Below are 115343 nucleotides of genomic sequence, written 5' to 3'. Positions count from 1 at the left end.
GGACGTCGTCCTGGCCCTCGAAGGACTTGATCTGGAAGCGGCGGTACTCGCTCTTGCGGGCCAGGCCGTCCTCGAAGACGACCATCGAGGCGACCACGTCGTCACCCTGGAGGTGCGAGATGTCGAAGCACTCGATGCGCAGCGGGACCGAGTCCAGGTCCAGCGCCGTGGCGATCTCCTCCAGGGCGCGGGAGCGGGTGGTCAGGTCCGAGGCGCGCTTGGTCTTGTGCAGCGCGAGCGCCTGCTGCGCGTTGCGCTGCACGGTGGCCATCAGGTCCTTCTTGTCGCCGCGCTGCGGGACGCGCAGGCTGACCTGCGAGCCGCGCCGCGCGCTCAGCCACTGGGTGAGCGCCTCGGCGGTCTGCGGCATGGCCGGGACCAGGACCTCCTTGGGGACGCCCTCGCCCTTCTCCTCGCCGTACAGCTGCTGCAGGGCGTGCTCGACGAGCCCGGCGGTGTCGACCGCCTCGACCTTGTCGGTGACCCAGCCGCGCTGGCCCCGCACCCGGCCGGCGCGGACGTGGAAGATCTGGACGGCGGCCTCTAGCTCGTCCTCGGCGACCGCGATCAGGTCCGCGTCGGTGGCGTCGGTGAACACCACCGCGTTCTTCTCCAGGGCGCGCTTGAGCGCCTCGATGTCGTCCCGCAGCCTGGCGGCCTTCTCGTACTCCATCTCGGCGGCCGCCTCGCGCATCTGCTGCTCCAGGCGGCGCAGGTACGTGCCGGTGCGGCCGGCCATGAAGTCGCAGAACTCCTCCGCGAGTTCGCGGTGCTCCTCGGCGGTCACCCGGCCGACGCAGGGGGCGGCGCACTTGTCGATGTAGCCGAGCAGGCAGGGCCGGCCGATCTGCGCGGAGCGCTTGAACACCCCGGCGGAGCAGGTCCGTACGGGGAAGACCCGCAGCATCAGGTCCACGGTCTCGCGGATCGCCCAGGCGTGGGCGTACGGCCCGAAGTACCGCACGCCCTTCTTCTTGGGCCCGCGCATGACCTGCACGCGCGGGTACTCCTCGCCCATGGTCACGGCCAGCGAGGGGTAGCTCTTGTCGTCCCGGTACTTGACGTTGAAGCGGGGGTCGAACTCCTTGATCCAGGAGTACTCCAGTTGCAGCGCCTCGACCTCGGTGCTGACCACGGTCCACTCGACGGACGCGGCGGTGGTGACCATGGTGCGGGTGCGCTGGTGCAGGTTGGCGAGGTCCTGGAAGTACGAGGACAGCCGGGGGCGCAGGCTCTTCGCCTTGCCGACGTAGATCACCCGGCCGTGCTCGTCCCGGAACTTGTAGACCCCCGGCGAGTCGGGGATCTGACCCGGCTTCGGTCTGTAACTGGAGGGGTCTGCCATGCCACCACCCTACTGGCGGGCGGTGACATTCCCGGTCCCGGCACGGGTCACGCGCGGGGACCGGGAATGACGGTTCAGCTACGCCGCGCGGTGCGGCGGCGTACGCCGAAGGCGAGGGCGGTGATCAGCGCCAGACCGGCGCCGACCGCGCCGAGGGAGGCGCCCTTGTCGAGCGGCCCGCCCGGGGTGCGGGCGGCCGCGGGAGCGGCCTGCGGGGCTGCCTGCGGCGCCACCCGGGGAGCGGCCTGGGGAGCGGCCGCCGTGTCGTAGCCGCCGCCCAGTCCGGCCTTGTCGTACGCCGAGCCGGGCAGCTTGTCGCCGTACCGGCGGTGCACCGACTGCTGGTAGCCGGCCAGCGTGGTGCCGCCCGCGCCGACCGCCTTGACCGCGTCCGGGTCCAGCGGCAGGACCCGGCCGCCGCGCAGCACGTACCAGGCGTCGATCTGCGGCTCACGGAAGACCGTGGAACCGGCCTGGGTGCCGCCCTGGGCGACGTAGTCGGTCTCGTCGCTGCCGGTGGCGATGTTCACCACCTTCCACCGCTCCCCGCTGCGCACGGTCCACACGGAGGCGGTGTGGCCGTCCGCGGAGACCGCCTTGGTGGCGGCGAAGTCCGGGAGCGCGACGGCCGCGCCGCGCTCCCCGGCGACGAAGGCGGGGTTGAGGGTGTTGACAGTGACGGTCGCGCCTTCGAGCCGCGGTGCGGCGGCCTTCAGGGCGGTGCCGCCGTCACGGGCGAAGAAGCGGGCGAGCGTGTCGAGGGCGCCCGGCGCCGCGGCGGCCTCGCGGGCGGCGGCGGGAGCCGCGGAGCCGGCCGGCGTACCGTCGGCGCGGGCCGCGGAGGCCGCGCCCAGGGTGAGCGCGCCGGTGGCCAGGACGGCGGCGGCACCGGCCGCGATCGTGTGTGTCGTGCGCGTCTTCATCGGCGCCTCACGCTCCGATCCGGTAGAGCGAGTGGGTCCAGGAGAACGAGCTGTTGTTGACGTAGTAGGAGAAGTCCGCCCAGTTGTAGCGGTTGTTGGACGGCCACGGGTCGCCCCAGTAGACGAAGTTGGTGGCGGTGTCGTAGCCGTAGAGCACGTGCATGTGCCCGCCGCCCGAGCTCCAGCCGATGCGGGTCTCCACCGGCCGGTTGGCGCTGATCTCGGTCTGCACGGTGGTGTAGCGCAGGTAGCCGGTGACGTAGCTGCCGGGGTTGATGCCGGCCCAGTCCAGCGCGTTCTGCACGTTGTCGAGCGAGGCCTGCCAGTTGCCGCAGGTCGTGCCCTGCGTCCGGTTGAAGGCCGCGTTGCAGAACTGGTTCTGCGAGTAGGAGCGGCCGAACCAGGTGGCGATGGTGTTGCCGCTCGCGGCCCAGCACCAGTTGGTGTTCTGCTGCGCCTGCATGGTGATGTTCAGCTTCTTCGCGCCGGCCAGGGCGGTGGTCGCGCCCGGAGCGCCGGGGATCGCGACGGTGGAGGCGGTGGGGGACGCGGGGCCGGTCGCGGCACCGGCCGAGGGGGTGCCGGCGAGGCCGAGGCCGACCGTCGCCGCGAGTGCCAGAACGACCGCCGCGAGGCGCCCGCGCCCGCGGGACCGTGTGCGGAGGGGATGGAGCATGGCGTTCCTCCCTGTCGGGAAGTGGGGGGTGGAGGAGCGCGTCCGGACGCTGGCTCAGAGCATCGGGGTGTTGTCGGGAACCGGTCAACGGGCTTGAATGTGCGGGCGAGCCCGATGTGAACGCCCGCTGTACGGGTGTGAACACGCGGCGCGGATCAGCAGGTCAGCAGCGTGTCGTGAGGGGTTCTCGCCACTGAGTGGGTGAACGTTCACAGACCGCGCGGCCGGAGGAGCGCGATGTCCCAGAGAACCGCATTGTCCGACGCGCTGCGCACCGGACCCTTCCACCACGCGCTGCGCACGGCCGTCGCCGCCCGCGGGCTGGCCCTGGAACGCGTGCGGCACCGGCTCGCGCAGCGCGGGGTGCGCGTCTCCGTCGCCAGCCTCAGCTACTGGCAGAGCGGCATCCGCCGCCCGGAGCGGGCCGAATCGCTGCGCGCGGTCCGGGCGTTGGAGGACGTCCTGGAGCTGCCCGCGCACTCCCTGAGCCGGCTGCTCGTGCCCCGTACGGCCGTCGACCGGCCGCCGGCCCGCTCGTACCAGTACCTGATGGAGCCCGCGGCGGCCCTCGCGGGCCTGCTAGCGGAGCTGGACTCCCCGCCGGACGGCGGGCTGCACACCGTCGTGCACTACGAGCGGGTGCGGATCGGCCCGGCGCGCGAGCTGCTCGCCCACGACTCCCAGCATGTGGTCCGCGCACACCGCGACGGTGTGGACCGCTATGTGGCCATCCACCACGGCGACCCCGGCTGCGACGTCGAGCGGGTCCGGGTGCGGGCGGCGGACAACTGCCGGGTCGGACGGGTGCGGCGCGACCAGGGCTCCGGCGTGGTCGTCGCCGAGCTGCTCTTCGACGGCCGCCTCGGCGGCGGCGACACCGCCCTGCTCGGCTACGGCTTCGACGACGGCAGCGGCCCGCCGAGCGGCGAGTACGTCCGCGGCTTCCCCTTCGGGGGCGGCCAGTACGTCCTGCAGGCCGCCTTCGCCCCCACCGCCCTGCCGGTCCGCTGCCGGCGCTTCGAGCAGCCCACGCAGGGCGCCCCCCAGCAGGCGGTGGCCGAACTGGTGCTCAACGGCCGCGGCACCGCGCACTTCGTCGAGGAGGCGGTCCGTCCGGGCCTGCTGGGCATCGCCTGGGACTGGTCCTGACGGGCCGGGGTGCGGGCCCCCGGTCCGCGCGGGCCGGGTGGGGGCCGTCCGGTGCCGGACGGCCCACCGCCGGTCACCAGCCGCGCTCGCGCCACTCCGCGAGGTGCGGGCGCTCCGCGCCCAGCGAGGTGTCGCCGCCGTGGCCCGGGTAGACCCAGGTCTCGTCGGGGAGCGCGTCGAAGAGCTTGGCCGTCACGTCGCCCAGCAGCCGGCTGAAGGCCTCCGGGTCGTCGTGGGTGTTGCCGACGCCGCCGGGGAACAGGCAGTCGCCCGTCCACAGGTGCGGGTGGCCGTGCGGGTCGTCGTAGACGAGGGCGATGCTGCCCGGCGTGTGGCCGACCAGGTGGCGGGCGGTCAGCTCGATCCGCCCGAACCGGACGGTGTCGCCGTCCTCGACCAGGACGTCGGTGGGCACCGGGATGCCCTCCGCGTCGAAGCGCCCGGCGTAGGTGCGCGCGCCGGTGGCGGCCGTGACCTCGGCGAGGGCGCCCCAGTGGTCGGCGTGCTGGTGGGTGGTGACGACGGAGCCGATCCCGTCGTCCCCGATCAGGCCCAGCAGCGTCCGGGGCTCGGCCGCCGCGTCGATCAGCAGTTGTTCACCGGTGGCCCGGCAGCGCAGCAGGTACGCGTTGTTGTTCATCGGCCCGACCGCGACCTTGGTGACGATGAGGTCGGTGAGTTCGTGCACGTCCGGCGCGCCGCCGACCTTCACTTCTCCGTTATAGGACATGCCGCCAGGTTAGTGGCGTCAGATGAGCGGCGGGAGGACGGGCAGCGGCAGGTCGGGATCCGTGGTGAGCCCCTCCCCCTTCGCCCGGCCGCCGACCCAGGCCAGCAGGGCGTTGCCGGTGCCGCTCACGGTCAGTTCCGGCTCGGTGGCCGCGCCCAGGTCCCAGGTGGCCCCGCTGCCCGTGTCGCGCACCCGGACGGCGGCGACGCCCTCGTGGCCGGAGAGGCCGTCGAGCAGGGCGTCGAGCTGGCGCCCGGTGAACTCCGCCGGAAGATCGTCGAAGCCGTACCCGATGCCGAGGTCCACATGGTGGAAGTGGACCTCCACGAGGCGCCGCCACGGGACCTCGGCCGCGGCGATGACCTTGCCGGAGCGCATCCGCACCTGGGCGGCCCAGGCCTGCGGGGAGATCTCCGCGGCGGCCAGCGCGAAGCGCTCCGCGGAGCTCCGCAGATCGTCCACGTGCTCGGCGAGCGGGCGGCCGGCGCCGTCGTCGATCTCCTTGTCGCGGACCTCGCCGTCGGGGTACATCGGCGTCTCCTCGCCGGTCCGCGCCCAGGTGAGGAGGTTGCGGAGCGCGTCGGCGTTGCGGGCGAGGTGGGCCAGGACGTGGCCGCGGGTCCAGCCGGGCAGCAGCGAGGGCTCGGCGACCGCCGTGGCGGGGAGCGCCGCGACCGAATCGATCAGCCGTTCGGTGGCCGCGGACAGGGTGGCCGCATCGCGGGCGGGGTCGGGTCGTTGGACGGACACAGGGCCTCCTGATCGACAGCTGATCGGCAACGGCGATCGGCGGGTACACGACCGACGCTAGCGCGATCACTCGGTCGGGTGAACATGGCGGACGCGCTCCTTAAATCGAATGCGCGTGCTATAGGCTCGGTGAGTCACAACAGGAAGAAATGTTCACGGCATCCTGTTTACGCTGACTGGGGGTGCCGACTCAGTCCTTCTCTATGGATCCTATGAAAGGTGCGCACTGGCGTGGCCGATCGACTCACAGTCCGTGGCGCTCGCGAGCACAACCTCAAGAACGTCTCGCTCGACCTGCCCCGGGACGCGCTCATCGTGTTCACCGGGCTCTCCGGTTCGGGCAAGTCCTCCCTCGCGTTCGACACGATCTTCGCCGAGGGGCAGCGCCGGTACGTCGAGTCGCTCTCCTCCTACGCCCGGCAGTTCCTGGGCCAGATGGACAAGCCGGACGTCGACTTCATCGAGGGCCTCTCCCCGGCCGTCTCGATCGACCAGAAGTCCACGTCGCGCAACCCGCGCTCCACCGTGGGCACCATCACCGAGGTCTACGACTACCTCCGGCTGCTCTTCGCCCGGATCGGCAAGCCGCACTGCCCCGAGTGCCACCGCCCGATCGCGCGCCAGTCGCCGCAGGCCATCGTGGACCGGGTGCTGGAGCTGGAGGAGGGCAGCCGCTTCCAGGTGCTCTCCCCGCTGGTCCGGGAGCGCAAGGGCGAGTTCGTCGACCTCTTCGCCGACCTGCAGACCAAGGGGTACAGCCGGGCCCGGGTGGACGGTGTGACCATCCAGCTGACCGAGCCGCCGGTGCTCAAGAAGCAGGAGAAGCACACCATCGAGGTGGTCATCGACCGCCTGACCGTCAAGGAGAGCGCCAAGCGGCGGCTGACGGACTCCGTCGAGACCGCCCTCGGGCTGGCCGGCGGCATGGTGATCCTGGACTTCATCGACCTGCCCGAGGACGACCCGCAGCGCGAGCGGATGTTCTCCGAGCACCTGTACTGCCCGTACGACGACCTGTCCTTCGAGGAGCTGGAGCCGCGCTCCTTCTCCTTCAACTCGCCCTTCGGCGCCTGCCCGCAGTGCAGCGGCATCGGCACCCGCATGGAGGTCGACCCGGAGCTGATCGTTCCGGACGAGGAGAAGTCGCTGGAGGAGGGTGCGATCGCACCCTGGTCCGGCGGCATGTCCAAGGGGTACTTCCAGCGGCTCGTCGAGGCGCTCGGCGAGGAGCTCGGGTTCCGTACCGACATCCCCTGGGCCGGACTGCCGGTCCGCGCCAAGAAGGCGCTGCTGTACGGGCACAAGACGCAGATCAAGGTGGCGTACAAGAACCGGTACGGCCGCGAGCGCGCCTACACGACCAACTTCGAAGGCGCGATCCCCTTCGTCAAGCGGCGGCACCAGGAGTCCGAGACGGACTCCAGCCGCGAGCGCTTCGAGGGCTTCATGCGCGAGGTGCCGTGCCCGACCTGCGAGGGCACCCGGCTCAAGCCGATCGTGCTGGCGGTCACCGTCCAGGACAAGTCCATCGCGGACGTCGCGGCCATGTCGATCAGCGACTGTGCGGACTTCCTGTCCAGGATGAAGCTGGACGCCCGCGACAAGAAGATCGCCGAGCGGGTCCTGAAGGAGGTCAACGAGCGGCTGAAGTTCCTCGTCGACGTCGGCCTGGACTACCTCTCGCTCAACCGCGCCTCGGGCAGCCTGTCCGGCGGCGAGGCCCAGCGCATCCGCCTCGCCACCCAGATCGGCTCCGGCCTGGTCGGCGTCCTCTACGTGCTGGACGAGCCGTCGATCGGCCTGCACCAGCGGGACAACCACCGGCTCATCGAGACCCTGGTGCGGCTGCGGGACCTCGGCAACACGCTGATCGTCGTGGAGCACGACGAGGACACCATCAAGATCGCCGACTGGATCGTCGATATCGGCCCGGGCGCCGGTGAGCACGGCGGCAAGGTCGTGCACTCGGGCTCGCTCAAGGATTTGCTGACCAACGAGGAGTCGCTGACCGGGCAGTACCTGTCCGGCAAGCGCGCCATCCCGGTGCCGGACGTCCGCCGCCCGGTCGACCGCGACCGGCAGCTGACGGTGCACGGCGCCCGCGAGCACAACCTGCAGGACATCGACGTGTCCTTCCCGCTCGGCGTGCTCACCGCCATCACCGGCGTCTCGGGTTCCGGCAAGTCGACGCTGGTCAACGACATCCTCTACACCCACCTGGCCCGCGAGCTGAACGGGGCGCGCAGCGTCCCCGGCCGGCACACCCGGGTGGACGGCGACGACCTCGTGGACAAGGTCGTCCACGTGGACCAGTCGCCGATCGGCCGCACCCCGCGGTCCAACCCGGCCACGTACACCGGTGTCTTCGACCACGTCCGCCGGCTCTTCGCCGAGACGATGGAGGCGAAGGTGCGCGGCTACCTGCCGGGCCGCTTCTCCTTCAACGTCAAGGGCGGCCGCTGCGAGAACTGCTCGGGCGACGGCACGATCAAGATCGAGATGAACTTCCTGCCGGACGTCTACGTCCCGTGCGAGGTCTGCCACGGCGCCCGCTACAACCGCGAGACGCTGGAGGTGCACTTCAAGGGCAAGTCCATCTCCGAGGTGCTCGACATGCCGATCGAGGAGGCGCTGGACTTCTTCGAGGCCGTCCCGACGATCTCCCGCCACCTGCGCACCCTGAACGAGGTGGGGCTGGGCTACGTCCGGCTCGGGCAGTCGGCGCCGACCCTCTCCGGCGGCGAGGCGCAGCGCGTCAAGCTCGCCAGCGAGCTGCAGAAGCGCTCCACCGGCCGGACGGTCTACGTCCTGGACGAGCCGACGACCGGTCTGCACTTCGAGGACATCAGCAAGCTGATCAAGGTGCTGTCGGGCCTGGTCGACAAGGGCAACACGGTCATCGTCATCGAGCACAACCTCGACGTCATCAAGACCGCCGACTGGGTCATCGACATGGGCCCCGAGGGCGGCAACGGCGGCGGCCTGGTGGTGGCCGAGGGCACTCCCGAGGACATCGCGGGCACGACGGCCAGCCACACCGGCAAGTTCCTGCGGGACATCCTCGGCGACCGGGTGAGCGACGCTCCGGCACCCGCGAGGAAGAAGCCCGCCGCGAAGAAGCCCGCGGCCAAGAAGGCGGCCGCGAAGAAGACCGTGGCGAAGAAGGCCGTGGCGGTCGCGGCGGCGCCCGCCAAGAAGGCGGCGCCGCGCAAGAAGGCCGCCGGCAAGGCCTGACACCGGCAGGCACAGGATGGGGACGTAGGGTACTGGTCGCAAGATCAGTCCCCGCGTCCCCTTCCGCGTTCTGAGCCTGGAGCACCGCCATGACCGAACCGCACGCCTGCCGCCGTACCGTCCTGCGGGGCGCGGCTCTCGCCGGAGTCGCCGGCCTGGGCCTCACGGCCTGCGGCGGATCGGGTGGCGGCTCCGGTGACGAGAAGGCCGCCGGCCCCGTCACCCTGGGCCCGGCCACCGACGTCGCCGTCGGCGGCGCCAAGCTGTTCCGCGAGGACAAGGTCGTCGTCTCGCAGCCCACCGCGGGCGCCTACCAGGCGTTCAGCGCCGTGTGCACACACGCGGGCTGCGTGGTGGACAAGGTGGAGGACGGCGTCATCTCCTGCCCCTGCCACGGCAGCACCTTCGACGCGAGGACCGGCGCGGTCGTCCAGGGCCCGGCGACCGAGCCGCTGCCGGCGGTCGCGGTGCGCGTCGAGGGCGGCAACCTGGTCAAGGGCGCGAAGGCCTCCTAGCCATACCGGACGTGGACGGGGCCCGGCGCGTCGCGCGCCGGGCCCCGTCCCTCGTCCACCCGCCGCTACGCGTCGATGGTGTTCTTCTCCGCCGCCTCGGCCGCCGCGGCCTGCTTCTTGGAGGCAATCAGGCTCGTGACGGTGGTGACCGCGAGCACGGCCACGATGACGCCCAGCGAGACCGGGATGGAGATCTCCGGGACGTGCACACCGGACTCGTGCAGCGCGTGCAGGACCAGCTTCACGCCGATGAAGCCGAGGATGACCGACAGCCCGTAGGAGAGGTGGACCAGCTTCTTGAGCAGTCCGCCGATCAGGAAGTAGAGCTGCCGCAGACCCATCAGCGCGAAGGCGTTGGCGGTGAAGACGATGTACGGGTCCTGCGTGAGGCCGAAGATGGCCGGGATCGAGTCGAGCGCGAACAGCACGTCCGTGGTGCCGATCGCCAGCATGACGACGAGCATCGGCGTCATCAGGCGCTTGCCGTTCTCGACGATGAACAGCTTCGTGCCGTGGTACTTGTCGGTGGACGGGACCCGCTTCTCGACGAGCTTGAGGAGCTTGTTCTCCTCGAACTCCTCGTCCTCGGGGTCGGCCATCGCCTCCTTGACCAGCTTCCACGCGGTCCAGATCAGGAACGCGCCGAAGATGTAGAAGACCCAGGAGAAGTTGGCGATGATCGCGGCACCGCCCGCGATGAACACCGCGCGCAGCACCAGGGCGATGAGGACACCGACCAGCAGCACCCGCTGCTGGTACTGCGTCGGCACCGCGAACTTCGACATGATCAGGACGAAGACGAAGAGGTTGTCGACGCTCAGCGACTTCTCGGTGATGAACCCCGCGAAGAACTCGCCGGCGGGCTGACCGCCCGCGAACATCGCCAGGCCGAGCCCGAAGAGGGCGGCCAGGACGATCCAGACGACCGTCCAGATGCCCGCTTCCTTGATGGTGACGTCGTGCGGCTTGCGTCCGATGAGGAAGTCGACGGCGATCAGGGCACACAGACCGGCGATGGTCAGTGCCCACATGGTCAAGGAAACATCCACTGCGCCTCCGGTAGTTCACTACGAACAGTGAACGGTACCGGAATGCCCAAGAGATGGCAAAGGTACGGTCAAAATCGCAGGTCAGAGACGTTTACCAAGTCATCAGCGGCCATAGGCCTGCCGAGCGGCCGCGACCTGGCGGAGGACCTGGGGCACCACCTGACTACCCGGAGGTACCAGCAAAGGCTCGTACGTCCAGGCGTGGCCGACCCACGGGTCCGCGAGGTGGTCCTCCGGGGTCGGGGTGAGCCGCATCAGGGAGCGCCACAGCGGATCGAGGATCGGGCCGTACGCCCGCGCGTCGTCGCGGTCCGCCACCATCAGCAGGTGCACGCCGACGGAGGGCCCCTCGTCGGCGAGGTAGCGCAGCTGGTTGACGGTGCGGTCGTCGAAGCCGTACGGGAAGTCGTTGACGATCAGCAGCTGCTCGGCGGTGTCCAGGTCCACCGGCAGCGCGTCCGGGGCGCCGGCCCGGATCGCCATCTGCACCAGGTCCACCCGCTCGGTCATCTTCCCGATCAGCGCGGCCACCCCGGCCGTGCCCACGGCGGGCGGCACGCGCAGCGCGCCCGTGTCGGTCAGCGGGGCGAGCGCGGCGGAGCCGGTGCCCGCCGGGTCGATCACGTGCACCGAGAAGTCGCCCGCCGGGTAGGCGGCGAGCAGCCGGGCGGCGATGGTGACCGCGACGTTGAGCGCCAGGCGCCGGTCCTGCGCGCTGTCGATCCACAGGCCGCGCTCCAGCGGCAGCCTGACCAGCAGCGGGATCCTCAGCTCGGGGGTCTCCGGCAGGTGCAGGTTGCCGAGCCTGACGGCCATCGGCACCTCCATCGGCACCGTGTAGCCGTGCCAGACCGGGCTCTCCCAGCCGGCGTAGGGCGGCGGCAGCGCCGGCTCGACGACCTCGGACTCGGCGCGCAACTGCGCCAGGTCGCGGTCGAGCACGGCACGGGCCTGGTCCACGAGGTCGGCCTGCTTGGCGCGGGCCTGGTCGCGGGCGGCGTCCGCGGCCGGTCCCACGCGGGTGCGCGGGTCGGCCAGCATCCGGTCCAGCTCCTGGTCGAGCCGGGACTCGGCGAAATCGACGGCGCTGCGGTACGCGGCGGTGGAGCGGGCCAGGTCCTCGAACATGCCCCAGACCTGGTTGTAGAGCCGCTCCTCCATCGTCCAGCCGCTGGCGTCGCCGGCGACGGGCTGCGGTGCGCTCCGCGGGGGCGCGGCGTCGGCCGGGTGGCCGGCCGGTGCGTGCGCGGGCCGGGGCGGGGCCGGCGGGGCGGTGTGCCGCCGGGGGTGCTGGTAGCTGATCGGGCCGCCGGCGGGTGACCCGCCGGACGGTGCCGGGGAGCCTGCCGGCGGGGTCCGGGGCGGCGGCGGGGCGACCGAGCGGGCCAACCCCTTCGCCACCGCGTCCTGGATGCCCGCGGCGAGCCGGGCCGCCTCCGGGACACCGTGGTCGAGCAGCAGCGCGGACAGGCCGCCCGCGTACCCCTGGCCGACCGCGCGGACCTTCCACGCGCCCTGCCGGCGGTAGAGCTCGACGGCGACGACCGCCGTCTCCGGGCCGAGCCCGGTGATGGTGAACCCGGCGACCTCGGCACCGTCCAGCGTGGTGACCGCGACATGCGGAGCGGCCACCACGCCGAAGGAGGCCGGGACACCGGTCACCGTGGGAAGTGCGAGCAGCACGTGGACCCGGTGGACGTCCTCGGAGAGGACGCCCAGGTCCACCGCGAGCCGGTGGGAGGCGGCGGCCTGCTGGGACACCTCGAGGCCGGGGAGGTGCGGCGATCCGGGGTGGGCGATCCACTCCGTGCCGCTCACCCGCCCCTGCTCGTCACCCAGGGTGGCCACGGCCACCACCGGCGTGCCCGCCGACACCCGGATCTCCAGACGGCCGGCGCCCTCGGGCCCGGCCGGGAGCGGATGATTCTGTCCCCGGACCAGCTCGGCAGCCATGCCGCCACCCCCCATTGGTGTTGTACGCGCCGTGCTTGTGACGCGCTTGGTGCTCGTTGAGCGTGTGGTGCCTGTGGTGCTTGCTGTGCCTGTGGTGCTGGTGGTGCTGTTGCGCCGTCGGCGTCAGAGCGCCGGCAGGATCGACGGCATCAGGTCCTGGAACGTCCGGCCGGCGGCCGGCGTACCGATGGCGGTCATCGACCAGCCGTTGCCCGCGCGCTGCACCTTGGCCATGATCTGCGCGGTGTACTGCCCGCCGCCGGTCAGGGTGTAGCGGGCCAGCTCCTGGCCGTTGGTCTCGTCGACGAGGCGGCAGAACGCGTTCTGCACCTCGGCGAAGGTCTGCCCGGTGAACGAGTTCACCGTGAAGACGATCTGGTCGATGTGGACCGGCACCCGCTGCAGGTCCACCAGGATCGACTCGTCGTCGCCACCCTGGCCGGCGCCGCCGACCAGGTTGTCGCCGGTGTGCCGGACGGAACCGTCGTCGCTGACCAGGTGCCGGAAGAACACCACGTCCACCGGCTGCTTGTCGGCGAAGAGCACCGCCGACGCGTCGAGGTCGATCTCCCGGGTGCGGCTGCCGAACAGCCCTCGGCGGGGCGCGGCCTGCCAGCCGAGCCCCATCCGAACGGCCGTCAGCGTCCCCCCGTCGGACTTGGTAAGGCTGATCTGCTGGCCCTTGGTCATGTTGACCGTCACGCGCTGTCCCCTCTCACCCGTCACCGGACTGTGTGCGGTTGTCCCGCACCCTAACAAGACGCTGGGACAGCGCACCCCGGTTCGTCCCAGGGGCTAGGCGATACCGGCCTCGCGCATCTGCCGGAGCTCCTTCTTCAAGTCCCCCAGCTCGTCCCGGAGTCGGCCCGCGATCTCGAACTTCAGCTCGGCCGCGGCGGCGTGCATCTGGTCGGTGAGCTCGGCGATCAGCTCCACCAGCTCCTCCGCCGGCAGGCTCTTGGCCACCCGCTTGCCGGCCGCCTTGGACGACAGTCCCGGCACCGGGGCCTTGCCCCGCGAGCGCTGCCGGCCGGAGCCCAGCAGCTCCTCGGTGTCCGCGTCCTCGCGCGCGAAGGAGTCGAGGATGCCCGCGATCTTCTTGCGGAGCGGCTGCGGGTCGATGCCGTGCTCGGTGTTGTAGGCGACCTGCTTCTCGCGGCGCCGGTTGGTCTCGTCGATGGCCTGCGCCATCGCGGGGGTGATCGTGTCGGCGTACATGTGCACCTCGCCGGAGACGTTGCGCGCCGCGCGGCCGATGGTCTGGATCAGGGAGGTGCCCGAGCGCAGGAAGCCCTGCTTGTCCGCGTCCAGGATCGCCACCAGCGACACCTCGGGCAGGTCCAGGCCCTCACGGAGCAGGTTGATGCCGACCAGCACGTCGTACTCGCCGGCCCGCAGCTCGCTCAGCAGCTCCATGCGGCGCAGCGTGTCGATGTCGCTGTGCAGGTACCGCACCTGGATGCCGAGCTCCAGCATGTAGTCGGTGAGGTCCTCGGACATCTTCTTGGTCAGGGTGGTGACCAGCACCCGCTCGTCGCGCTCGGTGCGCAGCCGGATCTCGTGCACCAGGTCGTCGATCTGCCCCTCGGTGGGCTTGACGATCACCTGCGGGTCGACCAGCCCGGTCGGGCGGATGATCTGCTCGACCGCGCCGTCGCCGCGCGACAGCTCGTACTTGCCGGGGGTAGCCGACAGGTAGACGGTCTGGCCGATGCGCTCCTGGAACTCCTCCCACTTCAGCGGGCGGTTGTCCATCGCCGACGGCAGCCGGAAGCCGTGGTCGACCAGGGTCCGCTTGCGGGAGGCGTCGCCCTCGTACATGGCGCCGATCTGCGGCACGGTGACGTGCGACTCGTCGATGACCAGGAGGAAGTCCTCCGGGAAGTAGTCGATGAGCGTGTTCGGCGCGGTGCCGGCCTCACGGCCGTCCATGTGGCGCGAGTAGTTCTCGATGCCGGAGCAACTGCCGATCTGCCGCATCATCTCGATGTCGTACGTGGTCCGCATGCGCAGCCGCTGGGCCTCCAGCAGCTTGCCCTGCTTCTCCATGGTCGCGAGGGTGGTCTCCAGCTCCTTCTCGATGGACGCGACGGCGCGCTCCATGCGCTCCGGGCCGGCCACGTAGTGCGTCGCCGGGAAGATGTACATCTCCCGGTCGTCACTGATGACCTCGCCGGTGAGCGGGTGCAGGGTGGAGATCGCCTCGATCTCGTCGCCGAACATCTCGATGCGGACGGCGAGCTCCTCGTAGACCGGGAAGATCTCGATGGTGTCGCCCCGGACCCGGAAGGTGCCCCGCTGGAACGCCAGGTCGTTGCGGGTGTACTGGATGTCCACGAACTTGCGCAGCAGCTGGTCGCGCTCGATCGTGTCACCGACGCGCAGCCGCACCATGCGGTCGACGTACTCCTGCGGGGTGCCGAGGCCGTAGATGCAGGAGACCGACGCGACGACCACGACGTCCCGCCGGGTCAGCAGCGAGTTCGTGGTGGAGTGGCGCAGCCGCTCGACCTCCTCGTTGATCGAGGAGTCCTTCTCGATGTAGGTGTCCGTCTGGGGGACGTACGCCTCCGGCTGGTAGTAGTCGTAGTACGACACGAAGTACTCGACGGCGTTGTTCGGCAGCAGCTCGCGGAACTCGTTCGCCAGCTGCGCCGCGAGGGTCTTGTTGGGCGCCATGACGAGCGTCGGCCGCTGAAGCCGTTCGATCATCCACGCCGTGGTCGCCGACTTTCCGGTGCCGGTCGCGCCGAGCAGGACGACATCCTTCTCACCTGCGCGAATACGCCGCTCCAGCTCATTGATGGCGGCCGGCTGGTCACCATTGGGCTGGAAGGGGCTGACGACCTCGAAGGGCGCCACAGTACGTTCGATGTCTGATACGGGCCGCATGTACCCACCGTACGGCCCGGCACTGACAATCCGACGGGATCACCGTGGGCGACGGCCGTGGACGGGTGCGCGGACCGGCTCGCGGACCGGTTTCCCGGCCGGCTCGTGGCTCCGCTGCTGCCCGGCGCCGGGCGGGTCCAGCGCCACCACGACGCCGGCCAGGAACAGGAAGACCACCGGGCCGATCAGGACGGGCGCCAGGATCGCGGCGGGCGAGGCGCCGCCCAGGCCGCCGGCGGTCCCCGAGTCGTGCAGGTGCACCCGGAGCGCGGCCATGCCCGTGTAGTGCATGCCGGTGACCGCGACGCCCATGATCAGACTGGCGCCCAGGCTCGCCACGAACCCCTTCACGGAGACCGCCGCCCACAGCGCCGCGGTGGCCGCCGCCACCGCGATGCCGATCGACAGGTACACCGTCGAGGTGGTGTAGGCGAGGTCCGCGTCCAGCCTCATGCCGGCCATGCCGAGGTAGTGCATGGCCGCCACCCCGACGCCGGTGATCGCCCCGGCGGCGAGCAGGACCGGCAGGCCGCGGCCGAGGAAGCCGACCAGGAAGACGCCGACACCGACCACCGCGATGGCCACCGCGAGGCTCGCGAAGGTGATCGACTTGTCGTAGTTGATCTCCACCTCGTCGACGGTGAACCCCATCATGGCGATGAAGTGCATCGTCCAGATGCCCGAGCCGATCGAGACGGCGCCCAGGGCCAGCCAGCCGGCCCGGCGCGACCGCTCCATGACGATCGCCCGGACCGTGCAGCGCAGCCCGAGCGCGGCGCCGAGGCAGGCCATGACGTAGGCCGCCACGGGGGTGGCCCAGCCGTACGTGAATCCGTCGACCGTTCCGTACCTGCCGTCCACAGCGGGCCCCCTCCGGCGCGTCGAGTGGCACACGATAGGACGAACGGCAGAACATCTGACCGAGTTTCAGATTCCTTTTACCGACCCGTGATCCGGGTGCACGGTGACCCGGCCGAGGGGTCCGTGCGGCCCCGAGGACAGGGCCGCGCGCAGCGCCGCCACCACGTGTGCCGGCCGCGCCGTCAGCGCCTCCGGCGGCACCCGGACGACCCGCAGGCCGCAGGTGTGCAGCGGGCCGCCGGCGCCGCCCGGCGGTCCGAGCTCCAGGGCCACCCCCTCGCGCGCCCAGTAGGCGTCCGGCCGCGCCAGGAACACGCCGTCCAGCCGGAGTTCGGGCCGCCACAGCGGCGGCCGCGGCCCCGCCAGCGCGGCGAGCGAACGCACCAGGCCGCCGAGCGGGCGGCGGGCCCGGCCGGGGGCCGACAGCTCCCGCAGCGTCTCGTCGATCCCGGGCCTGCGGGCGGGCGAGACGGTGCGCAGCTCGCCCGCCAGCTCGGCCGGGTCGACCCCCCGGTCCCACACCAGCTCGCGCAGGACCGCCCGCACCCAGTCCGGGTCGCACGACGCCCGCACCCCGTCCCCCGCGGCGCGCACCAGGGGCGCGACCGGCAGTTCGTCCACCACTTCGCGCCCGGCCAGGGCGCGCGCGTGGTGGACCCGCACCCAGGTGTGCGTCCTGAGCACGCGGTCGGCCGGCACCAGGACGTCGACCACCCGCACCTCGGCGGGGGCCACCACCTCGCGCATCCCGTGTAACGCCAGTGCCGCGATGCCCGTCAGCTGGGCCTGGGCGGGCGGGTAGCCGGCGTAGGCCAGGGCGGCGCGGCAGCGCTGCCAGGCGGACAGCGCGCCGCGCCGCAGCACCACCACCCGCGGCAGCACCCGCTGCCAGGGGCCGCCCGGCCCGCAGCGCTTGCGCAGGGCCACCTCCGACACCCCGATGCCGGCCAGCTGGCCGACCGTGACCACCTGCCGCTGGTCGCGGGCGAGGATACGCAGGGCCTGGGTGAAGTCGTTTCGCGTCATGCCGGTCCTCCTCCCCCACCGGAACCGGCCGACCACCCTCTGTGACACAGCTGTCGAGGAGCGGCACCCGCCCGGGTGACCGGCGCCGGGACGGGCTGACGGAGTGCGCTGACGGGGCTGGTTGACGGGCCGCCGGACGGCTCGGCCGACGGGCCCCGGCGGACGGTTCCGGCCCGGGCCGCGCGCCTGGTCCGGCCCGGTCCGCGCCCCGTCCCTGACCCCGGTCCGGCTCGGATCAGCCCGGGTTCGGCGGACCGCCGTGCGCTGTCGGTGGCCCGGCATACCCTGGCGCCATGACGAACACCGAGGAGCACGACGTGGCGGACGGGCCCGCCACCGTGGTCTGGACGCGGATGGACACCCCGATCGGCCGGCTGCTGCTCGCGGCGACCGCCCAGGGGCTGGTCAGCGTCGTCTTCCGGGCCGACGACGAGGTGACGGAGGCGTTCCTGGAGCGGCTGGGGCGCCGGCTGGGGATGGTCCCGGTCGAGGATTCCGGGGAGTCCGGGCGGCTCGCGCCCGCCGTCGCCCAGCTACGGGCGTACTTCGCCGGGGAGCTGCGCGACTTCACCCTCGACCTGGACTGGTCGCTGACCGCCGGGTTCAACCGCCGCGTCCAGCGCGAGCTGGCCACCGGGGTGCCGTACGGCTCGGTCGTCGGCTACCAGGACCTCGCCGACCGTGTCGGGGAGCCCGGCGCCGCCCGCGCCGTCGGCACCGCCATGGGCGCCAACCCGCTGCCGATCGTCGTCCCGTGCCACCGCGTCGTGGAGAGCAACGGCGGCATAGGCGGCTTCGGCGGCGGGCTGGAGACGAAGCGCACGCTGCTGGCCCTGGAGGGGGTGCTCCCGGCGCCCCTGTTCTGACGCTGCTCCCACAGCGAGGGGGCGCCGGGTGCGGACCGTCAGGGGCAGCCGGGGTCGGCGGCGTCGACCGACAGCGCGGCGCCCTCCGGCACCAGGTACGTGACGTACAGGACGACCGGCACCGTGCCGAGGTTGCGCCCGTTGTGCACCTTGCGGGCGCCGTCCGGCTCGACGAACGACTGGCCGGCGCTGCTGCGCTCGACCGAGCAGTCCGCCAGCGTCCTGGTCAGCGTGCCGGCCTGGACCACGGCGATCAGCGGCCCCTGGTGGTAGTGCCAGCCGGTCTCACCGCCGGGCGCGATGGTGATCGTCCGCACGACGACGTCCGTCCGCCCCTTGGTCTTGATCTTCAGGCCCTCGGCGGTGGTGCCCTTGGCGAGGACCGTCGCCGTCACCCCGCTGCCCGGTGTCGCCAGGGCCGCCGAGGGCAGCAGCCCCAGCGCCGCCACGCATCCCGCCACCGCCGACGCCCTGCGGATCCGGCGCGACCGCTGCCTGCTGGTGTCCATGGACGGGTCCTTCCGCAACGGGTTCGGGGAGCGTGGGACGGTTCAGGAAGCGGGAAGAGCCGCTCGGGGAGCCGGGGTACGGCTCAGGGAGCGTCGAAGCGGGCCGCCTCGACGAAGTCGGGGCGCGGGTCGAGGGCAGCGGCCAGCCGGAAGTGCCGCATCGCCTCGCTCTTGCGGCCGGCGCGCTGCAGCGTCCGGGCGAGGGCGAAGTGCGCGAACGCGTTGTCGGGTTCGCGCTCCAGCACGATCTGGAACTCGAGCTCGGCCGGGCGCAGTTGGGCGGCGGCGAAGAAGGCCCGGGCCCGCAGCAGGCGCGCGGCGGTGTTCTCCGGGTGGGCGGCGATGACCGAGTCCAGCAGCTTCACCGCGCCGCGCGGGTCACGGGCTTCCAGCAACTGCTCCGCGGCCCGGAAATCGATGACGTGGGTCTCGGGGGTCTGCTCGGCCACGGCCGCCTCCCTTGTGTCGTTCGTGACGACTGATCGTCGGCACAGACATACCCAACGCTCTCCCCCGCAATCGCATTCCGGGCGGTCGGGCGGGGTCCCGCGCTACCCTCCGACGCGGTCGCGCAGCTGCTGCCAGACCCGCTTGACCTGCGGTTCGAGTGCTTCCAGCGGGCCGTCGTTGTCCAGCACGACGTCGGCGATCGCGAGCCGCTGTGCGCGGGTGGCCTGGGCCGCCATCCGGGACCGCGCCTCGCCCCCGTCCATGCCGCGCAGCCGCACCAGCCGGTCGAGCTGGGTCTCCGGGGACGCGTCCACCACCACGACCAGCTCGTAGAGCTCCGCCAGCCCGTTCTCGGTGAGCAGCGGCACGTCGTGCACCACGATGTCATCCGGGCCCGCGGCCGCCTCCAGCTCGGCGGACCTGCGGCCCACCAGCGGGTGCACGATCGCGTTCAGGGCCCGCAGCCTGGCCGGGTCGGAGAAGACGATCGAGCCCAGCTTGGGGCGGTCGAGCGCGCCGTCGGAGGTCAGCACCTCCGTGCCGAACTCGTCCACCACGGCGGCCAGTCCCGGCGAGCCGGGCTCCACGACCTCCCGGGCGATCTTGTCCGCGTCCACCACGACCGCCCCGTACGACGCGAGCAGCCGCGACACTTCGCTCTTGCCGGCGCCGATACCGCCGGTCAGGCCCACCTTCAGCATGGCGTCAGCCTAGGTCACATCCCCCCGCCCTCGTCCGGCCGATGTGAGGACGCTTACAGAGCCTGCCCCCGGACGCGGCAGCGGCCGGTCGGAAGCCGACCGGCCGCTGCGCGACACATCCCTGACGACGGGCGTCAGCTTCCGTCGTCCTCCCGGTCCGCGAGGAACCGTTCGAACTCGGCGCCGAGGTCGTCGGCCGACGGCAGGTCGACCGGCTCCGCGATGAGGCTCTCCCGCGTCACCGAGCCGGCGACCGCGTCGTACTGGCTCTCCAGCCCGCGGACGACCGAGACCAGCTCGCCGTCGCCCTCGGCGACCTGGCGGTCGATCTCGCCGCGCACGGTGTGCGCCTCGGCGCGCAGCGCGTGCGCCACCTCGGGCAGCACCAGGCCGGTGGCGGCGGTGATGGCCTCCAGGACGGCGAGCGCCGCGTCCGGGTACGGGGAGCGCGAGAGGTAGTGCGGCACGTGGGCGGCCACGCCCAGCACGTCACGGCCCGCCTCGGCGAGCCGCAGCTCGATGAGGGACTCGGCGCTGCCGGGCACCGTCGCCTCGTCGAACCAGCTGCGGTGGCCGGGCATCAGGTCCACCCGGTTGCCGTGCGGGGTCAGCCCGACGGGGCGGGTGTGCGGCACGCCCATCGGGATGCCGTGGAAATTGATGGCCAGGCGCACCCCGAGCCGCTCGACGATCTGCAGCACGGCCGCGGAGAAGCGCTCCCACTCGACATCCGGCTCGGAGCCGGTCAGCAGCAGGAAGGGCGTTTCCGTGGTGTCACGCACGAGGTAGAGGGCGATCTCCGGCGCCTCGTAACCGGACCAGTGGTCGCGCTCGAAGAGCATCAGCGGCCGGCGGGCCCGGTAGTCGACCAGCCGGTCGGCGTCGAACCTGGCCACCAGCTGGTTGTCGAGCCGGTCCAGCAGCTGCTCCGCGATCTGCTCGCCGGTGTCGCCCGCGTCGATGTACCCCTCCAGGTGGTACAGCAACACGGGGCCGGTCTCCCCGACCGCCTCGTCCACGGCCTCGGCGCCGCCCGGCACGTATTCGTACAGCCCCTGCGGATCCAGCACTGTGATCGTTCCTCCTCGTTCTTCCTCCTCGGAAACGTGCGAGGAGCTGGGAGCATTCCCGCGATCGGGCCCGCTTCACCCCCCGACAACGCGGAAGGCCCGCCCCCCTCGCGGGGAACGGGCCTTCCGTCCGTACGGCTACCTGCGGGTCAGAGCGTCAGCTCTGGCCGCCGGCCAGCTTCTCGCGGAGCGCGGCCAGGGCCTCGTCCGACGCCAGGGCGCCGGAGTTGTCGTCCGACTCCGAGGAGTAGGAGCCGCCGCCACCGAGACCGGCGGAGCTGACGGCACCGGCGGGAGCGGCCGCACCCTCGGCCTCCGCCTTCTCGTCGGCCTCGCGGGACTTGATGACCTGCGCCTGGTGCTGCTCGAAGCGGGTCTGGGCCGTGGCGTACTGGCCTTCCCACTCCTCGCGCTGCTTCTCGAAGCCCTCGAGCCAGTCGTTGGTCTCGGGGTCGAAGCCCTCGGGGTAGATGTAGTTGCCCGCGTCGTCGTACGAGGCAGCCATACCGTAGAGGGTCGGGTCGAACTCGACCGAGGCCGGGTCGGCACCGAACGACTCGTTGGCCTGCTTCAGCGAGAGGCTGATGCGGCGGCGCTCGAGGTCGATGTCGATGACCTTGACGAAGATCTCGTCGTTGACCTGGACGACCTGCTCCGGGATCTCCACGTGGCGCTCGGCCAGCTCGGAGATGTGGACCAGGCCCTCGATGCCCTCGTCGACGCGCACGAACGCACCGAACGGGACGAGCTTGGTGACCTTACCGGGAACGACCTGGCCGATCTGGTGCGTCCGGGCGAACTGCTGCCACGGGTCCTCCTGCGTCGCCTTCAGCGACAGGGAGACACGCTCGCGGTCCATGTCCACGTCGAGAACCTCGACGGTGACCTCCTGGCCGACCTCGACAACCTCGGAGGGGTGGTCGATGTGCTTCCAGGACAGCTCGGAGACGTGCACGAGACCGTCGACGCCGCCGAGGTCCACGAACGCACCGAAGTTGACGATCGAGGAGACGACGCCGGAGCGGACCTGGCCCTTCTGCAGGGTCGTGAGGAAGGTCTGGCGGACCTCGCTCTGGGTCTGCTCGAGCCAGGCACGGCGGGACAGGACCACGTTGTTGCGGTTCTTGTCCAGCTCGATGATCTTGGCCTCGAGCTCCTTGCCCACGTACGGCTGGAGGTCGCGGACGCGACGCATCTCGACGAGCGAGGCCGGCAGGAAGCCGCGGAGGCCGATGTCCAGGATGAGACCACCCTTGACGACCTCGATGACGGTACCGGTGACGATCCCGTCTTCTTCCTTGATCTTCTCGATGGTGCCCCAGGCACGCTCGTACTGAGCGCGCTTCTTCGAGAGGATCAGGCGGCCTTCCTTGTCCTCCTTCTGGAGAACAAGGGCTTCGATCTCGTCGCCGACCTTGACGACCTCATTGGGGTCGACGTCGTGCTTGATCGAAAGCTCGCGGGACGGGATGACGCCCTCGGTCTTGTAACCGATGTCGAGCAGGACCTCGTCCCGGTCGACCTTTACGATCACGCCTTCGACGATGTCGCCGTCGTTGAAGTACTTGATCGTCGCATCGATCGCTGCGAGGAAGTCTTCCTCGGAACCGATGTCGTTGACCGCCACCTGCGGGGTGGTGCGCGTTGCCTCGGTGCTGCTCGTCATATGGGGAAGGGCTCCGGTACGGACAGAAGTTGTAGGTACTGCTACGCCAGGACCCGTGATCGCACCGCCGAAGCCGGACAGCCGCAAGGCAGACCTTCCAAAACGATTCGGAGAGTCGCCTCGAGGACCGAGGGGAAACAACCAGTGCGAGCGCAACCTGCTACGTCTGAGGTGCGCAGGCCCGCAGCGCAACTTGTAGCATACGGGGGCAGCCGGACAGGGTCAATGCGCGAAGGGCCCACGTGGGGCAGAACAGCCCATAACCGGCCCAAGTCCCCCCGTCACAGGTCCAACCAGAGAGTACGACGACAACCGCGATGAGCCAAGGACCCGAACCAGAAGCCACCCGGCGTACCGCCGGCGTCACGGAAAGCAGCCGGGCGAACCGCGGCTGGTGGGACCGGAACGCCGACGAGTACCAGGTCGAGCACGGAGCCTTCCTCGGCGACGGGAACTTCGTCTGGGGCCCGGAGGGGCTGGACGAGGCGGACGCGGGGCTGCTCGGCCCGGCCGCGGGCCTCGCGGGCCTGGCGGTGCTGGAGATCGGCGCGGGCGCGGCGCAGTGCTCGCGCTGGCTGCGGGCGCGCGGCGCGCGCCCGGTCGCCCTCGACCTCTCCCACCGCCAGCTGCAGCACGCGCGGCGGATCGACGAGGAGTCGGCGGACGGCGGCTTCCCGCTCGTGCAGGCGGACGCCGGGACGCTGCCGTTCGCCGACGCCTCCTTCGACCTGGCGTGCTCGGCGTACGGCGCGCTCCCCTTCGTCGCCGACTCCGAGCGCGTGCAGCGCGAGGTGCACCGCGTGCTGCGGCCGGGCGGGCGCTGGGTCTTCTCCGTCACCCACCCGATCCGCTGGGCCTTCCCCGACGAGCCGGGCCGCGAGGGGCTCACCGCCGTCTCCTCCTACTTCGACCGCACCCCCTACGTCGAGCAGGACGAGCGCGGGCTGGCCGAGTACGTCGAGCACCACCGCACCCTCGGCGACCGGGTGCGGGAGATCGCCGCGGCCGGCTTCCGGCTGGTCGACCTCGTCGAGCCGCAGTGGCCGGAGTGGAACACCCAGGAGTGGGGCGGCTGGTCACCGCTGCGCGGGAGCGTGCTGCCGGGCACCGCGATCTTCGTCTGCGTGCGGGGCTGACCGCTGCGGGCGGGACCGGCCGGGGTCGGGACCGACCGCCCCGTCCGGGGCAGGGCCGCGGCGTCCGCGGCCCGACCGGCCGGGGCACACTGGGCGGGTGATCCGCACCGGCTCCCTCGACCTGCCCGTCCAGACCGTCGTGCCCGCGCTGCTGCGGGCGCTCGACGAGCGGGGCTGCGCCGTGCTCGCCGCGCCGCCAGGCACCGGCAAGACCACCCTGGTCCCGCTCGCGCTGGCCGGGCTCCTCCCCCAGTACGAGCAGGCCCCGCACCGGGTGCTGGTGGCCGAGCCGCGCCGGATGGCGGCGCGGGCCGCCGCCCGGCGGATGGCGTGGCTGCTCGGCGAGGACGTCGGCGGGCGGATCGGCTTCACCGTGCGCGGCGAGCGGAAGGTCTCGGCCGCGACGGTCGTCGAGGTGGTGACGACCGGGGTGCTGCTGCAGCGGCTGCAGCGCGACCCGGAACTGGCCGGTGTCACCACCGTCGTGCTCGACGAGTGCCACGAACGGCACCTGGACGCCGACACCTCGATGGCGTTCCTGCTGGACGTACGGGCCGCCCTCCGCCCGGAGCTGCGGGTCGTCGCGGCCTCCGCCACCTCCGACACCGACGCCTGGGCCGCGCTGGTCGGGGGCCCGGACGGCGCCGCCCCGGTGGTCGAGGCCGAGGGCGTGCTGCACCCGGTCGCGGTCCAGTGGGCGCCGCCGGGCCGCCCGGTGCGCCCGCCGCACGGCATGCGGGTCGACCCGGCGCTGCTGGAGCACGTGGCGGCGGTGGTGCGGCGGGCGCTGCGCGAGCGGGAGGGGGACGTGCTGTGCTTCCTGCCGGGCGTCGGGGAGATCGCGCGGGTCGCCGGGATGCTGAACGGCCTCGACGTGGAGGTGCTGCAGCTGCACGGCCGGGCGCCGGCCGCCGTGCAGGACGCGGCGCTCGCGCCGGGCACCCGCCGCCGGGTGCTGCTGGCCACGTCGGTGGCCGAGTCGAGCCTGACCGTCCCCGGGGTGCGGATCGTGGTGGACGGCGGACTGGCGCGCGAGCCGCGGGTGGACCACGCGCGCGGCCTGGGCGCGCTGACGACGGTGCGGGTCTCGCACGCGTCCGCCCGCCAGCGGGCCGGGCGGGCCGGGCGCGAGGGGCCGGGAACGGTGTACCGCTGCTGGTCGCAGGCGGACGACGCCGGGCATCCGCGCCGCCCCGCACCGGAGATCGCCGTCGCCGACCTCGCCGCCTTCGCACTGCAGGCGGCGTGCTGGGGCGACCCGGACGCGGCCGGCCTCGCGCTGCTCGACGCCCCGCCGGCGGGCGCGATGGGCGCGGCCCGCGAGGTGCTGCTCGCGGTCGGCGCGGTGTCGGCCGAGGGCCGCGCCACCGACCGGGGCAAGCGGCTCAGCCGGCTCGGCGTGCACCCGCGCCTGGCCCGCGCGCTGCTCGACGGGGCCCGCGCGGTCGGCGCGCGCCGCGCGGCCGAGGTCGTGGCGCTGCTCAGCGAGGAGCCGCCGCGCGACTACGGCGACGACCTGGCCGCCGCCTGGCGGCAGGCCCGGCGCGGCGGCGACGGCTACGCGGCGCGCTGGCGCGCGGAGGCGGGGCGGCTGGAGTCCTCGCTGCGCCAGGCCGGGGCGGGCGCCGGGGGCGGGGGCGACGGCGGCGCTGACGACGCGGCCGCCGGGCTGGTGGCCGCCCTCGCCTTCCCCGAGCGGGTGGCGCGGGCGCGCGGCGCCGGCACGTACCTGATGGCGTCGGGGACGGCGGCGGAGCTGGGGGCCGGCTCCCGGCTGGGGACGCCCGGCTGGCTGGCCGTCGCGGTCGCCGACCGGCCGGTGGCGGCGGTCTCGGCGCGGGTGCGGCTGGCCGCGGTGATCGACGAGGCGACCGCCCGCACCGCGGCGGCCCCGCTGCTGGCGGCGGGCGAGGAGGTGCGCTGGTCCGACGGCGACGTGGTGGCGCGCAGCGTGGAGCGGCTGGGCGCGGTGGAGCTGACGGCGCGCCCGCTGCGCTCGCCGGACCGGGCGCTGCTGCGCGCGGCCGTCGCCGAGGGGCTGCGGCGCGAGGGGACCGGGCTGCTGCGCTGGTCGCGGGACGCGCAGGACACCCGCCGCCGGCTGGCGTTCCTGCACCGGGAGTTGGGCGAGCCGTGGCCGGACGTGTCGGAGCAGGCGCTGCTGGACACCATGGACGAGTGGCTCGGCCCCGAGCTGGCGAAGGCCCGGCGCCGCGCGGACCTGGAGCGGGTCGACGCGGGCGGCCCGCTGGGCCGGCTGCTGCCGTGGGCGGGCGGCGCCGCCGCCCGGTTCGGCGAACTGGCCCCCGAGCGGATCGAGGTGCCCAGCGGTTCGCGGATCCGGGTGGACTACGAGGGCGACCAGCCGGTGCTGGCGGTCAAGCTGCAGGAGCTGTTCGGCTGGCAGCAGACACCGCGGATCGCGGGCGGGCGGGTCCCGCTCCTGGTCCACCTGCTGTCCCCGGCGGGCCGGCCCGCCGCCGTCACCGCCGACCTCGCCTCGTTCTGGCAGGGCGGCTACCGCTCGGTCCGTGCCGAGCTGCGCGGCCGCTACCCCAAGCACCCGTGGCCCGAGGACCCGGCGACCGCGGCGCCCACCCGCCGCACGAACCAGCGGCCCGCCGGGGGCCTCAGGCGATGACCGGCTGCGGGTCGGGGTCCACCTCGCGCAGCGGGTCGAGCGGCGCCGGGTCGGCCGGGCGGCGGCCGCGCGCCTCCAGGAGCAGGCTCAGCGCGAGCAGCGCGACGCCCAGGATCACAAAGCCCCAGGGCAGGTAGCTGGTCAGCAGCAGGATGAGCCGGCGCTGCGACTTCACCAGGTCGACGGTGGAGTCGATGTAGTCCTCGCGCATCTTCACCTCGCCGGCGAAGACGGTCACCGGCTTGGTGTCGGGGGCCTGCGGGAAGCGAAGCTCCTCGCGGTGCACCTCCTCGCCGTTGACGGGGGCGCCGGTGGTGGGGTCGATCCAGAACTTGCGCACGGTGGTGTACCAGCGCTCCACCGAGCCGCCGAGCGAGGCCTCGGTGACGCCGCCGGGCATCTTCTTCGGCAGCGGGACCTTCACCCAGGGGACGGTCTGCTCGAAGTAGTAGACGGTCAGGCCGCGGAACTGCTGCGTCGCCTTGTAGTGGATGGGCGCGGACGTCCGGGACTGCGCGTCGAAGTAGAAGTAGTCGCGCTTCTCGGTGAGGAACGGGAACTTGAACTCCACGCCCTCGCGGTGCACGGGGTCGCCGTCGACGCTCTCGCTCGCGGTGTGCACCGGGTCCTGGGTGTGGGCGTCGAAGACGTACCGCTCGGGGATCTCCGAGACCATCTTGCCGTCCGGTCCGGCCACGAAGGACAGCGCGTCCCAGACCACGACGTCGCGGCCGGTGTCGGCCTTGACCTTCTTGGACTCCGCGACGTTGCCCTTGAGCGTCTGGACGATGCTGAGCTTGGGGACGATCTGCGGCTTGAGCGAGAGGTAGTCGACGAGCAGGGTGGCGTTCTTCGCCTCCAGGACCACCGACTGGTACTCGTTGGCGGGCACCTTGGCCAGGCGCGGGAAGGCGTACCAGCGCAGCATGGGCGACAGGGTCGCGAAGAAGACGGCGAAGGCGAGCAGCACCAGGCTGGACTTGCGGCGCATCGGGACGCTTCCCCTCTCTGGGTGTCCTGGCCGGCTACGGCCGGCGCACGGGTCGGGTCGCGGGGCGGCGGGTCACGGGGCGGGTCACGGGTGGCTGGGAATCGTGGTCAGCAGCGGCTTCGGCGAGGTCTCGCCGGTGGGAGTTCCGAGCAGGGTCATCCCGAAGACGCACACGAGGGCAACGGCGAGTCCGATGGCTGCGGCGAGCAGGGCGCGCACGGCGGACCTCCTGGGTGGACGACGGCGTCGGCTGGGCCGGGGCACCGTAGCAATCGGGGGATCAGATGAGAACAGGTTCTACCGACCGAATGCGGCCACGGCGGGAACGGGTGCGGCCGGTTACGCGCGCGGGTGCGGCCGGTACGCGAACGAGCCCGGTCCCGCCGTGGAGGCGGGCCGGGCTCGGGTGTTCGGGGCGGGCGGGGCCGGGTCAGCCGGCCACGGGGGCCGGGCTCGTCGACGGGGCCGCGCTCGGGACGGCGGCCGCCGTGGACTCCGTCGCGGTCGGGGTGGGCGTCGGGGTGGGCGTGGGGCAGGTGCCGTCGGTCGGGGTGGGCGTCGGCGTCGGGGTGCCGGTCGGCGTGGGCGACGGCGAGGCGGACCCGCTCGGGGTGGGCGTCGGCGTCGGGCAGCCCGGCGTCGGGGTCGGCGTCGGCGTCGGGGTGCCGGTCGTCGGCGCGGGCGTCGGCGTGGTCGTCGGCTTCGGCGTGCCCGGCGTGGTGGTGGGTGTGCCGGGGCGGGTGGTCGGCGGGGCCGACGGGACCGTGGCGCTCGGCGACGGCGAGGCGCCGGGAGCCGCGGGCGACGGGCTGGTGCCCGGCTTCGGCCCGGTGGCGGCCGACGGCTGCGCCTTCGCTGTCCGCGGGCCCGCGCCCGGGGCGCGTCCGCTGTCCGGGACCGCGACGGCCCCCTGGTCCTTGAAGTGCTGGAACCAGGCCCGGACGGTGTGCAGGTACTCCTGCGAGTGGTTGTAGCCGAGGATCGCGCGGTCGACGTCCGCGGGGACCGACAGGTCGCGGTCGGCGGCGCACAGGTAGTGGCCGGCGGCGAGGGCCGCGTCGTAGATGTTGTTCGGGTTCTTCACGCCGTCCGCGTTGCCGTCCGCTCCCCAGTTGGCCCAAGTGGAGGGGATGAACTGCATCGGGCCGACCGCGCGGTCGTGGACGGTGTCCCCGTCGTAGGCGCCGCCGTCGGTGTCGGAGATGTTCGCGAAGCCGACACCGTTGAGGACCGGGCCCAGGATCGGCTGGTACGTGGTGCCCTGCGCGTCGACGGCGCCGCCGCCGGCCTGCCCGGACTCGACCTGCCCGATCGCGGCGAGCAGTTCCCAGGGCAGCCTGCACCCGGCGTCGGAGGCGGCGATGGACAACTGCGCCCGGCGGTAGGCGTCCAGCACCGTGCCGGGCAGGCCCGTGCCGCCGGTGTCGATGCCGGGGCCGGTGCCGCCGGTGGGTACGGGGGACGACGTGCCGCCCACGGCCAGACCGCTGGGGTCCTCGGGCGGCAGGGCGCTGTAGAACGGCGAACCGCCGTCGATCTGCGGGCCCGGAGGCGGGGTGACGGTGCTGCGCGCGGCCCGCTCGGCCTGGGCGAAGCCGGGTGCCTGCGAGGCGCTGAGCGCCGCGACCGCCAGGGCGGCGACCGCCGTGCCCGCCGCGCCCCGGCGGATCGCGCGTATCCGTCGTCCGTATCGCGCTGCCATGATCGCGGTCCCTCCCACGTGCGTGATGAGCGCGTTACCGCGCCGCAACCCCACGGACCCTACGGGAACTCTTCGCCCGCATCCACCGTGCCTCACTCCGCATACTGGATCGTCGGGATCCGGTCATGAGGGGGATTGATGCCGTTCACTCTGAGCCACGCGGCCGCGGTGCTGCCGGTGCTGCGCCGGAACGGGGCCGCCCGCGGGCCGCTGGTGGCGGCGGCGCTCGTCACGGGCTCCTTCGCCCCCGACATGCCGTACTTCGCCGCGTCGGTGGCGTCCGGGGTGTTCCGGTTCGGGCGGATCACGCACTCGGCGGCCGCCGTCCCGACCCTCGATCCGCTGATCGCCGTGGCGCTGTTGGGCGTCTGGCTCTTCCTGCGCGACCCGCTGCTGGCCCTGCTGCCCCGGCGGTGGCAGGCGCGCGCCGGCACGCTGTTCGGCGGGCAGCGCCGGGCGTGGTCGGCGCGGGCGGCGGGCTGGTGGTGGCTGTCGGCGACGATCGGCGCGGCCACCCACGTCGGGTGGGACGCCTTCACCCACCACGACCGGTGGGGGGTGCGGCAGCTGCCGGTGCTGGACACCGTGGTGCACGAGCAGCCGCTGTACCAGTGGCTGCAGTACGGCACGTCGGCGGCGGCGCTGCTGGTGCTGGCGGTGTTCCTCGCCGTGGCGCTGCGCGCCGCCCCCCAGGGGCCGCCGCCCGCGCGCCTGCCGCGGCTGACGACCGGCGGGCGCGCGGGCGCCGTCCTGCTGCTGGCCGCCTGCGCGGCGGCGGGCTCGACCGTGCGCCTCCTGCGGGAGTACGCCCACCGGTCGCCGGAGTCGCTGCCGGAGATGATCCCCACGGCGGCCTTCGGCGCGGGCGCGGGGCTGGCGGGCGGCGCGCTGCTGTACGCGGCCGCCGCCCGGCTGCTCCGGCGCGGGCAGCGCCGTCAGTGCGCGGCGGACTCCCAGTCCCTGCCGACGCCCACCGAGACGTCGAGCGGGGCGCGCAGCGGGTAGGCGCCGGCCATCTCGCGGCGCACCAGCTCCTCGACGCGCGTCCGTTCGCCCGGCGCGACCTCCACCACGATTTCGTCGTGCACCTGAAGGAGCATCCGCGAGGTCAGCTTCTCCGCGGTGAGCGCCTCGCCGACCCGGAGCATCGCGAGCTTGACGATGTCGGCGGCCGAGCCCTGGATCGGCGCGTTGAGCGCCATCCGCTCGGCCATCTCGCGGCGCTGGCGGTTGTCGCTGTTGAGGTCGGGCAGGTAGCGGCGGCGGCCGAGCAGCGTCTCGGTGTAGCCGGTGCCGCGGGCCTCCTCCACGACGCGCTGCAGATAGTCCCGCACCCCGCCGAACCGCTCGAAGTACGTCTCCATCAGCGCGCTCGCCTCACCGGGGCTGATGCTCAGCTGCTGCGAGAGGCCGAACGCGGACAGCCCGTAGGCCAGCCCGTACGACATGGCCTTGATCTTGCGGCGCATCTCGGCGTCCACCGCGTCCTTGGGGACGCTGAAGACGTGCGAGCCGACGGTGGTGTGCAGGTCCTCGCCGGTGGTGAACGCGTCGATCAGGCCCGCGTCCTCCGACAGGTGGGCCATCACCCGCAGTTCGATCTGGCTGTAGTCCGCCGTCAGCAGCGACTCGTACCCCGCGCCGACGACGAAGCCGCGCCGGATCTCGCGCCCCTCGTCGGTGCGGACCGGAACGTTCTGCAGGTTGGGGTCGGTGGACGACAGCCGGCCGGTGGCGGCCACGGTCTGGCTGAACGAGGTGTGGATCCGCCCGTCGGCCGAGATCGTCTTGATCAGGCCCTCGACCGTCACCCGCAGCTTGGCCTGCTCCCGGTGGCGCAGCATGATCACCGGCAGCTCGTGGTCGGTCTGCGCGGCCAGCCACGCCAGGGCGTCCGCGTCCGTGGTGAAGCCGGTCTTCGTCTTCTTCGTCTTCGGCAGGCCCAGCTCGCCGAAGAGCACCTCCTGCAGCTGCTTGGGCGAGCCGAGGTTGAACTCGTGGCCCACCGCGGCGTGCGCCTCGGCCACCGCGTGCTGCACGGCGTCGGCGAAGCGCTGCTCCAGCCGCTCCAGGTGGGCGCGGTCGGCCGCGATCCCGGACCGCTCCATCTGCGCCAGCAGCGCGGACGTCGGCAGCTCCACGTCGCGCAGCAGGCCCGTCGCCCCGTCCTGCTTCAGGCGGCCGATGAAGGCCGCGCCGAGGTCCAGGACCGTGCGCGCCTGCACCATCAGCGCGTCCAGGGCCGCGGAGTCCTCCTCCTCGTCCCCGAACGCCAGCTGGCCGCTGACCGCGCCGGGCGGGGCCAGCTCGCGGCCCAGGTACTCGACCGACAGCGCGTCCAGCGCGAACGAGCGGCGGCCGGGCTTGATCAGGTAGGCGGCGAGCGCGGTGTCCATGCTGACGCCGGCCACCGTCCAGCCGTGCTCGCCGAAGACCCGCATCACGTTCTTGGCGTTGTGCAGCACCTTGGGGCGGGCGGGGTCCGCGATCCAGGCCGCGAAAGCCCGCTCGTCCGCCTCGTCCAGCCGCGCCGGGTCGAACCACAGCGCGGGGCCCTCGGCCCCGGCCAGCGCGACCTGGGTGACGGTGCCGCTGCCCAGCGCCCACGTGTCGACGGTGGCCATGCCGAGCGGCTCGCCGCCGTGCCCCTCCAGCCACGCCTCCAGGCCGCCGTCGACGAGCTGCGCGCCCTCCACGGCGACGCCCTCGGCGACCTCGGCCTCCTCCTCCTTGGCGCCCGGGTCCGCCGCGAACAGCCGGTCGCGGAAGTTCTGGTTCCGGAACTCCAGGGTCTCCAGCACGATGTTCAGCGCGTCCCGGTCGTACGCCACGCGCTCCAGCTCCGCCGGGCCGCACGGCAGCTCGACGTCGCGCACCATCTCCGTCAGCCGGCGGTTGAGCTTGACCGCGTCCAGGTGCGCGCGCAGGTTCTCCCCCGCCTTGCCCTTGACCTCGTCCGCCCGCTCCATCAGCTCCGCGAACGACCCGAACTGGGTGATCCACTTGGTGGCGGTCTTCTCGCCCACACCGGGGATGCCGGGCAGATTGTCCGACGGGTCGCCGCGCAGCGCCGCGAAGTCCGGGTACTGCGACGGCGACAGGCCGTACTTCTCCTCGACCTTCTCCGGGGTGAAGCGGGTCAGCTCCGAGACGCCCTTGGTCGGGTACAGCACCGTCGTGTGCTCGCTGACGAGCTGGAACGCGTCCCGGTCGCCGGTCACGATGAGGACGTCGAACCCGGCGGCCTCCGCCTGGGTGGCCAGCGTGGCGATGATGTCGTCCGCCTCGTACTTCTCCACCGCGAAGCGCCGCACGCCCATCGCGTCCAGCAGCTCGCCGATCAGCTCGACCTGGCTGCGGAACTCGTCCGGGGTCTTGGAGCGGGTCGCCTTGTACTCGGGGAACTCGTCGAACCGCCACGTCTTGCGCGAGACGTCGAAGGCGACGCCCAGATGCGTCGGCTTCTCGTCACGCAGCGTGTTCGCCAGCATCGACGTGAAGCCGTACACGGCGTTCGTCGGCTGGCCGGTGGCGGTGTTGAAGTTCTCCACCGGCAGGGCGTAGAACGCCCGGTACGCCAGGGAGTGCCCGTCGAGCAGGAGCAGCCGCGGCCGTCCTCCCGCCGCGGGTGCCGTGCCGGTCGCTTCGCTCGTCTTCGATGCCTTTGCTGCCACGTCCTCGATACTCCCACGCCCCACTGACAACCCCGGCCAACGTCCGGCACCGGACCGGCCACGCGCCGGGGCGGGTGCCGCCGCCGCGTGGCAGGATCGGACACATGGCAGCGAAACCCCCCGCGGACGACCCCGTTCAGGACGCACCCGACGTCGCAGCGCCGCAGCACTCCGCCGCGGGGCTGCCCGCGGTCGGGCACACGGTGCGGATGGCCCAGAAGCAGATGGGGGTGCGCCGCACCGCGCTCACCCTGCTCAAGGTCAACCAGAAGGACGGCTTCGACTGCCCCGGCTGCGCCTGGCCCGAGCCCGAGCACCGCCACAAGGCGGAGTTCTGCGAGAACGGCGCCAAGGCGGTCGCCGAGGAGGCGACGCTGCGCCGGGTGACGGCCGACTTCTTCGCCGGGCACCCGGTCTCCGACCTGGCGCGGCGCAGCGGCTACTGGCTGGGCCAGCAGGGCCGCCTGACCCAGCCCATGTACCTGGCGGAGGGCGCCGACCACTACGTGCCGGTGCCCTGGGAGCGCGCCTTCGACATCGTCGCCCAGGAGCTGCACGCGCTCACGTCGCCCGACGAGGCGGTGTTCTACACCTCCGGGCGCACCAGCAACGAGGCCGCCTTCCTGTTCCAGCTCTTCGCCCGCCGGCTGGGCACCAACAACCTGCCGGACTGCTCCAACATGTGCCACGAGTCCTCGGGCTCCGCGCTCACCGAGACCATCGGCGTCGGCAAGGGCAGCGTGCTGCTGGAGGACCTGTACCGTGCCGACCTGATCATCGTCGCCGGGCAGAACCCGGGCACCAACCACCCCCGGATGCTCGCCGCCCTGGAGAAGGCCAAGCAGCGCGGCGCGCGGATCGTGACCGTCAACCCGCTGCCCGAGGCGGGCATGGAGCGCTTCAAGAACCCGCAGAACGCCCGCGGCCTGGCCGGCAACGGCACCGCGCTGACCGACCTGTTCCTGCAGATCCGGCTCGGCGGGGACCAGGCGCTCTTCCGCGCCCTGAACCACCTGATCGTCGAGGCCGGCGCCGTCGACCGGCCCTTCATCGACGAGCACACCCACGGCTACGAGGACTTCGCCGCCGCCGTGCGCACCACCGACTGGGACGAGGTGCGGCGCGCCACCGGCCTCGACCGCGCGGAGATCGACCGGCTGCTGGCGATGGTCCTGGACGCGAAGAGCGTCGTCGTGTGCTGGGCGATGGGCCTGACCCAGCACAAGCACGCCGTCCCCACCATCAAGGAGGTCGTCAACTTCCTGCTGCTGCGCGGCAACATCGGCCGCCCCGGCGCCGGGGTGTGCCCGGTGCGCGGCCACAGCAACGTGCAGGGCGACCGCACCATGGGCATCTTCGAACGCCCCGCCCCCGCGTTCCTGGACGCGCTGGAGAAGGAGTTCGGCTTCGCCCCGCCGCGCGAGCACGGCCTGGACGTCGTGCGCGCCATCCGCGCGCTGCGCGACGGCACCGCGAAGGTCTTCTTCGCCATGGGCGGCAACTTCGTGTCCGCCTCCCCCGACACCGCCGTCACCGAGGCCGCGATGCGCAACGCGGCCCTGACCGTGCACGTGTCGACCAAGCTCAACCGCTCGCACGTGATCACCGGGTCGCGCGCCCTGATCCTGCCCACCCTGGGACGCACCGAGCAGGACACCCAGGCGGCCGGCGAGCAGTTCGTCACCGTCGAGGACTCCATGGGCATGGTGCACGCCTCCCGCGGCTCCCTGCGGCCCGCCTCCCCGCACCTGCTGTCCGAGACCGCGATCGTCTGCCGGCTCGCCCGCGCCACCTTCGGCGAGGACACCGCCGTCCCGTGGGCCGACCTCGAAGCCGACTACGACCTGGTGCGCGAGCGGATCTCCCGCGTCGTGCCGGGCTTCGACGACTTCAACACCAAGGTCCGCCACCCCGGCGGCTTCACCCTGCCGCACGCCCCCCGCGACACCCGCACCTTCCCCACCGCGACCGGCAGGGCCAACTTCACCACGTCACCGGTCGAGTACCCGGCCGTCCCCGAGGGCCGGCTGCTGCTGCAGACGCTGCGCTCGCACGACCAGTACAACACCACCATCTACGGGCTCGACGACCGCTACCGGGGCATCAAGGGCGGCCGCCGCGTCGTCATGGTCAACCCCGCCGACGCGGACGCCCTCGGCCTGCCCGACGGCTGCCACGCCGACCTCGTCGGCGAGTGGACCGACGGCACGGAACGCCGCGCCGACGGCTTCCGCGTCGTGCACTACCCCACCCCGCGCGGCTGCGCCGCCGCCTACTACCCGGAGACCAACGTCCTGGTGCCGCTCGACCACACCGCGGACACCAGCAACACCCCGGCGTCGAAATCGGTGGTCGTCCGCCTGGAGCGGACCGACCCGGTGCACGGATCGTGACTACCGTCAGGTAGAAAGCTGACCAGTACACCGATTGACCGACCCCACCGAACGAAGACGATCGGAGCCGGCCGCATGGGCGAGCAGACGAGCACGCAGTTCCCGCAGGAGATCCTGGCGCAGTGGTCCGGCCTCGGCCTCGACCTGCCCGCCCTCTTCTCGGCCGGCCACCTCGGCGACCGCATGAGCATCCAGATCACCGAGGCCTCCCCCGACCGCGTCGTCGGCACGATGCCCGTCGAGGGCAACACTCAGCCCTACGGCCTGCTGCACGGCGGCGCCTCCGCCGTCCTCGCCGAGACGCTCGGCTCGGTCGGCGCGATGCTGCACGGCGGCCCCGGCAAGCTCGCCGTCGGCGTGGACCTCAACGCCACCCACCACCGCGGCATCCGCTCCGGCAGCGTCACCGGCGTCGCCACCCCCGTCCACCGCGGCCGCTCCTCGGCCACCTACGAGATCGTCATCACCGACGAGAACGACAAGCGGGTCTGTACCGCCCGCCTCACCTGCATGCTGCGTCCCGCCGGCCCCGGCACCACCACGGTCTGAGCCGCCCGCCGGGCCCGCACCGTTGTCGCGCGGGCCCGGAGGCCCTAGCGTTTTCCGCAGGGGGGCGGCCATGGCGGCAGCAGGGATCCGGCACGCGCGGCGCCGTCGCGCGCCCGTCCGCGCCCCGGGGCCGCCCGAGCGCGCCGGAACCGGCGCCCGGTGAGCGGCATCGGCCCGGTGGAGGGCCCCGGCGGCAGAACACCCAGCGTCAACACCCCGCTCCTGCCCGGCCGTTGGTCGCACCGCTGGGAGGTGCGCCGGGCCGCGCTGTCCGCCCGCGGGCGGTGGGCGGTCAAGGTCGCCACCGCGGCCCTGGCGGCCGTCGCCGTCGTCGGCCTCGGCCACGCGCTGCGCACCCCCGAGCCGGTGCCGGACCCGGGCCCGTGGCCTGCGCAGGTCACCTACATCGCCTACGAGTCGGGCCGCCCGCAGCCCCAGCCCGCGGCCGGTTCCGGGGTGTTCGGATTCGTGGTGAGCGTGCGGGACGGAAGTCCCGTGACGATTCTCGGCGTTACTCCCTCATTCGAGGGACTGGGTGCCGAAATCGGCCCCTCGACGCCCTTGACGGTCAAGCAGGGAACAACCCGGCACATCACGATAAAGATGATCGTTCACAAATGTTCCGGACTGCCGCTCGACGTGGATCTGCCCGTTCTGGACGTAACGCTGCGTAACACGCGCGCAATACAGAATCAGAGCTTCATCTTCGGCGGCGGATACCCCCGCGACCTCTCCGCTTTCCTGCACCGAATCTGCCGCCCGACGTCCACCAGCAGCCCTTCCGCGCCATAGCGGAAGTGCGGGTTCTCGATATCCGAACATCGACGTAATTCATGCGGACAGGGTGACAAACCCACCCGAACCCCCCACGAAAGCTCAACAGAACCTCAAGAGTTTCCATCCGGCATAACAAGACAGTCACACTCTTCCCGCACCGCTGCCCGAGTTCCCCGCACAGGCCTAGAGTCACGGCCAGTCACCGCGCCACCGGATTCGCCAGTCCGGCTTCCAGCGCACGACTCGGCCTCTCACCAGAGCTGGCCGCGCCAGGGGAAAGGACTGATCGTGCGACACCGTTCCTTGCTGCTACTGACCTCCGTGCTCACCACTGGGGCCCTCACACTTACCGCCTGCGGGTCCCGCGGCGACGACGGCAAGAAGGACGACGGCGCGACCACCACCGTCGTCATCGGAGTCGACGCCCCGCTCACCGGCGCGAACTCGGCGACCGGCCTCGGCATCCAGTACGGCGTGCAGATCGCGGTCGACGACGCGAACGCCAAGAAGCTGGTTCCCGGCGTGACCTTCAAGGTCAAGGCCCTCGACGACAAGGCCCTGCCGGCCTCCGGCCAGCAGAACGCCACCGCGCTCGTCGCCGACAAGAGCGTCATCGGCGTGGTCGGCCCCCTGAACTCCGGCGTCGCCCAGTCGATGCAGCAGGTGTTCAACGCGGCGAAGATGGTCGAGATCTCGCCCTCCAACACCAACCCCACCCTGACCCAGGGCAAGGAATGGGCGACCGGCACCAAGACCCGCCCGTTCAAGACGTACTTCCGTACCGCCACCACGGACGCCCTGCAGGGCGGCTTCGCCGCCGACTACGCCCGCAACACGCTCAAGAAGCAGAAGGCGTTCATCGTCGACGACAAGCAGACCTACGGTGCCGGCCTCGCCGGCATCTTCAAGGGCAAGTTCGTCGCCCTGGGCGGCAAGTCCGCGGGCGAGGACCACGTCAACACCGGCGACACCGACTTCTCCACCCTGGTCACCAAGATCAGGAACTCCGGCGCCGACATGGTCTACTACGGCGGCCAGTACGACGAGTCCGAGCTGGTCACCAAGCAGCTCAAGGCCGCCGGCGTGAACATCCCCCTGATGGGCGGTGACGGAATGTTCTCCGACACCTACATCAAGACCGCCGGCACCGCCGCCGAGGGCGACCTGTCCACCTCCGTCGGTGTCCCGGTCACCACCCTCCAGGGCGCCAAGGACTTCATCGCCACCTACAAGTCCAAGGGCTACCCGGGCGACTACGGCACCTACGGCGGCTACTCCTACGACGCCGCGACCGCCATCATCAAGGCCGTCAAGTCCGTCATGGACGGCAACGACGGCAAGCTGCCCGCCATGGACGACGCCCGCAGCAAGGTCGTCGACGCCGTGCAGAAGACCGACTTCGAGGGCATCGCGGGACACGTCTCCTTCGACGAGTTCGGCGACACCACCAACAAGCAGCTCACCGTGTACCAGGTCAAGAGCGGCAAGTGGGAAGCCGTGAAGAGCGGCACCTACACCGGCTGACTGCCAACACGCACCACCCGGGCCGCGCGGCTGGTCACCACCGACCGCGCGGCCCGCGCATACCCGCACACACCCCTTCCCCATCCCCCTGCTCCCCTCAGCGACATGGAGGCCATGCGGTGAACACCCTGCCGCAACAGCTGGCCAACGGGCTGTTCCTCGGCTCGATGTACGGGCTCATCGCCATCGGCTACACGATGGTGTACGGCATCGTCCAGCTCATCAACTTCGCCCACGGCGAGATCTTCATGACCGGCGGGTTCGGCGCCCTCACGGTCTACACGAGTCTCCCGGCCGGCACGTCCATCTGGGTCGCGCTGCCGCTGATGCTGATCGGCGGCTCCATCGTCGCCGTCCTCATCGCCATCGGCGCGGAACGGTTCGCCTACCGACCGCTGCGGGGAGCCCCCCGGCTCGCCCCACTGATCACCGCCATCGGGCTCTCCCTCGCCCTCCAGCAGGCGGTCTTCAACTGGTACCCCAAGGCCGACAACCCCCGCACCTTCCCCCAACTGCCCGGCGGCCCGTTCCACGTCGGCTCCATCAGCATCCAGAGCGGTGACATCTTCCTCGTCATCGTCGCCGTGATCTGCATGGCCGGCCTCGCCGCCTTCGTCCGCACCAGCCGCACCGGCCGCGCCATGCAGGCCACCGCGCAGGACCCGGACACCGCGCAGCTCATGGGCATCGACACCAACCGCATCATCGTCATAGCCTTCGCGATCGGCGGCCTCTTCGCCGCCATCGCCGCCGTCGCCTCCGGCCTCAAGTACGGCCAGGTCAAGTACGACATGGGCTTCCAGGCCGGCCTCAAGGCGTTCACCGCCGCCGTCCTCGGCGGCATCGGCAACATCTACGGCGCCATGCTCGGCGGCCTCGTCCTCGGCATCGCCGAATCCTGCGCCTCCGCGTACATCTCCAACATCCCCGGAATGGAACAGCTCGGCGGCGGCAGCTGGGCCAACGTCTGGGCCTTCGTCCTCCTCATCGTCGTGCTGCTCGTCCGTCCCCAGGGCCTGCTCGGCGAACGCGTCGCGGACAGGGCGTGATCACATGACCGACATCTCGCTGGCCACCGCGGACTCCGCCGTGCCGGAGCCCGCGCACCGCACCGCGCCGCTGATCCCGCTGCCCCTGAAGGCCGCCCGGGCCACCACCCTCGCCGGCGCCGCCATCAGCATCGTCTCCACCTTCCTGTCCTGGACCTACACCACCGCGTTCCCCGGCGACCTCACCGTCACCGGCTACCCCGGCGGCCTGCAGGTCCTCACCCTCGCCGGCGCCCTGCTCACCACGCTCTTCGCGCTCTCCGCGTTCGGCGTCAAGGGCCTCGGCAAGCTCAACCCCACCGGCTCGCAGAACTCCGTCCTGCTGCTGGCGCTCGCGACCTTCGGCACCACCTGGTACACCGTCATCGCCATCGCCTACGAGCTCGGCGGCCTCGCCAACCTCGACCCCGGCGGCGTCATCGCCGCCGTCGGCACCCTCGTGCTCGTCATCGGCGCCCTCGGGCTGCCCCTCGACCGGCGCCCCGCGCTCCCCGCCGACGGCGAGTTCTACGAACTCGGCCGTTTCGCAGAGAACCGGACCGTCCGCCGCGGCTACCGCGCCCTGCGCGACCTGCGCCTGGCCCACGGCGAACGCCACGTCAACGACCCCCGCAGCATGCCCGGCTGGGTCCAGCGGCTCATCATCACCCTCGTCGCGGCCGTCGGCCTCTACCTGCTCTCCTTCGCCATCGGCACCGAGTACTCCGAGATCTTCATCGGGCTGCTCATCCTCACCGCCTTCGGCGTCTGGGGCCTCGGCGCCTCCGGCCTCCTGCGCCAGTTCTCCCAGCTCACCGCCGAACACCGCGGCTTCACCTCCGCGATGGGCTTCCTCGCCGCCCTGGCCTACCCCTTCGTCCAGGACAACGAGCACTACGCCAACGTCGGCGTCAACATCCTCATCTTCGGCACCGTCGCCCTCGGCCTCAACATCGTCGTCGGCCTCACCGGCCTGCTCGACCTCGGCTACGTCGCCTTCCTCGGCGTCGGCGCCTACGCCGCCGCCCTCGTCTCCGGCTCCGAGTTCTCCATCTGGTCCGGCGTCCAGTTCCCCTTCTGGGCCGCCGCCCTCACCGGCATGGCCGCCTCACTGGTCTTCGGCGTCCTCATCGGCGCACCCACCCTGCGGCTGCGCGGCGACTACCTCGCCATCGTCACCCTCGGCTTCGGTGAGATCTTCCGCCTCGCCGTCAACAGCCTCGACGGCGTCTCCGGACCGAAGATCACCAACGGCCCCAACGGCATCTCCCAGATCCCCGACCTGGAGATCCTCGGCTACAACCTCGGCGACCCGCACATCATCGGCGGCTTCACCCTCGGCCGGTACGCCAACTACTACCTGCTGATGCTGCTGATCACCGTCATCGTGGTCATCGTCTTCACCCGCTCCGCCAACTCCCGCATCGGCCGCGCCTGGGTCGCCATCCGCGAGGACGAGACCGCCGCCACCGCCATGGGCATCAACGGCTTCCGCGTCAAACTCATCGCCTTCGCACTCGGCGCCGCCCTCGCCGGACTCGCTGGAACCGTCAGCGCACACGTCACCTACAACGTCGTGCCCGGCCCCTACCAGTTCGCCGGCGCCGCACCGCCCAACAGCGCCTTCCTGCTCGCCGCCGTCGTCCTCGGCGGCATGGGCACCGTCAGCGGCCCCATGCTCGGCGCCGCCATGCTCTACCTCATCCCCGAAAAGCTCGGCTTCCTGGAGAAGTACCAGCTCTTCGCGTTCGGCATCGCGCTCATCCTCCTCATGCGGTTCCGCCCCGAAGGCCTCGTCCCCAACCGGCGCCGCCAGCTCGAATTCCACGCGGACGACACCCTGGTCCTCCCCGGCAAGGCAGGGGCGTGAAAGACACCATGACCACGACCACCACCGCGCCCGCCGCCACCCCCCTGCTGGAAGCCAGCGGCGTCATCATGCGCTTCGGCGGCCTCACCGCCGTCCGCGACGTCGACCTCACCGTCAACACCGGCGAGATCGTCGGCCTCATCGGCCCCAACGGCGCCGGCAAGACCACCTTCTTCAACTGCCTCACCGGGCTCTACGTGCCCACCGAAGGCACCGTGAAGTACCAGGGCAACGTCCTCCCGCCCAAACCGCACCTCGTCACCAAGGCCGGCATCGCCCGCACCTTCCAGAACATCCGGCTCTTCGCCAACATGACCGTCCTGGAGAACGTCCTCGTCGGCCGCCACACCCGCACCAAGGAAGGGCTCCTCTCCGCCCTCATCCGCGGACCCGGCTACCACCGCGCCGAAGCGGCCTCCCGCGCCCGCGCCATGGAACTCCTCGAGTTCACCGGCCTCGCCGACAAGGCCGAACACCTCGCGCGCAACCTGCCCTACGGCGAACAGCGCAAGCTCGAGATCGCCCGCGCACTCGCCAGCGAACCCGGCCTGCTGCTCCTCGACGAACCCACCGCCGGCATGAACCCCCAGGAGACCCGGGCCACCGAGGAACTCGTCTTCGCCGTCCGGGACCAGGGCATCTCCGTACTCGTCATCGAGCACGACATGCGCTTCATCTTCAACCTCTGCGACCGCGTCTCCGTCCTCGTCCAGGGCGAGAAGCTCGTCGAAGGCACCAGCGAGGTCGTCCAGCGCGACGACCGCGTCATCGCCGCCTACCTCGGCGAACCCTTCGAAGGCGCACCCGAGGACGAAGCCGGCGCCGAGATCGAAGCCGCGGAAGCACGCAGCACCACCACGACGGAGGACGACCAATGACCGCACTTCTCGAAGTCGAGGACCTGCGCGTCTCCTACGGCAAGATCGAGGCCGTCAAGGGCATCTCGTTCAGCGTCGAGGCAGGCCAGATCGTCACCCTGATCGGTACCAACGGCGCGGGCAAGACCACCACGCTGCGGACCCTGTCCGGACTGATCAAGCCCGCCGCCGGCCGCATCACCTTCGACGGCCAACCGCTCGCCCGGGTACCCGCGCACAAGATCGTCTCCCTCGGACTCGCCCACTCCCCCGAAGGCCGACACATCTTCCCGCGCCTGACCATCGAGCAGAACCTCCAGCTCGGCGCGTTCCTCCGCAAGGACTCCGCCGGCATCACCAAGGACATCCAGCGCGCCTACGAGCTCTTCCCCATCCTCGGGGAACGGCACAAGCAGGCCGCCGGCACCCTGTCCGGCGGCGAGCAGCAGATGCTCGCCATGGGCCGCGCGCTGATGTGCCAGCCCAAACTGCTCATGCTCGACGAGCCCTCCATGGGCCTGTCCCCGATCATGATGCAGAAGATCATGCACACCATCGTGGAACTCAAGGCCCAGGGCACCACGATCCTGCTCGTCGAGCAGAACGCGCAGGCCGCGCTCTCCCTCGCCGACCAGGGCCACGTCATGGAGATCGGCAAGATCGTCCTGTCCGGCACCGGGTCCAACCTCCTGCACGACGAATCCGTGCGGAAGGCGTACCTCGGCGAGGACTGACGGCCTCGCGCCGCGCAACGCCGAAGGGCCCGCACCGTGAGAACGGTGCGGGCCCTCCGACGATCCGGACGACTACTTCTCCGGAACCTCGTCGATCACGGCCTGCGCCACCTGCTGCATCGACATCCGCCGGTCCATCGACGTCTTCTGGATCCAGCGGAACGCCGCCGGCTCCGACAGCCCGTACTTCGTCTGCAGCACGCTCTTCGCCCGGTCCACCAGCTTCCGGGTCTCCAGCCGCAACGACAGGTCCGCGACCTCGAGCTCCAGCGCCCGCAGCTCCTGGAACCGGCTGACGGCCATCTCTATGGCCGGCACCAGATCGCTCTTGCTGAACGGCTTCACGAGATACGCCATCGCCCCGGCATCGCGCGCCCGCTCGACCAGCTCCCGCTGCGAGAACGCGGTCAGCATCAGAACGGGGGCGATCTTCGCCTTCGCGATCTGCTCGGCGGCGGAGATCCCGTCCAGGACCGGCATCTTCACATCGAGGATCACCAGATCGGGCCGGTGCTCCTCCGCCAGCTTGACGGCGGTCTCGCCGTCACCGCAGTCACCGACGACGGAGTAGCCCTCCTCCTCCAGCATCTCCTTGAGATCGAGCCGGATCAGCGCCTCGTCCTCGGCGATGACGACACGGGTCGTCATCGGCGGTACGTGCGACTGCTCGTCTATGGGCTCGGCGGCGCTCAACGGGACTCCTCGATCACGGCGGGGGCATGCACCCACGAGCCTACCTAGCTCCGGTATCTTTGAGGCACGGAGGGTTTCCGCTATCCTCTGTTTCGAAGGGGCCCCGGTAGCCCAATTGGCATGAGGCAATGGATTCAAAACCCATACAGTGTCGGTTCGAGTCCGACCCGGGGCACTCCACCTTGGATTCCAAGGTTTGCATACCGTTGGCGATCTTCACTTAGCTGAGTGAACAGGGCTTCGAATCGCCGACGTTTCGCGCCGTTCGGACCAGCATCGGGTGTATGTACGATCTGGAAATCCGGCGCCGCGCGCTCAGCCTCGTGTCGACCGGTCACAGCCTGAACAGTGTCAGCAAGATCACAGGCGTCTCCCGGTCCACCCTGCGCGACTGGCGGAGCGGCGTCGAGCCGGTCGGACCCCGCGCGTGCGCTCGTTGCGAGTCCCCGGCGCGCACCCCTCGGCCGGCCACCGCCTACGCCTACGCCTACCTACTGGGTCTGTATCTCGGCGACGGTTGCCTCAGCGCTCAGCCGCGCGGCGTCTACGCCCTCCGCATCGCCTGCGCCGACGCCTGGCCCGGCCTCATCGAGTCGTGCGAAGCGGCGATCCGCGCGATCCATCCGGACAACGCCGTCTGCCGCGTGCGCAGGGGCGGCTGCACCATGGTGACCTCCACCAGCAAGCACTGGCCCTGCCTCTTCCCGCAGCACGCCGCAGGCAAGAAGCACGAGCGGCGCATCGCGCTCGAACCGTGGCAGCGGGAGATCGTCGACGCGCACCCGTGGGAGTTCATCCGCGGGCTCATCCACTCCGACGGGTGCCGGATCACCAACTGGACCGAGAAGGTCATCGGCGGCGAGCTCAAGCGCTACGAGTACCCGCGGTTCTTCTTCACCAACAAGTCCGTGGACATCCTCAAGCTCTTCGGCGACGCGCTCGACTCGGTCGGCGTCGAATGGAAGCTCGCCCGCCGCAGCAACGGCGCCTACAACGTCTCGGTCGCGCGCCGCGCCTCCGTCGCGCTCATGGACCTGCATGTGGGGCCCAAGTACTGAGCCCCACGGAGTGGTGCCTGCTACTTCGGGGAGTCGTCCTCGCCGATGTGGTGGACGCGGACCAGGTTCGTGGTGCCGGAGACGCCCGGCGGGGAGCCGGCCGTGATGACGACGATGTCGCCCTTCTGGCACTTGCCGACGCGCAGCAGCTGTTCGTCGACCTGGTCGACCATCTCGTCGGTGGTCTGGACCATGGGGCCGAGGAGGGTTTCGACGCCCCAGGTGAGGTTGAGCTGGGAGCGGGTGGCGGGTTCCGGGGTGAAGGCGAGGAGGGGGATCGGGGAGCGGTAGCGGCTGAGGCGGCGGACGGTGTCGCCCGATTGGGTGAAGGCGACGAGGTACTTCGCGCCGAGGAAGTCGCCCATTTCGGCGGCGGCGCGGGCGACGGCGCCGCCCTGGGTGCGGGGTTTGTTGCGTTCGGTGAGCGGGGGGAGGCCGGAGGAGAGGATCTCCTCCTCGGAGGCGCAGATGATGCGGCCCATGACCTTGACGGTCTCGATGGGGTGTTTGCCGACGCTGGTCTCGCCGGAGAGCATGACGGCGTCGGTGCCGTCCATGATGGCGTTGGCGACGTCGGAGGCCTCGGCGCGGGTGGGGCGGGATGCGTCGATCATGGAGTCGAGCATCTGGGTGGCGACGATGACGGGCTTGGCGTTGCGCTTGGCGAGTTTGATGGCGCGTTTCTGGACCATGGGGACGGCTTCGAGGGGCATTTCGACGCCGAGGTCGCCGCGGGCGACCATGAGGCCGTCGAAGGCGTCGACGATCTCTTCGAGGTTGTCGACGGCCTGCGGCTTCTCGATCTTGGCGATGACGGGGACGCGGCGTCCTTCTTCCTTCATGACGCGGTGGACGTCGATGACGTCCTGGGCGCTGCGGACGAAGGAGAGGGCGATGATGTCGGCGCCGGTGCGCAGGGCCCAGCGGAGGTCCTGGATGTCCTTTTCGGACAGGGCGGGGACGGAGACGGCGACGCCGGGGAGGTTGAGTCCCTTGTTGTCGCTGACCATGCCGCCTTCGATGACGATGGTGTGGACGCGGGAGCCCTGTACTTCGGTGACTTCGAGGGTGACGCGGCCGTCGTCGACGAGGATGCGTTCGCCTTTGCTGACGTCGGCGGCGAGGCCTTTGTAGGTGGTGCCGCAGGTCTGGCGGTCGCCTTCGACGTCTTCGACGGTGATGGTGAATTCGTCGCCGCGTTCAAGGAGTACGGGGCCTTCGGTGAATCGGCCGAGGCGGATCTTCGGACCTTGGAGGTCGGCGAGGATGCCGATGCTGCGTCCGGTCTCTTCGGAGGCTTTGCGTACGTGGTGGTAGCGGCTTTCGTGCTCCGCGTAGGAGCCGTGGCTGAGGTTGAGGCGGGCGACGTCCATTCCGGCTTCCACGAGGGCTTTGATCTGCTCGTAGGTGTCGGTGGCGGGGCCCAGGGTGCAGACAATTTTTGCTCGGCGCATGTTTCGAGCCTATGACTTACTGACGGGTAGGCAGATGGGCGGAGGCGACTGTCCAACGTCGGCTGTATTAACGGTTGTTGACAAGTGTCGAACGTGCATGGCATTGCTCATGTGAGCAGTCATGGAGGCAGTGTCGCGGGGTCAGGCGAGGACGGGTGGAGTCATGGTGAAGTGTGCGGTGACTTGCGCGTGGACGTTCTGGCGTTCGGGTTCGAGGTCGAGGGCGGGCGGGGCGGCGGCGTCCGCCATGCCGCCGGCAGCGCGGGCGCTCATCGCGAAGGCCTGCTGGGGGTAGGGCGTCGCCTGGTGGACGCCCTCGTCGGCGAGTTCGATGAGGGCGGTGAGGGTGGCGCCGAGGGCTTCGGCGTATTCGCGGCCGCGCTGGACGGCGTCGCGGACGGCCTGCTGGCGGGCGTCGCGGTAGACGGGTGACTGGGGGCGCAGGGACCACCAGGGGCCGTCGACGGTGGTGAGGTCGAGGTCGGCGAGGCGGGTGGTGAGTTCGCCGAGTGCGGTGAAGTCGGTGAGGGTCGCGCCGATGCGGACGACGCCGTGGTAGGCGCGGATCTTCTCGCCGCGGTCGCGGCCCTTGTCGCGGAGTTCGGGGGTGATGGCGACGGCGCCGGTTTCGAGTTTCTCGACGGCGTCGCCGTAGCTCTTGATCAGGTCGAGGGCCTGGGTGTTGCGGCGGGTGAGGTCGTCGAGGGTGTGGCGGCGGTCGGTGCCGCGGGAGCGGACGGTGACGGCGATGCGGGCGAGTTCGGGGTCGGTCTCGATGGTGGCTTCGCCGCGGACGCCGACGCGGGGGGCGGCGAGGGGGCTGGGGGTCCTGTCCGTTTCTGGGGTCATGTGCCCCACTGTCGCAGGCGGCCGATTTCCCGGCGGGTCATCCGATGGAAACGCGCGGGGGGTGTTGCGGGGTGGGGTTCCTGGGCCAGAATCTACGCGCGTTACATCACCAGACCGACCGGGAGCAGACATGCCGCTCAACCGAAGGACCTTCCTCAACCGTTCCGCCGCCACGGGAGCCGGGGTGGTGCTCGCGGGCGCCGCGGGAACCGTTGCGGGCGCCGCGCCGGCGCAGGCGCACGGCGCGGGGCACGGGCACGGCCCGCGGACGTACTCGCTGCGCGTGCTGGGCACGACGGATCTGCACGGGCATGTCTTCAACTGGGACTACTTCACGGACAAGGAGTACGACGACGCGACCCACAACGACGTGGGCCTGGCGAAGATCTCCACGCTGGTGGAGCAGGCGCGGGCCGAGAAGGGCTGCGAGCGCACCCTGCTGATCGACGCGGGCGACACCATCCAGGGCACGCAGCTGTCGTACTACTACGCGCGGGTGGAGCCGATCACGGGCACCGCGGGCAAGCGCGGGAAGCCGCCGGTGCACCCGATGGCGCTGGCGATGAACCACATGCGCTACGACGCGATGGCTTTGGGCAACCACGAGTTCAACTACGGCATCCCGGTGCTGCGGAAGTTCGAGGAGCAGTGCGACTTCCCGCTGCTGGCGGCGAACGCGGTGGATGCGAAGACGCTGAAGCCGGCGTTTGCGCCGTACACGATCAAGCGGATCAAGGTGCACGGCGGGCCGGACATCACGGTGGGGATCCTGGGGCTGACGAATCCGGGGATCGCGATCTGGGACAAGGCGAACGTGCAGGGGAAGCTGGCGTTCCCGGGTCTGGTGGAGCAGGCGAGGATCTACGTGCCGAAGCTGCGGGCGCTGGGCTGCGACGTGGTGATCTGTGCTGATCACTCGGGGGTCGACGGCGCCACGTCGTACGGGGACGCGCTGCCGTATCCGGAGAACGCGTCGGCGCTGGTGGCGGAGCAGGTGCCGGGGATCGACGCGATCCTGGTGGGTCACGCCCACAAGGAGATCGCGTCGCGGACGGTGGTCAACACCGCGTCGGGCAAGGACGTGGTGCTGTCGGAGCCGCTGATGTGGGGGATGCGGCTGAGCGTCTTCGACATCGCGCTGGAGTTCCGCCAAGGCCGCTGGTCGGTGACGAAGGTGGTGGCGGAGGTCCGCAACGCGAACACGGCGGCGGAGGACCCGCACGTGGTGAAGCTGGTGAAGGCGGAGCACGACAAGGTCGTGGCGTACGTGAACCAGGTGGTGGGCACGTGTGCGGTGGCCATGTCGGCGACGGAGGCCCCGTACAAGGACACCCCGATCATCGACTTCATCAACGCGGTGCAGACGCAGACGGTGAAGGCGGCGCTGGCGGGCACGGAGTACGCGGCGCTGCCGGTGCTGTCGCAGGCGGCGTGCTTCTCGCGGTCGGCGGCGATCCCGGCGGGCCAGGTGTCGCTGCGGGACGTGGCGGGGCTGTACGTGTTCGAGAACACGCTGGACGCGCGGGTGCTCACGGGTGCGCAGATCAAGGACTATCTGGAGTTCTCGGCGAAGTACTTCGTGCAGACGGCGCCGGGTGCGGTGGTGGACGTGTCGAAGCTGACGAACGCGGCCGGCACGCCGGACTACAACTACGACGTGGTGGGCGGGGTGTCGTACGAGATCGACATCGCGAAGCCGGTGGGTTCGCGGATCGTGAACCTGACGTTCCAGGGTGCGCCGCTGGATCCGGCGGCGCGGTTCGTGCTGGCGGTGAACAACTACCGGGCCAATGGGGGCGGCAACTTCCCGCACGTGGCGGCGACGGCGTCGGTGTGGGCGAACTCGGACGAGATCCGGAACACGATCATCGCGTGGGTGAAGGCGAACGGTTCGATCGATCCGTCCGCCTTCGGTGCCGACAGCTGGAAGCTCACGCGCGACGGAGTGCCGCTGTTCTAGTGGGCACGTTGGACGCCGCGGTTCCGTCGAGGCCGTAGGTGGTGAACGCGGTCCTGGCCGGCAGGGGGTAGGGCTCCCTGCCGGTCAGTGCGTTGAGGATGACGGCGGAGCGCCAGGCGGCGAGGCCGAGGTCGGGGGCGCCGACGCCGTGGGTGTGGCGGTTGGCGTTCTGGACGTGGACGGCGCCGCTGATGGAGGGGTCGAGGGCGAGGCGGTGGTCGGCGTCGATGCGGGGCCGGCCGGCGGCGTCGCGGCGCAGGTAGGGGTGGAGCGGGGCGAGGAGTTGCTCGATGGGGCGTTCGCGGTAGCCGGTGGCGAGGACGACGGCGCTGGTGTGGAGGCGGCTGCGGGTGCCCTGCTGCTCGTGTTCGAGGTGGAGTTCGATGCCGGTGGTGCCGAGGCGGCCGGCGGTGCGGACGGCGACGCCGGGGGTGAGGGTGGCGTCGGGCCAGCCGCCGTCGAGGGTGCGGCGGTAGAGCTCGTCGTGGATGGCGTTGATGGTGTCGTGGTCGATGCCCTTGTGGAGCTGCCACTGCTGGGGGACGAGCTGGTCGCGGACGGGTTCGGCGAGGCCGTGGAAGTAGCGGGTGTAGTCGGGGGTGAACTGTTCGAGGCCGAGCTTGCTGTACTCCATGGGGGCGAAGGCGGGGGTGCGGGCGATCCAGGTGAGGCGTTCGCGGCCGACGGGGCGGGCGCGGAGCAGGTCGAGGAAGACCTCGGCGCCGGACTGTCCTGATCCGACGACGGTGATGTGGTCGGCGGCCAGCAGCCGGGTGCGCTGGTCGGTGTAGTCGGCGGAGTGGATGACGGGGACGGTGGGGGCCTCGGCGAGGGGGCGCAGGGGTTCGGGGACGTAGGGGCTGGTGCCGATGCCGATGACGAGGTTGCGGGCGTGGGTGCGGCCGAGGGCTTCGGCTTCGCCGTTGCGGTCGAGGTGGGTGTGGTCGACCTCGAACAGGGCGCGGCCGGGGTTCCAGCGGACGGTGTCGACCTGCTGGCCGAAGTGGGTGGTGGGCAGGGTGTCGGCGACCCAGCGGCAGTAGGCGTCGTATTCGGCGCGGTGGATGTGGAAGCGCTCGGCGAAGTAGAAGGGGAAGAGCCGTTCGCGGGTCTTGAGGTAGGCGAGGAACGACCAGGGGCTGGTGGGGTCGGCGAGGGTGACGAGGTCGGCGAGGAACGGGACCTGGAGGGTGGCGCCGTCGATGAGCAGGCCGGGGTGCCACTGGAAGGTGGGCCGCTGGTCGTAGAAGGCGGTGGTGAGGTCGGGGATGCCGTCGGCGAGGGCGGCGAGGGAGAGGTTGAAGGGGCCGATGCCGATGCCGAGGAGGTCGAGGGGTTCGTCGAGGGGGGCGGGTTCGCCGGAGGGGGCGGGGGGTGCGGTCGTCATCGGGCCGTGCCTTCCGTGGTGAGGTGCAGGAGCGCTGTGAGGTCGGCGGGCCGGGTGTGCGGGTTGAGCAGCGTCGCTTTGAGCCAGAGGCGCCCATCGGCGTGGGCGCGGCCGAGGACGGCGTGGCCGTCGTGCAGCAGGCGGCGGCGCAGGGCGGCGACGTGGGCGTCGTCGGCGTGGGTGGGCCGGAACAGGACGGTGCTGATCTCGGGGCGGCCGCGCAGGGTGAGGGCGGGGTGGGCGTCGATGAGGTCGGCGAGGTGCTGCGCCTGGTCGCAGACGGCGTCGATGAGGGCGCCGAGTCCTTCGCGGCCCAGGGCGCGCAGGGTGACGGCGATCTTGAACACGTCGGGGCGGCGGCTGGTGCGCGGGGAGCGGCCGAGGAGGTCGGGCAGGCCGGCCGCGGTGTCGTCGTCGGCGTTGAGGTAGTCGGCGTGGTGGCCCAGGGGGCGCAGCGCGGTGGTGTCGCGTACGGCGAGCAGGCCGGCGGCGACGGGTTGCCAGCCGAGTTTGTGCAGGTCCAGGGTGACGGAGTCGGCGAACGGCAGGCCGTGCAGGCGGTGGGCCTCGCGGTCGCTGAAGAGCAGGGGGCCGCCGTAGGCGGCGTCGATGTGGAGTTCGGCGCCGTGGGCGGCGGCGGTGTGGGCGATCTCGGGGAGCGGGTCGATGGCGCCGGTGTCGGTGCTGCCGGCGGTCGCGACGACGAGGACGGGGCCGGTGTCGCGCCGTTCGCCGAGGTCGGCGAGGGCGGTGTGCAGGGCTGCGGGGTCGAGGGTGCCGGCGGGGGTGGGCAGGACGTGGGCGGGGGGCAGGCCCAGCAGCCAGCCGGCGCGTCCGATGCTGTGGTGGGCGTTGGCGCCGCAGACCACCCGCAGGGCGGGGGCGCCGGGGTGGCGTTCGCGGGCGAGGAGCAGGGCGAGGTGGTTGGACTCGGTGCCGCCGGTGGTGACGAGCGCGTCGGGGGCCTGGAGGCCGGGGTAGACGAGGGCGGCGAGCGCGGCGGTGGTCTCGGCTTCGAGGGCGCTCGCGGCGGGGGCCTGGTCCCAGGAGTCGAGGGACGGGTTGAGGGCGGTGGCGGCGAGGTCGGCGGCGACGGCGAGGGCCAGCGGCGGGCAGTGCAGGTGGGCGACGCAGCGGGGGTGCGCGGGGTCGGCCGATCCGGCGGCGAGGGCGTGCACGAGGGTGCGCAGCGCGTGGTCCGCGCCGGTTCCGGTGTGCGGGATGACGGGGGTGCAGGCGTCGCGCACGTGGTGGGCGACGGCGTCGGGGCCGCCGGACGGCAGCGGTCCGCCGCGGGCGGTGGCGCCGGCGGTGAGGGCGTCGAGGACGGTGTCGAGCAGGGGGCGCAGGTGGGCGGGTCCTGTGATCCCTCCGGCGAGCTGGGGTGGCATGAGGTGGCCCCTTCGCGGTCGCTGCCTGTCGGGCGGGCGGGTCCGCCCGGTGTGCTCAACGAGAGCCACCGGTCAGGGGTATCGCGGGGGTGGTGCGGAGGATCGTTTTCCGGCCGCGCGGAGGCGGCCGGCTGTGGGGGTCGGGGGCGGGGCCGGGGTCGGGAGAGGGGGGTGAGGCCGGGGTGCCCGCGGGGTCGCGGGTGCCCCGGCCCGTCGCCGCTACGGGTAGGTGGCGCGGATCTTCAGGGCGCGCTGCAGGTCGTGGAGCTGGTCGGCGAGCTGGCGGCGCAGCGCCGGGATCGGGTTCGCGTCGCGCAGGCACTCGCCGCCCAGGCGCAGGGTGTCGGTGTCGGTGGCGGTGGTGGGGAAGGCGTGCCGCCCGGCGCTGGTGGCGAGAGCCGCTCCGCGGCGGGCGGCGACGGCGGTCGCGGCGGGGAAGTAGTACGGCACGTAGCCGTGCAGCAGCTCGTGCTGCTCGGGCTGCCAGAAGCCCTGGGCGGTGGCGGTGAACAGGTAGGCCGACAGGGAGTCGTCCGCGAACATCGCGGTCCAGGCGGCGTGTTTGGCCTGCGGGTCGGGCAGGGCGGCGCGGCAGCGGGCGGCGCCCTCCTCGCCGGAGGCGCTGGGGTCGCGGGTGAGTTCCGCGGCGATGTCGGCGGGGCCGGCGGCGCCCAGGACGGACAGGCGCAGCAGCAGCCGCCAGCGCAGTTCGGGGTCGAGGGCGGGGCCGTCGGGGATGCGGCCCGCGGTGAGCCAGTCGCGCAGCGCGGTGGTGCCGGCCTCGGTGACGGCGCTGTCGACGAGGGTGCGGGCGGCGCTCAGGTGCAGGTCGGCGGAGCCGCCCCGCAGCAGGGTGCGGCAGACCCCGGCGAGCAGGGTGAGGTCGGCGGTGCGGCGGGCGGGGTCGCGGTAGCGGTCGATGAGCTGCTCGCGGGTGAAGGTCAGGACGCCCTGCACGATGGCGGGATCCGTTTCGGCGGAAAGGTGCCGCAGGACCAGGTCGAGGTAGTCGCCGGGCGGCAGTTCGCCGTCGCGCACCAGGTCGCGGGCGGCGTTCCAGACCACGGCCCGGGAGAGGGGGTCGGGCAGGCCGCTGAGGCACTCGGTGACGGTGGTCCACGACTGGTCGTCGAAGCGGATCTTGGTGTAGCTGAGGTCGCCGTCGTTGAGCAGGACCAGGTCGGGGCGGACGGGCCGGCCCTCGGGCAGCAGCGGCACGCGGGGGGCGGCGAGGTCCGCGGCGAGGCGTTCGCGCAGCACGAGCCGGCAGGGGTCGGTCACGGCGCGGTCGTACAGGCCGACGTTGATGCGGTGCGGGCGGCTGCCGGTGCGGGCGATGAACGGGGCCGCGGGGGTGTCGTAGCGCGGCTGGGGGGCGTCGAAGTGCGGCTGCAGGGTGTCGACGCCGGTGGTGCGCAGCCACTGCGCGGCCCATTTGCGCACGTCGCGGTCGGTGGCGGCGCCGAGGGAGTCGATGAAGTCGTCGAGGGTGGCGTTGCCGAAGCGGTGGCGGGCGATGTGGGCGTTGACGCCCGCGAGGAAGTCCTTGGTGCCGAGCCAGGCGACGAGCTGGCGCAGCGCGGAGGCGCCCTTCGCGTAGGAGATGCCGTCGAAGTTGAGCATCGCGGAGGCGGCGTCGGGGACCGCTTCGGGGGCGACGGGGTGGGTGGAGGGGCGCTGGTCGGCGTCGTAGCCGTAGACCTTGCGGTTGATCGCGAAGTCGGTCCAGGTGCTGGTGAAGCCGGTGGCCTCGGCGAGGACCTGGTAGCCGAGGTACTCGGCGAAGGACTCGTTGAGCCAGATGTCGTCCCACCAGGTCAGGGTGACGAGGTTGCCGAACCACATGTGGGCCATCTCGTGGGCGACGACGACGGCCCGCTGCTGGCGTTCGGGGAAGGTGACGGCGGAGCGGTAGACGTACTCGTCGCGGAAGGTGACCAGCCCGGGGCTCTCCATCGCGCCCCAGTTGAACTCCGGCACGAACGCCTGGTCGTAGGAGTCGAACGGGTAGGGCTCGTCGAATATCTCGTGGTACCGGTCGAAGCAGCGGCGGGTGGTGTCGAGGAGTTCGGCCGCGTTGCCGTCCAGGTGCGCCGCCACGCTCCGGCGGGAGTGCAGGCCGAAGGGCAGCCCGGCGTGTTCGGTGCGGATGCTGTACCAGGGTCCCGCGGCGAGGCCGAGCAGGTAGCTGCTGATGGGCGGCGTCGCGGCGAGCTGCCACTGCCCCTCGCCGGTGCGCCGCGCCGTGCCGTTGCCCAGGACCGTCCAGGCGGGCGGGGCGGTGACGGTGACGTCGAAGACCGCCTTGAGGTCGGGCTGGTCGAACGTCGGGGTGAGCGCGGGGCAGATGTCGGGGCCGAGCTGGGTGTAGGTGTAGACCTCGCCGTCGACGGGGTCGGTGAAGCGGTGCATGCCCTCGCCGGTGCGGGAGTAGAGCATCTCCACGTCGATCCGCAGTTCGTTCTCGGTGCTCAGCCCGGGGAGCGGGAGCCGCCCGTCGTCGAGGGTGCCGGGGTCGAGCGGGCGGCCGTTGAGCTCGGCGCTGTGCAGGACGGCCGGCCGGAGCTCGATGAAGGTGGCGGCGCCCGGCTCGCGGGCGGTGAAGCGGATCACCGAGGTGGAGCGGAAGGTCGTGTCCCCGCGGGTGAGGTCGAAGTGGATCGCGTAGCGGTCGACGTCGATCAGGCGGGCGCGGGTCTCGGCCTCGGCGCGAGTCAGGGCTGGCATGCGGGACATGCTGCCGTACGACGCGGCCGGGGTCACGGTCCGGGGTGTCCCCCGTCACCTTCCGGGGTGTGTCCTGTCACCTTCCGGGGTGCTTCCGGCCGCGGTGCGGGGCGGCCGGGAGGGTCACGGTCCGGGGTGGTCGGCGGGCTGGCGGGTGATGCGGCGGGGGTCCAGGTGGTCGGTGGACCAGCCGCCGGGGACGGTGCGGTACTGCTGCTCGCGGAAGCGCACGGGGGCGGCGCCGACCCGGCGGGTGAAGAGCCGGCTGAAGTAGGCGGGGTCCTCGTAGCCGACGCGGCGGGCGACGGCGGCGACCGGCAGGTCGGTGGCGGCCAGCAGCTCCTTGGCGCGGCCGAGCCGGATGCCCAGCAGGTAGTCCTTGGGGCTGCAGTCGGCGCTGCGGCGGACCGCGGCGCGCAGCTCGGCCAGCGTCATGCCGTGCCGGGTGGCGTGCTCGGCGATGGTCAGCGGCAGGAACGCGTCGCGGGCCAGCGCGTCGAGCACCCGGTCGCCGTCGCCGGTGGTGTCGGCGCGGGCGCGGCGCAGGGCGACGAGGAGCTCGTGGACGGCGGCGGAGCTCTCGACCTCCAGCAGCGGGTTCCCCGGGCGGGCGGCCCGGGCGATGCGGGCGATGACGGCGCGCGGTCCCGTGGTGTCGCTGAGCGGGACGATCGGCCGGTCGGGCTCGATGTAGCCGAGTTCGGTGTAGGTGGCGGCGGCCGGTCCGGTGAAGTCGACGAAGCTCTCGTCCCAGCCGCTGCCGGGGTGCGGCGCGTAGTGGTGCTCCGCGTCGGGGGTGAGCCAGAGCAGGGTGGGCGCGGTGATCTCCACGGCGTCGCCGCCGCGGTGCCGGAACCAGCCGGTGCCGGCGCTGATGACGACGGCGACGTGGTGGTCGATGGTGCGCGGCCCGACCGTGGGCAGCGCCCCGTGCTGCATGCCGACGCCGAGGCACACCAGGCCGAGCCGGTGGTGGACCGAGTTCGGGGTGAAGTAGCGCATCCATGTGTGGAACATCGAGGACTGATCTTTGCTCATGGAGCGCGGTGGTGGCCAGGGGGCCGGGGCCACGCCCCCGGCCCCCTGGCGGTTTGCGGTGTTATGCAGGGCCGAGGTCCGTGACGGTGAAGGCGTCGAGGGTGAACTCGGCGGTGCCGCTGTCCCCGGTCTTGCGCAGTCCCACCCAGGCGTCGCCGCCGGTGGGGGCGGTGAACTCGTAGCTGTGGGTGGCGGGCCCGCCGGTCGCGGGCAGCACCGTCCGGGACAGCTCGGTGGTCTCCGGGCGGTCGGTGGCGGTGATCCAGGCGTACTGGCCGGCCTCCTCGTTCTCGTAGCGGAACGTGACGCGGTAGCGGCGGCCGGACGTCAGCCGGGCGGTGTGCGGGACGGTGCGGTAGACCAGCCCGTCGTTCTCGCCGCGCGACTTGAGGGACTGGGTGCCGTCGATGACGTCGTCGATCGCCTTGCCGTTCCAGCCGGCCTGGGTGAAGGCCGCGTGCCGCTGCGCGATGTGGGTGCGCGGGTCGGTGACGTCGCCGGCGTCGCCCTTGACGAAGGCGCCCCAGCCCTGCGGGACGTTCTCGAAGTCCTCGTGGACGAGGGCGCCGGGGGCGCGGGTGGGGGTGGCGGCGACGACGCGGACGTTGTCGAAGGTGACGCGGGCCGCTCCTGCGTCGGCGCGCAGCGTGAGGGTGACGGGTCCGCCGCCCTCGGGGACGGTGAACCAGGTGACCATGCGCTGCATCCGCGATCCGTGCTTGCGGTCGGCGGCCACGTAGTTGCCCGCGGTGGAGGTGTCGGTCCAGTTGGCGGCGGTGACGCCGTCGGCGGTGCGGACCTCCAGGGCGGCCCGGCGCCGCTCCCCCGCGGTGGCGCCGACCTCGACCTGCACGGAGGCGGCGTAGCTGCCGGGCCGCAGCCGCGCCAGGCGCTGGCCGACGGCGGCGGCGCCGCCGGCGGTGACGACCAGTTCGTAGTCGCCGAGCGGGTTGCGGACGACGCTCGCCGGGCCGGTGACGTGCCAGTCGTCGAGCCGCCCGGAGTGGAAGCCGGGGTCGTGGATCGCGGTGCCCTCGCCCCAGCCGGGGGCGGCCTGGCGCGGCGCCCGGTCGCGGTGGACGACGTAGGGCTGTTCGGCGTCGGCGGTCAGGGTGACGGCGCCGTCCCGGACGGGCAGGTCGCGTTCGAAGCGGCGGCCCTGGTCGGTGAGGCGGTACAGGCTCACGGTGCGGGCCTTGGCCCAGCCCGCGGGCAGCCGCCAGGTGCCGGTGCCGCCCGCCGGGTTGTAGTGGTAGAGCTTCGGCGGGTTCTTCGCCTGCCGCGGCTCCCAGGGCAGCAGGTAGGCGCCGCCGCGGTAGACGGTGCGGCCGTCGGTGGTGATGGTGCGGGTGCCGTCGGCGTCGGAGACGGTGGTGGCGGTGGGCCCCATGAAGGTGATCTCGTGGTCGGTCCAGGTGCGGATCGGGTACGCCTGCAGGTACTTGGCGGGCAGGTTCTCCGTCCAGATGGTGCGGTAGAAGGCGTTCCAGTCGGTCTTGCCGACCCAGCCCTCGAACGTGCCGAGCTTCGCGGTGCCCAGCAGCGGCCACTTGTCGGCGAAGACGTCTTTCTGGTGGTGCCGGACCATGCGGATGAGCTGGGAGTTGACGCCGCGCGAGGTGTCGCCGCCGTAGTCGGTCTCGTTCGCCCAGTGCGACCACAGCGAGGAGCGCTCCAGCCCGTGGCCCCACTCGCTGGTGACGGTCCAGCCCTGGGCGCGCAGGTGGCGCTGGAGCCGGTCGGAGGTCCACCCCGACTCGCGGAACACGTCGAGGTAGATGGTGTTGAGCGCCGGGTGGGTCTCGTCGCGCAGCTGCTGGAAGCGGCCGGCGATGTCGCCGCTGAGCAGGTCGCGGCGGGCGTCGATGCGGTACGACTGGTCGAGCCAGTCCCACTGCTGGTCGGCCTTGTTGACGAGCTTCTCGGAGAAGGCGTGGGCGACCGGGTAGGACTCGGTGGCGTTGACGTGGACGGCGAAGTCGCTGTTCCAGCGGGCGCCGCGGGCGACGAGGGTGTTGAGGTCGCCGAGGCCGCCCGCCCGCTGGTTGTAGTTGCCGCCGTAGTCGGGGTGGGCGGAGTCGTGGCCCTCGGACTGGTACCCCTTGAGGAGCGTGAACTGCCGCAGCCCGTCGGTGGCCAGCGAGATCCGCTTGACGTTGTCGAGGGTGGCCAGGAACGGGTTGGTGGCCTGGCTGGCGAAGTTGAACGGGATGTGCGGGACGACCCGCAGGTGCTGGGTGTCGGCGCCGAGCGGGGTGACGGCGATGTCCCGCAGCGCGATCGCCGCGTCCTGCCAGTCGGTCCTCCCGTCGCCGTTGCGGTCGCGGGTGACGATGACCGTGGCGTACGGCAGCGGCTCGGTGTCGCCGGTGGCGGCGCCGGCGGCCCGGTGGGTCCACTGGCCGGGGGCGAGACCGGCCTCGGTCCAGCCGTCGCCGGCCAGCGTCTGCCGCCAGAAGCGGCCGTTCTCCCACGTGGTGCCCTGGGCACCGGCGGGCTTGTCGTAGACGGTGTTGCTCTCGATCGCGGCGGCGAGCGCGTCGGTGGCGACGACGGCGTAGGCGCAGCCGGTGGGCGCGGCCTCGGCGGGCGTGGCGGGGCCGACGCGGATGAGGGTGTCGCCGCTGGCGGCCTTGTCGAGCTGCAGCCGCGCGGCGAGCAGGGCGGCTCCCGGCTGGTCGCTGCGCACGCTCAGCAGCCGCAGCCCGGGGATCTGCAGGGTGCCCACCCGCAGGCTGTCGGTGTCGGCGATGGTGGTGACGCGGAACTCCGTGGTCCAGCCGTCGACGGTGATCTGCGCCTCGATGCGGGTGCCGCCGTCGAAGGCGAGGGTGTACGTGATCCGGTCGGCGCGCACGGCGCTGGTGACGTGCGGGGTGCGGGCGGTGCCGTCGATGAGGAGGGTGCTCGCGGGGGCGGGCGCGCCGTGCAGGACGGCGCCGGTGCCGCGGTCGGTGTAGGAGGCGACGCCGGGGAAGGCGGTGTGGACGCGGACGTCCAGGTGTGCGGAGCGGATCACCGCCAGGCCCGCGGCGGCTGGCGCGGCGGCGGCCCCCGGGGCGGGGACGAGTGCCGCGGCCAGGCCCGCCGCGGCGGTGGAGAGCACCACCGAGCGGCGGCTGGGTCCGGCCTCTCCGCGGCGGCCGGTCTCCCTGCCGGGGCCGGTTTCCATGCTGGTGTCGGGGGCGGACATCGCACTCCTCACTACGGCGTCGCCACGGCCGGGCGGCACGGGGGTGGCCGCCGCCGCTGGCCGTGGGCCGCACGGCCGGCGACTGCCGGCTGTACAGCTGCTTCACGGTCGATCGCCCCTCACCTTGCGCTGCCGGGACCCGGCGCGCCCATGGACAAAGGTGCGCCGGTGTTGGACTCCCGCACCGGGCGCAGTCCGGCGCCGCCCGCGGGCCCGCCCGGCGATCTCCCCGTCCCTCCAATGGAGGCACCACCAGTGGTTTCCGCGTCCCTCCCGGTGCGGACGCGTAATCTCGAATCGCCACCGGTCCGCAGGTGGCCGGCGGGGGGAGATGGTTGTGGCCGAGATCGAGCACGGGTTCCCGCACCTCGCCACCGTCCAGCGGTCGCTCACCGCGCTGTACCGGCGGCTGTCGGCCGACACGGTCGGGCAGTACGCGGCGAGCGTGCACCCGGAGTCGGTGCGGTTCTCCCCGGACGAGGACCCGTACCTGGGGGCGCAGCGCGTGGCGCGGGTGATGCTGCAGCACTTCCGGCTGCCGGACGCCCGGATGGTGGTGGGGTTCCGCGACATGGTGCACGCGGGCAGTGTCGAACTGGCGGCGGGGCCGGAGTACTTCGTGGAGCTGCACTCGCGCTTCAAGACCGACCGCCGTGACGTGGGCGCGGCGCTGGCGCACGAGGTCATGCACGTCTACCTGCACCGGCTGGGCCTGGAGCTGCCCGGCACCCGGGACAACGAGATCCTCACCGACACCGCGACCGCGTTCCTGGGGGCGGGCTGGCTGCTGCTGGACTCCTACCGGGAGGAGCCGGCGATCCGGGACGACCGGCTGATGATGTCGGCGTACAAGCTGGGGTATCTGACGCCGGAGGAGTACGGGTACGTGCTCGCGAAGCGGGCGCTGGTCTTCGGCGACGACATCGAGCCGTGGTTCAGCAGCCCGCTGGCGCGCGACGCGTACCGGGCCGGGCTGGTCCTCGCCGAGCAGGAGCGGCGGCAGCCGCCGCTGCTCGCGGCCGGCTGGGGGGCCCGCCGCCGCTACGCCAAGGACCGGCGGGCGGGCACCGCGGTGGCCGCGGACCCGCTGGGCGGGTACTCCTTCGAGGCGGCGAGCCCGCCGCGGGTCTCGTTCCCGTGCCCGACCTGCCACCAGCGCATGCGGGTGCCGGTGCGCGGGCGCGTCACGGTGCGCTGCGCGCTGTGCCGGACGGTGCTGGAGTGCGACACCTGACCGGCTGAGCGGGGCGCGGGGCGCGCGGAAAGGGCGACGCGGCGCCTGCCCCCGTGGTCGGGGTGGGCAGGCGCCGCGTCATGTTCGGCACTTCGTTGTGCCGGACAGCTCGGGTGGTGCGTCAGACGGTGACCGGGCGGTCCGTGGGGCGGACCGGGGCCGGCAGGGTGCTGTCGCCGGTCAGGAAGCGGTCGACCGCGCTGGCGGCGGACCGGCCCTCGGCGATGGCCCAGACGATGAGCGACTGGCCGCGGCCCGCGTCACCGGCGACGAAGACGCCGTTGACGTTGGTGGCGTAGTCCTGGTCGCGGGCGATGTTGCCGCGCGCGTCCAGTTCCAGGCCGAGCTGCTCGATCAGGCCGTTCTTCTGGTCGGTGCCGGTGAAGCCCATGGCGAGGGTGACGAGCTGGGCCGGGATGGAGCGCTCGGTGCCGGCCTGCGGCACGAACTTCCCGTCCTCGAAGACCACCTCGACCAGGTGCAGCGACTGGACGTTGCCGTCCTCGTCGCCCTCGAACTTCGCGGTGTTGACGGCGTAGACCCGCTCGCCGCCCTCCTCGTGCGCCGAGGTGACCTTGTACGTCATCGGCATCGTCGGCCACGGCTGGTGCTCGGGGCGGTCCTCGGACGGCCGCGGCATGATCTCCAGCTGGGTGACCGACAGCGCGCCCTGGCGGTGGGCGGTGCCGACGCAGTCCGCGCCGGTGTCGCCGCCGCCGATGACGACCACGTGCTTGCCCTCCGCGGTGATCGGGGGTGCGACGAAGTCGCCCTCCTGCACCTTGTTGGCGAGCGGCAGGTACTCCATCGCCTGGTGGATGCCGTTCAGCTCGCGGCCGGGCACCGGCAGGTCGCGGGCCTGGGTGGCGCCGGCGGCGATGACGACCGCGTCGTAGCGCTTCTTGAGCTTGTCGCCGAGCAGGTCGGTGCCGATCTGGACACCGGTGCGGAACTTGGTGCCCTCGGCGCGCATCTGCTCGATGCGGCGGTTGATGTGCCGCTTCTCCATCTTGAACTCGGGGATGCCGTAGCGCAGCAGGCCGCCGATGCGGTCGGCGCGCTCGTACACCGCGACCGTGTGGCCGGCCCGGGTCAGCTGCTGGGCGGCGGCGAGTCCCGCCGGGCCCGAGCCGATGACGGCGACGGTCTTGCCCGACAGCCGCTCCGGCGGCTGCGGGGTGACGTCACCGCTGTCCCACGCCTTGTCGATGATGGTGACTTCGACGTTCTTGATGGTGACGGCGTCCTGGTTGATGCCCAGCACGCAGGCGGACTCGCAGGGCGCGGGGCACAGCCGCCCGGTGAACTCCGGGAAGTTGTTGGTCGCGTGCAGCCGCTCGCTGGCCGCGGTCCAGTCCTCGCGGTAGGCGTAGTCGTTCCACTCGGGGATGAGGTTTCCGAGCGGACAGCCGTTGTGGCAGAACGGGATCCCGCAGTCCATGCACCGGCCGGCCTGCTTGCTGATGATCGGCAGCAGCCCGCCCGGGATGTAGACCTCGTTCCAGTCCTGCTTGCGCTCCTCGACGGGACGCCGGTCGCACAGCTGGCGGGGCGTGGTGAGGAAGCCCTTGGGGTCAGCCATTAGCCGCCTCCATCATCTTCGCGGTGGTCTCGGACTCGGAGAGTCCGGCCTGCTCGGCGGCGTTCTTGGCGGCGAGCACTGCCTTGTAGTCCCTCGGCATGACCTTGCCGAAGCGGGTGAGGGTGGTTCCCCAGTCGCCGAGCAGCTTCTCGGCGACGGTGGAGCCGGTCTCCTCCTGGTGGCGGCGCACGACGTCGTGCAGCCACGTGATGTCCTCGGCGTCGAGCGCCTCGACGTTGACCATCCCGGTGTTGACGTTGTCCGGGTCGAGGTCCAGGACGTAGGCGATGCCCCCGGACATGCCGGCCGCGAAGTTGCGGCCGGTCTCGCCCAGGACGACGGCCCGGCCGCCGGTCATGTACTCGCAGCCGTGGTCGCCCACGCCCTCCGAGACGACGGTGGCGCCGGAGTTGCGGACGCAGAAGCGTTCGCCGGTGCGGCCGCGCAGGAACAGCTCGCCGCCGGTCGCACCGTACGCGATGGTGTTGCCCGCGATGGTGGAGAACTCGGCGAGGTGGTCGGCGCCGCGGTCCGGGCGGACGATGACCCGGCCGCCGGACAGGCCCTTGCCGACGTAGTCGTTGGCGTCGCCCTCCAGGCGGAGCGTGATGCCCCGGGGCAGGAAGGCGCCGAACGACTGGCCGGCGGAGCCGGTCAGGGTGATGTCGATGGTGTCCTCGGGCAGGCCCGCGCCGCCGTACTTCTTCGTCACCTCGTGGCCGAGCATGGTGCCGACCGTCCGGTTGACGTTGCGGATCGGGAGCTGCACGCGGACCGGGGCGCCGGTGGCCAGCGCCTCCTCGGCGAGCTGGATCAGCGTGTTGTCGAGCGCCTTCTCCAGGCCGTGGTCCTGCACCGTGGTCTGGTGCAGCACCGCGCCCTCGGGCAGCTCGGGCACGTACAGCAGCGGGGCCAGGTCCAGGCCCTGCGCCTTCCAGTGGTCGACGGCACGCCCGGCGTCGATGAGCTCGGCGTGGCCGACGGCCTCCTCGATGGAGCGGAAGCCCAGCTCGGCGAGGATCTCGCGGACCTCTTCGGCGATGAACTCGAAGAAGTTGACGATGTACTCGGCCTTGCCGCTGAAGCGCTCGCGCAGCACCGGGTTCTGGGTGGCGACGCCGACCGGGCAGGTGTCCAGGTGGCAGACGCGCATCATGATGCAGCCCGACACGACCAGCGGGGCGGTCGCGAAGCCGAACTCCTCGGCGCCCAGCAGGGCGGCGATGACGACGTCGCGGCCGGTCTTGAGCTGGCCGTCGGTCTGCACGACGATGCGGTCGCGCAGGCCGTTGAGCAGCAGCGTCTGCTGGGTCTCGGCGAGGCCGAGCTCCCAGGGGCCGCCCGCGTGCTTGAGCGAGGTGAGCGGCGAGGCGCCCGTTCCGCCGTCGTGGCCGGAGATCAGGACGACGTCCGCGTGCGCCTTGGAGACGCCCGCGGCGACGGTGCCGACGCCGACCTCGGAGACCAGCTTTACGTGGATGCGCGCCCTGGGGTTGGCGTTCTTCAGGTCGTGGATGAGCTGGGCGAGGTCCTCGATCGAGTAGATGTCGTGGTGCGGCGGCGGCGAGATCAGGCCGACGCCGGGCGTCGAGTGCCGGGTCTTGGCGACCCACGGGTAGACCTTGTGGCCGGGCAGCTGGCCGCCCTCGCCGGGCTTGGCGCCCTGCGCCATCTTGATCTGGATGTCGTCGGAGTTGACCAGGTACTCGCTGGTCACCCCGAAGCGGCCGGAGGCGACCTGCTTGATGGAGCTGCGCCGCGCCGGGTCGTAGAGCCGCTCGGGGTCCTCGCCGCCCTCACCGGTGTTGGACTTGCCGCCCAGCTGGTTCATGGCGATGGCGAGCGTCTCGTGCGCCTCCATGGAGATGGAGCCGTACGACATGGCGCCGGTGGAGAAGCGCTTGACGATCGCGGAGACCGGCTCGACCTCGTCGATGGGGATCGGGGTGCGGCCGTCCTTGAAGGAGAACAGCCCGCGCAGCGTCATCAGGCGCTCGGACTGCTGGTCGACGCGGCTGGTGTACTGCTTGAAGATGTCGTACCGGCGGGTGCGCGTGGAGTGCTGCAGCCGGAAGACGGTGTCCGGGTCGAACAGGTGCGGCTCGCCCTCGCGGCGCCACTGGTACTCGCCGCCGATGTCGAGGCGGCGGTGCGCGGCGGCGATGCCGGAGACCGGGTACGCCTTGGCGTGCCGGGCGGCGACCTCCTGGGCGACGACGTCGAGGCCGGAGCCGCCGAGCTTGGTGTCGGTGCCGTGGAAGTAGGTGTCCACGAACTCGGTGTCCAGGCCGATGGCCTCGAAGACCTGCGCGCCGCGGTAGGAGGCGACGGTGGAGATGCCCATCTTGGACATGACCTTCAGGACGCCCTTGCCGAGCGCCTTGATGAGGTTGCGGATCGCGTCCTCGGCCTCGATGCCCTGCAGGAACGTGTCCGCGCGGGCCAGGTCCTCGACGGACTCCATGGCCAGGTACGGGTTGACGGCCGCGGCGCCGTAGCCGATGAGCAGCGCCACGTGGTGCACCTCGCGCACGTCGCCGGCCTCGACGATCAGGCCGACCTGGGTGCGCTGCTTGGTGCGGATCAGGTGGTGGTGCACGGCCGAGGTGAGCAGCAGCGACGGGATCGGCGCGTGCTCGGCGTCGGAGTGCCGGTCGGACAGCACGATCAGGCGTGCGCCGTCCTCCATCGCGGTGTCGACCTCGGCGCAGATCTCGGTGAGGCGCGCGGCGAGGGAGTCACCGCCGCCCGCGACCCGGTACAGGCCGGAGAGCGTGGCGGAGCCGAGGCCGGGCAGGTCCCCGTCGGCGTTGATGTGGATGAGCTTGGCCAGCTCGTCGTTGTCTATCACCGGGAAGGGCAGCACGACGTTGCGACAGGAGGCCGGGGACGGCTCCAGCAGGTTGCCGCCGGGGCCGACCGTGGAGATCAGCGAGGTGACGAGCTCCTCGCGGATGGCGTCCAGCGGCGGGTTGGTGACCTGCGCGAAGAGCTGGGTGAAGTAGTCGAAGAGCAGCCGGGGGCGGTCGGACAGCGCCGCGATCGGCGAGTCGGTGCCCATGGAGCCGAGCGGCTCGCCGCCGGTCTTGGCCATCGGGGCGAGGATGACGCGCAGCTCTTCCTCGGTGTAGCCGAAGGTCTGCTGGCGGCGGGTGACCGAGGCGTGGGTGTGCACGATGTGCTCACGCTCGGGCAGGTCCTCCAGGGCGATCAGCCCGGCGTCGAGCCACTCCGCGTACGGGTGCTCGGCGGCCAGCGCCGTCTTGATCTCGTCGTCCTCGATGATGCGGTGCTCGGCGGTGTCGACGAGGAACATCTTGCCGGGCTGCAGCCGTCCCTTGCGGACGATCCTGCCGGGCTCGATGTCCAGGACGCCGGACTCCGAGGCGAGCACGACGAGGCCGTCGTCGGTCACCCAGTAGCGGCCGGGGCGCAGGCCGTTGCGGTCCAGGACCGCGCCGACCTGGGTGCCGTCGGTGAAGGTGACGCAGGCCGGGCCGTCCCAGGGCTCCATGATCGTGGAGTGGTACTGGTAGAAGGCGCGGCGGGCCGGCTCCATCGAGGCGTGGTTCTCCCACGCCTCGGGGATCATCATCAGCACGCTGTGCGGCAGCGAGCGGCCGCCGAGGTGGAGCAGTTCCAGCACCTCGTCGAAGGACGCGGTGTCGGAGGCGCCGGGGGTGCAGACCGGGAAGACCCGCTCCAGGCTGCCGCCGAACAGGTCGCTGTCGAGCTGCGACTCGCGGGCCCGCATCCAGTTCCGGTTGCCCTTGACGGTGTTGATCTCACCGTTGTGCGCCACGAAGCGGTACGGGTGGGCCAGCGGCCAGCTCGGGAAGGTGTTGGTGGAGAAGCGGGAGTGCACCAGCGCGATCGCGGTGGCGGTCCGCCGGTCCGACAGGTCCGGGAAGAACGGCTCCAGCTGCCCGGTGGTGAGCATGCCCTTGTAGATGATGGTGCGTGCGGACAGCGACGGGAAGTAGACGTCGGCCTCGCGCTCGGCGCGCTTGCGCAGCACGAAGGCGGGCCGGTCGAGGTCCAGGCCGGAGCGGTTGCCGGTGCCGTCCGCCACGAAGAGCTGGGCGAAGTGCGGCATCGTCGAGCGGGCCGTGGCGCCCAGCAGCTGCGGGGCGACCGGGACCTCGCGCCAGCCGAGGACGGTGAGGCCCTCCTCGGCGGCGATCCGCCCGATCGCGTCGACGGCCTTGGTGCGGTCCTCGGTGTCGACGGGCAGGAAGCCGATGCCCACGGCGTAGTGGCCGGCCCCGGGGAGGGAGAACCCGGCGGCTTCGCGCAGGAAGGCGTCCGGGACCTGGAGGAGGATGCCGGCGCCGTCACCCGAGTCGGGTTCGGAGCCGGTGGCACCGCGGTGCTCCAGGTTGCGCAGAACGGTCAGTGCCTGCTCGACCAGCGCGTGGCTGGCCTCGCCCGTCAGGGTGGCCACGAAGCCGACGCCACAGGCGTCGTGCTCGTTGCGGGGGTCGTACAGTCCCTGCGGGGCGGGTCGCCCGTCCATGAACGCGGAACGCATCGGCTCTCCCGTCGTCGTCATTATTGGCATATATGCAGTGCCTGTCATAGGCATGCGCAATAGGGACGACGTTGGCCCTCTGCGATTTCGTGCAGGTTACATGATGACCGAGTGTTCGAGAAGCGGATACTCAGTTCCATCATGTGGACAAGGTGCAGGGTATGCGGGCAGTACGCCGCACCTGCGGACCGTGTCGTTACAGAGTTGCCCGGAACGGATCCCGTCCGGCGCCACCGCATGATGCCCGTTGGCGCGGCCCCTGAAACGAGGGGGAAACAACGAAAGGCTTGTGGCCTCGGTCACCCGGCTCAGCCGACGGCGGTACCGATGAATGAACCCAGTACGAAGGTAACCCCGGCAGCCGTTCCACCCAACAGGAGCTGCCGGATCCCGCTGAACCACCAGGAGCGGGCCGTCACCCGGGCCACCGCCGCGCCGCAGCCGAACAGGCCGATCAGCGCCAGCACCAGCGCGGGCCACAGCGCGGTGGCGCCCAGCAGGTACGGGAGCACCGGCAGCAGCGCGCCGAGCGCGAAGGAGACGAACGAGGAGCCGGCCGCCACCAGCGGGGAGGGCAGGTCGCCCGGGTCGATGCCCAGCTCCTCGCGGGCGTGTATCTCCAGCGCCTGCTCGGGGTCGGCCGACATCTGCCGCGCGACCTCCATCGCCAGCTCCGGCTCCACCCCGCGCGAGACGTAGAGCGCCGCCAGCTCGCGCAGCTCGTCCTTGGGGTGCCGGCGCAGCTCCAGCCGTTCGATGTCCAGCTCCGCCTCGACCAGCTCGCGCTGCGAGGCCACCGAGGTGTACTCCCCCGCCGCCATCGAGAAGGCGCCGGCCGCCAGCCCCGCGAGCCCGGTGACCACGATCACCCTCGTGGCGACGTCGCCGCCGGCGACCCCGGTCATCAGCGCGAGGTTCGACACCAGCCCGTCCATCGCCCCGAAGACCGCGGGCCGCAGCCAGCCGCCGCTGACGTCGCGGTGCGTGTGGTGCGCGACGTGGTACGGCATGGTCTCGTCGGTCTCGACGGCCGTCGACATGATGAAGCTGCTCCCTCCGGCCGGGGCGCTCGCCCCGGATCCCTCCCTGTGAACACCTCGAAGGTACGCGCGAATTCCATCGCGTTCCAGCTAGGAAAGGCTGCCCTACCTGCGAAAACACCGCGGCCGCCGGAATCGGGAGAGCCGGCGGCCGCGGGAGGTTCTGCGGGGTTCAGGAGGATTTGGACGCCTCTGCGCCGTCACTCTCCGCATCGGAGGGGCTCTTCGCCCCGGCCTTGGTGCTGCCGGACGCGGCGACGGGCTCGTCGCCCCCGTCCGCGGGGTCCGCGGGGTCCTTGTCCAGGCTCACCCCGTCGCCGGCGGCGGCCGGCTCCACGTTCGTCTCGACGCCCGGGTGCCGGCGCGCCGACACCACCATGCCGACCACCGCGCCGATGAAGACGATCACCGCGGTCCAGCAGTTCAGCCGCAGGCCCAGGACGTGGTGGGCGTCGTCGACGCGCATGTACTCGATCCAGAAGCGGCCCACGCAGTAGGACGCGACGTACAGCGCGAAGGCGCGGCCGTGCCCGAGGCCGAACCGGCGGTCCGCCCAGATCACCAGCAGCGCGACACCGACGCACCACAGCGACTCGTACAGGAACGTCGGGTGGTAGGTGCCCGCCGGGTGCTGGTCGGTGGCGCTGATCTTCAGCGCCCACGGCAGGTCGGTGGCGCGCCCGTAGAGCTCCTGGTTGAACCAGTTGCCCCAGCGGCCGCAGGCCTGCGCGAGCGCGATGCCCGGCGCCAGGGCGTCCGCCCAGGCCGGCAGCGGGATGCCCCGGCGGCGGCAGCCGATCCAGGCACCGACCGCGCCGAGCGCGATCGCACCCCAGATGCCGAGGCCGCCCTCCCAGATCTTGAACGCGTTGACCCAGTTCTTACCGTCGGCGAAGTACAGCTCGTAGTCGGTGATGACGTGGTAGAGCCGGCCGCCGACGAGTCCGAAGGGCACCGCCCACACGGCGATGTCCGCGACGGTCCCCTTCTGGCCGCCGCGGGCCACCCACCGCTTGTTTCCGAGCCAGACGGCTACGAAGACGCCGATGATGATGCAGAACGCGTAGCCGCGGAGCGGGATGGGTCCGAGGTACACCACACCGCTGGACGGACTGGGAATGAAAGCGAGGTTCTCCATAGCAGGGCCGACGCTACCGTGCCGGGCGGGCGCTGTGGCACCCGGCCCGGCTACGGACGCGTAACGGCCCTGCGGTCAGGACGCGCTCGGCGCGGCTCTCAGGAGGCGGGGGCCGGGGTGACCGTGCCGGCCTTCTTGCCCTCGTTGGCCGCGGCGACCTGCTGCTTGAGCTTGTCGGGGGTCAGCGGGTCGCTCTGGTTGCCGTAGACGTTCTTGCCGTTGAGCAGGACGGTCGGCGTGGAGCTGAACCCGGAGCCGCTGAAGGCGGCGGCCGACTTCTTGATCCAGCTGTCGTACGTGCCGTTGTTCACGCACGCGGTGAAGGTGTCGGTCTTCAGCCCCGGCACCTTGCCCGCGAGCTCCAGCAGGTACGCCTTGTCGCCGAACTTGTCCTCCCGCTCGTCCGGCTGGTTCTCGTACAGCACGTCGTGGAACGCCCGGAACTTCCCGGCGTCCTGCGCGCAGACGGCGGCGTTGCCCGCGTTGAGCGAACCGGTCCCGCCCATGTTGCCGTCGATGATCGTCACGAGGTGGTACTCGGTCTTCAGCGCGCCGCTGTCCTCCAGGGAGTGCACGGTGTCGCGGAAGGTCTTCTCGAACATGCCGCAGCCGGGGCAGCGGAAGTCCTCGTAGACGGTCAGCGTGGACGGCGCGTCGGTCGCGCCGGTCGGGATGACGAGGTTGTCCTTGCCGGTCGCGCCCTTGGGGGACGCCAGCGGCTTGGACGGTTCGCTCTTGTGGTTGGCCACCACCCCCGCGATCGCGCCGGCGATCGCCAGCACCACGACGACGGCTCCGCCGACGATCCACGTCCTCCTGCGTTTGTCGCGCGCCTTGTCCTTCTCGCGCTGCTCATACATCGCCTCACGGGCGGTGCGCTTACCCTCACGGTTCTTCTGGCTCACACCCCTGGACAACGAACGGGGCGCGGGGACGGGCGCTGCGGTCCGCGGGATTCGCCCGAACGAGCGAGCCGTGGCCCGGGGTTCACGCCCCGGGCCGGGCGGGCTCGGCGGCCCGCCCGGCCCGGGAGCGAACGGCTACGCGCGCTTGCGGACGCCCGCCGCGAGGTCGGCGGCGAGCTCGCGGACCCCGGCCAGGCCCGTCGCGAGGTCCGGTGCGTCCAGCAGCCGCTTGACGAACGCGGAGCCGACGATGACGCCGTCCGCGAAGGCGGCGACCTCGGCTGCCTGCTCGGGGTTGGAGACGCCCAGGCCGACGCAGACCGGCAGCTCGGTGGTGGCGCGGGTGCGCCGTACGAGGTCGGCCGCCTGCGCGCCGACGCTCACCCGGGTGCCCGTGACGCCCATCAGCGACGCCGCGTAGACGAAGCCGCTGCCCACCGCGGTGATCTTGGCGAGCCGTTCGTCGCGGCTGCTCGGCGCGACCACGAAGACGGTGGCCAGGCCGTGCAGCTCCGCGGCCTTGCGCCACACCTCGGACTCCTCGACCGGCAGGTCGGGCAGGATGCAGCCGGCGCCGCCCGCCTCGGCGAGGTCGGCGGCGAACCGCTCCACGCCGTACCGGTCGATCGGGTTCCAGTACGTCATGACCAGCACCGGCGCCCCGGTGGCGGCGTGCGCCTCGTGGACGGTGCGCAGCACGTCCTTGATCCGGACGCCGCCGCGCAGCGCGATGTCGTCGGCGGTCTGGATGACCGGGCCGTCGAGGACCGGGTCGCTGTGCGGCAGGCCCACCTCGACGACGTCGCAGCCGCCTTCGAGCATCGCCTTGACGGCTTCGATGCCGCCGTCGACCGAGGGGAACCCGGCCGGCAGGTAGCCGACGAGCGCGGCCCGGTTCTCGGCCTTCGCCGCGGCCAGGACGCCGTTCAACAGCTCGATGTTGCCGCTCACTTGGCTTCCCCCTGCTCGTTCCCGTTCTCGTACAGACCGAAGTAGCGGGCCGCGGTGTCCATGTCCTTGTCGCCGCGTCCGGAGAGGTTCACCAGGAGCAGGGCGTCCGGGCCCAGCTCGCGGCCGATCTCCAGCGCCCCGGCGAGCGCGTGCGCGCTCTCGATCGCGGGGATGATGCCCTCGGTCCGCGACAGGAGGCGCAGCGCCTGCATCGCGTGGTCGTCGGTGACCGCGCGGTACTCGGCGCGGCCACTGTCCTTGAGGTAGGAGTGCTCCGGGCCGACGCCCGGGTAGTCCAGGCCCGCCGAGATCGAGTACGGCTCGGTGATCTGGCCCTCGTCGTTCTGCAGGACGTAGGAGCGGGAGCCGTGCAGGATGCCGGGCTCGCCCTGGCTGAGGGTGGCGGCGTGCTCGCCGGTCTCCACCCCGTGCCCCGCGGGTTCGCAGCCGACGAGGCGCACGTCCGCGTCGCCGAGGAACGCGTGGAAGAGCCCGATCGCGTTCGAGCCGCCGCCGACGCAGGCGACGGCCGCGTCCGGGAGCCGCCCGGTGCGCTCCAGGAGCTGCCGGCGGGCCTCGACGCCGATGACCCGGTGGAAGTCGCGGACCAGCGCGGGGAAGGGGTGCGGCCCCGCGACCGTGCCGAAGAGGTAGTGCGTGCGGTCGACGTTGGCGACCCAGTCGCGGAACGCCTCGTTGATGGCGTCCTTGAGGGTGCGGCTGCCGGACGTCACGGAGACGACCTCGGCGCCGAGCATCCGCATGCGCGCGACGTTCAGCGCCTGGCGCTGGGTGTCGACCTCGCCCATGTAGATGGTGCACTCCAGGCCGAAGAGCGCGCACGCGGTGGCGGTGGCGACGCCGTGCTGGCCGGCTCCGGTCTCGGCGATGACGCGGGTCTTGCCCATCCGCTTGGTGAGCAGCGCCTGGCCCAGCACATTGTTGATCTTGTGCGAGCCGGTGTGGTTGAGGTCCTCGCGCTTGAGGAAGATCCGGGCGCCGCCCGCGTGCTCGGCGAACCGGGCGACCTCGGTGAGCGCGCTCGGCCGGCCGGTGTAGTTGACCATCAGGTCGTTCAGCTCGGCGGCGAAGGCCGGATCGGCCTTCGCCTTCTCGTACTCGACGGCGACCTCGTCGACGGCGGCGACCAGCGCCTCCGGGATGAACTTGCCGCCGAACGCGCCGAAGTAGCCTTCGGCGGTCGGGATCCGACCCTCGGGGTCGGGAATGAAGAATTCCGACATGGCAGACACAGGAGTCCCCTGACAGTGAAATGCGGTGGCTGATGGAAGTGTCGCGGCTCAGCCGCGTCGCCATCGCATTCCGTTGACCTGTCCGGGCTCGCCGCCGATCACGTAGCGCACCCGACGGCCCAGTACGCGACGCGCGGGCGCCCGGCAGCCGCGGGGGCGGCAGCCGGGGGCGAGGCGCGTCGCGATGGACATCGGGTCAGTTCCGTCCGAACCGCAGGGCGGGGTGGGCGCCGGCGGCCACGAGGTCGGCGACGGCCGCCCGCGGGTCCTTGCCGGTCACCAGGGACTCGCCGACCAGCACGGCGTCGGCGCCGTCGTTGGCGTAGGCGATCAGGTCGTGCGGCCCGCGGACGCCGGACTCGGCGATCTTCACGATCTCGTCCGGGATCTCGGGGGCGATCCGCGCGAAGTTGCCGCGGTCGACCTCGAGCGTCTTGAGGTTGCGGGCGTTGACGCCGATGATCCGGGCGCCGGCGTCGACCGCGCGGGCGGCCTCCTCCTCGTCGTGCACCTCGACGATCGGGGTGAGCCCGATCGAGGTGGCCCGCTCGATGAGGGAGACCAGCGCGTCCTGCTCCAGGGCGGCGACGATCAGCAGGGCGAGGTCGGCGCCGTAGGCGCGCGCCTCCCACAGCTGGTACGCGGTGACGATGAAGTCCTTGCGGAGCACCGGGATGTCGACCTTGGCGCGGACCGCCTCGAGGTCGGCGAGCGAGCCGCCGAACTTGCGCTGCTCGGTGAGGACGCTGATGACCGCCGCGCCGCCCGCCTCGTAGTCGGCGGCGAGGCCCGCCGGGTCGGCGATGGCGGCCAGCGCGCCCTTGGAGGGGCTGGACCGCTTGACCTCGCAGATGACCTTGACGCTGTCACCGCGCAGGGCGGCGACCCCGTCCATCGCTTCGCGTGCCTTGCCGGCCAGCTCCTTGAGCTCGTCGATGGAGACCTGGGCCTGCCGGTCGGCGAGGTCGGCGCGGACTCCGTCGATGATCTCGTCGAGCACACTCACGCGAGCGGTCCCCTTCCGGGCTGGGTGGTGGAGCAGGTCCGTACACCGAAACGATCAAGCCAGTGGATGCTCGCCGCGGCTCACTGATGGTATCCGGCCGGGGGCGGAGGGCGCGCATCCGGTCGATCGTGGTCCCACTACCTGGACAAATGCCGTCACCGAAGGTAGCGGCCGCCCGCCGTGACACGGCTTTCGCGGCTTTCGCGGGCCGGTGGGCAGCGAACGGCGGGATCCGGCCACCTCCGGGCGTGTCGCGGTGCTCCGGCCGGGGGCGGGCAGGCCGTCACGGGGCGAGCACGGACCCGAACGGCAGGTTCCGGACGACGCTGAAGAGCAGCACCAGCGCGCCGATCGCCCACCAGTACGCGGGGCGCAGCCGGATCTCGAACGCGCGGCCGCGCAGCGTCCGCGACAGCCAGACCGCCCAGAAGACGGCGAAGAGCACGTAGCAGGCCACCGCCAGCGCGTTCAGGCCGAGGGCCGCGCCGAGGTCGCCGTGCGCGAAGGCGTGGGCGCTGCGCAGGCCGCCGCAGCCGGGGCAGAAGATCCCGGTGTACCGCAGCAGCGGGCAGACCGGGTAGTGGCCGGGGGTGTTCGGGTCGACCGCTCCGACGTACGCGAACGCGGCGACGACTCCCGCCAGCACCCCGAGCGGCACGGCGGCCCGCCGCAGCCGCCCGGCGGGCGGCGCGGGCTCGGGGGCGCGAGCCGGGGTGGGGGCGGACCAGCGGTGCGGCGAGGCGGTGGCGGGGGTGCCGGCGGCGGTCGGCGGCGGCCCGGCGGTCAGCTTGTCGGTCACGAGCCCGATTGTGCCCCGGGACGCACGAGGGCGCAGCCCCGGAGCCGCCGGGGCCGCGCCTGTGTCGTGCCGGTGTCGCGTCGGCGTCGTGCCGTTGCGCGCCGTCGCCGGGTGCGCCGCGGCCGGGGCCGTTCGCCGTGGCCGTCGTGCCGGGGCCGGACGTCAGCCGTGGGCGGGCTTGCGGGGCTGGCCCAGGCCCATCATCCGCATCACGAGGCCGACGACGCCGCCGAGCGCGACCACGACCAGGCCGGCCCAGAAGCCGAGCGGCTCAGCCATCACCATGAAGGCACCCGAGACGCAGAATCCGATGAACGCGATTATGACGCCGGTCCAGGCGGCAGGGGTGTGGCCGTGGTTGGTGCCCGCCATGAGTGCTCCCAATATGTTCTCGGTCGGGGAAGTTGTCCACGACCATTCTTGCGCGTGTCCGGGACCCCTCGTGCACGGGGGGTACGACCCGTCCTGCCCCCGCGCACCGGAGTGTGAGCCACGGCTCAGCTCCCGGTCGGGTCCTCGCCGCGGTCGAGGGCCTTCCACAGCTCCTCGGGGCGTTCGGGGTCCGGGGCGGTGCGCTGGGCCCTGCGGGACGGGCGGGCGGCGGCCCCGTCCCGGTCGTAGCGGTTGGACATCCCCGGCCAGTGGCGGCCGCACAGCACGGCGAGCGCCCCGGCCGCGAGCAGCAGCGCTCCCCCGGCGGCGGCGGCCCACGGCCATGTGGTGGAAGTCTCACCGACGACGGTCGTGCTCGTGAGCGTCGTGGCGGCCTTGGCGGCCGCGCCCAGCGCGGCGCCGGGGCCCTCGGTGAGGGAGGTGGTGACGATGCCGGCGCCGCACAGCACGAGCAGCCCCGACAGGACGGAGCGGGCGGCGCCGCGGACGGCGAACACCGCGACGAGGGCGGCGAGGCCGACCAGCGCGAGCGCGCCGGGCACACCGGTGACCTCCCGGCCGGAGACGGCGAGCGCCACCGAGCCCTCGGCGTACTTCGCGGTCCCGTGCGCCCAGGTCTTGCCCGCCGCGAGCAGCGTCAGGGCGGCGCCCGCCGCGCCGAGCAGCAGCGCGAGGGCCAGGCTGCGGCGGCCAGCGGTGCGGGCGCGCGGCGGCGGCCCCGCCACCACGTGGGCGGCGGTGGGATCCGGGGAGGTCGGGGCGGTCACGGCGGCATCCGGGGCGGTCGCGGTGGGGCTCGCGGCGGGGGCGGATGCGTCGGCGGGGCGGGGCGGGGGCACGGCAGTCACACGGACCACTATCGCGCGTCGTCCCGTGAGCGGCACAGCCGGGGGACCGATCGCGGACAGACCACCACGAGTCGATTTCATGCGCCGACCGGCTCATGAGTGAGCAACTTTTCGCCCATGCGATCACTGCCGAAAGCAAAGCGGAGGTAGAGACTCCGTCTGCCGTCTTGTTGACGTGCGCCCGTCACCATACGTTCGCGCCGATCCCCCGAACGAGCACCCTCGTCCCGGCGGATCGACTCCCCCCGCACAGCCCCCGGTTCACCGCCACAGGAGGCAGTACGTTGCGCACAACCCTCTCTCCCGCGTCGCTTCGGCGCGCCGGACTCTCCCTCACCGCCGTCGCGGGACTGGCCCTGACGGGCTTCGCCATCGCCCCCTCCGCCGACGCGCAGCCGGTCGCGCGGACCACCGCCGCCGCACCGGCCGCCGCCCCGGCCGCCGACCAGCCCGTCCGTACCGCACGGGCCTGCGCGCTGCCCAAGGCCGGCGAGATGGCCTGCAAGGCGCTGCGCGTCACCAGCGGCACCGTGCACACCACCAACGTCCGAGGCACGACGATCACACCGAACGCGGCCGCCGCCACCCCCACAGGTTACGGCCCGAGCGATCTCCAGAAGGCGTACGGACTGACCTCCGCGGCGGCGTCGAACGGCGCCGGGCGGACGATCGCGATCGTCGACGCCTACGACGACCCCAACGCCGAGTCGGACCTCGGCGTCTACCGCGCGCACTACGGCCTGCCGGCCTGCACCACGGCCAACGGCTGCTTCAAGAAGGTCAGCCAGACCGGCAGCACCACCGCGCTGCCGGCCTCGGACGCCGGCTGGTCGGAGGAGATATCGCTCGACCTCGACATGGCGAGCGCGATCTGCCCCAACTGCAAGATCCTGCTCGTCGAGGCCAAGACCCCGTCCATGGCGAACCTCGGCACCGCGGTGAACCGCGCCGTCACCCTCGGCGCGAAGTACGTCTCCAACAGCTACGGCGGCGGGGAGTCCTCCTCCGACGCCTCCTACGACAGCAGCTACTTCAACCACCCGGGCGTGGCGATCACGGTCAGCGCCGGTGACTCCGCCTACGGCGCCGAGTACCCCGCCGCCTCCAAGTACGTGACGTCGGTCGGCGGCACCGCGCTGAAGACCGCGTCCAACACCCGCGGCTGGACCGAGACCGTCTGGTCCACGAACAGCACCGAGGGCACCGGCTCCGGCTGCTCCGCCTACGACGCCAAGCAGTCCTGGCAGAAGGACACCGGCTGCGCCAAGCGGACCATCTCCGACGTCTCGGCGGTCGCCGACCCGGCCACCGGCGTCGCGATCTACGACTCCTTCGGGATCACCGCCGGCTACTACACCTTCGGCGGCACCAGCGCCTCGGCGCCGATCATCGCGGGCGTGTACGCCATCGCCGGCACCCCGTCGTCCGGTTCGTACCCGACCTCGTTCCCGTACGCCCACACCACGGCGCTCAACGACGTGGTCAGCGGCTCCAACGGCAGCTGCTCGGGCTCGTACCTGTGCACCGCCAAGACCGGCTACGACGGCCCGACGGGTCTCGGCACCCCGAACGGCACCTCGGCCTTCACCGGCTGACGGCTCCGTGAAGCGGGGCGGGGCGGCCCGACCGGGCCGCCCCGCCCTTCGCGTTCCCGCACTCAGCCGCCGGTACCGCCGTGCAGCCGGCTCGCGGTCGCCACCGCGCGCAGTACCGCCGCCGCCTTGTTGCGGCACTCGGTGTCCTCGGCGACCGGGTCCGAGTCGGCGACGACGCCGGCGCCCGCCTGGACGTAGGCCGTGCCGTCGCGCAGCAGCGCGGTGCGGATGGCGATCGCGGTGTCGGAGTCGCCGGCGAAGTCCAGATAGCCGACGCAGCCGCCGTACAGGCCGCGGCGGACCGGCTCCAGCTCGTCGATGATCTGCATGGCGCGCGGCTTGGGCGCGCCCGAGAGCGTGCCCGCCGGGAAGCAGGCCGTCAGCACGTCGAAGGCGGTGCGGCCCTCGGCCACCCGGCCGGTGACGGTCGAGACGATGTGCATGACGTGGCTGTAGCGCTCGACGGACATGAAGTCCACCACCTCGACGCTGCCCGGCTCGCACACGCGCCCCAGGTCGTTGCGGCCGAGGTCGACCAGCATCAGGTGCTCGGCGCGCTCCTTGGGGTCGGCCATCAGCTCCTCCCCCAGCGCCGCGTCCTCCTGCGGGGTGGCGCCGCGCGGCCGGGTGCCGGCGATCGGGTGCACCAGCGCCCGGCCGTCCTCGACCTTGACCAGCGCCTCGGGGCTGGAGCCCACGACGTCGAAGCCGTCGAAGCGGAACAGGTACATGTACGGGCTCGGGTTGGTCGCCCGCAGCACCCGGTAGACGTCCAGCGCGCTCGCCGGGCAGGGGGTCTCGAACCGCTGCGAGGGCACCACCTGGAACGCCTCGCCGGCCCGGATCCGCTCCTTGATGTCCTCGACGGCCGCCTGGTAGGCCGCCGAGCCCCAGCGCCCGGTGAACTCCGGCAGCCGCGAGGCGGGCAGCTCGACGGCGGCCGACGCGCTGGGCCGGGCCAGGTCGGCCGCCATCGCGTCCAGCCGGGCGACGGCGTCGGCGTACGCCTCGTCGATGCCGGTGTCCAGGTCGTTGTGGTTGATCGCGTTCGCGATCAGCAGCACGCTGCCGTCCCAGTGGTCGAGCACCGCCAGGTCCGAGGTGAGCAGCATCGTCAGCTCGGGCAGCCGCAGTTCGTCCTCGCCGTGCTCGCCGATCTTCTCCAGGCGGCGCACCACGTCGTAGCCGAGGTACCCGACCATCCCGCCGGTGAACGGCGGCAGCGCGCCGCCCGCGTGCAGGTCGCGCGGGGTGTGCAGGGCCTCGACGGTGGCCCGCAGCGCCTCCAGCGGGTCGCCGCCGGTCGGCACGCCCACCGGCGGGGTGCCCTGCCAGTGCGCCTGGCCGTCGCGCTCGGTCAGCGTCGCGGCGCTGCGCACCCCGACGAAGGAGTACCGGGACCAGGAGCGGCCGTTCTCCGCCGACTCCAGCAGGAACGTCCCCGGCCGCTCGCCCGCGAGTTTGCGGTACAGGCCGACCGGGGTGTCGCCGTCCGCGAGCAGCCTCCGGCTGACGGGGATCACCCGGCGGTCACCCGCCAGTTTGCGGAACGTCTCGAGGTCGGGCGCGACAGTAGCGGTGGTCATAGCGGCAGCGTAATGGGCGGGCGGGGGACGCCCGCCCAGCCCTGCCGCCCAACCCCGCTGCCCGGCCCGGCGGCGCGGGCCGCCGCTCGGGTCGCGACCCGGACCGCGGCTCAGCCCGGCGGTTCGGCCCGGACCCAGGCGGGATCGACGTCGGCGAGGACGACCGCGCGCAGCTCCTCGGGCACGTCGCCGAGGGCCACGACCTGCATCGGGTCGGCGAGGGCGATCTCGGCGGCGGCGGCCGTGACCGCGTCCGCGGCGGCCTCGTCCGCGCCCGGGGTGCCGTCGACCTCGTAGACCGCCAGGATCTTCTCCCGGGCGTCCGCCACGCGGTAGCGCGTGAGGAAGAGCCGGCGCACCGCGGGCAGGGCCGCGAGCCGCGGCAGCACGGCGGCCAGCAGCCGGGGCTGCGCGTCGGCGCTCGCCTTGACCTTGATGAACGCGCCCGCCGGGAACGGCCGGCCGGCCGCGATCACGACGTCCCGCTCGTCGGCGGCCACGTGGATCGGCGAGGCGGCCCGCGGGTTGACGATCAGCCCCGCCGCGGGCGGCAGTTGGGCCAGCAGCTCGGGCACGGTGATCTGGAAGAGGCGGTAGCCGTCGGGCAGGTCGCGCCGGATCTCGTCGGGGTCGGTGTACGCCACCGCGCACAGCGTCCCGGAGACGTCCGTGTAGAGCGGTTCGGGGCCGCGGTCACCGGTGCGCACGCCGATCAGCACGATGCTGTCGGCCAGCCGGTAGAGCAGCGGGGAGACCTCGATCGGCCCGCCGTTCGGGTCGGGTTGTTCGCTCACAGCTCGATCTCCGCGTTGACGGCGGGCAGGTCCGCGGGCAGCGGCGCCTCGATGCCCAGCAGGTTCAGCTGGTCGCCCAGGCACATGCGCACGCCGCCGGAGCCGTCCGAGCGCCGCGCGTAGGTGCCGAGCCGGATGGTGCCGGGGAAGGCGAACGCCTGCCGGAGCCGCTCCACGTGGAAGGGCTCCGCAAGAACGAGCAGCCAGTCCCCGAAGTGCGGGTCGGCGATGTGCCAGTCCTTCGCGATCCGGTTCCCCCAGGACAGCTCCGCCGCCACCACGGGATCGAGGTGCGCGTGCGGGTTCTCCCGCGTGCCGGAGGCCGCGATCCGCACCCGGCCGCCGTCCGGTGCTCCGGCGCTCATCGGCCGGGCGCCGTGAGCTGGGAGCCGTACACCGAGCCGCGGGTGATCCCGCCGACGACGGTGACCCCGCCCGCGGCGGTGGCGGCGGTCTGGTTGTTGGTCAGGATCGGGGAGCCGGAGGGCAGGTCGAAGTTGCGCAGCGGGATGTTCTGGCCGGGGCCGACGGTGGCGATGCCGTTCGGCGCGACCGGCAGGACGTTGCCGCTGTGGTCGATGACCGAGATGGCGCCGGAGTCGATGTGCGTCATCACGTCGGGGATGAAGTACTGCGGCAGGCCGCCCCCGCCGAACTGCGGGTTGGCGTTCGCGTGGGCGCCGGCCGCCGGCACGTCGGAGTTGAAGTGCAGGGTGACGCCCTCGGTCCGGTACTCGTGGTGGATGTACGCGTTGAGGTCCGACGGCCCCACCTGGACCCCCTTGCTGATCTCGGCGGAGTCGTTGCCCAGCGCCGCCATCGTCCCCTCCGGCATCGCGAAGCCGGTGATGCGCGGGTGCAGCGCCTCGGCGTTGGTGCCAGCCGCGATGACGGTGTCGTGCCACACGTCGATGCCCGGGTAGCCGCCCGAGCCCTGCCAGGCGCGCGCCCCCTGCGACGGCAGTTCCGACGCGGCCTGGGTGCCGCCGCGCCAGCCCTGCAGGCCCTCGGAGAGGCTGGAGCGGAACGAGCCGAAGAAGCCCGCGCCGTCGCCGAAGCCGGCGCCGAAGCCGGTCAGCGCGCCCGAGGCGCCGTACCGCAGCTCGGTGGCCATCGACGTCAGCTTGCCCAGCGCGGTGAACGGCAGGGCGCGCAGCAGGCCCGGGATGGCCGAGCGGACCTTCCACAGGGCCATCGCGCCGGTGCCGATGCCCTTGACCGCACCCCAGCCGGCGCCCAGCAGGTGGCTGCCCACGCCGACCAGCCCCTCGGCGGCGAAGGCGCCCTTGAGCGCGCCCAGCGAGGTCAGGCCCTTCGTCATGGGGATGCAGCTCAGCGCGGCCAGGGCCACGTCCCACAGGGTCGCTTTCCCCTGGGTGTACTTGGCGATGGTGTCCGCGAGCACCAGCAGCGCCGCCGCGAAGACGATCCAGGCGATCGGGCCGCCGATGATCAGCGCGATGATCCCGCCGACCGCGACGACGATCTTCGCGACGACGATGAGGCCGTTCCACGCCTTGGCGGCGAGGTCCCCGAGCTTGTGCCAGAACGAGTCCGGCGGGATGCCCGCGTCGGCGGCCTCGTGCAGCTTCCTGCTCGCGGTGTCGGCGGCGCCGGAGCGCAGCTCCGCCGCCTGCCCGGCGAGCCGCTTGGCGGCGTCGAGCTGCGCCTGCGGACCGCTGAGCTGCGACTGCAGGGAGGTGACCTGGCCCTGGGCGGCGGTGTGCTTGCGGGCCTGCTCCTTGACCTGGTCGGGGTCGGGCGGCGGGGCCGCCTTGTCCAGGGTGGTGAGCGAGCCGTTGGCGGTGACGAGCTGCGCGTGCAGGCTCTTCACCTGGTCGTAGACCTGCCGGCCCTGGGCCAGCGCCCGGTCCGCCTGGCTCTGCGCCGAGTCCAGCGACGTCGCGTACCCGTCCAGCGCGTCGGCGGCCAGGTGGTGGGAGTGCGCGACCTTGTCGAGCTGCCCGGGGAACTTGCCGATCGCCTCCTTGAAGACGTCGCCGGCGGCGCCGACCCAGGTCATCGTCGCGTGGTCGCCGGCCAGCGCCCGGACGTTGCGGGACGCGGCCTCCGCGTCGTCGGCGATCCGGCGCGTGCCGGTGGCGAGTTGGCGGATCCGGAAGACGTCCCCCGGGGTGGGGTCCTCGTGCAGGTCCAGGACGTGCCAGTCGGTGGGGCGGCTCACTTCGCGCCCTCCACCAGGTCGGTGGCGCGGAACAGGCGGAACGTCGAGGTGACGGCGTCGAAGACGTCGAGCAGCGCGGGCGCCACCTCCACGGCGGGGCTGCTGCACGAGACGACGGCGACGCGGTTGACGTCCCGCAGCGGGACGAAGGTCTGCATCGACACGACGCGCAGCGGACGGCCCGACTCGTCCTCGATGTCCTCGATCCCCTGGCTGCGGGCGGCGGGCCCGGCCTCCGGCAGGTCGACGGTGGACAGCTCGGTCCAGGGGTCGCCCTCGGCCTTCGCCGTCCGCGCCGTGAGCGGTGCGAGCAGCGGCGACAGCCGGTCCTCGGCGTCGCTGCTCGCGTCGACGGGTCCGGCGACGAAGGAGACGGTGACGCAGGCGGGCAGCAGCCCGTCCGCGACCGTCTCCGCCATGACCGCGCAGTAGACGGCGCCGGCGTTCCAGGCGGCGGCCGCCTGGTTGCGCAGCAGCCGGACGATGTCGGAGCGGCGCTCGCGCAGCTCGGGCAGGTCGGTGAGGCGGCTGTTGACGAGGTCGGCCGCGGAGGCGGCGCGGGTCGCGGGGCGGACGTCGACCTCGAACCAGCTGCCGGGCACCCGCAGGGTGTAGCCGACGCCGGTGTCGAGCCGGGGGCCGCTCACCGCTCCGCCTTCGTGCCGTCGCGCAGCTGCTTCGCGAGGTCCTCGTCGACCTTGGCGTAGGCCTTCACGGCCTCGGTGACCATGGAGGACAGGACGCCGGCCGTGTTCTCCACGTGGCCGCGGCCGTCGCGCCAGCGCTTCTCGAAGTGGTGCATCGCGTCGCGGACCCGGCCGTCGCCGTAGTCGGAGTCGAAGGAGTCGATCACCGAGTGGCTGGTTTCGAGCCCCCGCTTGATCCGGTCGAGCTGCCCGGTGAACGCGTCCAGCGCCCCCAGGTCGTATCCCAGGTCCGTCATCGAGCCCTCCCGTCGGTCCGCGGACCGACAGCTTGCCACAGTGGCCGGAAGTGTCCGCTCCGGTCGGCGGGACGCGATCGGGGACGCGGCCGGGGACGGGGACGGGTCAGGGGCCCAGCGGCAGCGGGTCGGCGTCGAAACAGGTGCGGTCGCCGGTGTGGCAGGCGGCACCGGTCTGGTCGACCTTGACGAGCAGGGTGTCGCCGTCGCAGTCCAGGGCGACGGACTTGACGTGCTGGACGTGCCCCGAGGTGTCGCCCTTGACCCAGTACTCGCCGCGGCTGCGGCTCCAGTACGTGCACCGGCCGGTGGTCAGGGTGCGGTGCAGCGCCTCGTCGTCCATCCAGCCGAGCATCAGCACCTCGCCGGTGTCGTACTGCTGGGCGATGGCGGGCACCAGGCCGTCGGCGGTGCGCTTGAGGCGGGCGGCCACGGCCGGGTCGAGCGCGGAGGCGGGCGGCGTAGCGGAGGTGTCGGGCATGCCTCTATTGTGCAGCCGCCACTTATCACGTTTCGCGCATTCCAAAAGGGGTGTTCGGTGCGAAACACGGCACTTCCCCCGACCTTGATTCCCTAGTCGCTCGCCGTTGTCACCCGTATGGGGCATCCTGCGTGCATGGGTTTTCCTCCGCCTCCGCCGAACGGTCAGCCGCCACCAGGGCAAGGTGGCGGCTTCGGTCCGCCGCAGAACTTTGGTCCGCCGACACCACCTCCTCCGCCGGGTGACGGCGGCTACGGCTATCCGCAAGGCGGCCAGGGCGGTTACGGGTATCCGCAGGGCGGCCAGGGCCAGGGCGGCTACGGCCCGCCCGGGCCCCCCGGACCGCCGGCTCCTCCCGGTGGCGGCTACGGCTACCCGCAGGGCGGCGGCTATCCGCCGCCTCCCGGCGGCGGCAACAACAACGGCCGGAACGTGGCGATCGCGATCGGCGCGGTCGTCGTGGTCGGAGCGATCATCGGTGGCATCGTCCTGGCCACCGGCGGTGACGGCGACAAGAAGCCGGACGTGCTCGCGAGCACCAGCTCGTCCTCGTCCAGCTCCGCGTTCCCGACGCCCACGGTGACGCTGCCGACCGACCTGCCGACGCTCGACATCCCCACCGACCTGCCGACCACGGGCCTGCCCACCACCAGCGCCCCGACGTCGGACCTGGTGCCGTACGTCGTGCTGAGCCCCGGCAAGTGCTTCGACCACCCGGGCCTGGACAGCAGCGTGTCCGTCGTCACGACCCGCTCGTGCAGCTCGCCGCACGACGGCGAGGTCGTCGCGAACGAGACCCTGACCGGCACCTTCACCACCGAGTCCGAGCTCCAGACCAAGGTGCTCAAGCTCTGCGAGCCGGACGCCAAGAAGCGTCTCGCCCGCATCCCGGCCGACGGGAAGACGTACTACTACTACGCGCTCTACCCGTCGCTCATGACGTACCAGATCCAGAAGAAGGACACGATCTCCTGCTCGCTGACCCTGAGCAACAAGGTCGACGGGAAGAAGCTCCAGAAGGCCCTGCCGTAGCCGTGCGGCGAGGGGTGGACCTAACCTGGCGTCATGTCGACTCATGCGCAGCGTGAACGTCTGCTCCTCGCCGATCTGCTCGAGAACGCCGGGGCGGGTGCCCCGACCCTCTGCGAGGGCTGGACCGCCCGGGACCTGGCCGCACACGTCGTCGTCCGCGAACGCCGCAGCGACGCGGCGGCAGGGATCGTGATCCCGCAGCTCGCGGCCCGAATGGAGCGCGTACGGCGGGAGTTCGCGGGCAAGCCCTTCGAAGAGCTGGTGCAGCTGATCCGCACGGGGCCACCGCGGATGTCGCCCTTCGCCCTCAAGCAGATCGACGAGGCGGCCAACACCGTCGAGTTCTTCGTCCACGCCGAGGACGTCCGCCGCGCCCAGCCGGACTGGACCCCGCGCGAGCTGGACGGCGTCTTCTCCGACACCCTGTGGAAGCGCCTGGAGCGCATGGCCCGGGTGGCGGGCCGCAAGTCCCCCGTCGGCCTGGTCCTGCGCCGCCCCGACGGCCAGACCGCCGTCGCCCACAAGGGCACGCCGGTCGTGACGGTCACCGGCGAGCCGGGCGAACTGACCCTCTTCGCCTTCGGCCGCCAGGACGCGGCCCGCGTCGAGACCGAGGGCGACAAGACCGCGGTGGCGAAGCTCTACGAGGCCGACCTCGGCCTGTAGCCCCGGTCCCGCCGCGTCCCGTCAGCGGTCGCGGGTGGCCTCCAGGAGGATGCGGCGGAGTTCGCGGGCGGCGCGGGGTGGGGAGACGTCGCCGCGGTGGGCGACGGAGATGGTGCGGTGCAGGCCCGGGGGGGCGAACGGGGTGACGCGCAGGCCCGAGCGCTCCGCGACCATGCTGGGGACCACCGCGCGGCCCAGGCCCGCGCGGACGAAGCCGAGGACCGCGTCCATCTCGCCGCCCTCGACGGAGAAGGCCGGCTCGAAGCCGGCCGCCCGGCAGGCCGCGAGGGTGTGCTCCCGCAGGTCGTAGCCGCGGCGGAACATCACCAGCGGGAGGCCGCGCAGGTCCTCGATGCGCAGGCCGCCGCGGTGCTCCGGGGCGGGCTCGGACGGTGCCGAGACCACCACCAGCTCCTCGCGCAGCAGCTCCTCGGTGGCCAGGGCGGGGGCCTGGACGGGCAGCGGGGTGATGATCAGCGCGAGGTCGAGCTCGCCCGCGGCCAGCACCCGCACGAGGTCCTGCGAGCCGTCCTCGTGCACCACCAGGTCGACCCCGGGGTAGCGCCGGTGGAAGTCCTTGAGGACGTCGGGCACCAGGCTGGCGCACAGGCTCGGCGGCGCCCCCAGCCGTACCCGGCCGCGCCGGAGCTGCACCACCTCCTGGACCTCGCGGCGCGCGGTCTCGGCGTCGGCCAGGATGCGGCGGGCCAGCGGCAGCAGGGCCTCCCCCGCGTCGGTGAGGGTGATGTGGCCCCGGGCGCGGTGGAACAGCTCGGCGCCCAGCTCCCGCTCCAGCGCCCGGATCTGCTGCGACAGCGACGGCTGGGCCACGTGGACGCTCTCGGCGGCGCGGGTGAAGTGCCGCAGGTCCGCGACGGCGGCGAAGTACTGGAGCTGGTTCAGCTGCATGGGTCCAGCGTAGGCCGCTGCATAGTCATTGACTATGGAAAGCAGCCGGATCATGTCTTGGACGAATGTCGATGACCGGATCTACCGTCCTTCCCATGGCTCTGGCGACACGTACCGAACGGCGACCGTCCCCCGCGGCGGCCCTGTGGCGCTCCACCGTCGGCAAGAAGGCGGTCATGGCGGTCACCGGGGTGGCGATGCTGCTGTACCTGGTCGCGCACATGCTCGGCAATCTGAAGATCTTCTTCGGTTCCGCGGACTTCAACGGCTACGCGGGCTGGCTGCGCACCATCGGCGAGCCGGTGCTGCACCACGGCTGGTTCCTGTGGCTGGTGCGGGCCGGGCTGCTGGCGGCCGTCGTGCTGCACGGCGTCGCCGCGTACCAGCTCAGCCGGCTGGACCGGGCCGCGAGGCCCGCGAAGTACGTCCACCGGCGGCAGCGCGCGAGCTACGCCACCCGCACCATGCGCTGGGGCGGGGTGATCCTCGCGCTCTTCATCGTCTGGCACATCCTGGACCTGACGACGCTGACGGTGAATCCGCGCGGCCAGGCGCACCACCCCTACGAGAACATCGTCGCGGACTTCCGCAACTGGTACGCCGACGTGTTCTACATCGTGGCGATGCTCGCGCTGGGCCTGCACATCCGGCACGGCTTCTGGAGCGCCGCGCAGACCCTCGGCGCCGCCGACGCCCGGCGCACCCGGGCGCTCAAAGCCGTGGCCAACGTCCTGGCGCTCGTCCTGACCTGCGGATTCATCGCCGTACCCATTGCCGTCATGACTGGAGTCGTGAGCTGACATGACCGACTACCCGCAGTGGACCACCGGCGCACCCGTCGCCGACACCCGGGCCCCCGACGGCCCGATCGAGGAGCGCTGGGACCGCCGCCGCTTCGAGGCGAAGCTGGTCAACCCGGCCAACCGCCGCCGCCACACCGTCATCGTGGTCGGCACCGGGCTGGCCGGCGGCGCGGCCGGCGCCACGCTGGCCGAACAGGGCTACCACGTCGTGCAGTTCTGCTACCAGGACTCGCCCCGCAGGGCGCACTCCATCGCCGCGCAGGGCGGCATCAACGCGGCCAAGAACTACCGCAACGACGGCGACTCGGTGCGGCGGCTGTTCTACGACACCGTCAAGGGCGGCGACTTCCGCGCCCGCGAGTCCAACGTGCACCGCCTCGCCCAGGTGTCGGTGGAGATCATCGACCAGTGCGTCGCGCAGGGCGTGCCGTTCGCCCGCGAGTACGGCGGCCTGCTCGACACCCGCTCGTTCGGCGGCGTCCAGGTCTCGCGCACCTTCTACGCCCGCGGCCAGACCGGCCAGCAGCTGCTGCTCGGCGCGTACCAGGCGCTCAGCCGGCAGATCGCGGCCGGCAGCGTCGAGATGCACGCGCGGACCGAGATGCTCGACCTGATCGTGGTCGACGGCCGGGCGCGCGGCATCGTCGCCCGCGACCTGGTCACCGGGCGGATCGACACCTACTTCGCGGACGCGGTCGTGCTCGCCTCCGGCGGCTACGGCAACGTCTTCCACCTGTCGACCAACGCCAAGAACTCCAACGCCACCGCCATCTGGCGGGCCCACCGGCGCGGCGCGTACTTCGCCAACCCGTGCTTCACCCAGATCCACCCCACCTGCATCCCGCGCTCCGGCGACCACCAGTCGAAGCTGACGCTGATGAGCGAGTCGCTGCGCAACGACGGCCGGATCTGGGTCCCGAAGGTGCGCGGCGACGAGCGCCCGCCGAACACGATCCCCGAGGACGAGCGGGACTACTACCTGGAGCGGATCTACCCGGCGTTCGGCAACCTGGTGCCCCGCGACATCGCCTCGCGCGCCGCCAAGAACGTCTGCGACGAGGGGCGCGGCGTCGGCCCCGGCGGCCAGGGCGTCTACCTGGACTTCGCCGACGCCATCGGCAGGCTGGGCCGCGGGGCCGTCGAGGAGAGGTACGGCAACCTCTTCGAGATGTACGAGCGGATCACCGCCGAGGACCCGTACACCGTCCCCATGCGGATCTACCCCGCGATCCACTACACGATGGGCGGCCTGTGGGTCGACTACGACCTGCAGACCACCGTGCCCGGCCTCTTCGCCATCGGCGAGGCCAACTTCTCCGACCACGGCGCCAACCGGCTCGGCGCCAGCGCCCTCATGCAGGGCCTGGCCGACGGCTACTTCGTCCTGCCGGCCACCCTCAACGACTACCTGGCGCGGCAGCCGCACGACACCGTGGACCCGGAGCACCCGGCGGTCGCCGAGGCCGTCGCCGACACCGAGGACCGGCTCAACCTGCTGCTCGCCGTGGACGGCGACCGCACCCCCGAGTCCTTCCACCGCGAACTGGGCGAACTGCTCTGGGACGAGTGCGGCATGGCGCGCACCGAGGCCGGGCTGCGCAAGGCGCTGGACCGCATCCCGCAGCTGCGCGACGAGTTCTGGCGCCGGGTGAAGGTCCCCGGCTCCGGCGCCGACCTCAACCAGTGCCTGGAGCAGGCCAACCGCATCGCCGACCACCTGGAGCTCGCCGAGCTGATGTGCCTGGACGCCCTGCACCGTGCCGAGTCGTGCGGCGGGCACTTCCGCGAGGAGAGCCAGACCCCGGACGGCGAGGCCGCCCGCGACGACGAGAACTTCGCGTACGCCGCGGCCTGGGAGTTCACCGGGGTCGGCCGCGCCCCCGTCCTGCACCGCGAAGAGCTCGTCTTCGACCACGTCCACCCCACCCAGCGGAGCTACGCGTGAACCTGACCCTGCGCATCTGGCGGCAGTCCGGCCCCGACGAGCCGGGCCGGATGACCGCCTACGACGTCACCGGCATCTCCGCCGACATGTCGTTCCTGGAGATGCTGGACCACCTGAACGAGGAGCTGATCCTCGCCGGCGACGAGCCCGTCGCGTTCGACCACGACTGCCGCGAGGGCATCTGCGGCGCCTGCGGCATGGTCATCAACGGCCGGGCGCACGGGCCCGAGCGGACCACCACCTGCCAGCTGCACATGCGGCACTTCGCCGACGGCGACACCGTCGACGTCGAGCCGTGGCGGGCCGCCGCCTTCCCGGTCGTCAAGGACCTCGTCGTCGACCGGTCCGCCTTCGACCGCATCATCGGCTCCGGCGGCTACATCACCGCGCCCACCGGCGCCGCCCCCGAGGCGCACGCCACCGCGGTGCCCAAGCCGGTCGCCGACACCGCCTTCGAGCACGCCGAGTGCATCGGCTGCGGCGCCTGCGTGGCGGCCTGCCCCAACGGCTCGGCGATGCTCTTCACCGCGGCCAAGGTCGTCCACCTCAACGTGCTGCCGCAGGGCGCGCCCGAGCGTGAGTCGCGGGTGCTGGACATGGTCGGGACGATGGACGCCGAGGGCTTCGGCGGCTGCACCAACACCGGCGAGTGCGCCACCGCCTGCCCGAAGGGCATCCCGCTGCCGTCGATCGCGGCGATGAACCGCGAGTACCTGCGGGCGCTGGCCAAGGGCCGCTGAGGCGGCGCCCGCCCAGGTATCAGCGGACCGGGTGCCCGGCCTCGCGCAGCGCGTCCTTGACGTCCCCGATGCGCAGGTCCCCGAAGTGGAAGACCGACGCCGCCAGTACCGCGTCGGCGCCCGCCGCCACCGCGGGGGCGAAGTCGGCGAGCCGGCCGGCGCCGCCGGAGGCGATGACGGGGACGGTGACGTGCTTGCGGACGGCCTCGATCATGTCGAGGTCGTAGCCGTCCTTGGTGCCGTCGGCGTCCATCGAGTTCAGCAGGATCTCCCCCGCGCCCAGCTCCGCGGCGCGGTGCGCCCACTCGACGGCGTCGATGCCGGTGCCGCGCCGGCCGCCGTGCGTGGTGACCTCGAAGCCGCCGGACTCGTTGCGCCGGGCGTCGACGGAGAGCACGAGCACCTGCCGGCCGAACCGCTCGGCGATCTCCCGGATCAGCTCCGGGCGGGCGATGGCGGCGGTGTTGACGCCGACCTTGTCGGCGCCGGCCCGCAGCAGCTTGTCGACGTCGTCGGCCGCCCGGACGCCGCCGCCGACGGTGAGCGGGATGAAGACCTGCTCGGCGGTGCGGCGCACCACGTCGTAGGTGGTCTCCCGGTCGCCCGAGGAGGCGGTGATGTCCAGGAACGTCAGCTCGTCGGCGCCCTCGGCGTCATAGAGCTTCGCCATCTCCACGGGGTCGCCCGCGTCCCGCAGGTTCTGGAAGTTGACGCCCTTGACGACCCGGCCGTTGTCCACGTCCAGGCAGGGGATGACTCGGACCGCGAGGGTCATTCAGGGGCTCCTCGATACGCTTCGACCTCGACCTCGACCAGCACCCGCGAGTCGACGAAGCCGTTGACGACGACCATCGTCGCGGCCGGCCGCACCGCGTCGAACAGCTCCTTGTGGGCGCGGCCGACGTCCTCCGCGTCCCGGGCGTGGCTGAGGTACATCCGGGTGCGGACGACGCTGTCCGCCGCCAGGCCGAAGGGCTCCAGGGCGGCGATCGCGTTGTTGAAGGCGAGCAGCGCCTGCTCGTACGGGCTGCCCTCGCCCCGCACCACGCCACCGACCAGCGGCATGGTGCCGGCGACGATGACCCGGTCGCCGGCCGCGACGGCACGGGCGAAGCCCATCGCTTCCTCCCAGGGGCTGTGGTCGGACTGCACGCGGCGTACTGCGGGGGAATCGGTCATCGGGAAACGGCCTCCAGCGCCTCTTCCAAGGTGAATGCCTTGGCGTAAAGGGCCTTGCCCACGATGGCGCCTTCGACACCTTCGGGCACCAACGTGGCGATCGCCCGCAGGTCGTCCAGCGACGAGACGCCGCCGGAGGCGACGACGGGCCTGTCGGTGGCGGCGCACACGTTCTTCAGCAGTTCCAGGTTGGGGCCCTGCAGCGTGCCGTCCTTGGCGATGTCGGTGACGACGTACCGGGCGCACCCCTCGGAGTCCAGCCGGGCGAGCGTCTCGTACAGGTCGCCGCCGTCGCGGGTCCAGCCGCGGCCGCGCAGCGTGGTGCCGCGCACGTCCAGGCCGACCGCGATGCGGTCGCCGAACTCGGCGATGACCTTGGCGACCCACTCGGGCGTCTCCAGGGCGGCAGTGCCGAGGTTGACGCGGGTACAGCCGGTGGCGAGGGCCGCGGCGAGCGAGGCGTCGTCGCGGATGCCGCCGGACAGCTCGACCTTGATGTCCATCGAGCCGGCGACCTCGGCGATCCGCGCCCGGTTGTCACCGGTGCCGAAGGCCGCGTCCAGGTCCACCAGGTGCAGCCACTCGGCGCCCGCCTGCTGCCAGGCGAGGGCGGCGGCCAGCGGGTCGCCGTAGGACGTCTCGGAGCCGGACTCGCCGTGGACGAGGCGGACGGCCTGGCCGTCACGGACGTCGACGGCGGGAAGGAGTTCGAGGCGGTTCGTAGCCATGGGAGATGACGTCCTAGAGGTTCCGGAGGCGGTCGGGGTCTGGAGCGGTCGGGGTCCGGCCGAGGTCCGGCCGAGGCCTAGAGGTGGTCGAGCCAGTTGGTCAGCAGCTGGGCACCGGCGTCACCGGACTTCTCGGGGTGGAACTGGGTGGCCCACAGCGGGCCGTTCTCCACGGCGGCGACGAACGGCTCGCCGTGCGTGGCCCAGGTGACCTTCGGGGAGCGGATGTGGGGGTTGGTGACCTCCAGCTCCCACTCCCGCACCGCGTACGAGTGCACGAAGTAGAAGCGCGCGTCGGCGTCGAGGCCGGCGAACTGCCGGCTGTCCTCGGGCGCCTTCACGGTGTTCCAGCCCATGTGCGGGACGATCGGGGCGCGCAGCGGTTCGACCGTGCCGGGCCACTCGTCGCAGCCCTCGGTCTCGGTGCCGTGCTCCACGCCGCGCGCGAACAGGATCTGCATGCCGACGCAGATCCCCATCACGGGCCGGCCGCCGGACAGCCGCCGGCCGATGATCCACTCACCGCGCACCGACTTCAGCCCGGCCATGCAGGCCTCGAACGCCCCGACGCCGGGCACCAGCAGCCCGTCGGCGTTCATGGCCCGGTCGAAGTCGCTGGTGATCTCGACGTCGGCGCCGACGTGCGCCAGCGCGCGCTCGGCCGAGCGGACGTTGCCGAACCCGTAGTCGAGGACAACCACGCTCTTGCTCATGGCGGCCCCCCTACAGCGACATCACGCCGGCACCGAACGCCATGAGGGCGCCGATGCCGAGCAGGACGATGACGCCCGTCGGGAGCTTCTGCTTCCAGAAGGAGTAGACGCCGCCGGCGAGGAAGAGCCCGAGGACGATGTAGACGGTCGATGCGGTGTTCACAGTGCGCCCTTGGTCGAGGGGAGGATGCCGGCCGCGCGCGGGTCACGCTCGGAGGCGTACCGCAGGGCGCGGGCCAGCGCCTTGAACTGGCACTCCACGATGTGGTGCGCGTTGCGCCCGTACGGGACGTGGACGTGCAGGGCGATCTGCGCCTGCGCGACGAAGGACTCCAGGATGTGCCGGGTCATCGTCGTGTCGTACGAGCCGATCATGGGGGCCATGTTCTCGGGCTCGGTGTGCACCAGGTACGGGCGGCCCGACAGGTCCACGGTCACCTGGGCGAGGGACTCGTCCAGCGGCACCGTGCAGTTGCCGAAGCGGTAGATGCCGACCTTGTCGCCGAGCGCCTGCCGGAAGGCGGCGCCGAGCGCGAGGGCGGTGTCCTCGATGGTGTGGTGGGTGTCGATGTGCAGGTCGCCCTCGGTCTTGACCGACAGGTCGAAGAGTCCGTGGCGGCCCAGCTGGTCGAGCATGTGGTCGTAGAACCCGACACCGGTCGAGACGGAGACGTCGCCCCGGCCGTCCAGGTCGATCTCGACGACGACGGACGTCTCCTTGGTGGTGCGTTCCACACGGCCCACGCGGGTCATACGGTCTCCTTCAGCATTGCGCGAACCGCGTCCAGGAACGCGTCGTTCTCCTCCGGGGTGCCCGCGGTGACCCGCAGCCATCCCGGTACACCGTTGTCGCGGACGAGGACACCGCGGTCGAGGATCGCCTGCCAGGCGGCGTGGCTGTCCGCGAACCGGCCGAACTGCACGAAGTTCGCGTCCGAGTCGGTGACCTCGCAGCCCAGCGCGCGCAACTCGGTGACCAGGCGGTCCCGCTCGGCCTTGAGCTGCGCGACGTACCCCAGCAGCGTATCGGTGTGCTCCAGCGCGGCGAGCGCGGTGGCCTGGGTGACGGCGGACAGGTGGTAGGGCAGGCGCACCAGCTGGACGGCGTCCACGACGGCCGGGTCCGCGGCGAGGTAGCCCAGCCGCAGGCCCGCCGCGCCGAACGCCTTCGACATCGTCCGGCTGACCACCAGGTTCGGCCGGCCCTCGATGAGCGGCAGCAGCGACGGCCGGTGCGAGAACTCGACGTACGCCTCGTCCACGACGACCAGCGACGGCTTCGCGGCCTGCGCGGCCTCGTAGAGGGCCAGCACGGTCTCGGCCGCGACCGCCGTGCCGGTGGGGTTGTTCGGCGAGCAGACGAAGACCACGTCGGGCCGGCGGGCGGCGATCTCCGCCGCCGCGGCGCCCACGTCGATGGTGAAGTCCTCGCGGCGCGGGCCGGAGATCCACTCGGTGCCGGTGCCGCGCGAGATCAGCGCGTGCATCGAGTACGAGGGCTCGAAGCCGATCGCGCTGCGCCCGGGGCCGCCGAAGGTCTGCAGCAGCTGCTGGATGACCTCGTTGGAGCCGTTGGCCGCCCACACCTGCTCCCGGGAGACCCGGTGGCCGGTGGTGCGGCCGAGGTACGCGGCCAGCTCGGTGCGCAGCTCCACCGCGTCCCGGTCCGGGTAGCGGTTCAGCTCCCGGGCGGCCTCGGTGACGCGCTCGCCGATCCGCCGCACGAGGGCCTCGGGCAGCGGGTACGGGTTCTCGTTGGTGTTCAGCCGGACGGGCACGTCGAGCTGGGGGGCGCCGTACGGGGTCTGGCCGCGCAGCTCGTCCCGGATGGGCAGGTCGTCGATGCCGATCCGTCCGCCGGTCACTGCGGCACCTGCCAGTCGAAGCGCGCGCGCAGCGCGGCGCCGTGCGCGGGCAGGTCCTCCGCGTCGGCGAGCGTCACCACGTGGTGGGTGACCTCGGCCAGGGCGTCGCGGCTGTAGTCCACGACGTGGATGCCGCGCAGGAAGGACTGCACGGACAGGCCCGAGGAGTGGCAGGCGCAGCCGCCGGTCGGCAGGACGTGGTTGGAGCCCGCGCAGTAGTCGCCGAGCGAGACGGGGGCGTAGGCGCCGACGAAGATCGCGCCCGCGTTGCGGACCCGGGCGGCGACGGCGGCGGCGTCCGCGGTCTGGATCTCCAGGTGCTCCGCACCGTAGGCGTCGACGACGGCGAGGCCCTGGTCGATCGTGTCGACCAGCACCACGGCCGACTGCCGGCCGGCCAGCGCGGTCCGGATGCGCTCGTGGTGCTTGGTGTCGGCGACCTGGGCGGTCAGCTCCTTCTCGACCCGCTCGGCCAGCTCCACCGAGGTGGTGACCAGCACGGCCGCCGCCAGGGTGTCGTGCTCGGCCTGGCTGATCAGGTCGGCGGCGACGTGCACCGGGTCGGCGGTGGCGTCGGCGAGGACGGCGATCTCGGTGGGACCGGCCTCGGCGTCGATGCCGATCCGGCCCTTGAGCAGCCGCTTCGCCGAGGCGACGTAGATGTTGCCGGGGCCGGTGACCAGGTTGACCGGGCGGCACTCCTCGGTGCCGTACGCGAACATCGCGATGGCCTGGGCGCCGCCGGCGGCGTACACCTCGTCCACCCCGAGCAGGGCGCAGGCGGCGAGGATCGTCGGGTTGGGCAGGCCGCCGAAGTCCTTCTGCGGGGGCGACGAGACGGCGATGCCCTCGACGCCGGCCTCCTGCGCCGGGACCACGTTCATGACCACAGACGACGCGTAGGCGGCCAGTCCGCCCGGCACGTACAGCCCGACGCGCTCGACCGGCACCCAGCGCTCGGTGACCGTGCCGCCGGGTACGACCTGGACGGTGTTGTCGGTGCGTCGCTGCTCGCGGTGGACGATCCGGGCCCGGCGGATGGACTCCTCCAGGGCCGCGCGGATCTTCGGGTCCAGCTCCGCCAGGGCGGTCGCCAGCGCCTCGGCGGGCACCCGGACGCGCTCCAGGGTGACGCCGTCGAACTTCCGCGCGTACTCGATCAGCGCCGCGGTCCCCCGATGGCGTACGTCCTCGCAGATGGGCCGCACCTGGTTCAGGGCGGCCTCGACGTCGAGTTCGGCACGGGGCAGCAGGTCGCGGTCGATGCCGCCCTCGGGGAAGGCGGCACCGCGCAGGTCGATTCGGGAGATCACCCTGTCAAGTGTAGAGAACGCTGTTCTCGGCCGTTCTCCGGTTCCACTCCCTGATACGTCCCGCGGAACGATCTCCCCCCGATACCGTTCCCCTGTCGCGCGGTGCGGCGGGGAATCGGGAGGGACGCGGTGGCCGAGGGGTCGGGGATCGGGGCGCCGGAGAACTGGACCCAGGCCGAGCGGGACCTGTGGACCGCCTACCGCCGCGGGGTCGTGCAGGATTTACGGACCGGCATTCCCGAGCGGGACGACCCGGCCACCGACCGGCCCTGGGGTCCGGAGCGGACGGTGCGCGCCGAGGTGATCGCCACGCTGCTGCTGGACGGCCCGCCCGCCGAGCCCGGGCGCGTCGCGTGCGTCAAGCTCTCCGGGGCCCGGATCAGCGGCCAGCTGAACCTGTCGGGCGGCCAGGTCACCCCGTACGTGGAGCTGCACGACTGCCACTTCGACCAGCAGATCCTGCTGCCCGAGTGCCAGTTCACGACGCTGCGCATGGTGCACTGCTCGATCCCCCGCCTGGAGGCGGCGCGCCTGACCACCACCGGTGACCTGCACCTGCCCCAGTGCACCATCGAGGGCGGGATCCGGCTCACCGACGCGCACATCGGCACCGACCTGCTGCTCAACCAGCTCACGGTGGGCCGCGACCGGCACGGGCGGGCGATCGCCGCCGACGGGCTGAGCGTCGCCCAGGACGTCGAGGCCGAGCTGATGCACGCCACCGGCGAGATCAGCCTGCGCAGCGCCCGGATCGGCGGCCGGCTGAGCCTGCGCGGCAGCCTGCTGCACAACCCCTACGGCCGCTACGCGCTGAACGCGGCGCGGGTCACCGTCGAGCACACCCTGTACCTGAGCGCGGGGTGGATCGCGACCGGCAGCGACATCGGCGGGACCCCGCCCGCCGGGGTGCGGACCCGCAACTTCAGCTGCACCGGCGCGGTCCGGCTGGACGACGGCCGGTTCGGCAACGCGGTGATCATCACCCGGGCGCGGTTCCGGCTCACCGGCAACCAGCAGCTGTCGCTGCGCCGGATCCAGACGCCGGAGCTGCGCTTCACCCTCGGCCAGCCGCCGACCGGCTCCGTGTCGCTGGCGGGCGCCCGGGTGGGCAACCTCACCGACACCCGGCAGAGCTGGCCGGAGTCCGGCGGCCTGGACCTGGCGGGCTTCAGCTACACCACGCTCAGTCCCGCGGCGGCGTTCCCGATACGCGAGCGCATCGCGTGGCTCGCCGCCGCCACGCCCGAGTACAGCCCGGAGCCGTACGAGCACCTCGCCGCGGCGCTGCGCGCGGGCGGCGAGGACTCCGAGGCCCGCGAGGTGCTGCTCGCCAAGCAGCGGCGGCGCCGCGAGGTGCTGCCGCCGGCGGGGCGGGTCTGGGGGTACCTCCAGGACGTCACCGTCGGGTACGGCTACCGGCCGGGCCGGGCCGCGGTGTGGATGGCGGTGCTGTGGGCGGTCGGCACGGCGTTCTTCACCCTGCACGCGCCGCCCCCGCTCAGCGCCGACGGGTCCCCGCACTGGAGCGCGCCGCTGTACGCGCTGGACCTGCTGCTGCCCGTCATCGACCTGGGCCAGGACAGTGCCTGGAACCCGGCCGGCGGGGGGCAGTGGGCGGCGGCCGTCCTCGTCCTGCTGGGCTGGATCCTGGCCACCACGGTCGCGGCGGGCGCCTCGCGGCTGCTGCGCAGGGGGTGAGCGGGCGGCGGCGGGCGGGTCGAAATCAGGACGGCGCGGGCGACCGGTGAAGCTTGCGCGGCGAAAGCACCCCGTCCGGCGACCGGAGCAGCACGTACGCTGTCCGATTGTGACCGCTCGCCTTCCGCTCTTCCCGCTGAGCTCGGCCCTTTTCCCGGGTCTCGTTCTGCCCCTGCACATCTTCGAGGAGCGGTACCGCGCGCTCGTGGGCGACCTGCTCGCGCTGCCCGAGGACGCCCCGCGCCGCTTCGCCGTGGTCGCCATCAAGGACGGGACCGAGGTGGCCCCGACCGGCCCCGACGGGGTGGACACCACCGCGGGCGCCGGGCTCGGCCCCGATCCGGCCAAGGCGCTCTACCAGGTCGGGTGCGTCGCGGAGGCCGCGACCATCGGCGAGCGCGAGGACGGCGGCTTCGAGCTGGTCGCCACCGGCACCACCCGCTTCCGGCTGCTGTCGGTCGACGCCACCGGGCCGTATCTGACCGCCGAGGTGGAGGAGCTGCCGGAGGAGCAGGGCGAGGGCGCGGGCACGCTGGCCGCCGGGGTCGCCCGGGCCTTCCGCACCTACCAGAAGCGGCTGGCCGGAGCGCAGGACCGCACGCTCGTCACGGTGCAGGAGCTGCCCGACGACCCGTCCGTGCTGTCCTACCTGGTGGCCGCCGCCACCATCTTCGAGACGCCCGCCAAGCAGCTGCTGCTGGAGGCCCCGGACACCGCGGCCCGGCTCGCGGCCGAGCTGCCGCTGCTGCGCCGCGAGGCCGCCGTGATCGGCAAGCTGCCCTCGCTGCCCGCCGTCGACCTGACGCGGCAGCCGGCCAGCCTCAACTGACGGAAGGCGGTCGACCGTGGCCAGGAAGTCCAGGGCGAAGGCGGGCGGCACCCCCGCCACCGTGGCGCTGGAGCAGGACGGAGCCGCCTTCACCGTGCACGCGTACGCGCACGACCCGGCGGCCGCCTCCTACGGCGGTGAGGCCGCCGAGGCGCTGGGCACCGCTCCCGAACGGGTGTTCAAGACGCTGGTCGCCGACGTCGACGGGGCACTGACCGTCGCCGTGGTCCCGGTCGCCGGCTCGCTGGACCTCAAGGCGCTCGCGTCCGCCGCCGGCGGCAAGCGGGCCGCGATGGCCGACCCCGCGGCGGCCGAGCGCACCACGGGCTACGTGCTGGGCGGGATCTCCCCGCTGGGCCAGCGCAAGCGGCTGCCCACGGTCGTGGACGCCTCCGCGCTGACGCACGCCACGGTGTTCGTCTCGGCGGGCAAGCGCGGCCTGGAGGTCGAACTCGCCCCGCGGGACCTGGTCCGGCTCACCGCGGCGAGCACGGCGCCGATCGCCCGGCTCCCGGGATGAGGCTCCAGGGATGACCTGACGGCCCGATCCGGCCGAATTCGACGGAACCCGGCCGTCCCCTCTGGACGATCGCGCCCCGGGCGCGCACGGTGTCCCCGACGCAGCACCCGCGACGAGGGGAGCCGACATGTCCCGACGCACCCGCATGCGCAAGTGGCGGATCAAGAAGCGCCGCGCCAACCACGGCCGACGGCCCGCGTAGCCCGCCGGGCAGCCCCGCGCGGTTCCCGGAGCCCCCGCGCCCGGGGCCCCGTGCTCAGGACTTCCGCTGCCAGGGGTCCTGGTCGGCGGGTCCCTGGGCGGGCGGGCGGTCCTCGACCGGCGGGGCCGGGTGCGGCTCCTGGTACGGGGCGGGGTGCGGCGCCGGGTACGGGGCCGGGTAGGACGTGTCCCACGACTGCGGCTGCTGCGGTTCGCGCGGCCCGAACATCGAGGTCAGCACGAGGTGGACGAGCATGGCCGCGGCCGGCCACGCCACCAGCGCGCCCTTGGCGCGCAGGCGCAGCGGGCCGTCGAAGACGACCTTCGGGCCGACCTCCTTGGCGTGGGCGATCAGGTCGCTCGTCGGGCCGAGCCACACGCCGAGGCGCCAGGCGATCACCGAGCCGAGCACGCCGCCGGCCGCCAGCCCGAGGACGACCCCGATGCCGCCGCGCCGCCGGCGCCAGAAGACCAGGGCGGCCGTCACCGCGCCCATCGCGAGGCCCAGCAGCACGAAGGTGCCGTCGGCGCCGACCGCCTCCTCGCCCTCGCTGTCCTTGAGGTAGATCGCCTTGCCGTCGGAGACCATCGGGATGAGGGGCGCGAGCCACAGCCACAGCAGCCCCAGCACGATCCCGGCCACCGCCACCGCGACGGCGACCAGCGCGCCTTCCCGCAGCTCCGCGACGAAGGCCGCGCGTCCGTCCTGCGGTCCGTCACCGGAGAACTCCGCGCCCGGGTACTGCGGCAGAGGCGGCGGCTGGTCGTGCGGCGTCAGGGGTGCGGTCACCCGCCCATCGTGCCAGGTCCGGCGGTGACCCGCTTCACCGGCAGGCGGCTCGGCGGTACGCCCAGGTGGCAGCGGCCAGCGACACCACGCCGACGGCGGCGCACACCGACAGGTCCGCGCCCACCATGACCCAGTCCGGGTGCGGGTCGAAGGTGCGGGCGAAGGCCTCCACCCCGTACGTGGACGGCAGCAGGTCGCGGACGAGGGCGATCGGCGCGGGCATGTTCGAGGCCGGCAGCACGCCCAGCAGCAGCGCCGCCGACATGCCCAACTGGCCGAAGAGCGTCGCCAGTTCCTGCTTCGGGGCGAGCAGCCCCAGTGCCGCGCCGAGCCCGGCCAGCGCGGCCCCGGCGAGCGGGATCACCGCCGCCAGCACCCACAGGTTCACCAGCGGCAGGTCGAACAGCACGCAGCCGGTGACCGCCGTGGCGATCGTGCCCGGCACCGTGAACGAGGCGTACGCGCCCGCCGCGCCGAGCACCACCGCGGCGGGCGGCACCGGCAGCGTCGCGTAGTGGTCGAGGCCGCCGGAGGCGCGCAGCCGGCCGAAGTACTGGGCGAGCAGGTTGAGCGCGACGAAGGCCACGACCAGCACGCTGGACCCGGCGACCACCGCGCGCGCCGCGTCGGCGTCGCCGCCGTCGACGACCCCGCGCAGCATCACCATGATGCCGACCGACTGGAACGTCGCCACGAACAGCAGCGGGATCCGCGCCACCCGGGCGCGGGACAGCTGCGCCCGGTAGACCGCGCCCAGCGCGGGCAGCAGCCGGGCGCGGGGCGCGAGCGGGGCGGCGGTGATGTCCGGGCGGACGGCGGGTGCCGCGCCGGGCGCGGTGCCGGCCGCGCCGGGCACCGCGGGTGCCGCGGCGCTCACCGGGCGGCTTCCGTCAGGAGCCCGTGACAGGCGGCGGAGGTCATGTCTTGACCAGTCCCTTCTGCCGGCCGCCGAGGGCCAGGTACACGTCTTCGAGGCTCGGGGTGGCGAGCGTGAAGTCGTCGAGTGCGGCGAAGGCCGGGCCGCCGGTGATCTCGGCGATCACGGCGCGGGCCCGCGCCTGCGGGAGCCGCAGCGTCCAGCGGCGGCCGGAGACCTGCGCGGCGGGGCGCAGCGCGGCGACCTCGGGCAGCAGCAGCGGCGGCTCGTCGCGCCAGACCAGGTCGATCCTGACCTCGTCCGCGACGAGCACCTTGAGGCCGGCCGGGGTGTCGCAGGCGATGACCCGCCCGTTGTCGAGCACGGCGACGCGGTCGAGCACGGTCTCGGCCTCGATGACGTTGTGCGTGACCAGCACGACGGTGGTGCCGTGCTCGGCGCGGCGGCGGTCGACCGCGGCCCACACCGCCCGCCGGGCGACCGGGTCCATGCCCGCGGTCGGCTCGTCCAGGACCAGCACCGGCCGCTCCCCCACCAGGGTGGCGGCGAAGCACGCCAGCCGCCGCTGCCCGCCGGAGAGCCGCCCGATGGCCCGTCCCGCCAGCTCGGTGAGGCCCAGCTCCGCCAGCACGGCGTCGCGCTCGGCCCGCGCGGCGCGCGCGTCCAGTCCGCGCAGCCGGCCGGTGGTCTCGGCGGCCAGCGACACCGTCAGCTCGTCGAGGGCGGTGGATTCCTGCCCGAGGTAGCCGACGAGCCGGGAGGCGCGCTCCGGGTGGCGTACGAGGTCGTGCCCGAGCATGCCGATCGCGCCGGAGTCCGGCCGCAGCAGCCCGGTGAGCTGGCGCACCAGGGTGGACTTCCCGGCGCCGTTGGGCCCGAGCAGCCCGAAGATCTCGCCGCGCCGGATGTCGAGGTCGATGCCGTCGCTGGCGCGGACAGCAGGGGTCGCGGCGCCTCGCCGGCCGCGCCCGGCCGGGTAGGTCTTGACCAGCCCGCGTACGGCGATCACCGCGTCGCGGGCGGTGGCGGCTGTGCTGGGCGCCGCCTGCTCCGTGCCCGTACTCACGAGGATCGAGAGTACGCGTCGCGGCGCCCGCCGCGCGCCTCGGGTCCCGTTCTGCCCCCGAATGCCGGACCGCGGCGTGCCGGTCCGGCCGCCCGTCCGGCGGTCGGCCGGCCGCGGGGCGGGCCCGGCGGTCAGTCGCCGACGGGGGCGTGCTCGGCGACCGTGCGGGCGTCGACCTCGCGCCAGAAGCCCGCCCGGATGGCGTACCGGTCGTGCTCGTCGATCTGGTCGTCCTTGTGCGCGAGCAGCCCGAAGCGCGCGGCGTAGCGCAGCAGCTCGCCGTCGATGCGGTGCGGCACCCGCGGGTAGTGGGTGGACAGGGCCTGCAGGTGGGCGGCGTCGGTAAGGCGGGCGATCCAGCGGCGGGCGAAGACCTGGCCGACCTCGAAGGGGTCGCCGCTGACGGCCGTGATGTCGGCCTCCCGGTCCGCCCAGCGCTGCTCGGCGCTGGTGAGCTGGGCGAGGGTCGGCAGCCCGCTGGTGTCCGGCACGTCGGGGCCGTTGCCGGGGCCGCGCTCCGACCAGGTCTTGTCGGAGGACCAGCGCAAGGTGGCGTTGGGGACGGGGTGCGGGACCGGGGCCTGCTGCACGCGGCCGAGCACCGCGAGGTCCTTGGGGGTGGGCACCCCCTTGGCCGCGGCGGCGGCGGCCGCGTCGGGGTGGTCGGTGCCGGCGGGCGCCGGGGCCGTGCCGTTCTTCACCGGGTGCGGGTGCGGGTCCGGGTCCGGGAGGGCGCCGCCCGGATGCCCGGTGCCGGCCGCGGTGCCCGCGGGCTCGGGCAGCGGAGCGGACAGGATCGCCTGGATCTCGGGGCGCGGGGTGGGCGGCGCGCAGACGCCGGCGACCTCGCGGGCCCGGATCGCCCGGGTGATCCACTCGCGGTCGAGCACCCGGCGCTCGTCCGCCTCGGCGACCAGGTCCTCGGACTGGTTGTAGTCCCCGTCGGCGGCCTGCACGGCCCACAGGTGGACGGCGACGCCGTGCTCCTTCGCGGACATCATGCCGGGCAGCAGATCGCCGTCGCCGGTCACCAGCACCACGTCGGAGCAGGCCCGGTTGCGGGCGAGCTCGGAGAGCTCGGCGTGCATGGCCGCGTCGACGCCCTTCTGCGCCCAGCGGCCGTCGGTCCGGGTCAGCGCGCCCAGCCGGACGGTGACCCGGGGCATGACGCGCAGCCGCCGGTGCTCCGGTTGCGGGACGCGGTCGGGGGCGCCGTCGAACCAGTAGATCCGCAGCAGCGGCTGGCCCGTCTCCAGCTCGGCGCGCTCGCGCAGGCCCGCCACGACGGCGGCGTGGTCGACGGTGATGCGGGACCGGGAGGGCTCACCGGCCAGAAGGCTCGCCGCGGCGCCCAGGAGATATCCGGCGTCCACCAGGACAACGCAGCGGTCCATGTTGCACCTCTTCCGGTCGTCCCCCGGCACGGATTTTCCCCGAGTCTGCCCCAATATCGGGACGTTATAAGCCGGAACTCGATCATCGGCGTGGCGGTTTCCGAAATTAAGGGGCTCCTCCCCCACCGCCTGCCCGAAATGCGCGCTTCGTACGCGCGTGCAAGCCTGATAGCGGTTCCAAGCCGAGATCCCCTATAGGAGGGACGATCGTGGGTAAGAACAAGAATCGCCGGACCGAAGGCCAGGACAAGGAACGCAGCCAGGCCGCCGAGGCGCAGGAGCAGGCGAAGAGCAGCGCCGCCCAGGAGCAGGTACTTCCGACCTCGGAGCATGTCTCCCGCCGGCAGCAGAAGAGGTTCGGCCACAACTGACCTCGGACCGGCCGTGCGCGGCCGGTCCGGAGCGGCGGTACCCCTGGGCCCCGGGGTGCCGCCGCTCCTGCTGTTTTCCCAGCCGCCACTTCAGGGAACGCACGATCGAATTCCGCGCCGCCGGGCATATTCAATAACGGTATGCGCCACCTACCGCGCTATCCGGTACCGGGTATTTGCGAACGGGTATTTTCCCGCCGCCGCCCCCCGCCCCCTCGGCCGCGGTGATCCGTCCCGCCCCCGCCGGCCGCCGGGCCGCCGCGTAGGCTCGCCCGTTGACGGTTCCCCGGTACGACCCCTGGAGGGGCGGCAGCGATGCCCACCGCACACACCACCGACGAGCAGCGCGGTGAGAAGATCCTCGACGTCTTCGGCACCGCCTTCGGCGAGCTGCTGGCCGCCGACCCGGCCGCGTTCCGCGTCAAGTTCCGCAAGATGGCCGCCTCCGCGTTCGCCTTCTACCGGGGTTCGGCGGCGCTGTTCTACTCCGACCTGGCGGACGGCGGGGACGCCGGGCCGTACGAGAACAAGCGCACCGGCCGGGTGTGGATCCACGGCGACCTGCACGCCGAGAACTTCGGCACCTACATGGACGCCAACGGCCGGCTGGTCTTCAACGTCAACGACTTCGACGAGGCCTATGTCGGCCCGTTCACCTGGGACCTCAAGCGCTTCGCCGCCTCCGTCGCCCTCATCGGCTACACCAAGGCGCTCGGCGACGACACGATCACCGGCCTGGTGCGCACCTACGCCGAGGCCTACCGCGCCCGCATCCGGGAGCTGGCCAAGGACGAGAACCTGCCGTCGCTGACCCTGGACACCGCGCAGGGCCCGCTGCTCGGCGCGCTGCGGCACGCCCGCTCGCAGACCCGCTTCGGGCTGCTCGACTCCATGACCGAGGTGCGCGACTGGGACCGCCGCTTCCTGCCCGGCGGCGGCGCCATCGCGCTGGACGACGCGACGCGCGAGCAGGTGCTCGCCGCCTTCGGCGAGTACCTGGCGACGCTCCCCGAGGCCAGCCGGATCCGCCCGGACAGCCACCGCGTCAAGGACGTCGTCGGCCGCCGCGGCATCGGCATCGGGAGCGCCGGGCTGCCCTCGTACAACCTGCTGCTGGAGGGCACCACCGACGCGCTCGAGAACGACGTCGTGATCTACATGAAGCAGGGGCAGACCCCGGCGGTCTCCCGGCACATCACCGACCCGGCGGTGCGCGGCTACTTCCGGCACGAGGGGCACCGCACGGTGATCTCCCAGCGCGCCCTGCAGGCCCACGCCGACCCGTGGCTCGGCTGGACCGAGCTGGACGGCGTCGGCCAGCTGGTCGCCGAGGTCTCCCCGTACGCGGTGGACCTCGACTGGTCGGACCTCGACGACCCGGAGCAGATCGAGGCCGTGGTCGCCGACCTCGGCCGGGCGACCGCCGCGATGCACGCCGCCGCGGACGACGAGAGCGGCCACTCGCTGGTCCCGTTCTCCACCGAGGACGCCATCGACGAGGCCATCGGGCGGGACGAGGAGGGCTTCGTGCCGATGCTGGTGGACTTCGCCCACGGCTACGGCGCTCGGGCCCGCGCGGACCACCAGATCTTCGTCGACCTGTTCCGCAACGGACGCGTTCCCGGCCTCTGAGTCCAACAGGTCGAGACCCTTTAGGTTCCGCCTACCGTCCGGCATGGCACACTCTCCGCCATGAAGGGCATACGACCACCGCTGAGGGCGCTGCGCGCTGCCCTCTTCGCGGCGTTGTGCGTCACTCTCTCCTCCACCTCCCACGTGCTGATGTCGCACACGCCCCTGCCGCTGACCATCGTGGCGGGGGCGTACGGCGCCGTCTTCGCGCTGGCCTACGCGCTGGGCGGCCGGGAGCGCGGCTTCTGGCCCATCGCCGGAGTGCTGGTGCCGCTGGAACTGGCGGTGGACACGCTGTTCACCGCCGGGCAGCACACCTGCTACGGCCCCGGCGGCGGCCCCGTCACCGGCTCCTGGCGCTCGCTGAACGAGGCGCTGCTGTGCGACGGCGGCCAGGTCGGCTCGCCGCTCGCCGCCGTCCCCGGGGCGCCCGCCGCCACCGATCCGACGACCGGCCCGTGGCTGCTGCTCGTCGCGCACGTCGCCGTGGGGCTGCTCGCCTCCTGGTGGGTGCGGCGCGGCGAGGCCGGTCTGCAGCGCGTCGTGCGCGCGATGGCCGCCGCCGCGTTCCGGCCGCTGCTCGTCGCGGTGGCCGCGCTGCGCACCCCGGCGGCCCGCCCGCGGCTGCCCCGCGCCCGGCACGGCCGGGCCGAGGGCCCGCGCTTCCGGCCGCTGCTGCACTCCCTGGTACGGCGTGGACCGCCGTCGCTGGTCGCTTCCTGACCACCGGCCCGTCCACCCCACGTACGCAACGACACGGAGACCTCCACCATGAGCAGCAGGAACAGCCAGGCCAACAAGCAGGCAGCCCGCGAGCGGCTGCGCGCCGAGCGCGAGAAGCACGCCAAGAAGGCCAAGCTCAAGCGCCAGTTGCTGGTCGGCGGCGCGGTCGTCGCGGCGATCGCGATAGCCGGCGGCGTCGCCGTGGCCGTGAACGAGATGAACAAGCCCAGCGCGTGGGAGGCGGCGGCGAAGAAGACGCTCGTCAAGCCGGCCCACTCCTCGGGCACCGACGGCACGGAGATCGTCGTCGGCGACCCGGCCAGCAAGTACAACCTGGACGCCTACGAGGACATGCGCTGCCCGGTCTGCGCCTCCTTCGAGCAGGAGTCCGGCGCGGCCGTCCTGAAGGGCGCCACCGACAAGAAGTACAAGATCACGTACACCATGGGCACGTTCCTCGACGGCAACGGCGGCACGGGCTCCAAGAACGCGCTGAGCGCGCTGGGCGCGGCGCTGAACGTCTCCACGGAGGCGTTCACCGAGTACCACACGCTCCTGTACTCCAAGGACGTGCACCCCGAGGAGACCAAGGACGAGTTCGGCAGCGACGACAAGCTGATCGAGCTGGCCCAGAAGGTCCCCGCCCTCAAGGGCAACAAGACCTTCGAGGACGCCGTGAAGAACGGCACCTACGACAAGTGGGCGCTGACCATGAGCGACAAGTTCAACAAGGCCGAGGGCGTCACCGGCACCCCGACGGTCAAGCTCAACGGCAAGGCCATCGAGGTCATCGGCCAGCCCTCCGCGACGGTCATGGCCGCCATCGACAAGGCGATCAGCGGCAAGTAGCCCGCAGCTGACCCATCGTCAGGGACCGGCCGGCAGGACGCGGCCGGTCCCTGACGCGTTCGCCCAGCGGACAGCCGGAACCGCTGAGCCGGGGCGATTTTCGGCCAATCGGCCGTCGCGGGGGCCGGTTCCAGCCCTGACGCGTATATGGAGATCCTCTATAACCTCCGCAGCAGCGGTTACCAGCCGCCCCTGCCGTCGTGAAGCTGAGGAGAACCATGCGTCCCTCCGTCCGACTCGCCGCCCGCCTCACCGGTCGCGTCCCACGCCGCCTGCTCGGCGCCGCCGCCATCGCGGGAGCCCTCGCGCTCGCCCCGGTGGCCTCCTCGGCCGGCACGGTCGGTGCCCACCGGAGCATCGCGAAGACGAGCGCCGACCAGCAGTGTGCGGAGGGCACTGCCGGCAACGGCGCCGCCCGCGAGATGCACGGCGCGACCGCCCACGAGCCCAACGCCGTCACCCCGGCGCAGGCCAAGGCGATGGACCGCGACCTGAAGAACCGCACCGCCTCGCTGCGCCGCTCGGGCGTCAACACCCTCAAGGCGAAGCCGATCTCGATCCCGGTCTACTGGCACGTCATCCACGACGGCGCCACCGGCAAGCTGACCGCCGCCCAGATAGCCGGCCAGCTCGACGTCCTGAACAAGGCGTACGCCGGCCAGGGCGACGGGAACACCGCCACCCCGTTCACCTTCAAGCTCCTCAAGACCGACTACACGGACAACGCGGCCTGGTACAACGTCGCGCCCGACACGGCCGAGGAGAAGGCCATGAAGACCAAGCTCCGCAAGGGCGGGGTGAGCAGCCTCAACATCTACAGCGCCAACCTCGGCGGCGGGCTGCTCGGTTGGGCGACCTTCCCCGAGTGGTACCCGGGCGACCCGAAGAACGACGGTGTCGTCATCCTCGACCAGTCGATCCCCGGCGGCACCGTCACCAACTACAACGAGGGCGACACCGCCACCCACGAGGTCGGCCACTGGCTCGGCCTCTACCACACGTTCCAGGACGGCTGCACGGAGCCGGGCGACTACGTCGCCGACACCCCGCAGGAGGCCGAGCCGGCCTTCGAGTGCCCCGTCGGCAGCGACACCTGCCCCGCCGAGGGCCTGGACCCGATCAAGAACTTCATGGACTACACGTACGACTCCTGCATGACCCAGTTCACCCCGGGTCAGGTGCAGCGCATGAAGGACTCCTGGCTGTCCTACCGCGCGAGCTGACCGCACCGCACGCGGTGACCGGGAGCCGGGCCGCGAGGTCCGGCCCCCGGCGCCGTCTCAGGCGTCGAGTTCCGCCAGGAAGCCGAGCGCCACCGCCCACGTCCGCTCCGCCGCCTCCGCGTCGTAGTCGGGCAGCTGCGGGTCCGTGTAGAGGTGGCCGGCCCCCCGGTAGCGGTGCACCTCCACGTCCGCACCCGCCCTGCCCATCCGCAGGTACCACGCGTTGAGCCAGTCCTCCGACTCGAACGGATCCGGCTCCGCCACGTGCAGCTGCACCGGCAGCCCGTCCGTCACCGCGCCCTCCGCGATGTCCGACGTGCCGTGCAGGAGGAGCAGCCCGCGGGCCTTCTCGTCACCCAGCGCCAGCGTCTGCGCGATGGAGCCGCCGAGCGAGAAGCCCGCGTAGACCAGCCCCCGGTCGGAGTGCGGGGCCGCCGCGGCGACCGCCCGCTGGAGGAGTTCCTCGCGGCCGATCCCGTCCTTGATCTTCATGCCCTCCTCGACGGTGTCGGTGGTCCGCCCGTCGTAGAGGTCGGGAACGTGCACGTCGTGACCTGCGGCACGCAGCCGCTCGGCGGCCTCGCGCACGGCGGGCCGCAGCCCGTAGGCCGAGTGGAACATCACGATATTCACGGGGCTGCCTTCACTCGCGGTCGGGTACGCGTCCATGGTGCCAGTACCGTCGGGGGGACAAAGCACCCGAAGGGAGCCCGTGTGGACATGGAGAACGTGCTACGGCCAGTGATCGTCATCGGAGCGTCGGTGGTGGTGACCCTGGCGGTCGCCTGGGCGCTCGACAAGGCGCTTCTGAAGGTCGACGCCCGGCACCCCGAGACACCGCTGTGGGGGCTGCTGCGCCGCTGCCGGATCCCGTTCCAGCTCGTGCTCTGCACGGCCCTGCTGCGCGCCTCGTACCCGGCGGCGCACCTCGCCAAGGGCCACAAGGCGGCCGTCGGCCAGATCCTGAGCCTGGTGCTGATCGGCGCGTGCGCCTGGCTGGCGGTGCGGGTCGCGTCGGCGGTGGTGGACGCGTCCTACGACCGCTACGCCTCGACGTCGCACAACACGGCCCGGGTCCGCCGGGTCCGCACCCAGGTGACGCTGATCCAGCGGGTGGTGACCGCCGTGGTGATCGTGGTGGCGATCGCCGCGATGCTCTTCACGTTCCCCGAGATGCGCACGATCGGCGCCTCGATGCTCGCCTCGGCCGGGATCATCGGCATCGTGGCCGGTGTCGCGGCCCAGTCCACGCTGAGCAACGTCTTCGCCGGACTGCAGATCGCCTTCGGCGACATGGTGCGGATCGGCGACACGGTGGTGGTCGACGGCGAGTGGGGCAACGTCGAGGAGATCACCCTCACGTACCTGACGGTGCGGACCTGGGACGAGCGCCGGATCACGATGCCTGTGTCGTATTTCACCAGCAAGCCGTTCGAGAACTGGTCGCGCGGCGACCCGATGATGACCGGCACCGTCTTCTTCCACCTGGACCACTCGGCCCCCATAGACCTGATGCGCGAGCAGCTGCACCTGGTGCTCAAGGAGTGCGAGCAGTGGGACCAGCGGGCCTGGGGGCTCGTGGTGATCGACACCACCCCGACCACCATCCAGGTGCGGGCGCTGGTCACCGCCAAGGACGCGGACGACATCTTCACCGTCCGCTGCGTCGTCCGCGAGCAGCTGCTGGAGTGGGTGCGCCGCGAGCACCCGTACGCGCTGCCGCGGGTCAACACCGCGATCGCGCCGGGCCTGGAGGCGGAGCCGCCGCGCCCGCCGGCCGCCCCGCCCACCTCCGACGACATCGGTCCGGGGCCGGGCGCGCGCTAGACAGCGCGCGGGGCCTCAGCGCACCGAGCGCAGGTCCAGCAGCCGCAGCACCCGGTCCACGACCTCCGGGTCGGAGCCCGGCTCGCTGCGGGCCGCCAGCACCTCGTGCCGGGCGGCGGACATCATCTCGGCCTGGACCCGCTGTATGGCGCGCAGCCGGTCGGTCCGCCGGGCGTGCGACTCGCGGCGGTCGTCGTCGACGATGTCGGGCGAGATCCGCACCCCGAGGTCGAAGGCGCGGCGCGCCAGCATCTGCGACACCTCCTCGTCGAGCGGCTCCTCCTTCTCGATCTCCCGCAGCCGCTGCTTGGCGGCCTTGGTGGCGCGCAGCGCGAGCCGCCGCTCCAGGTCGTGCTCGGCGTCGATGTCGCCGCGCACCCCGAGCCGGCGCACCAGCCAGGGCAGCGTCAGGCCCTGCAGCACCAGCGTGGCCAGGACGACCGCGAAGGCGATGAACAGCAGCTCGTCACGGGCCGGGAAGGGCCCGGCGTCCGAGGTCAGCGGGATGGCCAGGGCCAGCGCGACGGACGCCACACCGCGCATCCCCGCCCACCACACGACGACGGTCTCCCGCCACGTCATCGGGATGTCCTCGTCGTGCCGCTTGTCCCGCCACCTGCGGGCCAGCCAGGCGGCCGGCAGCAGCCACACCAGCCGGACCCCGACGACCACCGCCACCACCACTCCGGCGTGCGAGAGCATCGAGCCCCAGCGGCCGGCGCCGACGGCGAACACGTTGTGCAGCTCCAGCCCGATGAGGCCGAAGGCGACGCCGGTGACGAGGGTGTCGACGATCTGCCAGAAGGTGGCGCCGGCCAGCCGGGTCGTCACGTCGTCCGCGCCCACCGCGTGCTCGGCCAGGAAGAGCGCGGTGGTGAGCACCGCGAGGACCCCGGAGCCGCCCAGCTCCTCGGCGAGGCCGTACGAGGCGAACGGGACCAGCAGCGTCAGCCCGATCTGCAGGGTCGGGTCGCCGACGACGCCCATGAGCTTGTTGGCGGCCCAGCCCAGCGCCATCCCGATCGCGACGGCGACCAGGGCGGAGAGCACCAGCTCGCCGGCCGCGTGCGAGGCGGAGAACTTCCCGGTCACGGCCGCGGCGATGGCCACGTGGTAGAGCACGATCGCGGTGACGTCGTTGAACAGCCCCTCGCCCTCCAGGATCGACACCATGCGCCGCGGCAGTCCCAGGCTGCCGGCGACCGCGGTCGCGGCCACCGGGTCGGGCGGCGCCACCAGCGCGCCGAGCGCGACCGCGGCGGCGACCGTCACCCCGGGGACGATCGCGTTGGCGACGACCGCGACGGCCGCCGTCGTGACGAAGACCAGGGCGACCGCCAGCAGGAAGATCACCCGCTTGTTGGCCGCGAACTGCCGCCAGGAGGTGCGCTGCACCGACGCGTACAGCAGCGGCGGCAGGACCACCGGCAGGATCAGGTCGGGGTCGATCTGCACGTTCGGCACCTGCGGCACCAGGGCCAGGACGATGCCGAACAGGGTCATCAGGACCGGTGACGGCAGCCCCATCCGGTCGCCCAGCGGCACCATGACGATGGCGGCGAGCATGAGCGTGAAGAAGAGGACGAGCTGGTCCACGGCGGGCGGCTCCTGGGATTCATGGGATGAACGCCTCAGGGTGCCACAGGCGGGACGTCAGGCCAGGGAGCGCCGCATGGCGCGGTGCGCGATGCCCGCGTCGGGGAACTGCGGGCCGAAGGCGGTGTAGCCCATCCGCTCGTAGAACGGGATCGCCTGCACCTGGGCCTCCAGGTAGACGCCCGTGAGCCCGAGCCGGCGGGCCTCGTCCTCCAGGGCGGCGACCAGCCGGGCGCCGACGCCGGCGCCGCGGGCGGACCTGAGCACCGCGAGCCGGCCGAGGACCGCGGTGTCCGGGTCGCCGCCGTTCTTGGCGGCGGCGTCGGCGCCCAGCAGCAGCCGTCCGGTCCCGGCGCCCGGGACCAGCACGTGCACGGCGCGGTCGTCCTTGCCGTCCCACTCCAGCTCGGCCGGGACGTTCTGCTCGACGACGAAGACCTCGTGGCGGATGGCGTGCACCGCCGCCATGCCCTCGGCGTCCTGTGCCGCCACCACCCGCACGTCCATCAGACGCTGTCCTCCCGGACCACGTCCAGGGCGTGCTGGAGGTCGTCGGCGTAGGCGCTCTCGAACTCGACCCAGCGGCCGTCCGACGGGTGCTCGAAGCCGAGCTTCACCGCGTGCAGCCACTGCCGGCTCAGGCCCAGGCGCTTGGAGAGGGTCGGGTCCGCGCCGTAGGTGAGGTCGCCGACGCAGGGGTGGCGGTGGGCGGACATGTGCACCCGGATCTGGTGCGTGCGGCCGGTCTCCAGCTTGATGTCGAGCAGGCTGGCGTGCCGGAACGCCTCGATGAGGTCGTAGTGCGTGACGCTGGGCTTGCCCTCGGCGACCACGGCCCACTTGTAGTCGTGGTTCGGGTGGCGGCCGATCGGGGCGTCGATGGTGCCGCTCATCGGGTCCGGGTGGCCCTGCACCAGCGCGTGGTAGCGCTTGTCGACGACGCGCTCGCGGAACTGCTGCTTGAGCAGCGTGTACGCGCGCTCGGACTTGGCGACGACCATCAGCCCCGAGGTGCCCACGTCGAGCCGGTGCACGATGCCCTGGCGCTCGGCGGCACCCGAGGTGGAGATGCGGTAGCCGGCGGCGGCGAGGCCGCCGATGACGGTGGTGCCGGTCCAGCCGGGGCTGGGGTGCGCGGCGACGCCGACCGGCTTGGAGATCACCACGAGGTCGTCGTCGTCATGGACGATGACCATGCCCTCGACGGCCTCGGCGACGATCTGCACGGGCTGCGGCGGCGCGGGCATCTCGACCTCGAGCCAGGCTCCGCCGTGCACCCGGTCGGACTTCATCGCGGGGCTGCCGTCGATGGAGACCTTCCCGGAAGCGGCCAGCTCCGCCGCCTTGGTGCGCGAAAAGCCGAACATACGCGCGATGGCGGCGTCGACGCGCTCGCCCTCAAGGCCGTCGGGTACGGGCAGGGTCCGGGTCTCGGGAAGGGTACTCACCTGGTCGAGTATGACGGACCGCGGTGGCAGCTCCGTCCCGCCGGCCCGGTGGCGCCGCCCGGCGGCGGCTCAGTCGCGGTGCACGGTGCCGTCCGGGTCGAGGCCGCGGAAGGACAGCAGCACGATCAGGATGCCCCCGCAGACGATCGCGGAGTCGGCCAGGTTGAAGACCGCGAAGTGGGCGGGGGCGATGAAGTCGACCACGTGCCCCTCCAGGAAGCCGGGCGAGCGGAAGACCCGGTCCGTCAGGTTGCCGAACGCCCCGCCGAGCAGCAGCCCGAGCGCGATCGCCCAGGGCAGGCTGTAGAGCTTGCGCGCCAGCCGGGCGATCACCACGATCACCCCGGCCGCGATGATCGTGAAGATGATCGTCATGCCCTGGCCGAAGCCGAAGGCGGCGCCCCCGTTGCGGACGGCCTCCAGCCGCAGCCAGCTGCCGAGCACGTCGATCGGGGTGTCCCGGTGTTCGAGGCTGGTGACCACCCACAGCTTGGACAGCAGGTCCAGGGCGTACGCCAGCGCGGCCACCGCGAGCAGGACGACGATGCGGCGCTTGCCCCTGGGCGCGGTGACCGGCACCTCCTGCGGGGCCCCGGCCGCCGCCGTGGCCTCTTCGTCCCGTTCCTCGATGCCGTGCTCCGCTTCCGTCACGTGAGTCCCTCAGCCCTTGTGCACCTGGTGCCCGCCAGGCCGGATCCTGGCTGTTGACGAGGGTACGTCACACCCGTGCGCGGGGGTCCCCCGGCCGGGGTCAGTGGGTCGGGGGGTCAGCGGCGCTCCTGCCGCTGCTTGCAGTCGATGCAGAGCGTGGCCCGCGGGAACGCCTGCATCCGCGCCTTGCCGATCGCGTTGCCGCAGGACTCGCAGCGGCCGTACGTGCCCTCGTCGAGCCGCTCCAGGGCGTGCTCGGACTGGGCGAGCGTCTCGCGGGCGGTCGCCGCCAGGGACATCTCGTGCTCCCTGCTGATGTTCTTGGAGCCCGTGTCGGCGTCGTCGTCACCCGCGCCGCCGCCGGAGTCCCGCAGCAGGCCCGCCACCGACGCCTCGGAGGACGCGATCTCGGCCCGCAGCCGCTCCGCCTCCGCGAGCAGCTCGGCCCGCGCCTGGAGGACCTCCGCGGCGGACCACGGGTCCTCCCCCGGCCGTACCGGGAGCACGCCGGGCTCGTCGGCCGCCCGGGAGGCGGGGACCGCGGACGCGACCGCACCGGCCGCCGTCTTCTTCGCTACCACCTTTTTGGCTCCCGTCTTCTTCGCCACGGTCTTCTTGGCGACGGTCTTCTTGGCGACGGTGGCCGCCTTCTTGGCCGGTGTCGTCTTCTTGGCGGCGGTCTTCTTCACGACCATGGCCGCGACCCCTTCACATTCTGTGATCCTGCTCGCGAATCGTGCCGGAACGGTAGAACGGCTCCGGACCCGCGGCAACGGGGCACGCCGCTCGATCCGCCCGCCGGGCCGGGTGGGCCGACGGGTCTGCATCCTGTGTGCCCAGGTGGCACACCAGGTATGCCGGTAACCACCGGTAGTGACGCCGTACGGCCGGTCTTCGGTTGTCCCGATCCGGCCATTCGGGTCAGCGGGAACCGGCCGGCGGCCCGCGAATCCCGGCCGACACGGCGGCCCCCGGCCCGTACACTGGGCCAAGCGAAAGGCGTGGAAAGGGACGAGTAGCGCCGCACGCAGCCAAGAGCGACCCGGGGACGGTGGAAGCCCGGGGGTGTGCGCGGCACGAAGATCACCCCGGAGCCGCCGGAGGAAAGCCGCAGGGCGAGTAGAACCGGCATCGCGTCCCCAATCGAGGGGGTCCAGGAGGCGCCGCCTCCCGGGCCAAGAAGGGTGGTACCGCGGGAGCCCCAGGCTCTCGTCCCTTCGTCGGAGAACACGGAAGCACGTGACAGTCCGCCGGAGGCACCACCGATGACGCCGCAGTACCGCCAGGTACCCGCCCAGGTCGACCTGCCCGCCCTCGAGCACGAGGTGCTCGACTTCTGGAGCGAGAACAAGGTCTTCGCCCGCTCCCTCGACCAGACCGAGGGACTGCCCGAGTGGGTCTTCTACGAGGGCCCGCCGACGGCCAACGGCATGCCGGGCGCGCACCACATCGAGGCCCGCGTCTTCAAGGACGTCTTCCCCCGCTTCAAGACCATGCAGGGCCACCACGTGACCCGCAAGGCCGGCTGGGACTGCCACGGGCTGCCCGTCGAGCTGGCCGTCGAGAAGGAGCTCGGGTTCACCAACAAGCAGGACATCGAGGACTACGGCGTCGCGGAGTTCAACGCGAAGTGCCGCGAGTCGGTGACCCGCCACACCGACGCCTTCACCGAGCTGACGACCCGCATGGGCTACTGGGTCGACCTCGACCAGGCCTACCGGACGATGGACCCGTCGTACATCGAGTCCGTGTGGTGGTCGCTGAAGGAGATCTTCTCCAAGGGCCTGCTGGTCCAGGACTACCGCGTCGCCCCCTGGTGCCCCAAGGACCAGACCGGCCTGTCCGACCACGAGCTGGCGCAGGGGTACGAGACGGTCGTCGACCCCTCCGTCTTCGTCCGCTTCCCGCTGACCTCGGGACCGCTCGCCGGCGAGGCCGCCCTGCTCGTCTGGACGACCACCCCCTGGACCCTGGTCTCCAACACCGCCGTCGCCGCGCACCCGGACGTCACCTACGTGGTGGCGACCGACGGGACTGAGCGGCTGGTCGTCGCCGAGCCGCTGCTGGAGAAGGCCCTCGGTGAGGGCTGGACGGCCACCGGCACCCGCTTCACCGGCGCCGAGATGGAGCGCTGGACCTATCAGCGGCCCTTCGACTACGTCGAGATCCCGGACGCGCACTACCTCGTCAACGCCGAGTACGTCACCACCGAGGACGGCACCGGTCTGGTCCACCAGTCCCCCGCCTTCGGCGAGGACGACCTCAAGGTCTGCCGCGCCTACGGCCTGCCCGTGGTCAACCCGGTCCGCCCCGACGGCACCTTCGAGCCGGAGGTCCCGCTCGTCGGCGGCGAGTTCTTCAAGAAGGCCGACGAGAAGCTGGTCGAGGAGCTCCGGCGCACCGGCCGCCTCTTCCGCCACGTCCCGTACGAGCACAGCTACCCGCACTGCTGGCGCTGCCACACCGCGCTGCTCTACTACGCGCAGCCGTCCTGGTACATCCGCACCACCGCCGTCAAGGACGCGATGCTGCGGGAGAACGAGAAGACCAACTGGTACCCGGATTCGGTCAAGCAGGGCCGCTTCGGGGACTGGCTGAACAACAACGTCGACTGGGCGCTCTCCCGCAACCGCTACTGGGGCACCCCGCTGCCCATCTGGCGCTGCGCGGAGAACCACCTGACGTGCGTCGGCAGCCTGAAGGAGCTCGGCGAGCTGACGGGCACCGACCAGTCCGGCCTGGACCCGCACCGCCCGTACATCGACGACGTCACGTTCCCCTGCACCGGCGAGGGCTGCTCGCTCGAGGCGGTGCGCGTCCCGGAGGTCATCGACGCCTGGTACGACTCCGGGTCGATGCCGTTCGCGCAGTGGGGCTACCCGCACCGCAACCGGGAGACCTTCGAGAAGAGCTACCCGGCGCAGTTCATCTCCGAGGCCATCGACCAGACCCGCGGCTGGTTCTACACGCTGATGGCCGTCGGCACCCTGGTCTTCGACCGGTCCTCCTACGAGAACGTGGTCTGCCTCGGCCACATCCTCGCCGAGGACGGCCGGAAGATGTCCAAGCACCTGGGCAACACCCTGGAGCCCATCGCCCTGATGGACCAGCACGGCGCCGACGCCGTCCGCTGGTTCATGGCGGCCGGCGGTTCGCCCTGGTCGGCCCGCCGGGTCGGCCACGGCACCATCCAGGAGGTGGTCCGCAAGACCCTCCTCACGTACTGGAACACCGTCGCCTTCCAGGCCCTGTACGCCCGCACCGCCGGCTGGACCCCCACCGCGAGCGACCCGGCCCCGGCCGACCGACCGCTGCTGGACCGCTGGCTGCTGGGCGAACTGCACACCCTCACCCGCGACGTCACCGCGTCGCTGGAGGCCTACGACACCCAGCGCGCGGGCAAGCTGCTCTCCTCCTTCGTCGACGACCTCTCCAACTGGTACGTCCGCCGCTCGCGCCGCCGCTTCTGGCAGGGCGACGCCGCCGCGCTGCGCACCCTGCACGACGTGGTCGAGACGGTCACCCGCCTGATGGCCCCGCTGACGCCGTTCATCACCGAGCGGGTCTGGCAGGACCTCGTCACTCCGGTCACCCCGGACGCGCCGGACTCCGTCCACCTCGCGTCCTGGCCGGTCGCCGACGAGTCCGCGATCAACCCGGTGCTGTCCGAGCAGATGCTGCTCGTCCGCCGCCTGGTGGAGCTCGGCCGCGCGACCCGCGCCGAATCCGGCGTCAAGACCCGCCAGCCGCTCTCCCGCGCGCTGGTGGCCGCCGCCGGCTTCGACTCCCTGGACCCGGCGCTGCACGCGCAGATCACCGAGGAACTGAACGTGCTCTCCCTTGCCTCGCTCTCCGAGGTCGGCGGCTCCCTGGTCGACACCACGGCCAAGGCGAACTTCCGGGCCCTGGGCAAGCGCTTCGGCAAGGGCGTGCAGGACGTGGCGAAGGCCGTCGCGGCCGCCGACGCGGCCGCGCTCTCGGCGGCCCTGCGCGCCGGCACCGCCTCCGTCGAGCTGAACGGCGAGCCGATCGCGCTCTCCCCGGACGAGGTGATCATCACCGAGACGCCGCGCGAGGGCTGGTCGGTGGCCTCCGACTCGGGCGCCACCGTCGCCCTGGACCTGGAGATCACCCCGGAACTGCGCCTGGCGGGCCTGGCCCGCGACGCGATCCGGCTGATCCAGGAGGCCCGCAAGAACTCGGGGCTGGACGTGGCGGACCGCATCGCCGTCCGCTGGCAGGCCGCGAACGAGGACCTGACCACGGCGCTGACCGAGCACGCCGCGCTGATCTCCGACGAGGTCCTCGCGACGGACTTCTCCGCCGGGGAGCCGGACACCACGTACGGCGAGCCCTTCACGGACGACCAGCTGGGCCTGACCTTCCGCCTGCGCAAGCAGTAGGAACGACAAGAGGCCGCCGTCCGGTCCCCGAGGGATCGCGGACTTCAAGGCCATGGGCGTGGCCACCATGATGGTCGTCGCGGTCGCCATGTTCGGC

The 115343-nt window shown here is 72.3% G+C and carries 99 protein-coding genes and 1 tRNA gene (1 of these 100 running past the window's edge); 35 read left to right on the top strand and 65 right to left on the bottom strand.

Features of this window, described 5'->3' with window-relative positions:
- The 3 genes from uvrC to ABZ721_RS25105 form a co-directional block, all read right to left on the bottom strand.
- Window positions 1-1345: the 5' portion of an excinuclease ABC subunit UvrC gene (gene uvrC, locus ABZ721_RS25115; RefSeq protein ID WP_358790936.1), read on the bottom strand. Its footprint begins 680 nt before the window's first position; only the first 1345 of its 2025 coding nucleotides appear in the window; its start codon is at window positions 1343-1345; its stop codon lies off the left edge, out of view.
- Between the two features lie 74 nt (window positions 1346-1419).
- The gene (locus tag ABZ721_RS25110; protein ID WP_358790935.1) at window positions 1420-2268 is read right to left on the bottom strand and encodes a hypothetical protein; all 849 of its coding nucleotides are present in this window, start codon (window positions 2266-2268) and stop codon (window positions 1420-1422) included.
- A gap of 7 nt (window positions 2269-2275) precedes the next feature.
- Entirely contained in the window at window positions 2276-2944 is a 669-nt protein-coding gene (locus tag ABZ721_RS25105) for a papain-like cysteine protease family protein (RefSeq protein ID WP_358790934.1), read from the bottom strand.
- 237 nt (window positions 2945-3181) lie between these two features.
- On the opposite strand from ABZ721_RS25105, the gene ABZ721_RS25100 reads away from it, so the two are divergent.
- On the top strand, window positions 3182-4093 hold the full coding sequence (locus ABZ721_RS25100) for a hypothetical protein (protein WP_358790933.1): 912 nt from the start codon (window positions 3182-3184) through the stop codon (window positions 4091-4093).
- Window positions 4094-4166: 73 nt separating this feature from the next.
- On the opposite strand, the gene ABZ721_RS25095 is transcribed toward ABZ721_RS25100, so the two are convergent.
- Window positions 4167-4823, bottom strand: a complete 657-nt coding sequence (locus ABZ721_RS25095; RefSeq protein WP_358790932.1) for an MBL fold metallo-hydrolase — start codon at window positions 4821-4823, stop codon at window positions 4167-4169.
- 18 nt (window positions 4824-4841) lie between these two features.
- Window positions 4842-5573 (bottom strand): maleylpyruvate isomerase family mycothiol-dependent enzyme, encoded by a 732-nt coding sequence (locus tag ABZ721_RS25090; protein ID WP_358790931.1) that lies wholly within the window; start codon window positions 5571-5573, stop codon window positions 4842-4844.
- A 231-nt stretch (window positions 5574-5804) separates the two neighbouring features.
- On the opposite strand from ABZ721_RS25090, the gene uvrA reads away from it, so the two are divergent.
- Window positions 5805-8807 carry an excinuclease ABC subunit UvrA gene (gene uvrA, locus ABZ721_RS25085; protein ID WP_358790930.1) on the top strand — a complete coding sequence of 1001 codons (3003 nt, stop codon included), beginning with the start codon at window positions 5805-5807 and terminating at the stop codon, window positions 8805-8807.
- A gap of 89 nt (window positions 8808-8896) precedes the next feature.
- Window positions 8897-9322 carry a Rieske (2Fe-2S) protein gene (locus tag ABZ721_RS25080; protein WP_358790929.1) on the top strand — a complete coding sequence of 142 codons (426 nt, stop codon included), beginning with the start codon at window positions 8897-8899 and terminating at the stop codon, window positions 9320-9322.
- 65 nt (window positions 9323-9387) lie between these two features.
- Here ABZ721_RS25080 and ABZ721_RS25075 read toward each other — a convergent pair whose 3' ends face one another.
- The 6 genes from ABZ721_RS25075 to ABZ721_RS25050 all read right to left on the bottom strand — a co-directional run bounded on the left by ABZ721_RS25075 (window position 9388) and on the right by ABZ721_RS25050 (window position 17103).
- Window positions 9388-10371, bottom strand: coding sequence for a TerC family protein (locus ABZ721_RS25075; protein WP_358790928.1), 984 nt, complete (start codon window positions 10369-10371; stop codon window positions 9388-9390).
- A gap of 102 nt (window positions 10372-10473) precedes the next feature.
- On the bottom strand, window positions 10474-12324 hold the full coding sequence (locus ABZ721_RS25070; RefSeq protein WP_358790927.1) for a TerD family protein: 1851 nt from the start codon (window positions 12322-12324) through the stop codon (window positions 10474-10476).
- 123 nt (window positions 12325-12447) lie between these two features.
- Complete coding sequence (locus ABZ721_RS25065; protein WP_358790926.1) at window positions 12448-13026, bottom strand: TerD family protein; 579 nt, start codon at window positions 13024-13026, stop codon at window positions 12448-12450.
- A gap of 93 nt (window positions 13027-13119) precedes the next feature.
- On the bottom strand, window positions 13120-15216 hold the full coding sequence (uvrB, locus tag ABZ721_RS25060; RefSeq protein WP_358790925.1) for an excinuclease ABC subunit UvrB: 2097 nt from the start codon (window positions 15214-15216) through the stop codon (window positions 13120-13122).
- Window positions 15217-15255: 39 nt separating this feature from the next.
- Window positions 15256-16008 carry an MHYT domain-containing protein gene (locus ABZ721_RS25055; protein ID WP_358790956.1) on the bottom strand — a complete coding sequence of 251 codons (753 nt, stop codon included), beginning with the start codon at window positions 16006-16008 and terminating at the stop codon, window positions 15256-15258.
- A gap of 135 nt (window positions 16009-16143) precedes the next feature.
- A complete protein-coding gene (locus ABZ721_RS25050; RefSeq protein WP_358790924.1) occupies window positions 16144-17103 on the bottom strand; it encodes a hypothetical protein in 960 nt (319 codons plus the stop codon).
- A gap of 293 nt (window positions 17104-17396) precedes the next feature.
- Here ABZ721_RS25050 and ABZ721_RS25045 point away from each other — a divergent pair, with 293 nt between their 5' ends.
- Window positions 17397-17969 (top strand): methylated-DNA--[protein]-cysteine S-methyltransferase, encoded by a 573-nt coding sequence (locus tag ABZ721_RS25045; RefSeq protein ID WP_358790923.1) that lies wholly within the window; start codon window positions 17397-17399, stop codon window positions 17967-17969.
- A gap of 38 nt (window positions 17970-18007) precedes the next feature.
- Here the strand turns inward: ABZ721_RS25045 and ABZ721_RS25040 are convergent, their stop codons facing one another.
- The 5 genes from ABZ721_RS25040 to rpsA form a co-directional block, all read right to left on the bottom strand.
- Window positions 18008-18478, bottom strand: a complete 471-nt coding sequence (locus ABZ721_RS25040) for a cupin domain-containing protein (protein WP_358790922.1) — start codon at window positions 18476-18478, stop codon at window positions 18008-18010.
- Between the two features lie 83 nt (window positions 18479-18561).
- Window positions 18562-18927 carry a tetratricopeptide repeat protein gene (locus ABZ721_RS25035; RefSeq protein WP_358790921.1) on the bottom strand — a complete coding sequence of 122 codons (366 nt, stop codon included), beginning with the start codon at window positions 18925-18927 and terminating at the stop codon, window positions 18562-18564.
- Window positions 18928-19029: 102 nt separating this feature from the next.
- Complete coding sequence (gene coaE / locus ABZ721_RS25030; RefSeq protein ID WP_358790920.1) at window positions 19030-19629, bottom strand: dephospho-CoA kinase; 600 nt, start codon at window positions 19627-19629, stop codon at window positions 19030-19032.
- A gap of 134 nt (window positions 19630-19763) precedes the next feature.
- Window positions 19764-20699, bottom strand: a complete 936-nt coding sequence (locus ABZ721_RS25025; RefSeq protein ID WP_358790919.1) for a PAC2 family protein — start codon at window positions 20697-20699, stop codon at window positions 19764-19766.
- Window positions 20700-20856: 157 nt separating this feature from the next.
- A complete protein-coding gene (gene rpsA / locus ABZ721_RS25020; protein WP_358790918.1) occupies window positions 20857-22365 on the bottom strand; it encodes a 30S ribosomal protein S1 in 1509 nt (502 codons plus the stop codon).
- A 317-nt stretch (window positions 22366-22682) separates the two neighbouring features.
- Here rpsA and ABZ721_RS25015 point away from each other — a divergent pair, with 317 nt between their 5' ends.
- Window positions 22683-23501: a class I SAM-dependent methyltransferase gene (locus ABZ721_RS25015; RefSeq protein ID WP_358790917.1), complete on the top strand. Its 819-nt coding sequence runs from the start codon at window positions 22683-22685 to the stop codon at window positions 23499-23501.
- A 97-nt stretch (window positions 23502-23598) separates the two neighbouring features.
- The gene (gene hrpB, locus ABZ721_RS25010) at window positions 23599-26142 is read left to right on the top strand and encodes an ATP-dependent helicase HrpB (RefSeq protein WP_358790916.1); all 2544 of its coding nucleotides are present in this window, start codon (window positions 23599-23601) and stop codon (window positions 26140-26142) included.
- Here hrpB and ABZ721_RS25005 read toward each other — a convergent pair.
- From ABZ721_RS25005 to ABZ721_RS24995, 3 genes are all read right to left on the bottom strand, one after another.
- A complete protein-coding gene (locus tag ABZ721_RS25005; RefSeq protein ID WP_358790915.1) occupies window positions 26132-27133 on the bottom strand; it encodes a DUF3068 domain-containing protein in 1002 nt (333 codons plus the stop codon). The genes hrpB and ABZ721_RS25005 overlap by 11 nt on opposite strands.
- Before the next feature lie 84 nt (window positions 27134-27217).
- A complete protein-coding gene (locus ABZ721_RS25000; protein WP_358790914.1) occupies window positions 27218-27352 on the bottom strand; it encodes an SPW_0924 family protein in 135 nt (44 codons plus the stop codon).
- 211 nt (window positions 27353-27563) lie between these two features.
- A complete protein-coding gene (locus ABZ721_RS24995; protein ID WP_358790913.1) occupies window positions 27564-28835 on the bottom strand; it encodes a hypothetical protein in 1272 nt (423 codons plus the stop codon).
- Between the two features lie 138 nt (window positions 28836-28973).
- Here ABZ721_RS24995 and ABZ721_RS24990 point away from each other — a divergent pair, with 138 nt between their 5' ends.
- The gene (locus ABZ721_RS24990; RefSeq protein WP_358790912.1) at window positions 28974-29840 is read left to right on the top strand and encodes a DUF4184 family protein; all 867 of its coding nucleotides are present in this window, start codon (window positions 28974-28976) and stop codon (window positions 29838-29840) included.
- Here ABZ721_RS24990 and polA read toward each other — a convergent pair.
- Window positions 29771-32509 (bottom strand): DNA polymerase I, encoded by a 2739-nt coding sequence (gene polA / locus ABZ721_RS24985; protein WP_358790911.1) that lies wholly within the window; start codon window positions 32507-32509, stop codon window positions 29771-29773. The two genes, ABZ721_RS24990 and polA, sit on opposite strands and share 70 nt — an antisense overlap.
- Before the next feature lie 104 nt (window positions 32510-32613).
- On the opposite strand from polA, the gene ABZ721_RS24980 reads away from it, so the two are divergent.
- The 8 genes from ABZ721_RS24980 to ABZ721_RS24945 all read left to right on the top strand — a co-directional run bounded on the left by ABZ721_RS24980 (window position 32614) and on the right by ABZ721_RS24945 (window position 42241).
- Window positions 32614-34902, top strand: coding sequence for an FdhF/YdeP family oxidoreductase (locus ABZ721_RS24980; protein WP_358790910.1), 2289 nt, complete (start codon window positions 32614-32616; stop codon window positions 34900-34902).
- A 75-nt stretch (window positions 34903-34977) separates the two neighbouring features.
- Complete coding sequence (locus ABZ721_RS24975; RefSeq protein WP_358790909.1) at window positions 34978-35451, top strand: hotdog fold thioesterase; 474 nt, start codon at window positions 34978-34980, stop codon at window positions 35449-35451.
- A gap of 159 nt (window positions 35452-35610) precedes the next feature.
- Window positions 35611-36243: a hypothetical protein gene (locus ABZ721_RS24970; RefSeq protein WP_358790908.1), complete on the top strand. Its 633-nt coding sequence runs from the start codon at window positions 35611-35613 to the stop codon at window positions 36241-36243.
- A gap of 273 nt (window positions 36244-36516) precedes the next feature.
- Window positions 36517-37752, top strand: a complete 1236-nt coding sequence (locus ABZ721_RS24965) for a branched-chain amino acid ABC transporter substrate-binding protein (protein ID WP_358790907.1) — start codon at window positions 36517-36519, stop codon at window positions 37750-37752.
- Window positions 37753-37871: 119 nt separating this feature from the next.
- On the top strand, window positions 37872-38801 hold the full coding sequence (locus ABZ721_RS24960) for a branched-chain amino acid ABC transporter permease (protein WP_358790906.1): 930 nt from the start codon (window positions 37872-37874) through the stop codon (window positions 38799-38801).
- A 4-nt stretch (window positions 38802-38805) separates the two neighbouring features.
- Window positions 38806-40650, top strand: coding sequence for a branched-chain amino acid ABC transporter permease (locus tag ABZ721_RS24955; RefSeq protein ID WP_358790905.1), 1845 nt, complete (start codon window positions 38806-38808; stop codon window positions 40648-40650).
- A gap of 8 nt (window positions 40651-40658) precedes the next feature.
- Window positions 40659-41528 carry an ABC transporter ATP-binding protein gene (locus ABZ721_RS24950; protein ID WP_358790904.1) on the top strand — a complete coding sequence of 290 codons (870 nt, stop codon included), beginning with the start codon at window positions 40659-40661 and terminating at the stop codon, window positions 41526-41528.
- Window positions 41525-42241, top strand: a complete 717-nt coding sequence (locus ABZ721_RS24945) for an ABC transporter ATP-binding protein (protein ID WP_358790903.1) — start codon at window positions 41525-41527, stop codon at window positions 42239-42241. Before ABZ721_RS24950 ends, ABZ721_RS24945 begins: the two co-directional genes overlap by 4 nt.
- A gap of 72 nt (window positions 42242-42313) precedes the next feature.
- On the opposite strand, the gene ABZ721_RS24940 is transcribed toward ABZ721_RS24945, so the two are convergent.
- The gene (locus tag ABZ721_RS24940; protein WP_358790955.1) at window positions 42314-42889 is read right to left on the bottom strand and encodes a response regulator; all 576 of its coding nucleotides are present in this window, start codon (window positions 42887-42889) and stop codon (window positions 42314-42316) included.
- Between the two features lie 145 nt (window positions 42890-43034).
- Here ABZ721_RS24940 and ABZ721_RS24935 point away from each other — a divergent pair.
- Window positions 43035-43109: transfer RNA gene (locus ABZ721_RS24935), tRNA-Leu, on the top strand.
- A gap of 109 nt (window positions 43110-43218) precedes the next feature.
- Window positions 43219-43992, top strand: a complete 774-nt coding sequence (locus ABZ721_RS24930; protein ID WP_358790902.1) for a transcriptional regulator — start codon at window positions 43219-43221, stop codon at window positions 43990-43992.
- 20 nt (window positions 43993-44012) lie between these two features.
- On the opposite strand, the gene pyk is transcribed toward ABZ721_RS24930, so the two are convergent.
- Window positions 44013-45446, bottom strand: a complete 1434-nt coding sequence (gene pyk / locus ABZ721_RS24925; protein ID WP_358790901.1) for a pyruvate kinase — start codon at window positions 45444-45446, stop codon at window positions 44013-44015.
- A gap of 141 nt (window positions 45447-45587) precedes the next feature.
- Window positions 45588-46295: an SIMPL domain-containing protein gene (locus ABZ721_RS24920; RefSeq protein WP_358790900.1), complete on the bottom strand. Its 708-nt coding sequence runs from the start codon at window positions 46293-46295 to the stop codon at window positions 45588-45590.
- A 130-nt stretch (window positions 46296-46425) separates the two neighbouring features.
- Between ABZ721_RS24920 and ABZ721_RS24915 the strand changes: the two genes are divergently transcribed.
- Window positions 46426-48255: a 5'-nucleotidase C-terminal domain-containing protein gene (locus ABZ721_RS24915; RefSeq protein WP_358790899.1), complete on the top strand. Its 1830-nt coding sequence runs from the start codon at window positions 46426-46428 to the stop codon at window positions 48253-48255.
- Here ABZ721_RS24915 and ABZ721_RS24910 read toward each other — a convergent pair.
- From ABZ721_RS24910 to ABZ721_RS24890, 5 genes are all read right to left on the bottom strand, one after another.
- Window positions 48227-49642 carry a SidA/IucD/PvdA family monooxygenase gene (locus tag ABZ721_RS24910; protein ID WP_358790898.1) on the bottom strand — a complete coding sequence of 472 codons (1416 nt, stop codon included), beginning with the start codon at window positions 49640-49642 and terminating at the stop codon, window positions 48227-48229. The two genes, ABZ721_RS24915 and ABZ721_RS24910, sit on opposite strands and share 29 nt — an antisense overlap.
- Window positions 49639-51033 carry an aminotransferase class V-fold PLP-dependent enzyme gene (locus ABZ721_RS24905; RefSeq protein WP_358790897.1) on the bottom strand — a complete coding sequence of 465 codons (1395 nt, stop codon included), beginning with the start codon at window positions 51031-51033 and terminating at the stop codon, window positions 49639-49641. Before ABZ721_RS24905 ends, ABZ721_RS24910 begins: the two co-directional genes overlap by 4 nt.
- A 219-nt stretch (window positions 51034-51252) precedes the next feature.
- Window positions 51253-53760, bottom strand: coding sequence for an aminopeptidase N (gene pepN / locus ABZ721_RS24900; RefSeq protein WP_358790896.1), 2508 nt, complete (start codon window positions 53758-53760; stop codon window positions 51253-51255).
- A 123-nt stretch (window positions 53761-53883) separates the two neighbouring features.
- The gene (locus tag ABZ721_RS24895; protein ID WP_358790954.1) at window positions 53884-54777 is read right to left on the bottom strand and encodes an AraC family transcriptional regulator; all 894 of its coding nucleotides are present in this window, start codon (window positions 54775-54777) and stop codon (window positions 53884-53886) included.
- An 82-nt stretch (window positions 54778-54859) separates the two neighbouring features.
- Complete coding sequence (locus ABZ721_RS24890) at window positions 54860-57970, bottom strand: endo-alpha-N-acetylgalactosaminidase family protein (RefSeq protein WP_358790953.1); 3111 nt, start codon at window positions 57968-57970, stop codon at window positions 54860-54862.
- Between the two features lie 358 nt (window positions 57971-58328).
- Between ABZ721_RS24890 and ABZ721_RS24885 the strand changes: the two genes are divergently transcribed.
- On the top strand, window positions 58329-59225 hold the full coding sequence (locus ABZ721_RS24885; protein ID WP_358790895.1) for a hypothetical protein: 897 nt from the start codon (window positions 58329-58331) through the stop codon (window positions 59223-59225).
- A 121-nt stretch (window positions 59226-59346) separates the two neighbouring features.
- Here ABZ721_RS24885 and ABZ721_RS24880 read toward each other — a convergent pair whose 3' ends face one another.
- From ABZ721_RS24880 to ABZ721_RS24830, 11 genes are all read right to left on the bottom strand, one after another.
- On the bottom strand, window positions 59347-60807 hold the full coding sequence (locus tag ABZ721_RS24880) for a glutamate synthase subunit beta (RefSeq protein WP_358790894.1): 1461 nt from the start codon (window positions 60805-60807) through the stop codon (window positions 59347-59349).
- Complete coding sequence (gene gltB / locus ABZ721_RS24875; RefSeq protein WP_358790893.1) at window positions 60800-65338, bottom strand: glutamate synthase large subunit; 4539 nt, start codon at window positions 65336-65338, stop codon at window positions 60800-60802. The genes ABZ721_RS24880 and gltB overlap by 8 nt, the downstream gene beginning before the upstream one ends.
- Before the next feature lie 308 nt (window positions 65339-65646).
- Window positions 65647-66378 (bottom strand): VIT1/CCC1 transporter family protein, encoded by a 732-nt coding sequence (locus tag ABZ721_RS24870; RefSeq protein ID WP_358790892.1) that lies wholly within the window; start codon window positions 66376-66378, stop codon window positions 65647-65649.
- A gap of 172 nt (window positions 66379-66550) precedes the next feature.
- Window positions 66551-67516, bottom strand: coding sequence for a prolipoprotein diacylglyceryl transferase (gene lgt / locus ABZ721_RS24865; protein ID WP_358790891.1), 966 nt, complete (start codon window positions 67514-67516; stop codon window positions 66551-66553).
- A 98-nt stretch (window positions 67517-67614) separates the two neighbouring features.
- Window positions 67615-68421 (bottom strand): thioredoxin domain-containing protein, encoded by an 807-nt coding sequence (locus ABZ721_RS24860; protein ID WP_358790890.1) that lies wholly within the window; start codon window positions 68419-68421, stop codon window positions 67615-67617.
- A 135-nt stretch (window positions 68422-68556) separates the two neighbouring features.
- Window positions 68557-69372: a tryptophan synthase subunit alpha gene (gene trpA, locus ABZ721_RS24855; RefSeq protein WP_358790889.1), complete on the bottom strand. Its 816-nt coding sequence runs from the start codon at window positions 69370-69372 to the stop codon at window positions 68557-68559.
- Window positions 69369-70616 carry a tryptophan synthase subunit beta gene (gene trpB / locus ABZ721_RS24850; RefSeq protein WP_358790888.1) on the bottom strand — a complete coding sequence of 416 codons (1248 nt, stop codon included), beginning with the start codon at window positions 70614-70616 and terminating at the stop codon, window positions 69369-69371. Before trpB ends, trpA begins: the two co-directional genes overlap by 4 nt.
- A gap of 205 nt (window positions 70617-70821) precedes the next feature.
- Window positions 70822-71631 (bottom strand): indole-3-glycerol phosphate synthase TrpC, encoded by an 810-nt coding sequence (gene trpC, locus ABZ721_RS24845; protein ID WP_358790887.1) that lies wholly within the window; start codon window positions 71629-71631, stop codon window positions 70822-70824.
- Between the two features lie 283 nt (window positions 71632-71914).
- Window positions 71915-72304, bottom strand: a complete 390-nt coding sequence (locus tag ABZ721_RS24840) for a DUF2752 domain-containing protein (RefSeq protein WP_358790952.1) — start codon at window positions 72302-72304, stop codon at window positions 71915-71917.
- Between the two features lie 288 nt (window positions 72305-72592).
- Complete coding sequence (locus tag ABZ721_RS24835) at window positions 72593-72802, bottom strand: HGxxPAAW family protein (RefSeq protein ID WP_358790886.1); 210 nt, start codon at window positions 72800-72802, stop codon at window positions 72593-72595.
- A 125-nt stretch (window positions 72803-72927) separates the two neighbouring features.
- Window positions 72928-73671 carry a TIGR02234 family membrane protein gene (locus ABZ721_RS24830; protein WP_358790885.1) on the bottom strand — a complete coding sequence of 248 codons (744 nt, stop codon included), beginning with the start codon at window positions 73669-73671 and terminating at the stop codon, window positions 72928-72930.
- A 284-nt stretch (window positions 73672-73955) separates the two neighbouring features.
- On the opposite strand from ABZ721_RS24830, the gene ABZ721_RS24825 reads away from it, so the two are divergent.
- The gene (locus tag ABZ721_RS24825) at window positions 73956-75266 is read left to right on the top strand and encodes a peptidase S8 (RefSeq protein ID WP_358790884.1); all 1311 of its coding nucleotides are present in this window, start codon (window positions 73956-73958) and stop codon (window positions 75264-75266) included.
- 62 nt (window positions 75267-75328) lie between these two features.
- On the opposite strand, the gene ABZ721_RS24820 is transcribed toward ABZ721_RS24825, so the two are convergent.
- The 7 genes from ABZ721_RS24820 to hisI form a co-directional block, all read right to left on the bottom strand.
- The gene (locus ABZ721_RS24820) at window positions 75329-76852 is read right to left on the bottom strand and encodes an anthranilate synthase component I (RefSeq protein WP_358790883.1); all 1524 of its coding nucleotides are present in this window, start codon (window positions 76850-76852) and stop codon (window positions 75329-75331) included.
- Between the two features lie 110 nt (window positions 76853-76962).
- Window positions 76963-77646: a hypothetical protein gene (locus tag ABZ721_RS24815; protein ID WP_358790882.1), complete on the bottom strand. Its 684-nt coding sequence runs from the start codon at window positions 77644-77646 to the stop codon at window positions 76963-76965.
- The gene (locus ABZ721_RS24810) at window positions 77643-78011 is read right to left on the bottom strand and encodes a hypothetical protein (RefSeq protein WP_358790881.1); all 369 of its coding nucleotides are present in this window, start codon (window positions 78009-78011) and stop codon (window positions 77643-77645) included. The genes ABZ721_RS24815 and ABZ721_RS24810 overlap by 4 nt, the downstream gene beginning before the upstream one ends.
- On the bottom strand, window positions 78008-79831 hold the full coding sequence (locus tag ABZ721_RS24805; protein WP_358790880.1) for a hypothetical protein: 1824 nt from the start codon (window positions 79829-79831) through the stop codon (window positions 78008-78010). Before ABZ721_RS24805 ends, ABZ721_RS24810 begins: the two co-directional genes overlap by 4 nt.
- The gene (locus ABZ721_RS24800) at window positions 79828-80478 is read right to left on the bottom strand and encodes a hypothetical protein (RefSeq protein ID WP_358790879.1); all 651 of its coding nucleotides are present in this window, start codon (window positions 80476-80478) and stop codon (window positions 79828-79830) included. The genes ABZ721_RS24805 and ABZ721_RS24800 overlap by 4 nt, the downstream gene beginning before the upstream one ends.
- Window positions 80475-80774: a hypothetical protein gene (locus tag ABZ721_RS24795; RefSeq protein WP_358790878.1), complete on the bottom strand. Its 300-nt coding sequence runs from the start codon at window positions 80772-80774 to the stop codon at window positions 80475-80477. Before ABZ721_RS24795 ends, ABZ721_RS24800 begins: the two co-directional genes overlap by 4 nt.
- A 106-nt stretch (window positions 80775-80880) precedes the next feature.
- On the bottom strand, window positions 80881-81255 hold the full coding sequence (hisI, locus tag ABZ721_RS24790) for a phosphoribosyl-AMP cyclohydrolase (protein WP_358790877.1): 375 nt from the start codon (window positions 81253-81255) through the stop codon (window positions 80881-80883).
- Window positions 81256-81390: 135 nt separating this feature from the next.
- On the opposite strand from hisI, the gene ABZ721_RS24785 reads away from it, so the two are divergent.
- Window positions 81391-82287 (top strand): hypothetical protein, encoded by an 897-nt coding sequence (locus ABZ721_RS24785; RefSeq protein WP_358790876.1) that lies wholly within the window; start codon window positions 81391-81393, stop codon window positions 82285-82287.
- A gap of 33 nt (window positions 82288-82320) precedes the next feature.
- A complete protein-coding gene (locus ABZ721_RS24780) occupies window positions 82321-82953 on the top strand; it encodes a TIGR03085 family metal-binding protein (RefSeq protein WP_358790875.1) in 633 nt (210 codons plus the stop codon).
- 21 nt (window positions 82954-82974) lie between these two features.
- On the opposite strand, the gene ABZ721_RS24775 is transcribed toward ABZ721_RS24780, so the two are convergent.
- The gene (locus ABZ721_RS24775) at window positions 82975-83862 is read right to left on the bottom strand and encodes a LysR substrate-binding domain-containing protein (protein ID WP_358790874.1); all 888 of its coding nucleotides are present in this window, start codon (window positions 83860-83862) and stop codon (window positions 82975-82977) included.
- Between the two features lie 95 nt (window positions 83863-83957).
- Here ABZ721_RS24775 and ABZ721_RS24770 point away from each other — a divergent pair, with 95 nt between their 5' ends.
- The 3 genes from ABZ721_RS24770 to ABZ721_RS24760 are packed head-to-tail and all read left to right on the top strand — an operon-like array spanning window position 83958 to window position 87350.
- Window positions 83958-84662, top strand: a complete 705-nt coding sequence (locus tag ABZ721_RS24770; protein WP_358790873.1) for a succinate dehydrogenase cytochrome b subunit — start codon at window positions 83958-83960, stop codon at window positions 84660-84662.
- 1 nt (window position 84663) lies between these two features.
- Window positions 84664-86610, top strand: coding sequence for a fumarate reductase/succinate dehydrogenase flavoprotein subunit (locus ABZ721_RS24765; RefSeq protein WP_358790872.1), 1947 nt, complete (start codon window positions 84664-84666; stop codon window positions 86608-86610).
- Complete coding sequence (locus ABZ721_RS24760) at window positions 86607-87350, top strand: succinate dehydrogenase/fumarate reductase iron-sulfur subunit (RefSeq protein ID WP_358790871.1); 744 nt, start codon at window positions 86607-86609, stop codon at window positions 87348-87350. Before ABZ721_RS24765 ends, ABZ721_RS24760 begins: the two co-directional genes overlap by 4 nt.
- A 19-nt stretch (window positions 87351-87369) precedes the next feature.
- Here ABZ721_RS24760 and hisF read toward each other — a convergent pair whose 3' ends face one another.
- The 8 genes from hisF to hisD form a co-directional block, all read right to left on the bottom strand.
- The gene (gene hisF / locus ABZ721_RS24755; RefSeq protein ID WP_358790870.1) at window positions 87370-88125 is read right to left on the bottom strand and encodes an imidazole glycerol phosphate synthase subunit HisF; all 756 of its coding nucleotides are present in this window, start codon (window positions 88123-88125) and stop codon (window positions 87370-87372) included.
- Entirely contained in the window at window positions 88122-88529 is a 408-nt protein-coding gene (locus ABZ721_RS24750) for a Rid family hydrolase (protein WP_358790869.1), read from the bottom strand. Before ABZ721_RS24750 ends, hisF begins: the two co-directional genes overlap by 4 nt.
- Window positions 88526-89257: a bifunctional 1-(5-phosphoribosyl)-5-((5-phosphoribosylamino)methylideneamino)imidazole-4-carboxamide isomerase/phosphoribosylanthranilate isomerase PriA gene (priA, locus tag ABZ721_RS24745; protein ID WP_358790868.1), complete on the bottom strand. Its 732-nt coding sequence runs from the start codon at window positions 89255-89257 to the stop codon at window positions 88526-88528. Before priA ends, ABZ721_RS24750 begins: the two co-directional genes overlap by 4 nt.
- Window positions 89258-89334: 77 nt before the next feature.
- The gene (gene hisH / locus ABZ721_RS24740) at window positions 89335-89970 is read right to left on the bottom strand and encodes an imidazole glycerol phosphate synthase subunit HisH (RefSeq protein WP_358790867.1); all 636 of its coding nucleotides are present in this window, start codon (window positions 89968-89970) and stop codon (window positions 89335-89337) included.
- A gap of 10 nt (window positions 89971-89980) precedes the next feature.
- On the bottom strand, window positions 89981-90133 hold the full coding sequence (locus tag ABZ721_RS24735; RefSeq protein ID WP_277437734.1) for a hypothetical protein: 153 nt from the start codon (window positions 90131-90133) through the stop codon (window positions 89981-89983).
- A complete protein-coding gene (gene hisB, locus ABZ721_RS24730) occupies window positions 90130-90723 on the bottom strand; it encodes an imidazoleglycerol-phosphate dehydratase HisB (RefSeq protein WP_138356934.1) in 594 nt (197 codons plus the stop codon). Before hisB ends, ABZ721_RS24735 begins: the two co-directional genes overlap by 4 nt.
- Window positions 90720-91835, bottom strand: coding sequence for a histidinol-phosphate transaminase (locus tag ABZ721_RS24725; protein ID WP_358790866.1), 1116 nt, complete (start codon window positions 91833-91835; stop codon window positions 90720-90722). Before ABZ721_RS24725 ends, hisB begins: the two co-directional genes overlap by 4 nt.
- The gene (gene hisD / locus ABZ721_RS24720) at window positions 91832-93148 is read right to left on the bottom strand and encodes a histidinol dehydrogenase (RefSeq protein ID WP_358790865.1); all 1317 of its coding nucleotides are present in this window, start codon (window positions 93146-93148) and stop codon (window positions 91832-91834) included. Before hisD ends, ABZ721_RS24725 begins: the two co-directional genes overlap by 4 nt.
- Before the next feature lie 129 nt (window positions 93149-93277).
- Between hisD and ABZ721_RS24715 the strand changes: the two genes are divergently transcribed.
- From ABZ721_RS24715 to ybaK, 3 genes are all read left to right on the top strand, one after another.
- Entirely contained in the window at window positions 93278-94846 is a 1569-nt protein-coding gene (locus tag ABZ721_RS24715; RefSeq protein WP_358790864.1) for an oxidoreductase, read from the top strand.
- A gap of 106 nt (window positions 94847-94952) precedes the next feature.
- Entirely contained in the window at window positions 94953-95675 is a 723-nt protein-coding gene (locus ABZ721_RS24710; protein ID WP_358790951.1) for an LON peptidase substrate-binding domain-containing protein, read from the top strand.
- Window positions 95676-95691: 16 nt separating this feature from the next.
- Window positions 95692-96195 carry a Cys-tRNA(Pro) deacylase gene (ybaK, locus tag ABZ721_RS24705; protein ID WP_358790863.1) on the top strand — a complete coding sequence of 168 codons (504 nt, stop codon included), beginning with the start codon at window positions 95692-95694 and terminating at the stop codon, window positions 96193-96195.
- A 256-nt stretch (window positions 96196-96451) separates the two neighbouring features.
- Here the strand turns inward: ybaK and ABZ721_RS24700 are convergent, their stop codons facing one another.
- The 4 genes from ABZ721_RS24700 to ABZ721_RS24685 all read right to left on the bottom strand — a co-directional run bounded on the left by ABZ721_RS24700 (window position 96452) and on the right by ABZ721_RS24685 (window position 100523).
- Window positions 96452-97186: a hypothetical protein gene (locus ABZ721_RS24700; RefSeq protein ID WP_358790862.1), complete on the bottom strand. Its 735-nt coding sequence runs from the start codon at window positions 97184-97186 to the stop codon at window positions 96452-96454.
- Between the two features lie 34 nt (window positions 97187-97220).
- Window positions 97221-97988: an ABC transporter permease gene (locus ABZ721_RS24695; RefSeq protein ID WP_358790950.1), complete on the bottom strand. Its 768-nt coding sequence runs from the start codon at window positions 97986-97988 to the stop codon at window positions 97221-97223.
- Window positions 97989-98103: 115 nt separating this feature from the next.
- Window positions 98104-99072, bottom strand: coding sequence for an ABC transporter ATP-binding protein (locus ABZ721_RS24690; RefSeq protein WP_358790949.1), 969 nt, complete (start codon window positions 99070-99072; stop codon window positions 98104-98106).
- Between the two features lie 188 nt (window positions 99073-99260).
- The gene (locus tag ABZ721_RS24685; protein ID WP_358790861.1) at window positions 99261-100523 is read right to left on the bottom strand and encodes an NYN domain-containing protein; all 1263 of its coding nucleotides are present in this window, start codon (window positions 100521-100523) and stop codon (window positions 99261-99263) included.
- A gap of 209 nt (window positions 100524-100732) precedes the next feature.
- Between ABZ721_RS24685 and ABZ721_RS24680 the strand changes: the two genes are divergently transcribed.
- From ABZ721_RS24680 to ABZ721_RS24660, 5 genes are all read left to right on the top strand, one after another.
- Window positions 100733-100894 (top strand): hypothetical protein, encoded by a 162-nt coding sequence (locus ABZ721_RS24680; RefSeq protein ID WP_358790860.1) that lies wholly within the window; start codon window positions 100733-100735, stop codon window positions 100892-100894.
- Window positions 100895-101209: 315 nt separating this feature from the next.
- On the top strand, window positions 101210-102526 hold the full coding sequence (locus tag ABZ721_RS24675; RefSeq protein ID WP_358790859.1) for a DUF2252 domain-containing protein: 1317 nt from the start codon (window positions 101210-101212) through the stop codon (window positions 102524-102526).
- A gap of 60 nt (window positions 102527-102586) precedes the next feature.
- The gene (locus ABZ721_RS24670; protein ID WP_358790858.1) at window positions 102587-103249 is read left to right on the top strand and encodes a hypothetical protein; all 663 of its coding nucleotides are present in this window, start codon (window positions 102587-102589) and stop codon (window positions 103247-103249) included.
- Window positions 103250-103297: 48 nt separating this feature from the next.
- Window positions 103298-104098 (top strand): thioredoxin domain-containing protein, encoded by an 801-nt coding sequence (locus tag ABZ721_RS24665; RefSeq protein ID WP_358790857.1) that lies wholly within the window; start codon window positions 103298-103300, stop codon window positions 104096-104098.
- A 218-nt stretch (window positions 104099-104316) separates the two neighbouring features.
- Window positions 104317-105321, top strand: a complete 1005-nt coding sequence (locus tag ABZ721_RS24660) for a zinc metalloprotease (RefSeq protein ID WP_358790856.1) — start codon at window positions 104317-104319, stop codon at window positions 105319-105321.
- Window positions 105322-105378: 57 nt separating this feature from the next.
- On the opposite strand, the gene ABZ721_RS24655 is transcribed toward ABZ721_RS24660, so the two are convergent.
- Complete coding sequence (locus ABZ721_RS24655; protein ID WP_358790855.1) at window positions 105379-105990, bottom strand: dienelactone hydrolase family protein; 612 nt, start codon at window positions 105988-105990, stop codon at window positions 105379-105381.
- Between the two features lie 51 nt (window positions 105991-106041).
- On the opposite strand from ABZ721_RS24655, the gene ABZ721_RS24650 reads away from it, so the two are divergent.
- On the top strand, window positions 106042-107148 hold the full coding sequence (locus tag ABZ721_RS24650) for a mechanosensitive ion channel domain-containing protein (RefSeq protein ID WP_358790854.1): 1107 nt from the start codon (window positions 106042-106044) through the stop codon (window positions 107146-107148).
- Window positions 107149-107163: 15 nt separating this feature from the next.
- Here ABZ721_RS24650 and ABZ721_RS24645 read toward each other — a convergent pair whose 3' ends face one another.
- The 5 genes from ABZ721_RS24645 to ABZ721_RS24625 all read right to left on the bottom strand — a co-directional run bounded on the left by ABZ721_RS24645 (window position 107164) and on the right by ABZ721_RS24625 (window position 111616).
- Window positions 107164-108744 (bottom strand): Na+/H+ antiporter, encoded by a 1581-nt coding sequence (locus ABZ721_RS24645; RefSeq protein ID WP_358790853.1) that lies wholly within the window; start codon window positions 108742-108744, stop codon window positions 107164-107166.
- Window positions 108745-108801: 57 nt separating this feature from the next.
- Window positions 108802-109251, bottom strand: a complete 450-nt coding sequence (locus ABZ721_RS24640) for a GNAT family N-acetyltransferase (RefSeq protein WP_358790852.1) — start codon at window positions 109249-109251, stop codon at window positions 108802-108804.
- Window positions 109251-110192, bottom strand: coding sequence for an RluA family pseudouridine synthase (locus ABZ721_RS24635; RefSeq protein WP_358790851.1), 942 nt, complete (start codon window positions 110190-110192; stop codon window positions 109251-109253). The genes ABZ721_RS24640 and ABZ721_RS24635 overlap by 1 nt, the downstream gene beginning before the upstream one ends.
- Before the next feature lie 69 nt (window positions 110193-110261).
- Entirely contained in the window at window positions 110262-110771 is a 510-nt protein-coding gene (lspA, locus tag ABZ721_RS24630; protein WP_358790948.1) for a signal peptidase II, read from the bottom strand.
- A gap of 188 nt (window positions 110772-110959) precedes the next feature.
- The gene (locus tag ABZ721_RS24625) at window positions 110960-111616 is read right to left on the bottom strand and encodes a TraR/DksA family transcriptional regulator (RefSeq protein ID WP_358790947.1); all 657 of its coding nucleotides are present in this window, start codon (window positions 111614-111616) and stop codon (window positions 110960-110962) included.
- Between the two features lie 492 nt (window positions 111617-112108).
- Here ABZ721_RS24625 and ileS point away from each other — a divergent pair, with 492 nt between their 5' ends.
- Window positions 112109-115246 carry an isoleucine--tRNA ligase gene (gene ileS, locus ABZ721_RS24620; RefSeq protein ID WP_358790850.1) on the top strand — a complete coding sequence of 1046 codons (3138 nt, stop codon included), beginning with the start codon at window positions 112109-112111 and terminating at the stop codon, window positions 115244-115246.
- Window positions 115247-115343: the final 97 nt, after the last annotated feature.

Source organism: Streptomyces sp. NPDC006733, assembly GCF_040636125.1.
Lineage (GTDB): Bacteria > Actinomycetota > Actinomycetes > Streptomycetales > Streptomycetaceae > Actinacidiphila.
The sequence above is the reverse complement of the archived record's forward strand: the minus strand, read 5'-3'. Positions and strand labels throughout refer to the sequence as shown.

Excerpts from the sequence above, each read along its gene's own strand:
- ABZ721_RS25110 (WP_358790935.1), bottom strand. The coding sequence starts at position 2,268 with ATGAAGACGCGCACGACACACACGATCGCGGCCGGTGCCGCCGCCGTC.
- ABZ721_RS25105 (WP_358790934.1), bottom strand. The coding sequence starts at position 2,944 with ATGCTCCATCCCCTCCGCACACGGTCCCGCGGGCGCGGGCGCCTCGCG.
- ABZ721_RS25100 (WP_358790933.1), top strand. The coding sequence starts at position 3,182 with ATGTCCCAGAGAACCGCATTGTCCGACGCGCTGCGCACCGGACCCTTC.
- ABZ721_RS25095 (WP_358790932.1), bottom strand. The coding sequence starts at position 4,823 with ATGTCCTATAACGGAGAAGTGAAGGTCGGCGGCGCGCCGGACGTGCAC.
- ABZ721_RS25080 (WP_358790929.1), top strand. The coding sequence starts at position 8,897 with ATGACCGAACCGCACGCCTGCCGCCGTACCGTCCTGCGGGGCGCGGCT.
- ABZ721_RS25070 (WP_358790927.1), bottom strand. The coding sequence starts at position 12,324 with ATGGCTGCCGAGCTGGTCCGGGGACAGAATCATCCGCTCCCGGCCGGG.
- uvrB (WP_358790925.1), bottom strand. The coding sequence starts at position 15,216 with ATGCGGCCCGTATCAGACATCGAACGTACTGTGGCGCCCTTCGAGGTC.
- ABZ721_RS25055 (WP_358790956.1), bottom strand. The coding sequence starts at position 16,008 with ATGGCCTGCCTCGGCGCCGCGCTCGGGCTGCGCTGCACGGTCCGGGCG.
- ABZ721_RS25050 (WP_358790924.1), bottom strand. The coding sequence starts at position 17,103 with ATGACGCGAAACGACTTCACCCAGGCCCTGCGTATCCTCGCCCGCGAC.
- ABZ721_RS25045 (WP_358790923.1), top strand. The coding sequence starts at position 17,397 with ATGACGAACACCGAGGAGCACGACGTGGCGGACGGGCCCGCCACCGTG.
- ABZ721_RS25040 (WP_358790922.1), bottom strand. The coding sequence starts at position 18,478 with ATGGACACCAGCAGGCAGCGGTCGCGCCGGATCCGCAGGGCGTCGGCG.
- coaE (WP_358790920.1), bottom strand. The coding sequence starts at position 19,629 with ATGCTGAAGGTGGGCCTGACCGGCGGTATCGGCGCCGGCAAGAGCGAA.
- rpsA (WP_358790918.1), bottom strand. The coding sequence starts at position 22,365 with ATGACGAGCAGCACCGAGGCAACGCGCACCACCCCGCAGGTGGCGGTC.
- ABZ721_RS25015 (WP_358790917.1), top strand. The coding sequence starts at position 22,683 with ATGAGCCAAGGACCCGAACCAGAAGCCACCCGGCGTACCGCCGGCGTC.
- ABZ721_RS25005 (WP_358790915.1), bottom strand. The coding sequence starts at position 27,133 with ATGCGCCGCAAGTCCAGCCTGGTGCTGCTCGCCTTCGCCGTCTTCTTC.
- ABZ721_RS24995 (WP_358790913.1), bottom strand. The coding sequence starts at position 28,835 with ATGGCAGCGCGATACGGACGACGGATACGCGCGATCCGCCGGGGCGCG.
- ABZ721_RS24990 (WP_358790912.1), top strand. The coding sequence starts at position 28,974 with ATGCCGTTCACTCTGAGCCACGCGGCCGCGGTGCTGCCGGTGCTGCGC.
- ABZ721_RS24980 (WP_358790910.1), top strand. The coding sequence starts at position 32,614 with ATGGCAGCGAAACCCCCCGCGGACGACCCCGTTCAGGACGCACCCGAC.
- ABZ721_RS24975 (WP_358790909.1), top strand. The coding sequence starts at position 34,978 with ATGGGCGAGCAGACGAGCACGCAGTTCCCGCAGGAGATCCTGGCGCAG.
- ABZ721_RS24955 (WP_358790905.1), top strand. The coding sequence starts at position 38,806 with ATGACCGACATCTCGCTGGCCACCGCGGACTCCGCCGTGCCGGAGCCC.
- ABZ721_RS24950 (WP_358790904.1), top strand. The coding sequence starts at position 40,659 with ATGACCACGACCACCACCGCGCCCGCCGCCACCCCCCTGCTGGAAGCC.
- ABZ721_RS24945 (WP_358790903.1), top strand. The coding sequence starts at position 41,525 with ATGACCGCACTTCTCGAAGTCGAGGACCTGCGCGTCTCCTACGGCAAG.
- ABZ721_RS24940 (WP_358790955.1), bottom strand. The coding sequence starts at position 42,889 with ATGACGACCCGTGTCGTCATCGCCGAGGACGAGGCGCTGATCCGGCTC.
- ABZ721_RS24930 (WP_358790902.1), top strand. The coding sequence starts at position 43,219 with ATGTACGATCTGGAAATCCGGCGCCGCGCGCTCAGCCTCGTGTCGACC.
- pyk (WP_358790901.1), bottom strand. The coding sequence starts at position 45,446 with ATGCGCCGAGCAAAAATTGTCTGCACCCTGGGCCCCGCCACCGACACC.
- ABZ721_RS24920 (WP_358790900.1), bottom strand. The coding sequence starts at position 46,295 with ATGACCCCAGAAACGGACAGGACCCCCAGCCCCCTCGCCGCCCCCCGC.
- ABZ721_RS24915 (WP_358790899.1), top strand. The coding sequence starts at position 46,426 with ATGCCGCTCAACCGAAGGACCTTCCTCAACCGTTCCGCCGCCACGGGA.
- ABZ721_RS24910 (WP_358790898.1), bottom strand. The coding sequence starts at position 49,642 with ATGACGACCGCACCCCCCGCCCCCTCCGGCGAACCCGCCCCCCTCGAC.
- ABZ721_RS24905 (WP_358790897.1), bottom strand. The coding sequence starts at position 51,033 with ATGCCACCCCAGCTCGCCGGAGGGATCACAGGACCCGCCCACCTGCGC.
- pepN (WP_358790896.1), bottom strand. The coding sequence starts at position 53,760 with ATGCCAGCCCTGACTCGCGCCGAGGCCGAGACCCGCGCCCGCCTGATC.
- ABZ721_RS24895 (WP_358790954.1), bottom strand. The coding sequence starts at position 54,777 with ATGTTCCACACATGGATGCGCTACTTCACCCCGAACTCGGTCCACCAC.
- ABZ721_RS24890 (WP_358790953.1), bottom strand. The coding sequence starts at position 57,970 with ATGGAAACCGGCCCCGGCAGGGAGACCGGCCGCCGCGGAGAGGCCGGA.
- ABZ721_RS24880 (WP_358790894.1), bottom strand. The coding sequence starts at position 60,807 with ATGGCTGACCCCAAGGGCTTCCTCACCACGCCCCGCCAGCTGTGCGAC.
- gltB (WP_358790893.1), bottom strand. The coding sequence starts at position 65,338 with ATGCGTTCCGCGTTCATGGACGGGCGACCCGCCCCGCAGGGACTGTAC.
- ABZ721_RS24870 (WP_358790892.1), bottom strand. The coding sequence starts at position 66,378 with ATGTCGACGGCCGTCGAGACCGACGAGACCATGCCGTACCACGTCGCG.
- lgt (WP_358790891.1), bottom strand. The coding sequence starts at position 67,516 with ATGGAGAACCTCGCTTTCATTCCCAGTCCGTCCAGCGGTGTGGTGTAC.
- trpB (WP_358790888.1), bottom strand. The coding sequence starts at position 70,616 with ATGTCGGAATTCTTCATTCCCGACCCCGAGGGTCGGATCCCGACCGCC.
- ABZ721_RS24835 (WP_358790886.1), bottom strand. The coding sequence starts at position 72,802 with ATGGCGGGCACCAACCACGGCCACACCCCTGCCGCCTGGACCGGCGTC.
- ABZ721_RS24820 (WP_358790883.1), bottom strand. The coding sequence starts at position 76,852 with ATGACCACCGCTACTGTCGCGCCCGACCTCGAGACGTTCCGCAAACTG.
- ABZ721_RS24810 (WP_358790881.1), bottom strand. The coding sequence starts at position 78,011 with ATGAGCGCCGGAGCACCGGACGGCGGCCGGGTGCGGATCGCGGCCTCC.
- ABZ721_RS24795 (WP_358790878.1), bottom strand. The coding sequence starts at position 80,774 with ATGACGGACCTGGGATACGACCTGGGGGCGCTGGACGCGTTCACCGGG.
- hisI (WP_358790877.1), bottom strand. The coding sequence starts at position 81,255 with ATGCCCGACACCTCCGCTACGCCGCCCGCCTCCGCGCTCGACCCGGCC.
- ABZ721_RS24785 (WP_358790876.1), top strand. The coding sequence starts at position 81,391 with ATGGGTTTTCCTCCGCCTCCGCCGAACGGTCAGCCGCCACCAGGGCAA.
- ABZ721_RS24780 (WP_358790875.1), top strand. The coding sequence starts at position 82,321 with ATGTCGACTCATGCGCAGCGTGAACGTCTGCTCCTCGCCGATCTGCTC.
- ABZ721_RS24775 (WP_358790874.1), bottom strand. The coding sequence starts at position 83,862 with ATGCAGCTGAACCAGCTCCAGTACTTCGCCGCCGTCGCGGACCTGCGG.
- ABZ721_RS24770 (WP_358790873.1), top strand. The coding sequence starts at position 83,958 with ATGGCTCTGGCGACACGTACCGAACGGCGACCGTCCCCCGCGGCGGCC.
- ABZ721_RS24765 (WP_358790872.1), top strand. The coding sequence starts at position 84,664 with ATGACCGACTACCCGCAGTGGACCACCGGCGCACCCGTCGCCGACACC.
- hisF (WP_358790870.1), bottom strand. The coding sequence starts at position 88,125 with ATGACCCTCGCGGTCCGAGTCATCCCCTGCCTGGACGTGGACAACGGC.
- ABZ721_RS24750 (WP_358790869.1), bottom strand. The coding sequence starts at position 88,529 with ATGACCGATTCCCCCGCAGTACGCCGCGTGCAGTCCGACCACAGCCCC.
- priA (WP_358790868.1), bottom strand. The coding sequence starts at position 89,257 with ATGGCTACGAACCGCCTCGAACTCCTTCCCGCCGTCGACGTCCGTGAC.
- hisH (WP_358790867.1), bottom strand. The coding sequence starts at position 89,970 with ATGAGCAAGAGCGTGGTTGTCCTCGACTACGGGTTCGGCAACGTCCGC.
- hisB (WP_138356934.1), bottom strand. The coding sequence starts at position 90,723 with ATGACCCGCGTGGGCCGTGTGGAACGCACCACCAAGGAGACGTCCGTC.
- ABZ721_RS24685 (WP_358790861.1), bottom strand. The coding sequence starts at position 100,523 with ATGGACCGCTGCGTTGTCCTGGTGGACGCCGGATATCTCCTGGGCGCC.
- ABZ721_RS24675 (WP_358790859.1), top strand. The coding sequence starts at position 101,210 with ATGCCCACCGCACACACCACCGACGAGCAGCGCGGTGAGAAGATCCTC.
- ABZ721_RS24670 (WP_358790858.1), top strand. The coding sequence starts at position 102,587 with ATGAAGGGCATACGACCACCGCTGAGGGCGCTGCGCGCTGCCCTCTTC.
- ABZ721_RS24665 (WP_358790857.1), top strand. The coding sequence starts at position 103,298 with ATGAGCAGCAGGAACAGCCAGGCCAACAAGCAGGCAGCCCGCGAGCGG.
- ABZ721_RS24660 (WP_358790856.1), top strand. The coding sequence starts at position 104,317 with ATGCGTCCCTCCGTCCGACTCGCCGCCCGCCTCACCGGTCGCGTCCCA.
- ABZ721_RS24655 (WP_358790855.1), bottom strand. The coding sequence starts at position 105,990 with ATGGACGCGTACCCGACCGCGAGTGAAGGCAGCCCCGTGAATATCGTG.
- ABZ721_RS24650 (WP_358790854.1), top strand. The coding sequence starts at position 106,042 with ATGGAGAACGTGCTACGGCCAGTGATCGTCATCGGAGCGTCGGTGGTG.
- ABZ721_RS24640 (WP_358790852.1), bottom strand. The coding sequence starts at position 109,251 with ATGGACGTGCGGGTGGTGGCGGCACAGGACGCCGAGGGCATGGCGGCG.
- ileS (WP_358790850.1), top strand. The coding sequence starts at position 112,109 with ATGACGCCGCAGTACCGCCAGGTACCCGCCCAGGTCGACCTGCCCGCC.